This is a genomic window from Vibrio sp. SCSIO 43086, assembly GCF_051132235.1.
Lineage (GTDB): Bacteria > Pseudomonadota > Gammaproteobacteria > Enterobacterales > Vibrionaceae > Vibrio > Vibrio diabolicus.
The window spans coordinates 403,701-519,043 of sequence record NZ_CP072678.1; the positions used below are offsets into that span (position 1 = coordinate 403,701).

Annotated in this window: 85 protein-coding genes and 1 tRNA gene (2 of these 86 cut by a window edge); 31 read left to right on the forward strand and 55 right to left on the reverse strand. The window is 45.1% G+C overall.

Annotated elements, in window-relative coordinates; genetic code table 11:
* From J8Z23_RS18075 to J8Z23_RS18120, 10 genes are all read right to left on the reverse strand, one after another.
* Positions 1-727, reverse strand: the 5' portion of a protein-coding gene (locus J8Z23_RS18075; RefSeq protein ID WP_301659035.1) for a LysR family transcriptional regulator. It extends 179 nt beyond the left edge of the window; the window shows 727 of its 906 coding nt (coding positions 1-727); the start codon lies at positions 725-727; its stop codon lies off the left edge, out of view.
* 173 nt (positions 728-900) lie between these two features.
* The gene (locus tag J8Z23_RS18080) at positions 901-1,326 is read right to left on the reverse strand and encodes a bifunctional diaminohydroxyphosphoribosylaminopyrimidine deaminase/5-amino-6-(5-phosphoribosylamino)uracil reductase RibD (RefSeq protein WP_053806013.1); all 426 of its coding nucleotides are present in this window, start codon (positions 1,324-1,326) and stop codon (positions 901-903) included.
* Positions 1,327-1,375: 49 nt separating this feature from the next.
* Entirely contained in the window at positions 1,376-2,692 is a 1,317-nt protein-coding gene (locus tag J8Z23_RS18085) for a BatD family protein (RefSeq protein WP_301659036.1), read from the reverse strand.
* On the reverse strand, positions 2,689-4,419 hold the full coding sequence (locus J8Z23_RS18090) for a vWA domain-containing protein (protein WP_434635664.1): 1,731 nt from the start codon (positions 4,417-4,419) through the stop codon (positions 2,689-2,691). The genes J8Z23_RS18085 and J8Z23_RS18090 overlap by 4 nt, the downstream gene beginning before the upstream one ends.
* The gene (locus J8Z23_RS18095) at positions 4,412-5,482 is read right to left on the reverse strand and encodes a vWA domain-containing protein (RefSeq protein ID WP_005398156.1); all 1,071 of its coding nucleotides are present in this window, start codon (positions 5,480-5,482) and stop codon (positions 4,412-4,414) included. The genes J8Z23_RS18090 and J8Z23_RS18095 overlap by 8 nt, the downstream gene beginning before the upstream one ends.
* Positions 5,475-6,053, reverse strand: coding sequence for a DUF4381 domain-containing protein (locus tag J8Z23_RS18100; RefSeq protein ID WP_434635665.1), 579 nt, complete (start codon positions 6,051-6,053; stop codon positions 5,475-5,477). Before J8Z23_RS18100 ends, J8Z23_RS18095 begins: the two co-directional genes overlap by 8 nt.
* Entirely contained in the window at positions 6,054-7,016 is a 963-nt protein-coding gene (locus J8Z23_RS18105; protein WP_015313118.1) for a DUF58 domain-containing protein, read from the reverse strand.
* Positions 7,017-7,028: 12 nt separating this feature from the next.
* Positions 7,029-8,012, reverse strand: a complete 984-nt coding sequence (locus tag J8Z23_RS18110) for an AAA family ATPase (protein ID WP_006742792.1) — start codon at positions 8,010-8,012, stop codon at positions 7,029-7,031.
* A gap of 85 nt (positions 8,013-8,097) precedes the next feature.
* Positions 8,098-9,399, reverse strand: coding sequence for an anaerobic sulfatase maturase (locus J8Z23_RS18115; protein ID WP_434635666.1), 1,302 nt, complete (start codon positions 9,397-9,399; stop codon positions 8,098-8,100).
* 114 nt (positions 9,400-9,513) lie between these two features.
* Positions 9,514-11,040, reverse strand: coding sequence for an arylsulfatase (locus J8Z23_RS18120; RefSeq protein WP_301659039.1), 1,527 nt, complete (start codon positions 11,038-11,040; stop codon positions 9,514-9,516).
* Between the two features lie 140 nt (positions 11,041-11,180).
* On the opposite strand from J8Z23_RS18120, the gene J8Z23_RS18125 reads away from it, so the two are divergent.
* Positions 11,181-12,038, forward strand: coding sequence for a LysR family transcriptional regulator (locus J8Z23_RS18125; RefSeq protein WP_005396661.1), 858 nt, complete (start codon positions 11,181-11,183; stop codon positions 12,036-12,038).
* A 123-nt stretch (positions 12,039-12,161) separates the two neighbouring features.
* Here J8Z23_RS18125 and J8Z23_RS18130 read toward each other — a convergent pair whose 3' ends face one another.
* On the reverse strand, positions 12,162-13,709 hold the full coding sequence (locus tag J8Z23_RS18130; RefSeq protein ID WP_046875994.1) for an arylsulfatase: 1,548 nt from the start codon (positions 13,707-13,709) through the stop codon (positions 12,162-12,164).
* Positions 13,710-14,039: 330 nt separating this feature from the next.
* On the opposite strand from J8Z23_RS18130, the gene J8Z23_RS18135 reads away from it, so the two are divergent.
* The 3 genes from J8Z23_RS18135 (at position 14,040) to J8Z23_RS18145 (ending at position 17,065) form a co-directional block, all read left to right on the forward strand.
* Positions 14,040-14,411 (forward strand): winged helix-turn-helix domain-containing protein, encoded by a 372-nt coding sequence (locus J8Z23_RS18135; protein WP_253658126.1) that lies wholly within the window; start codon positions 14,040-14,042, stop codon positions 14,409-14,411.
* 89 nt (positions 14,412-14,500) lie between these two features.
* The gene (locus tag J8Z23_RS18140; protein WP_258634213.1) at positions 14,501-16,855 is read left to right on the forward strand and encodes a fatty acid cis/trans isomerase; all 2,355 of its coding nucleotides are present in this window, start codon (positions 14,501-14,503) and stop codon (positions 16,853-16,855) included.
* Positions 16,856-16,873: 18 nt separating this feature from the next.
* Entirely contained in the window at positions 16,874-17,065 is a 192-nt protein-coding gene (locus tag J8Z23_RS18145; protein ID WP_005376565.1) for a hypothetical protein, read from the forward strand.
* Between the two features lie 49 nt (positions 17,066-17,114).
* Here the strand turns inward: J8Z23_RS18145 and torS are convergent, their stop codons facing one another.
* On the reverse strand, positions 17,115-20,078 hold the full coding sequence (torS, locus tag J8Z23_RS18150; protein ID WP_434635669.1) for a TMAO reductase system sensor histidine kinase/response regulator TorS: 2,964 nt from the start codon (positions 20,076-20,078) through the stop codon (positions 17,115-17,117).
* Positions 20,079-20,121: 43 nt separating this feature from the next.
* Here torS and torT point away from each other — a divergent pair, with 43 nt between their 5' ends.
* Positions 20,122-21,171 (forward strand): TMAO reductase system periplasmic protein TorT, encoded by a 1,050-nt coding sequence (gene torT, locus J8Z23_RS18155; protein WP_080619283.1) that lies wholly within the window; start codon positions 20,122-20,124, stop codon positions 21,169-21,171.
* Positions 21,172-21,235: 64 nt separating this feature from the next.
* Entirely contained in the window at positions 21,236-21,691 is a 456-nt protein-coding gene (locus J8Z23_RS18160; protein ID WP_005376571.1) for a methylglyoxal synthase, read from the forward strand.
* Positions 21,692-21,768: 77 nt separating this feature from the next.
* Here J8Z23_RS18160 and helD read toward each other — a convergent pair whose 3' ends face one another.
* A complete protein-coding gene (helD, locus tag J8Z23_RS18165; RefSeq protein ID WP_150916766.1) occupies positions 21,769-23,838 on the reverse strand; it encodes a DNA helicase IV in 2,070 nt (689 codons plus the stop codon).
* A gap of 324 nt (positions 23,839-24,162) precedes the next feature.
* Between helD and yccS the strand changes: the two genes are divergently transcribed.
* From yccS to J8Z23_RS18180, 3 genes are all read left to right on the forward strand, one after another.
* On the forward strand, positions 24,163-26,316 hold the full coding sequence (yccS, locus tag J8Z23_RS18170; protein WP_434635670.1) for a YccS family putative transporter: 2,154 nt from the start codon (positions 24,163-24,165) through the stop codon (positions 26,314-26,316).
* Between the two features lie 184 nt (positions 26,317-26,500).
* The gene (locus tag J8Z23_RS18175; RefSeq protein ID WP_041853076.1) at positions 26,501-26,731 is read left to right on the forward strand and encodes a hypothetical protein; all 231 of its coding nucleotides are present in this window, start codon (positions 26,501-26,503) and stop codon (positions 26,729-26,731) included.
* A gap of 80 nt (positions 26,732-26,811) precedes the next feature.
* Positions 26,812-27,114 (forward strand): hypothetical protein, encoded by a 303-nt coding sequence (locus J8Z23_RS18180; RefSeq protein ID WP_005396673.1) that lies wholly within the window; start codon positions 26,812-26,814, stop codon positions 27,112-27,114.
* Positions 27,115-27,273: 159 nt separating this feature from the next.
* On the opposite strand, the gene J8Z23_RS18185 is transcribed toward J8Z23_RS18180, so the two are convergent.
* Positions 27,274-42,645, reverse strand: a complete 15,372-nt coding sequence (locus tag J8Z23_RS18185; RefSeq protein WP_434635671.1) for a retention module-containing protein — start codon at positions 42,643-42,645, stop codon at positions 27,274-27,276.
* Between the two features lie 860 nt (positions 42,646-43,505).
* Here J8Z23_RS18185 and J8Z23_RS18190 point away from each other — a divergent pair.
* Positions 43,506-43,751, forward strand: coding sequence for a YgjV family protein (locus tag J8Z23_RS18190; protein ID WP_005397186.1), 246 nt, complete (start codon positions 43,506-43,508; stop codon positions 43,749-43,751).
* 99 nt (positions 43,752-43,850) lie between these two features.
* Here J8Z23_RS18190 and J8Z23_RS18195 read toward each other — a convergent pair whose 3' ends face one another.
* Complete coding sequence (locus J8Z23_RS18195) at positions 43,851-44,132, reverse strand: DUF2218 domain-containing protein (RefSeq protein ID WP_046875989.1); 282 nt, start codon at positions 44,130-44,132, stop codon at positions 43,851-43,853.
* 42 nt (positions 44,133-44,174) lie between these two features.
* Positions 44,175-46,181 carry a TonB-dependent siderophore receptor gene (locus J8Z23_RS18200; protein WP_301659043.1) on the reverse strand — a complete coding sequence of 669 codons (2,007 nt, stop codon included), beginning with the start codon at positions 46,179-46,181 and terminating at the stop codon, positions 44,175-44,177.
* A 116-nt stretch (positions 46,182-46,297) separates the two neighbouring features.
* On the opposite strand from J8Z23_RS18200, the gene J8Z23_RS18205 reads away from it, so the two are divergent.
* Both J8Z23_RS18205 and cueR read left to right on the forward strand, forming a co-directional pair.
* Positions 46,298-47,266, forward strand: a complete 969-nt coding sequence (locus J8Z23_RS18205) for a helix-turn-helix domain-containing protein (RefSeq protein ID WP_301659044.1) — start codon at positions 46,298-46,300, stop codon at positions 47,264-47,266.
* Positions 47,267-47,353: 87 nt separating this feature from the next.
* Positions 47,354-47,740, forward strand: a complete 387-nt coding sequence (cueR, locus tag J8Z23_RS18210) for a Cu(I)-responsive transcriptional regulator (RefSeq protein WP_012842332.1) — start codon at positions 47,354-47,356, stop codon at positions 47,738-47,740.
* Between the two features lie 54 nt (positions 47,741-47,794).
* Here cueR and vctC read toward each other — a convergent pair whose 3' ends face one another.
* The 13 genes from vctC to rbsD form a co-directional block, all read right to left on the reverse strand.
* The gene (vctC, locus tag J8Z23_RS18215; RefSeq protein WP_005397181.1) at positions 47,795-48,550 is read right to left on the reverse strand and encodes an iron chelate ABC transporter ATP-binding protein VctC; all 756 of its coding nucleotides are present in this window, start codon (positions 48,548-48,550) and stop codon (positions 47,795-47,797) included.
* A 2-nt stretch (positions 48,551-48,552) separates the two neighbouring features.
* A complete protein-coding gene (gene vctG, locus J8Z23_RS18220; RefSeq protein WP_012842333.1) occupies positions 48,553-49,503 on the reverse strand; it encodes an iron chelate uptake ABC transporter permease subunit VctG in 951 nt (316 codons plus the stop codon).
* Positions 49,496-50,431, reverse strand: a complete 936-nt coding sequence (vctD, locus tag J8Z23_RS18225; RefSeq protein WP_301659045.1) for an iron chelate uptake ABC transporter permease subunit VctD — start codon at positions 50,429-50,431, stop codon at positions 49,496-49,498. Before vctD ends, vctG begins: the two co-directional genes overlap by 8 nt.
* Positions 50,432-50,453: 22 nt before the next feature.
* Positions 50,454-51,362, reverse strand: a complete 909-nt coding sequence (locus J8Z23_RS18230; protein WP_134645591.1) for a siderophore ABC transporter substrate-binding protein — start codon at positions 51,360-51,362, stop codon at positions 50,454-50,456.
* A gap of 163 nt (positions 51,363-51,525) precedes the next feature.
* Positions 51,526-52,206 carry a Crp/Fnr family transcriptional regulator gene (locus tag J8Z23_RS18235; protein ID WP_005397172.1) on the reverse strand — a complete coding sequence of 227 codons (681 nt, stop codon included), beginning with the start codon at positions 52,204-52,206 and terminating at the stop codon, positions 51,526-51,528.
* 132 nt (positions 52,207-52,338) lie between these two features.
* Positions 52,339-53,070 carry a nucleoside phosphorylase gene (locus tag J8Z23_RS18240; RefSeq protein ID WP_434635676.1) on the reverse strand — a complete coding sequence of 244 codons (732 nt, stop codon included), beginning with the start codon at positions 53,068-53,070 and terminating at the stop codon, positions 52,339-52,341.
* A gap of 10 nt (positions 53,071-53,080) precedes the next feature.
* The gene (gene pnuC, locus J8Z23_RS18245; RefSeq protein WP_005397168.1) at positions 53,081-53,812 is read right to left on the reverse strand and encodes a nicotinamide riboside transporter PnuC; all 732 of its coding nucleotides are present in this window, start codon (positions 53,810-53,812) and stop codon (positions 53,081-53,083) included.
* Between the two features lie 500 nt (positions 53,813-54,312).
* Positions 54,313-55,335: a substrate-binding domain-containing protein gene (locus tag J8Z23_RS18250; RefSeq protein ID WP_301659047.1), complete on the reverse strand. Its 1,023-nt coding sequence runs from the start codon at positions 55,333-55,335 to the stop codon at positions 54,313-54,315.
* Between the two features lie 33 nt (positions 55,336-55,368).
* Positions 55,369-56,286 (reverse strand): ribokinase, encoded by a 918-nt coding sequence (rbsK, locus tag J8Z23_RS18255; RefSeq protein ID WP_005397162.1) that lies wholly within the window; start codon positions 56,284-56,286, stop codon positions 55,369-55,371.
* Positions 56,287-56,511: 225 nt separating this feature from the next.
* A complete protein-coding gene (gene rbsB / locus J8Z23_RS18260; RefSeq protein ID WP_005397160.1) occupies positions 56,512-57,390 on the reverse strand; it encodes a ribose ABC transporter substrate-binding protein RbsB in 879 nt (292 codons plus the stop codon).
* A 77-nt stretch (positions 57,391-57,467) separates the two neighbouring features.
* A complete protein-coding gene (gene rbsC / locus J8Z23_RS18265) occupies positions 57,468-58,451 on the reverse strand; it encodes a ribose ABC transporter permease (protein WP_434635679.1) in 984 nt (327 codons plus the stop codon).
* On the reverse strand, positions 58,448-59,953 hold the full coding sequence (gene rbsA, locus J8Z23_RS18270) for a ribose ABC transporter ATP-binding protein RbsA (RefSeq protein ID WP_434635681.1): 1,506 nt from the start codon (positions 59,951-59,953) through the stop codon (positions 58,448-58,450). Before rbsA ends, rbsC begins: the two co-directional genes overlap by 4 nt.
* A gap of 23 nt (positions 59,954-59,976) precedes the next feature.
* Entirely contained in the window at positions 59,977-60,396 is a 420-nt protein-coding gene (gene rbsD / locus J8Z23_RS18275; RefSeq protein ID WP_434635682.1) for a D-ribose pyranase, read from the reverse strand.
* Positions 60,397-60,868: 472 nt separating this feature from the next.
* On the opposite strand from rbsD, the gene J8Z23_RS18280 reads away from it, so the two are divergent.
* On the forward strand, positions 60,869-63,235 hold the full coding sequence (locus tag J8Z23_RS18280; RefSeq protein WP_434635684.1) for an EAL domain-containing protein: 2,367 nt from the start codon (positions 60,869-60,871) through the stop codon (positions 63,233-63,235).
* A gap of 137 nt (positions 63,236-63,372) precedes the next feature.
* Here the strand turns inward: J8Z23_RS18280 and J8Z23_RS18285 are convergent, their stop codons facing one another.
* On the reverse strand, positions 63,373-63,948 hold the full coding sequence (locus tag J8Z23_RS18285; protein WP_074190569.1) for an imm11 family protein: 576 nt from the start codon (positions 63,946-63,948) through the stop codon (positions 63,373-63,375).
* 1,004 nt (positions 63,949-64,952) lie between these two features.
* On the opposite strand from J8Z23_RS18285, the gene J8Z23_RS18290 reads away from it, so the two are divergent.
* The 3 genes from J8Z23_RS18290 to J8Z23_RS18300 all read left to right on the forward strand — a co-directional run bounded on the left by J8Z23_RS18290 (position 64,953) and on the right by J8Z23_RS18300 (position 66,793).
* A complete protein-coding gene (locus J8Z23_RS18290) occupies positions 64,953-65,594 on the forward strand; it encodes a murein L,D-transpeptidase catalytic domain family protein (RefSeq protein ID WP_006741014.1) in 642 nt (213 codons plus the stop codon).
* Positions 65,595-65,924: 330 nt separating this feature from the next.
* Positions 65,925-66,383 (forward strand): hypothetical protein, encoded by a 459-nt coding sequence (locus J8Z23_RS18295; RefSeq protein ID WP_301606122.1) that lies wholly within the window; start codon positions 65,925-65,927, stop codon positions 66,381-66,383.
* Positions 66,384-66,469: 86 nt separating this feature from the next.
* Positions 66,470-66,793 (forward strand): hypothetical protein, encoded by a 324-nt coding sequence (locus tag J8Z23_RS18300; RefSeq protein ID WP_046875977.1) that lies wholly within the window; start codon positions 66,470-66,472, stop codon positions 66,791-66,793.
* Positions 66,794-66,918: 125 nt separating this feature from the next.
* Here the strand turns inward: J8Z23_RS18300 and J8Z23_RS18305 are convergent, their stop codons facing one another.
* Both J8Z23_RS18305 and J8Z23_RS18310 read right to left on the reverse strand, forming a co-directional pair.
* On the reverse strand, positions 66,919-67,599 hold the full coding sequence (locus J8Z23_RS18305) for a DedA family protein (RefSeq protein ID WP_053807828.1): 681 nt from the start codon (positions 67,597-67,599) through the stop codon (positions 66,919-66,921).
* A 500-nt stretch (positions 67,600-68,099) separates the two neighbouring features.
* Positions 68,100-68,618 (reverse strand): DUF4136 domain-containing protein, encoded by a 519-nt coding sequence (locus J8Z23_RS18310; RefSeq protein ID WP_434635686.1) that lies wholly within the window; start codon positions 68,616-68,618, stop codon positions 68,100-68,102.
* 371 nt (positions 68,619-68,989) lie between these two features.
* Between J8Z23_RS18310 and J8Z23_RS18315 the strand changes: the two genes are divergently transcribed.
* Positions 68,990-69,064, forward strand: a tRNA-Gly gene (locus J8Z23_RS18315).
* Positions 69,065-69,081: 17 nt separating this feature from the next.
* Here the strand turns inward: J8Z23_RS18315 and J8Z23_RS18320 are convergent.
* Complete coding sequence (locus J8Z23_RS18320) at positions 69,082-69,939, reverse strand: sterol desaturase family protein (protein ID WP_258634199.1); 858 nt, start codon at positions 69,937-69,939, stop codon at positions 69,082-69,084.
* A gap of 7 nt (positions 69,940-69,946) precedes the next feature.
* Complete coding sequence (locus J8Z23_RS18325) at positions 69,947-70,957, reverse strand: DUF2804 domain-containing protein (protein ID WP_258646317.1); 1,011 nt, start codon at positions 70,955-70,957, stop codon at positions 69,947-69,949.
* 302 nt (positions 70,958-71,259) lie between these two features.
* On the opposite strand from J8Z23_RS18325, the gene gdhA reads away from it, so the two are divergent.
* Positions 71,260-72,612, forward strand: coding sequence for an NADP-specific glutamate dehydrogenase (gene gdhA / locus J8Z23_RS18330; protein WP_434635688.1), 1,353 nt, complete (start codon positions 71,260-71,262; stop codon positions 72,610-72,612).
* A 75-nt stretch (positions 72,613-72,687) separates the two neighbouring features.
* On the opposite strand, the gene J8Z23_RS18335 is transcribed toward gdhA, so the two are convergent.
* The 3 genes from J8Z23_RS18335 to J8Z23_RS18345 are packed head-to-tail and all read right to left on the reverse strand — an operon-like array spanning position 72,688 to position 76,573.
* On the reverse strand, positions 72,688-73,155 hold the full coding sequence (locus J8Z23_RS18335) for an OsmC family protein (protein WP_434635690.1): 468 nt from the start codon (positions 73,153-73,155) through the stop codon (positions 72,688-72,690).
* Positions 73,156-73,197: 42 nt separating this feature from the next.
* Complete coding sequence (locus J8Z23_RS18340) at positions 73,198-75,612, reverse strand: ATP-binding protein (protein ID WP_434635692.1); 2,415 nt, start codon at positions 75,610-75,612, stop codon at positions 73,198-73,200.
* Complete coding sequence (locus tag J8Z23_RS18345) at positions 75,605-76,573, reverse strand: cytochrome-c peroxidase (RefSeq protein ID WP_006741023.1); 969 nt, start codon at positions 76,571-76,573, stop codon at positions 75,605-75,607. The genes J8Z23_RS18340 and J8Z23_RS18345 overlap by 8 nt, the downstream gene beginning before the upstream one ends.
* 719 nt (positions 76,574-77,292) lie before the next feature.
* Here J8Z23_RS18345 and J8Z23_RS18350 point away from each other — a divergent pair.
* From J8Z23_RS18350 to J8Z23_RS18360, 3 genes are all read left to right on the forward strand, one after another.
* Entirely contained in the window at positions 77,293-79,941 is a 2,649-nt protein-coding gene (locus J8Z23_RS18350; RefSeq protein ID WP_395221493.1) for an EAL domain-containing protein, read from the forward strand.
* Positions 79,942-80,196: 255 nt separating this feature from the next.
* On the forward strand, positions 80,197-81,573 hold the full coding sequence (locus tag J8Z23_RS18355) for an NfeD family protein (RefSeq protein WP_395211154.1): 1,377 nt from the start codon (positions 80,197-80,199) through the stop codon (positions 81,571-81,573).
* A gap of 10 nt (positions 81,574-81,583) precedes the next feature.
* Positions 81,584-82,366, forward strand: coding sequence for a slipin family protein (locus J8Z23_RS18360; RefSeq protein WP_395211153.1), 783 nt, complete (start codon positions 81,584-81,586; stop codon positions 82,364-82,366).
* An 84-nt stretch (positions 82,367-82,450) separates the two neighbouring features.
* Here the strand turns inward: J8Z23_RS18360 and J8Z23_RS18365 are convergent, their stop codons facing one another.
* Positions 82,451-82,855 carry a globin gene (locus J8Z23_RS18365; protein WP_434635695.1) on the reverse strand — a complete coding sequence of 135 codons (405 nt, stop codon included), beginning with the start codon at positions 82,853-82,855 and terminating at the stop codon, positions 82,451-82,453.
* Between the two features lie 238 nt (positions 82,856-83,093).
* Between J8Z23_RS18365 and J8Z23_RS18370 the strand changes: the two genes are divergently transcribed.
* The gene (locus tag J8Z23_RS18370) at positions 83,094-83,750 is read left to right on the forward strand and encodes an NAD(P)H-dependent oxidoreductase (RefSeq protein ID WP_395211152.1); all 657 of its coding nucleotides are present in this window, start codon (positions 83,094-83,096) and stop codon (positions 83,748-83,750) included.
* A gap of 103 nt (positions 83,751-83,853) precedes the next feature.
* Here the strand turns inward: J8Z23_RS18370 and choV are convergent, their stop codons facing one another.
* From choV to J8Z23_RS18440, 14 genes are all read right to left on the reverse strand, one after another.
* Positions 83,854-85,032: a choline ABC transporter ATP-binding protein gene (gene choV, locus J8Z23_RS18375; RefSeq protein ID WP_256965093.1), complete on the reverse strand. Its 1,179-nt coding sequence runs from the start codon at positions 85,030-85,032 to the stop codon at positions 83,854-83,856.
* A gap of 2 nt (positions 85,033-85,034) precedes the next feature.
* On the reverse strand, positions 85,035-85,877 hold the full coding sequence (gene choW, locus J8Z23_RS18380; RefSeq protein WP_005392552.1) for a choline ABC transporter permease subunit: 843 nt from the start codon (positions 85,875-85,877) through the stop codon (positions 85,035-85,037).
* 78 nt (positions 85,878-85,955) lie between these two features.
* Positions 85,956-86,894, reverse strand: coding sequence for a choline ABC transporter substrate-binding protein (locus tag J8Z23_RS18385; RefSeq protein ID WP_005392553.1), 939 nt, complete (start codon positions 86,892-86,894; stop codon positions 85,956-85,958).
* A gap of 38 nt (positions 86,895-86,932) precedes the next feature.
* On the reverse strand, positions 86,933-88,648 hold the full coding sequence (betA, locus tag J8Z23_RS18390; RefSeq protein WP_048624935.1) for a choline dehydrogenase: 1,716 nt from the start codon (positions 88,646-88,648) through the stop codon (positions 86,933-86,935).
* 180 nt (positions 88,649-88,828) lie between these two features.
* The gene (gene betB, locus J8Z23_RS18395) at positions 88,829-90,289 is read right to left on the reverse strand and encodes a betaine-aldehyde dehydrogenase (RefSeq protein WP_434635698.1); all 1,461 of its coding nucleotides are present in this window, start codon (positions 90,287-90,289) and stop codon (positions 88,829-88,831) included.
* An 18-nt stretch (positions 90,290-90,307) separates the two neighbouring features.
* Positions 90,308-90,907: a transcriptional regulator BetI gene (gene betI, locus J8Z23_RS18400; protein ID WP_005392557.1), complete on the reverse strand. Its 600-nt coding sequence runs from the start codon at positions 90,905-90,907 to the stop codon at positions 90,308-90,310.
* A 525-nt stretch (positions 90,908-91,432) separates the two neighbouring features.
* Complete coding sequence (locus tag J8Z23_RS18405) at positions 91,433-93,454, reverse strand: diguanylate cyclase (RefSeq protein ID WP_046875963.1); 2,022 nt, start codon at positions 93,452-93,454, stop codon at positions 91,433-91,435.
* Positions 93,455-93,910: 456 nt separating this feature from the next.
* Positions 93,911-94,669 (reverse strand): SDR family oxidoreductase, encoded by a 759-nt coding sequence (locus J8Z23_RS18410; protein ID WP_085344422.1) that lies wholly within the window; start codon positions 94,667-94,669, stop codon positions 93,911-93,913.
* Positions 94,670-94,678: 9 nt separating this feature from the next.
* Complete coding sequence (gene mmsB, locus J8Z23_RS18415) at positions 94,679-95,575, reverse strand: 3-hydroxyisobutyrate dehydrogenase (RefSeq protein ID WP_330942908.1); 897 nt, start codon at positions 95,573-95,575, stop codon at positions 94,679-94,681.
* 18 nt (positions 95,576-95,593) lie between these two features.
* Positions 95,594-96,724 carry an enoyl-CoA hydratase/isomerase family protein gene (locus J8Z23_RS18420; protein ID WP_434635701.1) on the reverse strand — a complete coding sequence of 377 codons (1,131 nt, stop codon included), beginning with the start codon at positions 96,722-96,724 and terminating at the stop codon, positions 95,594-95,596.
* Between the two features lie 10 nt (positions 96,725-96,734).
* Positions 96,735-97,511 (reverse strand): enoyl-CoA hydratase, encoded by a 777-nt coding sequence (locus J8Z23_RS18425; protein WP_434635703.1) that lies wholly within the window; start codon positions 97,509-97,511, stop codon positions 96,735-96,737.
* A 49-nt stretch (positions 97,512-97,560) separates the two neighbouring features.
* On the reverse strand, positions 97,561-98,715 hold the full coding sequence (locus J8Z23_RS18430) for an acyl-CoA dehydrogenase family protein (protein ID WP_226420528.1): 1,155 nt from the start codon (positions 98,713-98,715) through the stop codon (positions 97,561-97,563).
* Positions 98,716-98,805: 90 nt separating this feature from the next.
* A complete protein-coding gene (locus J8Z23_RS18435; protein ID WP_025442641.1) occupies positions 98,806-100,299 on the reverse strand; it encodes a CoA-acylating methylmalonate-semialdehyde dehydrogenase in 1,494 nt (497 codons plus the stop codon).
* Positions 100,300-100,369: 70 nt separating this feature from the next.
* Complete coding sequence (locus tag J8Z23_RS18440) at positions 100,370-101,548, reverse strand: thiolase family protein (protein ID WP_434635705.1); 1,179 nt, start codon at positions 101,546-101,548, stop codon at positions 100,370-100,372.
* 209 nt (positions 101,549-101,757) lie between these two features.
* Here J8Z23_RS18440 and J8Z23_RS18445 point away from each other — a divergent pair, with 209 nt between their 5' ends.
* The 6 genes from J8Z23_RS18445 to J8Z23_RS18470 all read left to right on the forward strand — a co-directional run bounded on the left by J8Z23_RS18445 (position 101,758) and on the right by J8Z23_RS18470 (position 108,893).
* Entirely contained in the window at positions 101,758-102,144 is a 387-nt protein-coding gene (locus tag J8Z23_RS18445) for a MerR family transcriptional regulator (RefSeq protein ID WP_005373242.1), read from the forward strand.
* 45 nt (positions 102,145-102,189) lie between these two features.
* A complete protein-coding gene (locus tag J8Z23_RS18450) occupies positions 102,190-103,359 on the forward strand; it encodes an isovaleryl-CoA dehydrogenase (RefSeq protein WP_006741040.1) in 1,170 nt (389 codons plus the stop codon).
* A gap of 114 nt (positions 103,360-103,473) precedes the next feature.
* Positions 103,474-105,081 carry a carboxyl transferase domain-containing protein gene (locus J8Z23_RS18455; RefSeq protein WP_434635710.1) on the forward strand — a complete coding sequence of 536 codons (1,608 nt, stop codon included), beginning with the start codon at positions 103,474-103,476 and terminating at the stop codon, positions 105,079-105,081.
* Positions 105,082-105,186: 105 nt separating this feature from the next.
* Positions 105,187-105,969: an enoyl-CoA hydratase/isomerase family protein gene (locus J8Z23_RS18460; protein WP_069531844.1), complete on the forward strand. Its 783-nt coding sequence runs from the start codon at positions 105,187-105,189 to the stop codon at positions 105,967-105,969.
* Positions 105,962-108,010 carry an acetyl/propionyl/methylcrotonyl-CoA carboxylase subunit alpha gene (locus J8Z23_RS18465; RefSeq protein WP_434635712.1) on the forward strand — a complete coding sequence of 683 codons (2,049 nt, stop codon included), beginning with the start codon at positions 105,962-105,964 and terminating at the stop codon, positions 108,008-108,010. The genes J8Z23_RS18460 and J8Z23_RS18465 overlap by 8 nt, the downstream gene beginning before the upstream one ends.
* Entirely contained in the window at positions 107,991-108,893 is a 903-nt protein-coding gene (locus tag J8Z23_RS18470) for a hydroxymethylglutaryl-CoA lyase (RefSeq protein WP_256952607.1), read from the forward strand. The genes J8Z23_RS18465 and J8Z23_RS18470 overlap by 20 nt, the downstream gene beginning before the upstream one ends.
* A gap of 87 nt (positions 108,894-108,980) precedes the next feature.
* Here J8Z23_RS18470 and J8Z23_RS18475 read toward each other — a convergent pair whose 3' ends face one another.
* Together J8Z23_RS18475 and J8Z23_RS18480 are read right to left on the reverse strand one after the other, a co-directional pair.
* On the reverse strand, positions 108,981-111,602 hold the full coding sequence (locus J8Z23_RS18475; protein WP_434635714.1) for an ATP-binding protein: 2,622 nt from the start codon (positions 111,600-111,602) through the stop codon (positions 108,981-108,983).
* Positions 111,603-111,613: 11 nt separating this feature from the next.
* Positions 111,614-112,450, reverse strand: coding sequence for a phosphate/phosphite/phosphonate ABC transporter substrate-binding protein (locus tag J8Z23_RS18480; protein WP_258639778.1), 837 nt, complete (start codon positions 112,448-112,450; stop codon positions 111,614-111,616).
* A gap of 132 nt (positions 112,451-112,582) precedes the next feature.
* Between J8Z23_RS18480 and J8Z23_RS18485 the strand changes: the two genes are divergently transcribed.
* The gene (locus tag J8Z23_RS18485; protein WP_258687036.1) at positions 112,583-112,903 is read left to right on the forward strand and encodes a DUF1840 domain-containing protein; all 321 of its coding nucleotides are present in this window, start codon (positions 112,583-112,585) and stop codon (positions 112,901-112,903) included.
* Positions 112,904-113,151: 248 nt separating this feature from the next.
* A complete protein-coding gene (locus tag J8Z23_RS18490) occupies positions 113,152-113,700 on the forward strand; it encodes a sugar O-acetyltransferase (protein WP_182018638.1) in 549 nt (182 codons plus the stop codon).
* Positions 113,701-113,709: 9 nt separating this feature from the next.
* Here the strand turns inward: J8Z23_RS18490 and J8Z23_RS18495 are convergent, their stop codons facing one another.
* Positions 113,710-115,143: a PLP-dependent aminotransferase family protein gene (locus J8Z23_RS18495; protein ID WP_434635717.1), complete on the reverse strand. Its 1,434-nt coding sequence runs from the start codon at positions 115,141-115,143 to the stop codon at positions 113,710-113,712.
* 136 nt (positions 115,144-115,279) lie between these two features.
* On the opposite strand from J8Z23_RS18495, the gene J8Z23_RS18500 reads away from it, so the two are divergent.
* On the forward strand, positions 115,280-115,343 hold the start of the coding sequence (locus J8Z23_RS18500) for a cytochrome ubiquinol oxidase subunit I (RefSeq protein WP_045545446.1). Its footprint extends 1,301 nt past the window's final position; the window shows 64 of its 1,365 coding nt (coding positions 1-64); the start codon lies at positions 115,280-115,282; its stop codon lies beyond the right edge, outside the window.

The following is a 115,343-nucleotide window of genomic DNA, read 5'->3' on the forward strand; positions in this document are numbered from 1 at the left end:
TTAAACCAATATATTCACTACCGCAGATAACAGGTAGCATTTCCAACACGCCAGAAGCTCGATACTTTATCTTTCTTTTGTCCAAGTCGACAATATCATCGGCGTTTAACAAGCTCTTACGACTCTGCCACTGCGAAACCACCACATGTTCTTCTTCAAAAAATTGTTCAGCCGTAATCTCATCCTTTAAGCGTGGGTGCTCCTCGCTAGACACCACCACCAAGCGCTCAGTAAGCACAGTTTCAACTTTTAAAACTGTTCGTGCTCTTGGCGCGATATCAATGATCAAGTCGTAACGTTGCAAACGCAGATCGCTTTCAAAATCTTCTGTAAAGAGTGGATGAACCTCTAAAGCAATATGTGGTGCCAACTCACGGATCTGTTTCATGACTTGAGGGAGCAACTCAAAACTTGCAACAGAGACACAAGCAATGGAAAACACTCGATTCGACACTTTAGGGTCAAATTCGCTAGAAGCCGTCAGAGTTGAAGTAAAGTTTTGCACCGAAGTAAGCAGCGCAGGGTAAATATCCATAGCAAAAGAGGTAGGTTCTACCCCCTTGGTACAGCGATGAAATAAAGGTTCGTCATAAATATCACGAAGGCGTGCCAACGCTTTGCTGACTGCGGGCTGCGTGATGCTGAGACGTGCTGCTGCTTTAGATAAGTTCCCCTCTTCATAAATGGCAATAAAGATGGGGATAAGATTCAGATCGGTCGGTTTCATGCTATTAAATTTTTCGAAAATCACTTTTTCTATTTTAATCTAACAGCATGATAGTTAACGTAGCTAAGTACAAGAAATGGGCGGTACGACCTGTTTTAATGAGTTTTAACTCAATTTTGACGTACTCAATTCACCGCATAAGTGAGTAGCTATAGTGCAAGCCAAAGCTTACATTAAGATTTGCCTAAATATGGGGTAAGAAACTCGCTGACTTCCTCGCCGCATAAACCAATTTCTACCTCAATACCGGCTTGTTTTAGAATCTCGATACCTCGACCACTGTTGCGCGGATCTGGATCCAACATGGCTACGACGACTTTGCCAATACCGGATTTTACTAATGTCACCGCGCAAGCTGGCGTACGACCTACAAACGAACACGGTTCGAGCGTAACGTATGCCGTCACCGCTTCTAACGAGCCTTGATATGCATTCAGCGCTTCTACTTCCGCGTGGTTGCCACCAATAGCTTGAGTATGACCTTCTGAAACGATTTGATTGTCTTTCACTAACACGCAGCCAACCGGCGGGTTGGGTTGACATTCAGGAAGCGCATTTTTGGACACTTCCAATGCGCGGCGCATAAACTCTTGGCTCATTTGAACTCTATTCTCTAATAAAAACGAGGCGCTATATTAGCGCCCCGTTTTATTCATTGCCATCTCTTCCAATGACTTTGTCCAGTTCTGGTAACGCTCGCGGTATACGGAATTTAAAGCGTTGTTGTTTGGTCTGGATCTTGCGCCACATCGACTTCATTAAATGAGCGCTATTTTCACCATTTTGCATTCGCGACGCACTTTTTTGCCACGATTCACTCGTATCGGCTTTGGTCATTTGCAGCTCTGCCGTATTTAAACGCAATTGTTTGTACAATACGGTCCTTGCTTCAGACCAACGTTTAGCCTTTAACAAACGGTGGAACGTCAACCATGCTGGTGTCGGTCTGTTGCGGTAGTAACGTTTAATGGCTACCAATGAAACAGTCACAAAACCCAACAATACAAGCGTGGAAACAATCCATGCAAAGTACGTTTTGATGAAGGATTTCAACGTGTGCTTCGCGGCAAATGTTTTGCCCTCTAACACCACCGTTTCCACTTGCTGAGTCTTACTGTTCCACCAACGGAACTCATAATCTGGCAGAGTTAATTCACCACCTTGTTGAATCACATACACGCTCTCTTCTGTGCGTGTTGACTGGTAATCACCACGTGTTTGCGTATCTGTAAGACGGTGCGGTTGAGGATACGCTTGGTAACGGGTTGTCGATTCTCCTTTCAACAAGTCTGGTAGCAACACAGATAGCGAATCTTGAGCCGAAATGGTGATTTTACGCGTGATTGCATCCCCAACTTTGAGTGTCTCAGTGGAGGTCTCCCACTCTTGTTTTACGTCTACGTGCGTTGCAGAAAACCAAGGCGTATCACCGCTCAACAATCCCGATGGCAAGACAGTTTTGAACTTAATCGGCTGCGTGTAAAGGGTACCTGACACCTTCTCGCCGTCCGGCGCCGACACCTGAACGCCCACTGCGACAGGTGGAATCACAAAATCACCAGATGCTTGCGGATACAAAGTCACTTCCCAGCGTTGACGCGACCAAGTTTGTCCGCCCTTGTGCTCCGTGAAGTTAGTGGCTAACTGATTACGCTGTTTGGCGATAACATTGGGCATTTCAATACTGCCAATTCGCGTCCCACCCGTAAACCAGCGCGGCGTTGCCACTTCGATGGTTAAAATGACTTGCTCGTTGACACTAAAACTTGGCGTTTTACGCTTTTCTCCAGCCGTTGGTTGTTGACCAACCCACGCTTGCAACTCAACACCATGATTGCGTTGAAGATCGTAAATATCCTGAGCGAAAACGTGACGACTTACGAACAGACTCAAACAAACCACTAACCATGCCACTATCCTTGCAGGAAGTGCAAAAGAGGTCACGCGATGGGCATTCATCATCATTGGGCGGCCTCCTCTGTATTGTGTTCCGTTGTCGTAGTCGAGCTACCCGTTGTTGGCGAACGTAATTGAATTTGGAATTTAGCGCGTAAGAAATACTTCGGATCCGCTTCGACTCGCTTTAGCCACTTGTCGGCTAACTCTTGGCTGCCTAAGATGTCGTCTGCGCTTAACGTCTCTTTAATCATCAACTCTGCTGACGTTTGTTCATCCGCTCCTTCTGCGGTTTGAGGGTTGTCGCCTAGCTCGGTTGACGCCTCTTGCTCTGTTCCGGCTTGACTTTCACTCATCTGATTTATCTCATCGACGATGCCAGCAATCACTTTCAAGTTGTGCTCAACATCAGGTCTTAACGACTCGTTCAACGTTGGCTTGCTGGCTAAGGATTTTAACAAGTCGCGAGCAGCCAAATATTCACGCTGGCGCGCCAATGCGCTCGCCGCATTGTAAAGACCGTAATCTCGAACCTCTTCGGACGGGTCGTTTTGCATTTCCAAAAACGAACTGTGTGCGAGCTCAAACTCGCTAGCGTAGTAGTACGCCGTGCCTTTGCGTAATGGATCGACAAAGTGTTTTGCAGCTTCTAAATACGCTTGTTGGTTGAACAAACGCTGTCCTTGTTGGTCTGGCGTCAGCCACAAATCCCACCACCATTGCGCCACCTTGTCGAAGGTCGTCACTTTTTGCACAACTTGTGGCTGCTCGGCTTTCACAGAAATGTTCTCCGCCATTGCACTGGTCGGCATCAAGAGTGTACCGCTCACCATTGCAATCACGCACCACTGCACTAACCACCCTTTTCTAAACCACAGCATCATGATCAACGCGATTGGGAACAGCAGTTGATAACCCATGTCTTTCCAAGGCATTGAAGATTCGCCATTAAGCTGCATATTGCGCTCAACGTATCGATTCAGTTGTTCGATATCACTGTTATCGACCGTCACTTCCACCAAGCGACCGTTGGTCTGGCTGGCCAGTTTTTGCAGAGAATCCAAATCCATCGGGTTGTTACTCACGATGTCTGTATTCCCCGCAGCAAGAATTAACAGTTGATAAGGTTTACCTGCAAAATACGCTTGGTATTGCTTAATCGTGGCCGGGTTCACGCCGTCGCTCACCAACAAAACGGTGGAGCCTGGTTGACCTTGCAATTGTTGATCAATTAACGGCAAGGCTTTTTCAGCAAGCTTACCTTGCACGGGCATGATTTCTGGCGTAATGGCCGCCAAAAATGGGTCAAATACTTTGCTGTCTTGAGTCACAGGCATCGCCACATGAGCACTGCCCGCAAACACGACTAAACCCGTTTTTCCGCCTTTTCGAGCGGCTAATAAATCGCGTACTTTCTGTTTGGAACGCTCAAGGCGGCTTGGTGGGAGATCTTTTTGCAGCATCGAGTCGCTGTTATCAAGCACCACAAGCAGAGAGGCTTTATCTTCGCCAAAGGGGGAAGATTCACGTTGCCACGTTGGGCCTGCACAAATCACAATGGCGAGTAGCACAATCAGCATCAAGAGCTTAAGCGGCAGTTGCTTGCGCCAACCTCGCTCGCCTATCGTCAAAGCATTGCGTAAATGTTCGGGCAGAACATCCTTCCAGCTTGGTTTGCTTTCTTCTCGCCAGCGCAACCACACCAAGAAAAACATGGGGATCAAAGCAAGTAACCACAACGGTCGAATAAAATGAAACTGCGTAAAGAATTGCGTCCAACTAAGAGAATCAAACATCGCTCTCTCCTAATGATGATCGTGTTGCAGCCCTTCTTTTGAGTGTCGCGACGCTGAACGCGAGTAAATGCATGATGACCACTAACGCCATCAAGTAATGGTGAAGACTTTGTTTCGGCCGGTATGTGGTGCTTTCGTAAAGTTGAGGTTCCAGTTTGCCAATCTCGTCGTAGGCAGCCGACAGTTCATCACGGTTGAGTGCTTCAAACGCTTCACCGCCGGATTCTTTCGCAATGCGATGAATCGTGTCCATATCCAACGCGGTTTCACCTATCGTTTCCGGATCGCCCATCGCAATGACGTGCACTCTCACGCCTTTGGCTTTCGCAACTTTCGCCGCATCAATCGGTTCGACAAAGCTGCCCGTGTCGTTACCATCGGTTAATACAATCGCGACTTTTTCACGGTTTTGGTCTTGTTCTAAAGCACCACGCGACTTATCGCTTTGCTCAAAAACTTTAATCGCTAAGCCAATCGCATCACCAAGATGGGTACTCTGCCCTGCCATCGCCACATCGGTTTGGTTAAGCAGTTCGAGCCACACTTTTTGGTCTGCGGTAAATGGCGTTTGCACAAAAGCGGCATCACCAAAAAGTACCAAGCCTAATCGGTCACCTTTACGAGACTGAACAAACTCCGTCAGCACTTCTTTTGCCGCATCAAGGCGAGAAATTTTTTCACCTGTACGAGAGGTGAAATCAGGCTCAGCCATGGAACCCGAAAGATCCACCACCACCATAACATCGCGCCCTAAACTCTCGCGAACTTGAGGCTCGCCTAACACGGTGGGTTTTGCCATCGCACACACCACCAAAAGCCATGAGAGAATTAACGTTGCTCGTTGCCACCAGCTTGGGGTTAACTGGCTTGCACCTTCTGACGGCGTCTCGCCAATCGCTTCCACCAACTGACTAAAAAACGGCACTTTGATCGCCATTTGCTTAGTGCGATATGCAGGCACCAAGTAGTACACCACCAATGGCAGCGGCAAAATCAGAAACCACATTGGGTGAGCAAATTCAAAACCAGACAAACCAGTTAGCGATACAAGAAGATCATTCATGTTGACCTCCCTGATTTGCTTTGCGTTTCAATAATGGAGATTTCTTTGCCGCGCTTTTTTGAGCATCACAGCGGTGTTCACTCACCCAGTTTTTCGCACGAGCAATAAGCGTCACTCGTTCTTCGTTGGTTAGCGTAACGCTGGGGTCAACAATACTTTGTAGCCAGCGCTTTGAAAGCTCATCGTTAAAGACCACTTGCGAGTTTGCTTGAGAATCTCCGGTTTGCGGATATAGCGCATCGAGCTTGCGCAAAAAGGCGGTATCAAACAATTTCGCGTTACAGCTATCAACATGAATCAACACAATTTTAAGCACAGAGAACAATACTTTAGGCATACATTTGTCGCTCAGTTTGATTTGCGAAATCGCCAGCAGAGCTTCTTGTCGGTAGCGGTTACACCACCATTGTTGAGCCAAGCGATATACGACATACAACAGTACAATGAGCGCAACCACCGCTAAAATTTTCCAGCCAATAGTTTGCGGATACCAACTCACACTTGGTGGCACGGCCACATTATGTAACTCTCTGAGTATGTAGGTACTCGGAGGCGTAGGAAGACCACTCATTTAACGCCCTCCTACCAGTTTTTGAAATTGTTTAATGTGCTCGCCAGTCGTATCGAGTTCAATGTGCGGAAGGTGTTTCATCGCCATAAGTTGAGAGAGTGATTGACGCTGTAAGCTGGTTCGAGCCTCAAGCTTTGCGCTCGCGGCTTCTACCTTTGCTTTGCTGTCTAAATTGAGTTGATACTGCCCATCACCAACCACCCATTTCGATTTTGCCAAATCGTCTGGTAGCGCTTGTTCTAATGGGTCACTGACCATCACTGCGAGAACATCGTTGTGCTGTTGTAGCTGTTTAAGGTGGTCAAGATGGTGCTCCTCGCAGTCGCTCCAGTCGCTGATAAAAATCAAAGTGGATTGTTTGAGCTTCATGCGTTTAATGAGCTCAATCCATTGACTGAACGTCACTTTTTCGGAATTGCGGGAGTCCACATTGAGCGATTGATTGGCTTTAGCGAGACGCTTAAGTTGCGCCAGAAGATCGTTTTGCGAACGCTGTGCCTTGCTGTGAAACAACGCCTGCTGGGATGCGATGACAAAACCGACTCGGTCGCCATCTTTTAATACTCGCCACCCACACATCGCTGCGATCTCTGCCGCGACAACCGATTTCATTACTTGCGTCGAAGCAAAAAACATTGCGCTGCGCTGGTCGACACACACGATTACGTTGCGATCTTTTTCTTCTGTATAGCTGCGTACGTGCGGCTTACCTGTACGCATCGTAACTTTCCAATCAAGGTTACGAATATCGTCACCTAATTGGTAATGGCGCAACTCTTCGAAGTTCAATCCACGACCACGAAACAGCGAATTATGGCGGCCTGAGAGTACGCTACCCGCTTTTAGGTGAGGAAGTAAACTGAATGATTCTGCTTGTGCTTGCAAGCGTACTAAGCGAGCGTAATCGCAGTACAAACGGGGATCCATCCCCTGTGATTTTGGCGCAAGAGTTGGCTTAGCCATAATGCCTCCCGCTTACCCAATTTCTACACAATCTAGCAGCTCTTGCACGACGCGTTGGTGATCGACCCCGTCTGCTAGTGCATCGTAGGTCAAAGAAAAACGGTGGCCCAGTACGGACGGAACCATAGCACGCACATCGTCAGGAGTGACATGGTCACGTCCTTGCATCCACGCATACGCACGAGCGCATTTGTCTAGTGCGATGGAAGCACGGGGACTAGAGCCAATCTCAATCCATTTTGCTAAGTTTGAATCGGCATAACGCTCTGGCTTACGAGTCGCCATCACTAACGCGACGATGTAGTTTTCCACTAGATCTGACACAACAATATCAGGTAGTTGACGACGTGCTTCTAGCACCACGTCAGGTTCGATGTGTTTTGGCGTAATAATTTCGCTGCTGGTTTCCGCACCTAATTCTTCACTGCGCACCAAACGAATGATGTCACGTTCGGCTTCATCTTCTGGATAGTCGACAGTAACCTTCATGATAAAACGGTCCATTTGCGCTTCTGGCAGCGGGTACGTGCCCTCTTGCTCTACTGGGTTTTGCGTTGCAAGCACCATAAACAAGTCTGGCAATACGTGAGTTTTATCGCCTACCGTGATCGTGCCTTCGGCCATGGCTTCAAGCAGTGCGGCTTGTACTTTGGCTGGCGCACGGTTGACCTCATCGGCAAGCACAATGCTGTTAAAAATTGGCCCTGGCTGAAAATGGAGTTGCGGCTTGCCATCCAACTCTTGATAAACCTCGGTTCCCGTCACGTCCGATGGCAAAAGGTCTGGCGTAAACTGGATTCGACCAAAACTGGTGTTTAACAAGTTGGCCAACGATTTTACAGAACGTGTTTTTGCCGTTCCCGGCAAACCCTCTAGAAGAATGTGCCCGTTCGTTAATAACCCGATGACTAAAGCTCGAACCACGTGGCTTTGTCCAATGACGCTTTTTTCTGTTTGTTCGATGAGTTCTTTTATCGCTTGTTGTGCGTGGTTCATAGGGTACCTTTTCAGTGGTTTAAGCCGTCTTTTCAATAGTTAAGTATAAGAACAAATGAAATAACTTAAGGTTATATTCACTATGTTATCTTTTCGGTTCTTCAGATTGGAGAAGCTGTGCAAGACCAACCAACATCGGTAACGCGTAATCAAAGAACATTTTGCTTCCCGAACACAGATAGTTTAGTCCAGCCTCGCCATTCGGCGTTTTGATCAGACGGTTTTTCGGACACTCGCCCCAGCAATAAGGCAAGTAGGGACACTGCTTACAATACGCCGGCAAAGATTCGCGTTTTGCCATGCCAAAGGTGTATTGTCGTGTAGAGAAGGCCATATCATTCAATGAGTGTTCATGAATGTTGGCGAGTTTGTATTCTGGGTACACATAGTGGTCGCAACTGAACACGTCGCCATTGTGCTCAATCGCCAAGCCTTTACCACAAAACTCAGCTGTCACGCAAAGCTGAGACGGTTTCCCCATTACTTGCGCTACCGCGGTTTCAAACAGGTTAACCAGTACACGGCCAAGATCGTTATTCACCCACTCTTCAAAGGTCGCCATTAAAAAGCATCCCCAGTCTTCAGGATCGACCGACCAATCCGTCACAACAGACATTGGATGACCCGGTTTCGCCAGATCACTGCCTTTGGTTGGGATCATCTGTTCGTTCCAAAACTGCGGTGCGGTTGTTCGGAAGTCGTTCGCTTCAACCACCGGTGCAAACTGAATGTATGTCACACCCAATTCTTGGGTTAAAAATCGATACACTTCGAGCGGGTATTTCGCATTGTGACGATTCACCGTCACCAACGCGTTGAATTTCACGCCATGCGCTTTGAGCCTATCTACCGCTTTCATCACCAGATCAAACGTCGGCTTACCGCTGCGGGTTTTGCGATATTTGTCGTGCAGCTCTCGTGGCCCATCAATCGACAAGCCAACTAGGAAGTTGTGCTCTTTTAAAAACGCACACCACTCATCGTTTAGCAAAATGCCGTTGGTCTGAAGGTCGTTTTCAATGCGAACGCCTTGCGGCTGATGTTTCTTTTGCAGAGCTACGACATTGCGGAAATAGTCCAACCCAAGCAGCGTTGGCTCCCCACCCTGCCATGAGAACACAATTTCTTCGCCATCCTGACTTTCGATGTAGTTTTTCACGAACGCTTCCAATGTAGCGTCGTCCATTTTTGGCTGCTTTTCTTGGTGCAGTAGATTTTCTTTATGCAGATAAAAGCAGTACTGACAATCGATGTTGCATTTTGCTCCGCCCGGCTTTGCCATCACATGGAATCGACGGTCATACGCGCCCGAAACCGGTGCTTTAGAAGCCGTTTTAAGAGGAACAATAGGCATGGTAGTAGAATGGCGAGGGGAAATCTTACTCATACGTTTCTCACTATTAAATATACCCAAATAACCTCGTAAGCGTAGTGCAGTAAGCGGGAAGCTATTTGGGTATATAGCGCTCCGAAGAGCGCTATGGATTATCGATGTTCTTTATTACTTAGAAGACTTAGGTACGAATGAACCTGCTTCCATGCGAGGTGGGAACTCTTTAAACGTACCCATTACCTCTTTCACTTTCTCTACCGCTGGCATCATTAGGAATGAACGCTCGTACATCCAACGAGAGTAACCCATACCTTGGTCACCACGTTCGAATGGGTCGATGCTCAAGTCGAAGATCAATGGAACACGAAGTTTAGTGAAAGGCTTACGCCATACATCCATGCCTGTTTCATTCTCTTGAATCATAAAGTGGAACTTGTACTTTCCTTGGCGTAATGCCACAAGATCGCCGTCATCGCTCCAGTAAACGAATTCGTTACGAGCAGATTTGTCTGACTTACCCGTTAGATATGGCAGTTGGTTGTAACCATCTAGGTGAACTTTATAGTCAATATCACCAACTTTCTTACCTTTTAGTAATTCATCTTTAACTTTGGTGTCACCCGCTGCAGCAACCAATGTCGGGAAGAAATCCTCTAATGACATCATGCCGTTGAACGTTTTACCTGCTTCGATGTTTCCAGGCCATTTAATCAACATCGGCACACGGAAACTGCCTTCCCAACCAGTGTTTTTCTCAGAGCGGAATGGTGTCATCCCTGCATCAGGCCACAAATCAACCATAGGGCCGTTGTCAGTGGTGTAAACAATGATTGTATTGTCATCCACACCCAACTCTTTGATCTTGTTAAGTAGTTGACCAATTTGATCATCGTGCTGCTTAACACCATCCGCGTAGAAACCAGCGCCTGTTTTACCTTGGTATTCTTCAGGAACATGCGTGAAGTTGTGCATGCGAGTGGTGTTAAACCAAGTAAAGAACGGCTTATCCGCTTTTACTTGTTTTTCTATGAAGGTTTCCGCGGCATCAAGGAATTCACCGTCAACATTTTCCATACGCTTACGCGTAAGTGGACCGGTATCTTCAATTTTGCCGTCAGCGTAAGAGTGGATTACGCCACGAGGGCCAAATTTCTTCTTGAACTCTGGATCTTTAGGATAATCCACGTTCTCTGGCTCTTCTTCCGCGTTCAAGTGATATAGGTTGCCGAAAAACTCATCAAAACCGTGGTTGGTAGGAAGGTGCTCGTCTCGGTCGCCTAAATGGTTCTTACCAAATTGTCCGGTTGCATAACCCATTTGCTTAAGCAAGGTTGCAATCGTTGGATCTTTTTCCGAGATACCTTGCGGAGCGCCTGGTAAGCCCACTTTTGATAGACCAGTACGTTTTGGCATTTGACCAGTAATGAATGCAGAACGGCCTGCTGTCGAACTTTGCTGTGCGTAGAAGTTAGTGAACTTCGCACCTTCTTTAGCAATGCTATCGATGTTCGGCGTGTTGTACGCCATCATGCCTTGGTTGTAGGTACTAAGGTTCCAGTAACCAACATCATCACCAAAGATGACAAGAATGTTGGGTTTGTCCGCTGCGTGTGCAACTGCAGATGCAGCGCCTAATGCTAACGTACATGCGTTAAGTACGAGTTTTTTACTGCTCGTTTTGGTCGCATTTTTCATATTATCTCCAAGAGTTCGCTAGTGCGTAAAAATGGTATTCGCTTTTCAATACCATTGTTGATATAAGATAAAGCACTAATTTCAGGCGATAAATGCAGTCAAAATTAGTTAACCTATAAATTAAATTTATGAGTAACGTTATGGACTTGAATTTGATCCAAACTTTTCTTGTTGTCGCGGAGTTCCAATCTTATACGAAAGCCGCGGAACAATTGGGGCTGACACAACCCGCTGTGAGCGCTGCAATAAAGCGTTTAGAACAAGTGGTCGATAAGCAATTATTTGTCAAAAAAGGGCGAGGTATAGCACTAACATCCACCGCCTATCAACTGCTACCACAATTCCAGCAAGCGGTTAATATCATTGACAATGCGATATCCGATAAGAATCATTTTGAAGTGTGTTGTTCCGAAATTTTATTGCACATTATGGACCCGATAAAGAACACTATTTTTTATGAATCGCCTCCTGAAAAGTTCTTATTATTTGAGCTTCTAAGACAACAAAAAGTCGATCTTGTCATTGATACTGTTATCACAAAAGATGCCGCATTTATTATTGAAGATGCCTACGAAGAAGAGGCGGTGATTATCTGTCGTGAGAATCATCCCCGCGTGCAAGGCTCGCTCTCAAAAGAGCAGTTTTATGAGGAAACTCACTGTTTGTTTTCAGGGAAATGGAACAACATGAGCGGTTTTGAACAGCTATCCCAAGAAACTATTCAAGAGAGAAAAGTCGATTTGATCACATCTTCGCTTGCTGGTATGGCGTTGTACGTCGCGCAACGCGATTGTTTAGGCTTAGTGTCTCAATCTTTTGCAAACAAATGGAGTAAAGCCCTTAAGCTTCAAGTTCTGCAATGCCCTATTTCTATATGCGCTATCCCTTACAAGTTTGTTTACCATAAGCGAGAGATGAACAACCCTGCTCATATTGCGCTACGTGAAAAAATTAAAGCGAACTTAACGGCAGCCCACTACGAGCCAGTTTCCTTGTAGGCCTTGTTGATTCGCATTTTCTTTGCCATTCGTTGCTCTGAAAGCTTTTATTAGACGGAAAAAAGAGGCTCATATGAGCCTCTTTTCTATATGGTTGCATCGTATTGCTTACGTAGCACTAGCCTACTTATTTGGGTTCTCTTTTAATTTCTCCATCACCTGATCGAGCGAGAAGCTTGCCGCTTTTTGCCTTGGTGGGAACTCTTTAAATGTTTCGAGGAATCTGCCTACGTAAGCTTGTGCAGGAACAAGCATGTAAGCACGGTCTAGCATCCAATCATAGTAGGTGTTGGAAGTGATATCTGCCACTTCGTAAGGATCCATACGTAAATTGAAGATCTTAGGAACTCGAAGTGTAGTGAATGGTTCCGCCCAAATGCGCAGCGTACCTTTTGCTCGTTGCTCCATGAAAACCAGTTTCCACTTGTTATAACGAAGTGCGGTTAAGTCTCCATCATCCGAGAAGTAAAAAATCTCTTCACGCGGTGCTTTCTCTTCTTTGCCAGTTAAATATGGCAGGAAGTTGTAACCATCGAGATGCACTTTGAATTTCTTACCATTCGCACTATAGCCTTTGAGTAATTTCTCTTTGATACTGTCATCACCCGCGGCAGCAACGAAAGTTGGCATCCAGTCCATATGGTGCATGATATCATTCGAGACAGAGCCAGCTTTAATTTTACCCGGCCAACGTACCATCGCAGGGACTCGATACGCACCTTCCCAGTTGGTATTTTTCTCTCCACGGAATGGCGTTGTACCTGCATCTGGCCATGAGTTCATGTGTGGACCATTATCGGTTGAATAAAAGACTATCGTGTTGTCTTTTATGCCCAAATCGTCCACTTTTTTCAGTAGTTGGCCGACATGATTATCATGCTCGACCATGCCATCTGCATACTCACTGATGCCTGTTTTTCCCGAATTCTCTTCTTTCACGTGGGTGCGGAAATGCATACGCGTTGCGTTCCACCAGACGAAGAAAGGTTTTTCAGCTTTGACGGCACGATCCATAAAATCGAGAGCCGCATCCAACGTCTCTTCATCCACGGTTTCCATACGCTTGCGAGTCAGAGGCCCGGTGTCCTCGATTTTGCCGTCAGCGTACGAGCGAATAACGCCTCGTGGACCAAACTTTTTACGAAACTCTGGATCTTTAGGGTAATCGACGTTTTCTGGTTCTTCCTCGGCGTTCAAGTGATAAAGGTTGCCAAAAAATTCATCGAAGCCGTGGTTAGTAGGCAGGTGTTCGTCTTTGTCGCCTAAATGATTTTTACCAAATTGACCCGTCATATAGCCCATCGGCTTCAACATTTCGGCAATGGTGGCATCTTCTTCCTTCAAGCCAAGATCCGCGCCAGGAAGCCCTACTTTACTTAAACCCGTTCTAAGGACGGTCTGGCCTGTGATAAAAGTAGAACGGCCCGCAGTACAAGATTGTTCACCGTAATAATCCGTGAACATCATGCCCTCTTTCGCGATGCTGTCTATGTTTGGTGTTTTGTATCCCATCAAGCCGAAGGTGTAAGCACTGAGATTGGACTGGCCAATATCATCACCCCAAATGACGAGAATGTTAGGTTTCTCTGCCGCGATACTGCTACTTGTCGCGCCAATTAAGGCGGCGGCAAGAATCGCTAATCGACGTTTTACGCCATATTTCGCTGTCATATAAACCTCTGTGTGTATTAGAAAAGAGCTTCCTGCAACAGAATGTATAGTCTAGAAATAGTGGATAAGCGAATCTTAGAAATAAGAACTTTAGAGACATTAACAGCTGCTCTAGTCCCCAAAATAGCTGATTATTTGCTTTAGAAATTGTGGTAATACCTATTGATTTGGCGATTTAAATTGGTGCTCTTTCCGTTGTAGAGTTATTTCTTCCATATCAGAATTTTGATATGACTCAGACATATTGCATTACAAATAAAATACAGCATTGATTTCACGCCAACATTAATGATAATGGTTTTTACTATCATTAATAATTAAAATGCCAATATGTTTGAGTCTAACCTTTCGTCTGCTCCTAAGACGGCAGCTTCCGATAACGGTCTCAATAATGAATATGAGCTCGTACTGGACAAGCACAGCCATACTGTGATGATAAATCGTCCGCCAGACAAAAAGTTAGTTCAGCTTACAAGCGTTCAATTCGAGCTGCTCCGTACTCTGACTCATTATCAAGATCAAGTGCTTAGCAAACCTTTCCTTTATGAAACGGTATTGAAGCGCACGTTCTCAGAGCATGACCGCGCACTCGATATGCACATTAGTAGAATAAGAAAACGACTGGTTAGCGAAGGGATTAACGCGGATCGAATTCAGACCGTTCATCGACAAGGTTATGTATTTAAGCATGCGAAAAAGTAAAGAAATCGCGGCGAATTGCTCCAACTTTTGGTAATTGACCGCTTATTTTGCTTTAATTAATGCAAATTCTAATCACGTAAAATAACTCAATGAATTTGCGCTTAATTTTTATACTTTGCATTGCTACATTGTTTGCTGGCTGTGCAACCTATGCGGGCCTTAACTATGACCAACTGTTTGGTCCACAGCTCGTTCGTGAACGTACGGCGGACGTGGCTACACCTCAAGCAAACTTCTTCCAAAGCGAAGTCAAACCCATTATGGATAACCGCTGTGTCGTCTGTCATGCGTGCTACGATGCACCATGTCAGCTTAAGCTTTCTTCCGTTGAGGGTATTGACCGTGGCGCGAGCAAAGCACTGGTATATGAAGGAACAAGACTTACTGCCGCCGCGCCAACACGCTTATTCGAAGATGCAGAAACAACCCAAGAGTGGCGCGATGCGGGTTTTCATCCGGTACTTAACGAACGTGATCAGAGCATGGCGGCCAACATTGATGCAGGCCTCATTGCACGTTTGCTACAACAAAAAGAACGCCACCCGCTGCCTGATCAAGTCCAGTTAGAAGGTTTTGATTTTTCGATAGACCGAGAACAAACCTGTCCAACAATTGAAGAGTACGAACAGTACGAAAAAGATAACCCAACCTGGGGAATGCCTTTTGGTATGCCAAACCTATCAAACAGTGAATACCACACACTGATGACTTGGCTGGAAAACGGCGCGATAATGAACGTTCACCAACCAATTAGTGAACAAGAGCAAGCTCAAATTGACAAGTATGAAACTTTGCTCAATCGCGCTGATCTAAAAAATCAACTGATGGCTCGCTATATTTACGAGCATTTGTTTTTGTCTCACCTCTACTTTTCAGAACTCACTGAAGATCCTCGATTTTTTACGTTAGTTCGTTCTTCTACTCCACCGGGGCAACCAGTAAAACGTATTTCAACACGTCGCCCGTACGATGATCCCGGGGTTGAGCGCGTGTTTTATCGAATTATTCCAGAACAAGGGACGATTGTAGATAAAACGCACATGCCGTTCGCGTTAAACAAGCAACGTATTGAAAACTGGAACACATGGTTTATCGATGCTGATTACACGGTTAATCAACTACCGAGTTATGAACCTGAAGTTGCTGCAAACCCGATGACATCATTTATCGATCTTCCGGTTAAATCACGCTTCAAGTTTATGTTGGACAATGCGCAAAACACGATCATGGCTTACATTAAAGGGCCTGTTTGTCGTGGCCAACTTGCACTGAATGTTATCAATGATCGCTTTTGGATATTCTTTCTAGATCCAGATAAAGCAGATATCCCTGAAGTAAATGAGTTTTACCGATCTCAGGCTGATAACCTAAGACTGCCAGCAGAGCAGGAAAGCAACACGCTGCCTGTTACCAACTGGGTTAAATACGCGCGTCAGCAAGCTCGCTACCTAGAAGCCAAGTCTGAATTTACCAATAACTGGTTTAAGGAAGGCGAAAACCTATCCACCGACGTAATTTGGGACGGTAATGGCACCAACCACAATGCGGCATTAACGATTTTCCGCCACTTTGACAGCGCGTCTGTCGTACAAGGGTTAGTTGGCGAGCAGCCGAAAACGGTATGGATTCTTGACTACGCGTTACTAGAACGCATCCACTATTTGCTCGTTGCTGGGTTTGATGTGTATGGCAACTTCGGCCACCAACTCATGACACGAATGTTCATGGACTTCTTGCGTCTGGAAGGCGAAAGTAACTTTATATCTTTGCTGCCAACCGACATGCGTCATGAACTGCAATCAAGCTGGTATAAAGATCAAAGTCCACAGTTAAGTGACTTTTTACAACGCAACGTGAAACCATTTAACCAACCAACCAGCGTCGAGTACAAAACTGACGAACCAAAAACAGAGTTAGTCGAGTTGCTTAGAGAACGAGTTTCAGATGTTCTTCTTCCGCGCTACGAGGTTAAAGATACTGAGCTTTCTGCTCAAAGTGAACAACAGCTCCAACGTATTGGCCAAGTTCGCGGAGAAGGTCTGAAAACCGTTCCGCAAATCACCATGCTTATGGTGAGAAGCCAATCTGGAAAAGATGAGTTGTTCACCCTACTTCACAATAATGCACACACGAATATTTCTAGCTTGTTTGATGAAGAAAGCAACCGCGACTTTGCTAACGATGATATGACCATCGTACGTGGCGTTGTGGGAAGCTACCCAGCGGCATTTTTCTCGATCAACGAAAATCAAGTAAAAGAATTTGTCGATCAATTTAGTGCCATCCAAAATGAATCCGATTACGTTAAGTTGTTGGATAATTTTGCGATTCGCAGAAGCTCAGAAAAATTCTGGCCGTTTAGCGATCGTCTGCACAATTGGTACCGTACAAAACAACCGATCGAATTTGGATTACTTGACTATAATCGTTTTGAGAATCGATGATGATTTAAGGGGGTTCTCATGGGTATCCGAGATAACATTGCCGCTCTTGAACAACAGATTTACGTTGCTTGTTCTGAGGGAGACTACGAAACGGTCAACATGCTTGAGCATCAACTCGAATACTTGCGTGGCAAAGTGGAGCATCCTTTTGATGACGACCCTTATGCCCTAGACACTCGATTCGAGTGGGAAGATGACATGACCGAATAGAAAAAACCTCCGGCTTGCCGGAGGTTTTTGTTTTTGGGATGCAATTGATTTACTTCGCCATCAACTCATCAAGAGCTTGAATTGATTCAGACACTTGAGACACCAATTGATCTTTAGTCGCCATGTAGGTATCTAAAGGTTGAGGCGCAGCTTCAATTTCTTGGCAAGAGTTCATTAATGCCGTAAGCCCTAAACTCCCTGCGCTGCCTTTTAGTTTGTGAGCAAGGTTCTTCACTTCTTTACTGTCATTACCACCAGCAGACACTTGCAGCTTGCTTAGTACATCGGCACTGGTCGTTCTAAACAGATTAATGATGTGCAACATCTTCTCTCTGCCCAAGATTTTCATATCGGACTCAATCACGCTCGGGTTAATGATGACCACATCTGATTCCTCTGTTTTAGGGACTTGAACAACCTTTGATTGTATCGCTTGTTCTTGAGACGAAGTTTGATCAAACGGGGTACAGTCGGCATTTTGTGGCAACAACAACGGTTTTCCATCCAGCGCATCCTGAATCAATGCCGCTAGAGCTTCTTTTGCCAATGGTTTAGGTAAATACCCGTCAAAACCTGCAGCTAAATAGCGCTCAACTTCTTCGGCAAAAACGTGCGCAGACACTGCGATCATAGGCGTAGCAGCAAGGGCTTTATTGGCTGGTTTGTTACATTCAATTTGTTTTAAACGTTGGATTAACTCGGTTCCATCACAGTCTGGCAAGTTGATGTCGACTAAAGCGATATCAAAATCCTGCGTGCTGCTCAGTTGCTCTGCCTGTGAGCCGTTTTCTGCCATCACGACCTGGTGGCCCATGCTTTCTAAAAAGCCTTCCGCAACCACTCGGTTTACTTCATTGTCTTCTACCAACAAGACTTTCGCTTTCACTTTGCAGCGCGCGGTTGCCACTGCACCGGTTTCAACAGGCTCACTTTCCTCTAATGGAATGGAAAACCAGAATCGACTGCCATCTCCTTCTTCAGAATCGACTTCTAAAATACCGCCCATCGCTTCAATGATTCGTTTACTGATGGCCAAGCCAAGCCCCGTTCCTCCAGTTTGACTCATCCCACCTTCGGCTTGCGTGAAGGCATCAAACAACGTTCTCTGATCTTTTTTGGCAATACCTATCCCGGTGTCTGATACTTCAAATAGGACTTGCGACTCATCCTCTGGGTTGAGGCTAACGTAGATATCAATTTCACCTTCGTCAGTAAATTTAATCGCGTTTCCGACAAGGTTGTTAAGCACTTGACTGATTCTGGTGACATCCCCTTTCCAATAGCGACCTACATCACTTTCAATATGATAGGAAAACAACAGCTTCTTCTCTTGAGCTCGGCTGTTCATTAACTGGAAAGTGTCTTCAACCATTTGGTGTAAATCGAAGCCCATGTGGCGAATCTCTAAATGCCCTGCTTCAATCTTGGAGTAGTCCAGCACATCATTCAGAATCGCGAGCAACGTTTTACCACTGCGGTTGATGATTTCCGCATAACGCTTTTGAATAGGGTTGAGGCCTGAATCAATCAACAAACGTGCCGTTCCGAGCACTCCATTCATCGGCGTTCTGATCTCATGGCTCATGGTCGCCAAGAATGCTGATTTAGCTCGACTCGCTTGCTCTGCTTGCTTACGAGCTTTCGCGTGATTCAAAACCTCTTCATTCAAACGGCGGTTCGCTTGTTTTAACTGTGAAGTGCGTTGCTCAACGAGCTCTTCCAAATGCTCTTTGTGCTCTTCGAGCTCTCGCTTGGCTTGAGCTTCTCCCTCTGCGACCACTTTTAGCGCTTGCGCTGTATTTCGAGCCGTGATGATAGCTTGCCCCATATGCGCTAGCTCATCTTTGCCTTTTACCTCCAGCTCGACGGCTAAGTTACCCTGCGCCACAGAAAGCAGCGCGGCAGAGTACTCTGCCAATCGCTTAACCACAGAAAGGTATACAACACGCCATAAAATCAGCACCAACACAATCAAACCAACAATTGAAATCACCGTTAGAGACCACTGAGCGAATTTCAGCGTGCTCGTCAATTCATCCACAGCGACGGTTGTCGTTTTGTTTGAATCATCAACCAATTTGTTTACGGTGCCATTCAGCTCCGAAAACAATTCCAGTGTCTTTTGCATCAGTTGTTGAGATTGTTCGTTATTCTCATACTGCTGCATCAAAATAGTGAACACGACCTGACGCTTACCGAGCTCTGTTAGTAGTTGGCTCATTTGTTTAGAGCGAGTGGGATCTTCCACGGCAAGCACACGGCGCTTCATGATTTTGAGATTACTTTCAAAATCACCTTGCACCTGCTGGATGCGCTCAATATTGGTTAATGTGCGAGCTTCTTCAATTTGATTCAGCATTTTAAAAGCCAGTAAGTGCAGCTCATGCAATCGCTCCGTCAGATCTAGATCCACTTCCACCAGCGCATCTAGTGCCTGATAAACTTGCGATTTTTTATTCGATTCTAATAAATCATAGATATGTGTGACGTTAGCAACGGCAATGGTGCTCGTGTTCTGAACTTGCGTGCGAGTTAGCTGTTCCAACTCTTCACTCAGTAAGCGCATCTCTTCGACACGAGTATCAATCTCTTTTGCCAGCCACAGCTTTCTTTCAACCGAAACACCAAGTTCTGCCAAGTTGTCGATAACGTTCTGGACGTTACTCTCGAGATCTTCTAGCAATTGAGAATCAAACGACTCACTCCCCAGCTCTTTGATATGAGTAAGCAATGATTCGAGCTGTTCGAAAAGCACACGCCCAGACTCTTTTCTTTCCTGCTCGTTTCTTGCGTTCGATAACAGTTGTACAGACGAAATGATGCGAGTACTCAACTCAGAGACTTGCCTCGCTTCAATCATGGCGGGAATTGCAGAATCCACGACATTTCTTTCCGTCTTGGCAACTAAAGAAAATCCAGACACACCAATAAGTGCCGATAACATAACCAGCATTGCCATCGCAATGAAAGACAACAAGAGTTTACGACCGATGCTTGCGGTTGCTAGCAACATATTTTCATGACCTTAATGTTCGTGTTCAGCGACATATTACGTTATATTTTGCAGTGTTTACTTAATCTATGCCAACGAACTTCATTTCATGGTTAAAAATCAACACGCATTTCGCACAATTTTCAAACATTCTGCAGTCACATTAGCCCTTGTCGCTTCTTTACCAGTGGTTGCAGCAGAAAAAGTATGTGCCATTTACCCTCACCTAAAGGATTCATACTGGTTATCAGTAAACTATGGAATGGTGTCCGAAGCGAAAAAAGAAGGCGTCGAGCTGAGAGTCCTTGAAGCGGGTGGCTACCCAAACAAAACGCGTCAAGAGCAACAACTCGCACTGTGCAGCCAATGGGGAGCAGATGCGATTGTCCTTGGGACAGTGGACCCACAAGCCTATGAACATTCGCTTAAGAATTGGGTCGGAAACATTCCTGTCTTTGCTACTGTGAACCAACTCGATCTGGATGAAGAGCAAAGTGAGCTGTTAAAAGGTACGGTCGGTGTTGACTGGCACTGGATGGGATACGAAGCGGGAAAATATCTGGCTGCTCGCCATCCAAAGGGATCAGGAAAAACAAACATTGCCTTACTTTTGGGGCCGCGTACTCGTGGAGGTACGAAGCCCGTGACTGCCGGATTTTATGAAGCGATCCAAGGAAGTGATATCAACATCGTTGACTCGTTTTGGGCAGACAACGACAAGGAGTTACAACGTAACCTGGTTCAACGTGTGATTGATATGGGAAATATAGATTATATTGTTGGCAGCGCGGTTGCGATTGAAGCCGCTATCAGTGAACTGCGTAGCGCAGGCAAAGCTGAGGAGATCGGTTTGGTTTCTGTGTACTTAAGTCACGGTGTTTACCGAGGACTATTGCGTAACAAAGTGCTCTTCGCACCAACAGATAAAATGGTGCAGCAAGGCAGGCTTTCCGTCATGCAAGCAGCGCATTACTTGAGGGGTGAAGCGTATGACAAACATGCCTCACCAACGATCAAACCACTGACTCCGAAGACACTTCATGACGATACGATCGAAGAATCGTTATCTCCGTCAGAATATAGGCCGACATTCCGTGTTAAGGCTGTTGATTGAAAGACAAAAAACGTGTTCTATTGAATAACAACAATTTTAAAATCATATAAACGGAAACATCTTGATGCAAAAAACCATTCGTACCATGCCAACCCACAAACATGTGGCTTTGGTTGCCCATGACAACTGCAAACCTGAGCTACTTCGCTGGGTAAAAGAAAACAAAGAAAAACTGCAGAGTCACTTTCTTTACGCGACTGGCACAACCGGGCACATGTTGAGCAAAGAAACTGGACTGGCGATTAAGAGCATGATCAGTGGCCCAATGGGCGGTGACCAACAACTTGGCGCGCTCATTTCAGAAGGCAAAATCGACGTTCTCGTTTTCTTCTGGGATCCGCTAAACGCCGTACCTCACGACCCAGACGTTAAAGCGCTTCTTCGTATTGCTAGCGTTTGGAATATTCCTGTGGCAACGAACCGAGCCACCGCTAAGTTCTTGTTTAACTCCCCTCTTCTTGAGCAAGAAGTGGATATTGAAGTACCGGATTACGAAGCGTATCTTGCTGAACGCATGTAAGCTTTGATTCCAACCGAATAACGTAAAGGCGATACTGAGTATCGCCTTTATTGTTTCTAAAATTCAGAAATCTGCCTTCAACGCGAAGTGATGATCGGATAATCGCCATTGACGAGCTCTTGAACAAATGCGGACCCAGCGCCAGTGTGCGTAATCCAAACTTTCTCTTTCGCACGCGTAATTGCCACGTAAAACAGCCTGCGCTCTTCTGCGTGAGGGAATTTGTCTTTGGACTCGGTCAATGCGCCATCAATGTGAATTTGCTTCTTCTTCGCAGGGAATTGCCCCTCATCCACAGAAAGAATAATGACAAAATCAGCCTCTCGCCCTTTGCTCGCATGGCAAGTCATAAAACGAATATCGAGATTAGGAAAACGTCGCAACCAATCGTCATACAAGTCGGGCTTATGATAATGATTACGTCCTAACAATAAGACTGACTTGGTTTGCTTGGCTTGTTGATTCAATTGATCCAAGATCTTTTCAACTTGGTTACTCGGTGCGGTATGCACACTCTTCTGCTTACGTTGCTTGTGGCTATTTAGTGTTTTCGGCAATTGCGATGGGTTTTGCTGAACAAAAGTGTTTGCCACATCACCAATCTGATTGTTGAAACGATAAGTCGTATCTAGATGATGAACGGTAGAGTGAGCAAAGCGCTCTTTAAACCCAGTGATAAGATCGACGTCCGCACCAGCAAACTGATAGATGGCCTGCCAGTCATCACCAACCGCAAACAACGTCGCACCCGCTTGTTTCGGTGTGGATTCGCACAGTGCTTCAATCAGTGCTAAACGGTCTGGAGAGATATCTTGGTACTCATCGACCATAATGAAGCGCCATGGGGAGACAAATTTCCCTTTATTTACATAATCTGTCGCACGACTGATCATGGTAGGGAAATCCACTTGATTGCTTTCTTTAAGCATTTTCTGCCACGCAGTAAAACATGGCCAACACAAGGCGAGTTCGCTGTTTAAACGAGTATAGTCTTGGTGATTTACCAACTTTTCTTGCACTTGCTTTTTGGTTAGCCCTACCGCAGCTAAGTGAGACAACTGAGAGTCTAGCCACGCGATCAGTTTTGGGTTTTCTGAGTGACTTCCTAACTCATCGTCCCCTTTTAAATAGGCAATCGGCCATTTGTCTAAATGTTTTTGCCAACGTTTAAAGTTAGTAGGCGTCATCCAATGCTTTTTCAGCCAATCTACACACCATGCTGTTCGCTGGTTGTCATCTAACGCCAACGGACTGATCTCAACAGGCTGTTGCTCAACTTGATTAAGTATATATAAGCCTAGTTGATGGAACGTATTCACACGCACACCGTCTGCGGCCATGCCTACTTTATCCACTAAACGCTCTTTCATTTCAGTCGCGGCATCACGACCGAAAGCCAGCATAAGCAACTCTTCTGCTTGAGCCTGGTGGCTTTGCAGCAAGTATGCAACTCGAGCCGTTAAAACACTGGTTTTGCCAGAGCCTGCGCCAGCAAGGACTAAGTTGTGATCATCGTTGAGCAACACCGCATATTGCTGGGATAAGTTTAAAGGCGAAGATTCTATGCGATTAAACAGCACTTCCCAATTCGGACGTTCTTCCTCAAGCCAATCACGATTACGCTCACCAAGCGTCGCAGACGTATCAATAAGCCAAGGTTCGATTTCCGCCATGCGATTCGGCATCCGCATTTTGGCTTCTTCTAGAGTGGTTTTCATTTCGCTTAACTCTTGGTTAAGACTTTCCACCCAGGAGACCACTTGAGAGTGCGATAGATAGGCAGGAAGATGCTTAAGTTTGTAGAGCTCTTCTTCCCACTTAGGTAGATACTCAGCCAGTTTTCGGCACTGAGTATTGTGCCATTCTTGATACTGACGAACAGCTTCAAGAGCAAACTTACGACATTGTGGCCACGGTAGCCCTTGTACTAGCCAGCTTTGTTGTTTGCCTTCGTGCTCATGAGCAAAAAACTGCAAAGAGCTCCATAACAACCCACGCTTTACGCTAACTTTGCCATTCCAGATCGTAAAAGGAATATGTTCTTCACTGCCTATTGAGCTTAATAAAACACTGTTCTCTTTTATTTCGACGTGATGGTACTCATTTTGAATAAAAAACTGTGCTTTGCTAGTGGCAGTAAGCTGCATGAAACGTGCGCCTTTTAAGTTAAAAGTTGTCGATTTATATCATTTTAAGGCGCCAAATTGTAGCAATGGCGAGCACCTAAGTAAGCATCTTCTTTTATTCTTTAATAAAATTCACATTACTGTCGATTTAGTAACCTAAAGCTCATTCTATTTGAAGCTGACTTTACAATTATAGACACATTGCGTGGCTACTTTAGTATAAGTCAATGACATCCCTGTTGATTTTATCAGCAACAACGAATTTTTCTTAAAGTAAATCATAAACGCGCTATAGTGGGTTTGGTAGTATTCCCCCCGTTCTTCATCGGAAACATAAGGCGCATTGTGCAAGCAACTTCTAAATTTCGGCTCTATTGGGCAAACAAGACCATAAATTACAGCGTTCTTATCCTAATCACCTTACTGGGTGTGGTTAGCCCGACTTGGTACTTCGAGAAAAACACGCTGATCACGCCTCTAATATTGGGCGTTATTGCTGCTGCTTTGGCAGAGAGTGATGACAGCTTCACTGGGCGCATCAAGGCGCTGATTCTGACTTTTCTCTGTTTTGCGCTCGCCGCTTTCTCAATTGAAATCTTGTTCGACACCCCTTGGGCATTTGCTTTAGGGTTATTTATCTCAACCTTTGGTTTTATCATTCTTGGAGCGATAGGTCCTAAATACGCGAGCATTGCTTTTGGCTCTTTGCTGATCGCCATTTACACCATGCTTGGTGCGCATGAAAGTACTAACATTTGGTTTCAGCCACTACTGCTTTTAACTGGTGCTGCTTGGTATTACTTCATGTCGATGATTTGGCAGATATTTTGGCCTCTTCAGCCTGTGCAACAAAGCTTAGCCAATGTGTTCTTCCAAATGGCAAATTATCTCGATGCGAAAGCCAAGCTTTTTCACCCTGTCACCAACCTAACGCCACAGCCACTTCGGATTGAAGCCGCCAAGTGCAACGCAGCGACGGTGATGGCGCTAAACGCTTGCAAAGCCACATTACTAAACCGCTCGAAACGCGGCCACATTGATGGCCCTAGTGATCGATTCTTAAATATCTACTTCATCGCTCAAGACATCCACGAACGAGTCAGCTCTAGCCATTACCGCTATCAAGATTTAGCAACTGAATTTGAACGTTCTGATGTGCTGTTTCGCTTTAAATATCTTTTGGAATCTCAAGCCCAAGCGTGTCGTGATATTGCATTAGCGATTCAGCTAGGGAATGAATACTCACATACCGATCAGTCCATCTTGGCCTTAGCTGAAGTGCAAAATTCACTTGCTTACTTAGAAGAACAAAAGCAGGGACACTGGAAACGTCTGCTAATGCAGTTAACATATTTATTCAATAACTTAGCGACGGTAGAAAAGCAACTGAATAACATTAACAACCCAGATGTCGAGGGCCTAGAGGAAGATACGCTCGCCGATACTAACCCGCACACATTAAAAGCCATGTGGCAGCGTATATCCGCGAATTTACACAAAGATTCGATGCTGTTTCGACACGCATTGCGTATGTCGATTGCCTTGACGATTGGTTATGGAATCATTCAAGTATTCAACATCGACCGAGGTTACTGGATACTCTTAACCACTCTCTTCGTGTGTCAGCCGAACTACAGCGCAACACGTCAAAAACTGACAGCGCGAGTCATAGGCACTTTAGCTGGTTTGTTAATTGGCGTACCATTACTGACTTTCTTCCCTTCTCAAGAAAGCCAGCTAGTGTTCATCGTTATTTCTGGCGTGATGTTTTTCGCCTTTCGGATGAACAATTACGGATACGCAACTGGTTTTATCACACTACTGGTCCTCTTCTTATTCAACCAGTTAGGTGAAGGTTACGCGGTTGTGCTTCCTCGACTGGCTGATACCCTCATCGGGTGTGTGCTTGCTGTAGGAGCCGTGCTGGTTATTTTGCCAGATTGGCAATCGAGAAGGCTGCACAAAGTCATGTCGGATGCGATAGATGCTAACAAACAGTATCTCGATCAGATCATTGGTCAGTATCGAATTGGTAAAAAGGACAACTTGAGCTATCGCATTGCTCGTCGTCAAGCCCATAACAGTGATGCCTCACTTTCTTCTGCCATCAGTACAATGCTTGCGGAACCTGGTAAATATCGTGCTGCCGTTGATGAGAGCTTCCGCTTCTTAACGTTAAATCACGCAATGCTGAACTATATTTCTGCTCTTGGTGCGCACCGAACTCGCATTGAAGATGAGTCAATTCATAAGCTCGTTTTAGATGCGCACCGCTGTATTCATCAGCATTTAGACGTTCTCCATAAACAGCTTCACCAGCATTGCGAAGAGTGCGATTTATCTAATATTGACGACGCAGGGCTTGAGCAACGCTTGAATGAGTGGCGAGATGAAGATGATAGTTCCGCTCGCATGGTATTGCAGCAACTTCACCTTATCTATCGCATGCTCCCAGAGCTACATTCACTTGCCAGTAAGTTTGCAGTGAGGGTTAACTAGTAACACACGCATATAAAAGGGAAGCGAATTGTCGCTTCCTTTTTTCTTTCTACTTTTCTATCTACCCCAAAGTGGGTAATCATGTACCTTCATAGGAAAAATCTGACGTATCACTTAACGCACCTTGACAATATTCGGACAAAAAGCAATCGATCAAATTCTAATCTATCTAGGTTGAATAAATATGTTGTATCCAAAGGACGAAGAATTTCGGGAAATGAAGGATAAACCGAATTACAACGAGGGTATTGAGATGAACGCACAACAATTTAATGAACTTAAACAAAAGCTCAGTGATTTAACAGCGAGTCAGTTGAAATCATTACAGGGTGAGATAAGCGTAAAGTTAAACAAAACGCAAAACCCAGTACTTTCTGTTGAAGAGCGAGAAATGCTTTCCAAACTGTTTGCTTAATCAAATCATTGATATAAAACACTTGAACGTTTTATAAACCCCACCTATGCTCTCATTAGCATAGTATTGGGAGTGGTGATATGCCTGTATCAGGAATTCAATCTGGGCACCAAATTGTTCAGATGTCACAGCAGATGGCTGAAAAAGCCGCGCATGGCATTAATGATAATTTAGGTAAAGTGAAAGAAGAGATCGCTTCTCACAACATCGATTTGGCTAAAGTGGCAGATGTCGCAATAACCGCTTCAACTCCTAGCCTCCCCTCTCAAAAAGTTGAATCACTCATCAACCTGACGCAAGCTGCAGGTTACAACCGAGTGGGTGCATCCGTCATTGAGAAAAACAATGAAGTCATTGGCAGCTTACTCGATATTCACGTCTAAAACTTCTTAGTTCCAACCTGTCACTACAAATCCGTAACAAGCCCTCTTTTGCTATCTAATGTTGTGCTATTTCGATTCAATAAGTCTCGATAAAAATCAATAACTCCCAATAAAAACGGACGCCTTGTTAAAGCCGCCCGTTTTATGTTGAATCCAGATTTATCCGTTATCAATAACACCGTGATTCAGCAATGACTCTACAATCTCATTGGAGCTAAGACCGTTGAAGTCTATCGATGTACCTAAGTTTTCCACAACAATGGTTTGCTGGACATTTGCATCCGTCGTAATGTTCAGAGAAACATTTTCTGTTGATGCGTCGTAATCGGCTTGAATGTGCGCAAGTAAATCATCAATACCTGCCGTTGGATCATTCAAATCAGCGATCACGTCTTTGAGGTCAATGGTGTCCTCATTAACGCTAAAGTCAGTGATGGTGTCAATCGCACCATTATCCACCGTGTCTTCTGTCCATTTAAAGATATCGCTACCCGCACCACCAGTCAGAATATCAGAGCCTAGTCCACCGATAAGCACGTCGTCTCCATCTCCTCCTAGGATATAATCATCTCCCGTACCTGCTGCTAAAGTAATGCCTGCATCACTACCAATAAGATAGCTGTCTTCACTTTCAGCGGACTGATCAATATCTTGATTATTTAGCGTAACGTTTAGATTAATATCTAATGGCGTTGAATACGCTTGATCACCATTTGATGCAGTAGAAACCGCAGTCAATGTAATATCGTAATCTCCCGGGATCGCATTATTGATGTGTAGCGTATCAATTTCATCTTCTGGAACAGTCCATGTTGTACCATCAAAGCTGATATTCGATGTTGTAGCTTCACTCGTGATCGTGGCTCCTCTTGGCACGCCAGTGAGCTCTAAGGCTAGTACTTCATCGACATCGGTCAACGCCGCCATAATACCCACCAGCGCGATGCCTTGACGGCTTGCACTTTGACTCGCACTAATTCTTTGAATGTAACTAAAGTTCTGATCAATGGCCAAGTTTGGTACGTCAGCGACAGGCGTTACGTTAATATCAAACGTTTCTGATGTTTGTAATGAGGTACCCGTTAAGTTGTCATAGAAGATACCGTTGTCATCAGCGGTAACGGTAAGCGCAATAGAATTGCTGTTCACGTCACTGGCATCAATAAATACACCGACATCCGGATCCGTCGAAGCGAAAAGACTATTAAGCTGAGACAAAGTCCCCATCAGTACAGTTTCACCTGCTAAACCAACGCCTTGAGTAATGCCACTCCCCGCCGGGACAACGACACTTATATCACCCTCATCGATGCTGAGTGACACCGTCATGATTTCATTCTCATGAACACCTGCAAAATCAACATCGGTAATTTCGATACCTGAGATTTTTTGATCCGATGACTCCACAATCGTATTTGTGACCATTGAGCCATCAATCTCCGGAGCATCGTTAATCGCCTGCACTGTCATCACGGCTGAGCCACTGACGGTCTTCGGATCCGAGACGCCATTGGTCATGCCATCATCCGTAATATCGTAATTAAAGCTTACATCCCCGTAAAAATCAGGAGCAGGTTCAAAGCTCCACTCCGTTGAGCTCAGTTGAGTAAGCGTCCCTGCTGCAGGGTCGACAAGCGTAACATTGCTAACGGTTAAATTGTCCGACTCAATATCAACCGCATTAACCAGCAAGTCTGCTGCGGTAACAATAACAGCGCCGCTGTCTTCATCAATACTTGTCAACGTCACTTCCGATGTTGTTGGCGCATCATTCACCTCTGTGACTTCAATTACAAATTGGCTACTATTTGAATTGAGTGTTTCATCGACACCGCTAATCACGATACCTTCGTTGCCTTGGTCATCGACAGTGATATCGACATTGACGTTACCAAAGAAGTTAAGCGCTGGATTAAACTCTACTAAACCATCAGCGATAGCGGCGTTAAGGTCAGATACGGTTCCTTTCAGTTCAATTGAACCCGTGCCGTCTCCAGAAATCGTCAATCCGTAATTGGCAATAATCGATGGTTCGAGCGCCAAGTAACCGCTATCGACAGCAATATTCAAGACATACTCTGCGGTAGGATCATCAAGTACCGCATCCACATCCGAAATACCAAATGTATCCAGCAGGATAGCGTTGTCTTCTGGTGTTTCAACGTCAATGACATTCACGAAGTCCGGTCGATCATTCACCGCTTCAACATCAACAGCTACGTCAAACTCCTCGGCTGAACCTAAATTTTGGCGACCATTGAGCCCGGTATCAACGGCTTGCACTTTGAAATGCAGTGACCCTCCCCATGAGTTATCGTTTCGATCACCAGAATTAAAGACCACTTGATCCAAATCTTGAGCATCGATTTCTAATACGAAGACGCCATTTCCTTGGTCAGTAAACACCGTTCCATCAGGTAATGAAACACTCGCCCCATCAGGAACATTTGAAATCTCAACTCTCAGCGTCTCTGGATCATTTTCCTGATAGGTTGCGCCATCTCCGATGGACTCTTTGTTATCAACCACCAACGCATTGACGTTGATAACAATATCTTCTCCCTCATTCCCCGCAGCTGAAGTATCGGGATTCACATCAACATCATCGCCAATAGGATTCACAACCAGCGTAAAGTTATTAGTTCGCTCAGTTGGTACTTGTAACAATTCTTCTTGGATGAACACGGTAATGCCAATCTCTGCCTCACCACTGAAGTTTTTCGGCGGTTTGATTTGGATGTCACTCAAATCAACGGATGTCTGAGTAAGGTCTTTTAGCTGAATACTCCATTCTCCTCCGCCGTTGTTCTTAACAACATAATCAGAGGAATTGGATTGCACGACAAAGTCATCAGGGATCCCTGTTAACTTGAGTGAAACGAAACTTTCAGAGCCATCATTATCGTTTAAGCTGATCGAAACCCCTGAGCCCGATTGATTCAACGAAATTAAAGTATCTTCGTCACCAACCACGGTAATTGGCTGCGTAGGATCGGCACCTGTAATCGTGATATCGTCCACCACTGGCGTAACTTCGAATGTCACGTCATCAGTAAAAGTTCTTATGTCGATATTATCGCCAGGGTTATTTAGGATAGACTGATCAAATACAGCCTCGTCCGTGATCTCTCCTTCAATATTAATCTTGACGGTGTTTTGTCCCCCACCTACGGGATAATTCTCTTTCGGCTTAAACAGAACATTATCAAGCGCACCCGCTAAAATCTCAGCTTCATTAAACTCAATACTTGTCCCTAAGCTATTGCCATTTGCGTCAACAAACTCCCCCAGTGTTGTGTCATCGAGTGCTAACTTAATATTCGTTAGCGTTTCCTGACCACCTTGGATATTGTTATAACGGTCGGCAAAATCGACATTCAGATTAAGCTGGATTAAACCATCTTCATAACCCACACCATCCGCCGTTGGTACATCGTTATTTAGGTCATCAACAGGTTGTTTGTTCGCGTCTAAACCGAGAGTACCTGTGATATCCACTGTCACATTTGGTGTAACATCACCATCTAGTGGCTGATCTCCCGCCGAACTCGGAACATCTGCGATCGGTAAAACCTGGACTGGAATTCGCACGTTGTTTTCTTTTTCGTCGCCAGACTCTGTGTCTTTAGTGACAAACCTCACAGGCAACTCGAAATCACCAGCGTAATCTTCTGCCAAGTGCATCGTTAAACCGTCCAAACCTGTGATATTGCCACTAGCATCAATATCTGCTTGGAAAACGTATTTACCATTGACAAAATCGATATCAGTGCCTGTTATCACCAAGCCTGGAGGAATACCGGGTGCGGATGGATCAATAACAACAGTCAAAACATCTTCCACACCATCCGCATTAATCGCATCGACTTTCGACGTCAATTGAGTGCCAAGGTCGATCGCATTGTCTTCCGATGCTTCAATTTGGACGTCATCAGCCACCTGAATTTCAGCGGCAACACTCGTTTGCGGCGTGAGAACCGTCGGAAACTCAAGTGTCACGTCAGTTTCTCTTACCACTGTTGCGTCTTTTTCAACGGCATCTTCACCTAAATCGTTGACCTCGGCATAGATGGTTAACCCAATTTGAGATAGACCGCCGTTGTCACCATCATCGCTGTCGTCGTTTGGCGTTAAATCAAGACCCGAAGGCGCTTTAATCGAGAAGTTTTCTTCGTCAATGACTGTCCATCGACCGCCGCCTTCGTTCAATGCACCAACAATGACCAATTGATTGAGAATCTCAGGGTCGACATTGTGGAACTGAACAACAAGCTGAGTCACCACTTCATCTGAAGAGGCGTCAAACTCTTGGTATTTGATGATATTCGCACCAGACTCCCCACCCGTTGAAGTATTGATCGTAAAATCAATGTTCCCTTGACCGTCTGACTTCACGATGTCAGTGACAACGCCAGTGCTTTCAGTAACAAGCAAACGTGTCTGGGCGTCTAGCGATCCTGTTGTATTTTCTGGTTCAACGATTGGATTGACTTGGACATGCACCATGCCATTGATGGTTTTTTCTGCAATTCCCTGCCCTGGATTAGAAGCATCGACATATTCGTGGTCAATCTCTTTCACCGTCACCGCAGTATTCAAATCAAAGTCAGTACTAGAGTCTTGCTCTAATTGCACCTGGACATACCCGCTTTGAGAGATTCGAGCAGAGAAGTCTTGCTCCGACTCGTTCGCTAGTGGCGAAAGTGTTAATGTTCCAGAAACCAATGTTTGTGCTACGCCATCGACATAAACCGTGCTGCCTGGAGGAAATCCAGAAATCGTCACCTCACTAAAGAACTCGTCTGTATCAGGGCTTTGAGCCAACGTTGGCTTCCAATCAATATTAAAGCGTGTATCTTCATCACCTTCTGATTGAACCGTGTAGTTATCTTGCGCATCAATGACAGGAGCGACAATAATTCGGATCTCACCCGATGAGGTTCGACTGTGACCATCATTCTCTGTGACGATCGTCGTCGCTGTAATATGAATGTTCTCCGTCGATGACGCTTCCGGTTTAATAACAATTCCAGAATTAATATTCGCCGTGGTGATATTGGCTTCATAGATTGGCTGATTTTGCGCGTCATAGCCTACAAAGGTCAGATCGACGGATGCACCATCGCTATCAAATACCTCGACACCTGCCGGAATATTGGACAGCAGAACCGTAACCGACTCTGAGTGATCATTCGGGTTATCTGGTAACTCGCCAGAGATGACACTAAAGCCCAACTCTACTTGACCATTCTCATCGATATTAGTCTCAATACCTCTCACATTGCCGTCATTAAACTCATGCCAGATCCCTGATTTATCATTAAGCTCAATAAATGGTATGTCAGCTACGCCTTTCACACCGACGATCACTGTTTTGCTGCCTAGTGACAACATATCTTCGGCAACCCCACTAGATAACGATGCCGTATCTTTTACGATACCTTCAACGTTGAAAGTAAAGTCATCATTGCTGTGCAACGGAGGAAGCACTTCGACGTTGGCTAACTCAGATTCTGGCACTTCGTAATAGAGTACATTGCCGCTTGAATCGGTCACTTCCACTATTTGGCTTGGGTTTGCTGAATCAAGCCACACTAACGTAACGCCATCAATTGAGAAGTCAGAAATACGCACAAACAGTGCTTCAGAACCATCTAAATCCGCAGACGGCTTCATGGTAATCACTTCACTTAACTGAAGTGGATCATGATCCGTGACAGGATTGACGGTGTCTTGAGTTCGAGCGTTATCCTCAAAGACATTGATTCGGTTGACCGTAAAACTACCTGGGTCCGCGATTGGGTTAACATCAATGATGATAGTTTCTGTCTCTGAACGTGCCGTTTCCTTCCCTGATAACGGATTATTGTTTTCTGTCGTAATCGCGGTTACATCAATCTTGATTTCGCCCGAGAAATTATCGATTGGATCAATTTGAACGTCACCAATTCGGCTGGCATCTACGAGATAAACACCACCAGTTTTTGGAATCGCGCTACCATCCAAATAGACTAACTCTGCGTTACCTTCCCCTTGTGTAAAGACGAGCTCGTACACTATATCTTCAGGATTACTAGTATCCTGAGTTTCCGCCGTGATATTAAGTGCGACGTTGTTTCCGTCTTCATCGACAGAATAGTTAAACTCGCTGCTCGTCGTCCAAGTCGCAATATCTGCAACGGCAGCAACTTCAATGTCTAAACGACCATTAATCGTATGATCTGGCGTACCATTGTTAAGAATTTCCACACGGATACGAGGATCGATACCAGAAGCATCGGTTGAGGTATGACGATCTGGTACGAAGTACAAGTTATCTAACGAGACAAGCTCACCATTGAATGACTGCTCGACATTTGATGCGTCGAGAACAACCGTATTGCCCACAGATGTTAATTCAATGTAGTTGCCACTACCGTCTCGGTAGTAGAACGTACCGTTGTGAGTATCAGCATCTCGAATAGTGATGTCACCTAAGCTCTCGTTACGGTCGATATCATGTAAATTGATAACCAAGTCGACTTTCGCCGGGTTGACATCCAGCGTCGACAAGTTGTCCTGAGTATTTGCAGAGTCAACGCCCACAACGACACCATCACGCCCTTGGTCCTCGAACGCAGTAACGGTAGACGTGTCAATTTGCGCATTGCGGTCTCTTATCGAGATATCCACATCGGCATCTGCGATATCGCCATCACCATCGGTTGCAACAACGTTGATGGTGAAATCAATCGAGTCGGTTTCGGTATGGTCAAGATCGTCATTAGGACGGAATGACACACTGCCATCAGTTCGAACAACCAAACGACCGATTTCAGTATCCACTCCGTCAAGAACCTTGTGAACAAATACGACTTGGTCGCTGCCGTTCAAATCGACAGAATCGGAATCAACACCGTTTTGCTTAAAGTAAATGCCTGAACCATCAGCCGAAAATGAAGTTATTTGTGCGCCGTCAGCACCAAGATCGTCATCACCTTCTACAGCATCTTGGAATAAATGAACCGTGCGGCTGCCTTGCCCCTCAACACGCGAAATAGATGCATCGTACAAGGTTGGAACATCATCGGTAATCGTCACTGGTAAGTTAATACCGGCCGTATCGCCATCGACATCGGTCGCGAAGACTGGGAGATCAAGTATGAGTGTATCTTCGCCTTGGGTTGAGTGGTCTAGCGCCCCCTCAAGCGTAAACTTGTAAGAGCCGTCAGCGTTCAAAACTAGCGTGAACACTGAGTTACCATCAGGTGTTTGACCTTGATAAGTAAAGTTGTTGTTGCTTACCGCGGTTTGAACTAACGTCACCGCGAGGCCACCTGAAGTTACTCCTGGTATCGGGTTAGAAGTAAGATCCAACTGGTAAGAGACAACGGTATCTGCCCCTTCCACCGTATCGAAATTACCCGTTGCTTCAAGGCTGTCTTTGTTGGTTGCCTGAGAACCATTAGCGAGGTCATCCTCGTCAACAGCCAAAGCATCTGCTGATTTAATTTCAGGAATGTCATCAACGATGGTGATTGGAAGGTTCAGTGATGATGACGTGTCACCATCAAAATCTGTGACTGTAATTGGGATATCAATGACAAGGTTGTTTTCACCTTGAACAGCGTCATGGTCGATTGGTCCCAACAGTTCAAATTGGTAACTGTCGTTATTCGCATCAAGAGACAACGTGAAGATCTTAGTTGATGTGCCAGTGATCACCGCTTCGTAACTGGTTACACCACCAACCGAGCTCACCACATTCAACTCGATGCTGTTGCCGTTTGAAGTTAAGCCAGACACAACCGCATTGAGGTCAGAAACTTGGTAACTGACAATCTCATCCGCACCATCAACGACTTCAAATCCACCAGTTAATAACGTTGAATCGCCACTTGTCGTGTCTGAGCCACCGGCAAGATCATCTTCATCAACGGTTTGTTGGCTAGAGTCTGTCACTTTCACAATCGCTGGAACATCGTCCACAACCGTGATTGGCAAAGTGATGTTGTTTGATACATCACCGTCAAAATCGGTCGCGTTGACTGGGAAGTTGATGACTAACGAATTTTCATCGTTACCCGCAGGATGATCAAGTGCACCCAACAGTTCAAACTCATAGCTGTCTGCTGAACCATTTAGCGTCAGTTTAAAGACGGTATCCGTCGTACCTTGTACGTAAGCTCGATACTCAATCACACCATTTGAATTTGAGAACTCAACCATCTCAAGCGGTTGACCACCTGAAGTAAGTCCAGAAACAGGTGACGTTAAGCTATCCAGCTGGAAGCTAACGATAGTATCGGCACCATCGGTAACGTCAAAATTGCCACCAATGATATTGGATTCTGGCGTGTCGTCCGAACCTTGGCTTGGAATATCATCCTCATCCACAGACAAGGTACTACCAGAGCTAATAGCATCAATGGTTGGCTTGTCATCTACGATGGTCACTGACAAGGTCGCAGTGATGGTATCGTTGTCGCCATCCGTGATCTTCACAGGTAGATTCAACAAAATCTCATCAGAGTTAACCGCGTGATCTAACTGACCAGATAACTCAAAGTCGTATTTACCATCTTGATGAAGTGTCAACGTGAAGACCGTCACTCCGCCCGGAGTTTGTCCCACGTAAACAAGCGCGTCAGCAGTTGAAGCACCAACGTCTTGAGAAAGTGTTACCTCTTCTCCACCCGATTTCAGATTCGGGATAGGATTTGAGCTTAGATCCAATTCGAAAGCATCAATACCATCTGCGCTAGTGACTTCGAACTCACCTGATATCGTTAATGGCTCTTTCGTGCCATCAGAACCAAGAGGTAAGTCATCTTCATCGACACGTAGGCTTTCAATATTGGTAACAACTGGAACATCGTCCACAACGGTAATTGGCAATGTGAAGGCTGGTGAAGTATCACCATCATTATCTGTCGCCGTCACAGGGAGGTTGATAACAATCTCGTTTTGCTGATTACCATCTGGATGATCAAGCGGCTTCTGTAAATCGAACTCGTAGGTGTTGTTCGTTGCATCCAACGTCAGTTCGAACACCACTTCAGCAGGATTACCAGCGACACCTTGGTATACGTTCACGCCGTTTGCGCTAGAAGACAGAACTAAGCTGATAGCTTCACCATCTGAAGTCAGTGACGCAACAGGCGTGGTCAGGTCACTAAGCTGAATAGAAGCAACTTGGTCAGCACCTTCGGTGATATCAAAAGTACCTGAAATAACAGTATCTTCTGCACTTGCAGCATCAGTACCTGCTGGTAGGTCATCTTCATCAACGGTTTGTTCGCTGCCTGCTAGTAAACCATCAATGGTCGGAACATCATCCACAACCGTAATTGGTAAGGTGATGTCGTTCGACACGTCTCCATCAAAGTCAGTCGCGTTTATCGGCAAATTGATGACCAGTTCATTTTGGCCATCAGCATTTGGATGATCGAGAGGAGCCAGCAAATCGAACGTGTAGCTGTCATCAGAGGCATCGAGGGTCACACGGAATACTGGTGTCGTCGTGCCATCAATACGTGCTTCGTAAACTGAAACACCACCTGCGTTTGATACTTCAACCATAACCAATGATTGACCACCAGAGGCCAGGCCTTGTACTGGCGTCGTTAGGTCAGAAACGCCGTACTCCACAATGCCATCAGAGCCATCAGTCGCGATGAAGTTACCGGCAATGCTGTTCGACTGCGTACCATCAGATCCAACTATTGGGATATCGTCCTCGTCAACCGTTTGCACACTTGTTGCTTCGATGCCACCAAGCGTCGGCTTGTCATCAACAATCTTGACAGGAATTGTCTCAACTGACGTGTCGCCATCAAAGTCTGTCGCAATAATTGGGAAATTGAGTGTCAGCTCATCGCTATCAACAGCATGGTCGATTGGCCCTTCAAGCGTAAACTGATAGCTACCATCGGTATTCACCGTCAGCGTAAAGACCGCTTCAGAACCCGCTGTTGCTTTATAGGTAAAGCTTCCATCGCCGTTTGCGGTTTCAGCCAATGTAACTGCCACGCCTTGTGATGTGAGTCCAGCCACTGGTGTTGCAGAAGCGTCGAGCTGATAGCTTACCACTCGGTCAGAGCCTTGCGTTGTGGTGAAGTTGCCATCGATTGATATTAGATCGTTTTGATCCGAGCCAATCGTGGCTAAATCATCTTCATCAACGGTAATCGCATCGACATCAGTAATAGTCGGCTTGTCATCGACGATGGTGACTGGGATCGTTTCTGTGGTGGTATCACCATCAAAATCTGTCGCGATGATTGGGAAGTTCAGCGTCAGATCATCACTACCTGTTGCATGGTCAATTGCACCTTCAAGCGTGAAGTTGTAACTGCCGTCGCTGTTCACCGTCAAGGTAAATACGGCTTCTGATCCTGCGGTAGCGGTATAGGTGAAACTGCCATCCGCATTCGCGCTTTCCGTCATTGTCACCACAACCCCGTGTGAGGTTAAGCCATCAACAGGGTTAGAGGACGCGTCTAACTGATAACGCACAACATGATCAGAGCCAATAGTGACAAAGTGACCATCAATCGACACGGACTCGTTTTGATCAGAGCCAATCGTCGCCAAGTCATCTTCATCCACGCTGATCGCATCAACATTAGTGATGCTTGGCTGATCATCAACAATAGTGACAGGCAGTATTTTAGTTGAAGTGTCGCCATCAAAGTCTGTTGCGATAATCGGGAAATCGATTTGTAGGCTGTCGCTATTCATCGCATGGTCTAGTGGACCTTGCAGAGTAAAGGTGTAGCTGCCATCTGGCTTCAGCACTAATTCAAATACGGCATTGCCATCTGCTGTGGCAGTGTAAGTAAAGCTACCATCACCGTTTGCCGTCTCAGCAAGCACGACAGATTCACCATGAGAGGTCAACCCTGCTACTGGATCCGCGGTTGCATCAAGCTGGTATTTAACAACACTGTCCGAACCTTCAGTTGTGCTGAAAGAACCCGACATAAACGCATCATCGTTTTGGTCTGAGCCAATTGAGGCGAGATCATCTTCGTCTACTGTCAGTGGGACAACGTTATCAATGGTTGGAACGTCATCAGTAATCGTGACTGGAATGGTCGCAGTCGTCGTATCGCCATCAAAGTCTGTTGCAATGATTGGGAAGTTCAGAACTAATTCATCGCTGTTTAACGCGTGATCGACTGGCCCTTCCAGACGGAAGTTGTATGTGCCATCAGCATTCACATTCATGGTGAAGACCGGATTGCCATCCGCGGTAGCAACGTAAGTAAAGCTGCCATCGGCATTCGCAGTCTCTACCAAGGTAACAGGCTCACCTTGCGAAGTTAACCCCGAAACAGGATCAGCCGTTGAGTCAAGTTGGTAGCTCACCACACGGTCTGACCCTTGAGTGGTCGTGAACGCACCTTCTACATAAACAGCGTCGCTTTGGTCTGAGCCAATACCTGAGAGATCATCTTCATCCACAGCCAGCGGCACGACGTTATCGATAACTGGTGCATCATCCGTGATCGTGACTGGAATAGTTGCCGTGGCCGTATCACCATCAAAATCGGTGGCAATAATCGGGAAATCAATGGTTAGGCTGTCGCTGTTGGCCGCATGGTCGATTGGTCCTTGAAGCGTAAAGTCGTACGTACCATCCGTTGCGACGTTTAGGGTAAAAATAGGATTACCATCTGCGGTCGCGACATAGGTAAAGCTGCCGTCACCATTAGCCGTTTCGACCAAGGTAATCGCCTCACCTTGAGACATCAGGCCCGCGACAGGATCAGAGGTTGAATCCAGTTGGTAGCTCACCACTCGGTCAGAGCCTTGTGTGGTGGTAAACGCGCCTTTAACGAATAGATCGCCGCCTGGGTCGGAACCTACAACGTTAAGGTCATCCTCATCAACATTCAGCGCATCAACCGCTGTAATAATCGGTACATCATCAACAATCGTGACTGGAATGGTTTCAGTAACGGTGTCGCCATCAAAGTCGGTTGCGGTAATTGGGAAGTTCAGTGTCAGCTCGTCACTATCAACCGCGTGATCAATTGGCCCTTCTAGCGTGAAGTTGTAAGAGCCATCAGTATCTACTGTCAGAGTAAATACTGGGTTGCCACCCGCTGTCGCTTCATAAGTGAAACTGCCGTCAGCGTTTGCGGTTTCTGTCAGTGTGACAGCCACACCTTGCGATGTTAAACCGTCCACTGGTGTTGCTGAAGTATCAAGTTGGTAGCTCACCACACGGTCTGAGCCTTGCGTGGTGGTGAAGCTGCCATCAATAGAAATTGGATTTCTTTGGTCTGAACCAATTGACGCTAGATCATCTTCATCAACCGTAATGGCATCTACGTCAGTAATAACTGGCTTATCGTCCACGATCGTCACAGGGATCGTGGCGTTTGTGGTATCACCATCAAAGTCGGTCGCGATGATTGGGAAGTTGAGCGTCAACTCGTCGCTATCGACAGCATGATCAATTGGCCCTTCTAGCGTGAAGTTGTAAGAACCATCAGTATTCACCGTCAGCGTAAAGACTGCTTCTGTGCCTGCCGTTGCTTTGTAGGTAAAGCTGCCGTCGCCATTTGCGGTTTCAGTCAGCGTGACCGCCACGCCTCGTGATGTAAGGCCATTAACTGGTGTTGCGGAAGCATCGAGCTGATAGCTCACCACTCGGTCCGAGCCTTGCGTGGTAGTAAAGTTGCCATCAATTGAAATCGGGTCTGTCTGATCTGAGCCAATCGTGCCTAAATCATCTTCATCAACAGTAATCGCATCAACATCGGTAATGGTCGGTTTATCATCCACGATGGTAACAGGCAGTACGATTTGGCTTGTGTCACCATCGAAGTCTGTCGCAATAACACTAAAATCAAGGGTTAAGCTGTCGCTATTTGCCGCATGGTCGATTGGACCTTGCAGCTCAAAACTGTACGAGCCGTCGGTATTCAAAATCAATGTGAAGACTGCACTGCCATTTGCCGTTGCGCTGTAAGTGTAACTGCCGTCTGCATTTTGCGTTTCGGCAATGGAGACGGTTTGCCCTTGAGATTGCATGCCATTTAAAGGATCAGCGTTTACATCCAACTGATACTGTACGACGCCATCAGAACCCTGAGTCGTCGTGAACTGACCTTCAACCAGCGTTGGCTGTGATTGGTCAGAGCCTACCGAACTTAAGTCATCTTCATCGACGGTAAGAGCAACAACGTCGTTAATGGTTGGCACATCATCAGCAATGGTTACCGGTAGAATAAGTGAACTGGTGTCACCGTCAAAGTCCGTTGCGACAATAGTGAAGTCTAAAGTTAAGCTATCGCTACCCACAGCATGATCGATTGGACCTTCAAGGATAAATGAATAAGAACCGTCAGGGTTCACTTGTAAGGTGAAGATAGCGTCCCCTTCTGCCGTTGCAGAATAGGTAAAGCTGCCATCTGAGTTGGCTGTTTCCGACAGAGAGATAGATCGACCCTGTGATTCCAACCCATTGAGTGGATCAGTGCCGCTCTCTAATTGATAACTTACAACACGGTCTGAGCCCTGAGTCGTCGTGAAACTGCCTTGCGCGAGCACAGAATCGCTTTGATCAGAGCCGATGCTTGATAAATCGTCTTCATCGACGGCTAGCGCATCAACGCCATCAATCGAAGGAACGTCATCTTGAACTTGAATGACAATTTGCGCCGCTTCTGGTGTGTTCGAACCGTCGGTAATCGAGGAGCGATCGCCATCCGCATCTACCGCGTAAACTGGCAGTGAGAAAGTGAGCGCATCATCATTAGCACCCGTATGGTCGAGTTGTTCATACAAGTTGAATTGATATTCGCCCAATGCAGGGGCATCGATCGCCACATCAAATACGGTAATACGCACGCCATCCAACTCGATGAAGCCTTCGTAAGTGCGCACGCCGTTACTCTCGGACGCTAGTTCCAGTTGAACAACCTGCCCTTGAGATTGGAGTTCTCCACCAACATTAAACTCTGTAGGTTCCAACTCATAGTGATCAATGATGTCACTACCGACCGATGTCGTGATCGACCCAGAGCCACTTGTTACTACCGCGCCTTCCTGTGAACCTTGGTCAACCCCCGCCTCGTCTAAAGACAATCCCGTCACGTTTTCAATCACCGGGTTATCGCCATCAAGGATGGTCATCGTAAAGGTGTTACTTGCCGTATCTTGGTCGAAATCGACGATTGTGGTTGGCAAAGAGAGCTCAATCGTATCTTCACCGTTTGTTTGTTCTAACGGCTTAAATTGCTCAAATTGGTAGGTACCATCAGTATTCAGACTGATGGTTAAAACGGTTTCATTAGAGCCTGCAATGGACAGGGTGATAGTGCTGCCGTCTTCAGAGAGTACCGCCTCTGTTGCCTGATTATCACTCAATAGGCCATCAAATTGACTAAGTCCTTCTTGATTAAATGTGACCGTTGCCAATTGATCACTACCAATATCAACAAAGGTGCCAGTAATCGGAGTAGAAGAAGATTCAACGTTTTCGAAAGTAACGTTTTGCGGCGCCGGATCATCGCCATCAATAACGGTTGTCGTGAAATCGATAGGTGCTTGAATACTGTTACCACCAATATCTGCGCCTGTAATGTCAAAAGCGATATTGATTTGATCACCGGAGATGGAAACTTGACCATCAGCAACAGAAGCGACATGGTCAATGCCCTGGCTAATCGTGGTAACGACCTCTAACTCTAAATCACGGCCTAAAGATGTCGCTTCGATCTCTATACGAAGCACTTCGTTACCTTCTTGAGTGCCGATAATGACATTTTGCGCTTCGTCATAAACGAACGCCACTGGCTGACCAGCAGAGGTAATATCACTATTTAGCTCGGTTAACAGAGACTCTAATGAGGACGTTTCAGGTACAAATGAAGCGGTATCAAGTGCGAGATCCCCTGCTTCAATCAGCACACTAGAAGAAATGGTTTGCGGGTAGCTTGATAGAGAAATTGAGCCTTCTGTTATGCTAGATTGCAGTGATTGTCCGCCATCGGCAAAAATAGTGACATCTAAATCATCAGCTTCATCGCGTTCTTCTACACCGCTACGAGTCGCTGACGTCTCAAAAAAGGTGGAGGCAAGTACTTCCGGATTATTATATTCAACGGTCACATAGCCAGCATTGGCTGAGCCTTCAGCGCCAGCACCAGCAGCCGTTGCTTCCAAAATAGCAGTCGGGTCAGCACCATCTAAAATGGCCTGTTGGATAGCCGCGACATCATTAGCTTCAAAGTTAGCACCTTCGATAGCTGTTGGATCGAAAGTAACCTGGCCATTAACTGGAGATTGCAGCAAGGTTTCTGGTTGTTCAAAAGAAGGTTCTGGAAGGCACGCGACACAATTAGCATCAACCAGATACAGCTCATTATGTATCTGTACATCAAGAGAAGCGTTATTTTCAGTAATGATCACTTCGCCAGATATTAACTCATCCCCCGCTTTTATAGACCTGACTTTTCCATCCAGACCTAAAACCAAGACTTCACCTTTGACAGCATTTACAATCGCGTTCTGCGGCACGGTTTGCGTACTCATCTGACCTCCGCTAATGGCCTACGTTTCCCATTAACCTTTTTAGATAGTTTTTAAATGATTTAGTGCGGCATACTGCACACCTTTAGACGATTAGACTAAGTATCAACTCATTAAACAATCGATAAATGGCGCACTAATGAGCAAAGTAAGTAAAACTTACTAGTAGTCACAGAAATGTGACACATGTCCTAACACCGCAATATCGATTAATTATATGAAATTGATATCTTATTCCGTATAAGTGTAGTCGTTTTAAAAAAGAAGATAGATGAAAACGCTCAGCTAAACGCCAAACTACCGGTTGCAATCAATAATGGAAGAAAAGCAATAAGAATGTTGTATACACCTGAACGTGATGACAACTTAATCAATATTGGTGACGAGAAAAACGTGACGATTAAATATTGAATGACATAAATCGTTGGACAAAATATAACCATGAAAATGTGGCTCACAATATGAATTCCCGAGCACCACGAATTCGGCTTTGTCCTGATATACAGTAAAAAAAATACGAGCAAGCTAATAAGAAAATACATAAACATCACACTTGAAAATAATTATCATTTTCAATCATATGTAAATATTCCCCCACTTTCAATGATGTGAGAGCTATTAATACCATCGTTATTATCAATCAACACAATAAGTAAAATTATCAGTAATTCCCGTCCTAAACGTTTGCGTAATCGCTAACCTTCTCTTAACCTTGATTTGAGGCTTTTATCACGGTTTTTCCATTGATATAGTGCGTCCATACAACAAAAAAAGACCATTCGAGGCATGGAGCTTCCTCATTAATCTCAAGATGAGAAGAATTGGTACCGACAAAATTCGGCAGATTTTAAGAGGGTCAAAAAATGGACATGAATATGGTTGAGATTTTAGGTTATGCAGCTTCAATCATGGTCGCAATTTCGCTAACTATGAAAGATATTGTTAAGCTTCGTATCCTTAACTTTATTGGTTGTGCGCTATTTACTGCTTACGGACTAATGATTGATTCTTGGCCTGTAGTATTAACTAACGGCTTTATTGCTTGCGTTAATATCTACTTCCTAGCAAAAATGCAACAGGAAAAAAAAAGCCTAGAATCTAGAGCCTAAAAAGCAATAGCATTCGAACAATAAAAGCCCGCGAATGATAAGATCGCGGGCTTTTTGCTTTTTAATGCGCTCTCATTTTCTGCCCATTCATCAATAGCTCTAGCGAACCCAGTTAAGTGCTAATGTTTCTCGACGAGAGAACATGTCTACATGCGATGAGATTATCGCCTTCACTGTGCTCAGTTTCTCTTCTGAATCCGCCTCACAAATAATGGTCAAGCTAGACTCGCAAAGAGCAAACTCCGCTTTTCCCGTCGGGAATGTCACCAAACCGCTGTTTTCATTCCAAGTAGCAGGAACCTTTCGTCCAAAATGCCGACAAAGCGTCACTAAATATTTGTCAGCATGTTCGCTATCTATTCGGGTGCTTTCTTTAATCATGAATTTACTCGTGTTTTGAAGCGCCCCCTCTCGGGAGCCCTATTAGAATTGATAAGCAGCAGAAAGTTTGAAGTTGCGACCAGGCTCGTAGTCATCAAGCGTGAAGCCACGTGCAGTACCCGAACGAGACGCATGAGAGCTGTACAACTCGTCAAATACATTATCAATACCAAAGTTCACCGACAGTCCATCAATATCAGACGGCACCCATTGAGCATATAGATTATGTACATCATAGCTTGCTTTCTTTGGCTGACCATCAAAGACGTTGTCTTCCTCTAGAACAAACATTGAGTTCCACCCGAAGATCGTTTCTAAAGCGTCTGACTGGTAATCCAAAGTTAGAGCAATACTATCACCCATATCAATGCTACGCCCATTACCCCCAGCAACAGGGCCACCAGTATTCTTGTTTTTGGTGTCCGACTTAGAGTAAGAAAGTTTGCTGTTAAACTTGTCGTAGCCATAAGAAGCACTTGCCTCAAAGCCTTTAATCTCGACATCACCTAAGTTGTAAATCAGGTAAGTTTGAGTCGCGTTTTGGTACTGGTCGGCAATGTAATCATCAATTTCCGTTTGGAATGCCGTAATATTCGCTCCAAAGAAATGCTTATCAAAGGTTTTATCAAAACGGACACCACCCTGTGTGTTCAACCCCGTTTCTGGCTTTAGTCCATCCTCTAAAAATGCAACGTCTTGGTAAGCAATAAAGGTTTCCATCAGCTCAGGGCCTTTGAATAGAGAGCGTGCGCTCGCAAACAACGTCCAATCCTGGGTGACTGCCCATTCTGCTGCTAGGGCCCAGGTCACATCATCATAATTACTCGTCCCCGTTTCAGCTTCACGTTTGTAATCATCAAAACGCATACCTGCGGTAACAAAGAAAGCATCAGAGAAGAAGAACTGGTCTTCTACAAACAATGCGGTTGAAATGGCCGATTCATCCATGAACTTACGACTACCGTAGTAACTTGAAGATGTCTTATCCATGTAGTCGAAACCATAGGTGATTCGATTATCAAACTCACCTAACATAACATCCGACTGGAACTTACCATTCAAACCAAAGTTTTGGTTTTTAGCGGTGTTCTTCGATAAACGGTTCGAAGGCCAGCGAGGAGCCATAACGCTCTCATCCCGTTTAATTTCTGTCTCGGTATTATACAGTGTGACGTTACCTTTATGCTGTTCGCCTCGCAGCTCGTAACTCAAGGTAACGGTATCTCGGTCATAATCCGTAGGAATAAGTAACGTGCTCGATAAGCCATTGTTCGCACTACCCGACATATCAGGACGCGGACTGTAATCACCACTGTCTCGGTACATGTCATAAGAGAGCTCAAAACGATGGATGTCGTTTAGTTCATACCCCAACTTAGCCAGAATGTTGTAAACATCACCCGCAGCGCCATAGGTTTTGTTGCCGTCACCATCTTCAAAGTCATCGCGCGTAACGTAATGGCCATAAACCATCGCATCAATGTTTTCGGACAAAAGCCCGTACAGTGTCAACGAGCCTTGTTGGTTGTCGTTGGATGCATAACCGCCATAAACACGAGCGCCAAACGTTTCATCGTAACGAAGTAAATCGCGAGCGTCTTTCGTTTCAAAATAAACCGAGCCGCCTAAGCCATTTTGAGTCACAGAGTTATTACCTACCTGGATATCGGCAGATTTGAGAATGTCAGGGTTTAGCGTCAAGTTACCAATGTGATGGAACATGCTCGCATGCTGAGAAGCACCATCAAGACGAATGTCCAAATCGGTTTCGCTCAAACCACGAATGGTAATACGTTGATTCACAGAGTGTGTTCCACCAACATCCACACCGGGAATATCGCGCAGTAAATCAGACATATGATCCGCTTGCTTCAGTGACATATCGTCTGCAAACATCGACTCGGTATTGCTAGAAACTTTTGTTCCCCATACAACGACTTCTTCAAAATGTGACTCGGTATCTTGAGCTAAAACAGGGTTTGATAGCGCCATTCCCACTGCAAGGCAAAGGCTTGAAAGCTTGATAGATGAACAAGCAGGGCTTTCCATAACTTCATTCCTAAATATTAATGATAATAATTATCATGTATAATAAGCGTGAGTTTTATAAATACAAAGGCGATTTGATTATGCGAAATCACACAAGTGTTATGAGGAAGTGTCAAATGCAGGAAGTCACACCAAAACGAACTAGAATTGCCAAGATCGCTTTAACCCAAAAACTGGAAGCCACAGAAAAGCAGTGGATCGTCACTCAAGGTCAACCTTGTCAAACTCAACTGGCAGAAGGCAAATTCCTATCATATCAGTACAATGATCAAATCTTTGTTCATGGTGGGCGTTGCCTAGAGCTTGTTGATTCACATATTGTTTCTACTGCCCACGCCTCACTGTTGGTCACTATTCTTTTAGAAGGTAAGCTCTCGTTTGGCTATGACGATTTGCAATTTGATTTAGACGCAGGCGACGGCCCTAAAGGTGTCGTGGTGAACCTACTCAAACCTGCAAACTTTCGTCGCTCACTGCTCAAAGATAACCTCATTAATAAGATCAACATATTGGTTAAGCCCCAGTGGCTAGAGGCTCGCCTTGACCAAACCTGTCGTCATCGGTCCTTTTTTAACTCTCATCAGGCGTTTCATCCTCTAGAGCTTAACCAGGCGTTATGCGAACTGGCTGAAACGCTGACAAGCCGAGAAACACCACAAGAATTCCAAGATAAGTTGGAAGTTGAAAGCTTGATCTATCAAATTTTGCATCAAGCGACTGAGCAAATCCCCAAAAACTTCAGTGCTAATAAAAATAACCATGAACGGCACACAGATGGTCGAATAGAGGATATTGTTAGCTATATAGAAACTCACCTTGAGCAAGAACTAGGCTTAGAAAAGTTGGCAAGCGTGTTTTCAATGAGCGTTTCAAACCTGCAGCGCCGATTTAAACAATCACTGAATATGACCGTAAATGGTTATATTCGCTTTCGTCGCCTTGAGATTGCGAGGCAACACTTGGAACGTGGCCTAGTGACGATCACGGAAGCGGCTTATGAAGCCGGATACCACCACCCTTCCAACTTCACCTGCGCTTTCAAAAAGGTATTTGGTGTACCACCGCATGAAGTGATAAAAGAGTAAAGAGGCCCCAGGTAACTGACTGTTATTTAGGAGTGTCTTATCCACAACATCGGTATATACTCGCCTTAAACGTTATGGAGGTTGAACATGAATATTGGTGCTGTCGCAAAGCTTACTGGGCTTTCATCTAAGTCGATTCGATTGTATGAAGACAAAGGGATCATATCTCCACCAGCGCGCAGCGACTCTGGCTATCGCGAATATTCAGATAATCATATTCAAGAGCTTAACTTAGTATCACGCGCAAAAAACGCTGGCTTTTCACTGCAAGAATGCAAAGAGTTTGTGCAGCTTGCCCATAATCCCAACCGAAAAAGCAGCGAAGTAAAAGCAAGAACCATGGATAAGCTGAGAGAGGTTGAAGAAAAAATCGCGCACCTTATGGAGATCAAAACGCAACTTGAAGGTTGGGTTTCTTCTTGTCCGGGAGACGCTGAAAGCCGATGCCCAATCATAGACGAGCTCACCAAGTAAACTCGCCTATCTATCCTCATTGAAGAATCGCTTTCATTAAGCACTGAGGTTGGATTAGTGGTAAGTACACATGCGCTTGCCGTTTAATTCGATAATATTAAACGGCGTTTCGTAGATATCCTCTAGCGTAGACGCCTGAATCACCTCTTCCACCGCACCACTTGCCACAACTTTGCCTTGCTTAAGCGCCAATATGACATCCGAGTAGCACGCTGCGAAATTAATATCATGAATTACCACCACCATGGCTTTGTTCATGTCATGAGCTAACCGCTGCACGACTTTCATGATCTGAAGAGAGTGTTTGATATCTAGATTGTTAAGTGGTTCATCAAGAAAAACGTAGTCTGTATCTTGTGCAATCACCATGGCAATAAACGCAAGCTGTCGCTGACCACCACTTAACTCATCCAAATATTTGTCTTGGATACCTTGTAAATCTAGGTAGTCGATCGCTTGTTCAATCACCGCATGATCTTCTTTGGTCAGATTTCCTTTGGAGTATGGGAAACGGCCAAAAGAGACCAACTCCTTCACGGTAAATCGCATGGTAATAGAGTTGGCTTGACGAAGTACCGCCAGCTTTTTCGCTAACTCTTTAGTGTCCCATTCCGCAATTTCCTTACAATCAATGATAACACTACCACCATCCCGCTCCGTTAAGCGCGAAGCCATAGATAACAGCGTGCTCTTTCCCGCGCCATTCGGGCCAATAATGGACGTCACTTTGCCCTTTTCAAACTGAGTATTGGCCTCATCAACCACTTTATTTGAACCGAAGGCCTTCGTTAATTTGTCTATCACTATCATATTTATACAACTTTGTTTTTCAGTAGTAGGTATAAGAAATACGCACCACCAATAAAGTTAATAACGACACTCAACGTCGTCTCAAAACTGAACACGTTCTCGATAATCCATTGCCCAGCCAGTAACGAGCTGATGGAGAGAAACGAACAACCAACCAATAGCGTTTTGTGTTGGTAACTTCGGAACATTTCTCGGCTTAAGTTGGTCACCAGCAAACCAAAGAACATGATTGGTCCCACTAGAGCCGTAGAAATAGCAATCAGAACCGCCGAGATAATGAATACATTTCGCGTCACCTTAGGTACGTCGACGCCCAAACTTTTCGCATTGTCTTGGTCGAGCCAAAACACATCTAAAGTGCGATGCATACTAAATAGCAACCAACATGCAAACATCAAAGCTGGTGCACTAAAGTAAACCAAATTCACTTTGACATTATTAAAGCTGGCGTAAAGTTTCGATTGAACGATTGCAAACGTATTTGGGTCCATCAGCAAAGAGAAAAATGACGCCGCATTGGAAAATAGCTGACCAAAGATCAAGCCGACCAATAGCAACGTAATCAAGTTCTTGCTTCCTTTAGAAAAGTAAAAACCAAACAACAATAATGAAAACGACACCATTACAATTACGGCAATTGTGAAATTGACGTACAAGTTAAGAACTAAAGTACTCAAACCACCAAAAATCAGCACGATCAAAATTTGCGTCAACACATACAACGCATCAAACCCCATGATACTTGGCGTTAAAATTCGGTTGTGCGTAATGGTTTGAAATACAAGTGAAGACTGAGCAATAGCCACACCCGCTAGCACTATCGCCAATACTTTAGGAACTCTACGAGATAAAAAATACTGGTAGTTGTCAGCTGTTAGCCCAATACCAATAAACAAACATGCGAAAAGTACCGCAATGCCACCTAGCAGTAGGATTTTCGTTGAATCACGCATGTTGCTTACCTCGCAACAACATCGCGATGAATACCACACCACCCAATATGCTGATCACGATAGAGATTGGCATTTCATGAGGGAAGATAATCAAACGACTCACCAAGTCGCAACACAGCACTAAAGTCGCCCCATACATGGCCGTAAGCGGAATGTTCTTTTTGAGGTTATCACCATAAAAGTGACTAACGAGGTTCGGCACAATCAGACCAAGGAATGGCAGCAGCCCCACAATCATCACGACACTTGCTGACATGATTGACACCAATAGAACGCCAATCGTGACAACCTGCTGATAATTTAACCCCAAGTTAACCGCGAAATCTTTTCCGATACCCACGGCTGAAATCCGTGCGGCAAAAAGATAGCTGAGAATAGCCATTGGTACCGCGATGTACAGCAGTTCAAAATCACCACGCAAGATGTTGGCGAAGTTTGCGACTGTCCAAGCATTCAGACTTTGAAGTGCATCGTATTTGTAAGCGATAAACGTGGTCATGGATTGGATGACATTGCCGAAAATAATTCCGACAAGTGGCACAAAGACCACACTCTTAAATTGAATGCGTTGAATAAAGAAAATAAATGCTAGCGTCCCGAACACCGAAATACCGAAGACAAGCCATAGGTGATTGTCGTTGCCAAAGAAAACCACGCTCAGTACATAGCCCAGCATGGCGCATTCGATCGTACCGGTTGTAGAAGGTGCAGCAAATCGGTTCTGGCTGATTTGCTGCATAATAAGGCCTGCAATACTTAAGCCTGCACCAGCAAGCAGTATGGCGAATAAACGTGGTATACGGCTGGTAAAGAAAAGCTCTAACGCTTTCTCATCACCCGAAAATAACTGTTGGGGCGTCATGTTTGCCACCCCAACAAATAACGAAACCGTGCTTAAAACCACAAGGGTTAGCAATAACTTTTTCAAAGTTAACCTCTGCTATCTTGGATTACAGTTCAACGGTTTGCTTGATCTCACTGACCATTTTTTCTGTTGCAGTCACACCAGACATCGACAAGTACCACGCGTCCACATCTAAATAAGTGATTTTGTGATTCTTATATGCGGCGGTTGCTTTGACTAAGTCGTTATCCATGGACTTACGAATATCGTTATCTGGCGTGCCTTTCAGCGAATTGCGGTCAACTACGAGTATATTTTTCGGGTTAGCTTCACGAATAAATTCATAAGAAATAACATCTCCGTGAGTGCCCGTTTTCACGTGTTCAACCGTTTCCAAGAAACCGAAATCGTTATAAATAACACCAAATCGTGATTGAGCTCCAAACGCACTGATGTTGTCACCCATGCTTAAAATCGTTAACGCATCATTGTTATTTGATTGGTTGTAGTCACGGATTGCTTTGAATTGAGCATCTAGCGCTTCAATTTTCTGCTCTACTTTTTCTTCGATATCGAAGATTTTACCAATATTGCGCCACTGTGCTTGCGTACCTTCCCAGTAACCTTGATTCTCTTTCGCAGCAAAAACGACCGTAGGAGCAATTTCACTCAGCTCTTCATATTTCGCAGACGCTCGCGGACCAACCAATATCAAATCCGGTTTTTGCATGTAAATGGTTTCAAAGTCAGGTTCAAACAAACTACCCGCAGAGGTGTAGTTATCTTTGCTGTACTTTGAAAGGTAGCTAGGCAGATTAGAAGAGTTAGAAACTGCAACAGGATCGATGCCAAAGTTGTCCAGCGCATCTAGCGGTCCAAAGCCAATCACAACCACGCGTTCTGGTGATTGTTCTAGCTCGGTTTGACCCATGTAATGGTCAATCACAACCTTAGCAGCGAAAGAAGGAGAAACAGTAAATAGCGACAGCATAGCCGCACCGACGAATTTTTTCATTTTGTTAAGCCTTAATGAGATCTATTATCATGCGCGTTCGCAATATAGCGTTACTCTTTACTGCATTCAACAAAATTTAAGGTACTTTACATTAGTTACGCTTATTCGAGCTTCAACTATATCAAAGACTTATAAAAACCATTCATTGCAATATCTAGGTGTATCATTCATGCGCTTCGATAAATGCTTTGAGTGCTGGCTCATCAATAATCTCCAACCCGTTTTCCGTTTTTGCAATCAATCCCTTTTCAATCAAATCTTTAACTGCACGTCGATAAACACGGCCAGAAGTACCAAATCGCTCAGCTTCTTGATTTACTTTGTCAAAGCCACCGAGCAATGTATTGGTTTGATTACGGACGAAAAGATCATACGCAATATTATAAGTAATGGGATGCAATAACCGATTGGTATAGATATCCATAGAGTCTTGATAATCTTCGGCCAACGCTGAAGCAAAGAACACCATCATTTCTGGATGCTTTTGTAGCGCTTCAGTTAGTTTTTGGATGCAGATGACATCAACCTGCATGTGCTCATCTGCAATCACATTCCATTGGCAAGGAGTCTGAGTGAAGTACTCCATTTCACCATAGATATGGTAGTCGCAGTTTGCCTCTCCTAATTGAAAGCGTCGCCCATTCGCGGCCAATATGCTCATTGACACTCGACCTACCGGCACAACATATAAGTACTGAAGTTGCTCACCTTGGCGGAGAATTTCTTCCCCAGCATCAAAGTAACGCGTACTAATTTGACACTGATAGATCATCTCACGAAAGGCTACGCTCTTTTTTTCAAGGTATGTTTTGAAGCGGCCAGTTGGATACGGGCTGATTTTCATTCTCTGCTCTCTCAGAAAAGTTACTGATAACTATCTCAGGTGGATTGTACCCCGTAACACCAAATAAAAAAGCGACAGTGGCCTGTCGCTTTACATTCATTGATTTATAAGAGTTACTGAGGTTAGTACGGACTACCTCTGAGCAATCAGCGCTTCTAACGCCGTCATTACAGCAAGCTTCTCACCTTGCATCATTACTTTCGCTTCATCAACGTACTGGCCAACCCCTTCTTTCACATCTTGTTGGTACAGAACGACGTTATTTAAGATCGAAGCCACATGAAGACCACGTAATCGGCCAACGGCAAGCAAAGCTGAGGTTTCCATATCAGCACCTAAGACGCCCTTCTTGTTCCAGTATTGGCATATCGCATCTTCGTCATCGGTATAGAAACTGTCGTGAGAACGTACCACACCAAAATGATAACGTGCCTCTTGTACTGACAGGTAACGCTCAACTTCCTTTAATAAGGAAAAACTTGCGTACGCCGGATAAGCCGAATCCACATACGCTTTGGAGCCACCTTCATCTCTTACCGCACCTTCGGCAATGATTAGCTCGCCAAGCTGAATGCCTGATTGCATCGCACCTGCCGATCCGACACGTACCACATGAGTTACGCCGCACTGTTTTAGCTCTTCTACCGCAATGATCATCGATGGAGCGCCGATGCCTGTGCTGCATACTGAAACAGGCTGGTCCTTGTATTTGCCAGTAAAAACACGGTACTCGCGATTTTCCGAGATCATTTCTGCATCATCCAATAATGCGGCAATACGATTAGCTCGGTCTGGCTCACCACATACAATGACGAGAGGAGCGACTTGTGTTTCATCAACACCAATATGAGGTTGTTTCGCCATTTTTCGTTCCTTAAGCTGCAGCTTGAGCTAAGGTTTTATCGCCATTGCGCTTGGCGCTACGGGCCCATTCACGCGTACCATTGGCAGCAATGAACATCAAAATCGCATACTGAACGGACATCGCATAAACACCCTGTGTCGCGTAGATGCCAACACTGATGATGTTAATCACAACCCAAAGAATCCAGTTTTCCACATATTTACGTGTCATCAGAATTTGTGCAACAACAGAAAGTACTGTCATGGTTGCATCCCAAAACGGGAACGCATCAGGTTCAAGTACCGGATCAGCCAAACCTGCACCAAAGAGATTCAAGCTATCAACAGCAATGTTTGCTAATGCAAAGAAAAAAGGGTCGATGTAGATGGTTAACAACGCGATAGACACAACGCTAATAGAAGCAGTGGCGATGAGTTTCTGTTTGTTTAACCAGCGTACTTCCAGCGTTTCACCTTCCGCGTTTGGACGAGTCCACGCATACCAACCGTAAATGTTCGCGCAGAAGAAAAACAGTTGAAGAAGTAATAATCCGTATAACTGAATTTGGAAAAAGATAACGGCAAAAAGAGTGACATTCAGCAAACCGAATAAGTAGTTGATGGTTTTTTCTTGGCTAGCAAACCAAATGCAAAGCAATCCAAAAACCGTACCGAAGGCTTCAATCCAACTCATTGCGTAACCGCCGCCTATTGGAATGTTAACCAGGGTGTTGTTTATATCGAGTAAGGCAAGTAGGTCCATGTCGATGTCCTTTATTATTTTGTTTGGGAATATGCCTATATTAGGGCGTAACACCTAACAAAAAGGAGGACATTTGTCCCCCTCTTGATGCACTCGATCATAATTCAGTTCAATATTTGCTTGAAAGCAATAAATGACTCAATTGAACCGCTTGGAAATTAACGCGCCTAAGAATCCAAACCTAAATAGCGCTTTTTGAATGCGGAAGCTGATGCAAATAAAGCTGACGCCAAAAGTGTAATAACAAACCCAATTGCGTACTCGAATGCTTCATTCACCAAGAGCTGATAACAGCTCACAAAAAAAATCAGTATGACCGCAATAACATTAACTCGGTGAAACCAAGGATGCTTTACGGAGAACTTAGCGTAACCTTTTGATAACATTTAACTAATCCGCCAGACAACAATTAATATTTTTATTTATAATCAATGGTGATAGTAAGGCTTTATAGTATAAAGAGAAACGACTTTTTTGATTTTTTAGCTCAACATCACAGGTCATCTAGCGCTGCTTGACTTTAATATCTTGACACTTTTTCGTTCAACTAAGGTAGGTTCTAATTGCACGACTTGCGCTTCTGTTGATTTATCATCCAATTTTCGGACAAGCGTTTCCACGGCAGCTTGCCCAAGACGGTATTTAGGCTGGTGAATTGTGGTGAGTGATGGCGACATAAACTTCGCGATATGTATGTCATCGTAACCGATGATTGAAATCTGTTCCGGGACTTTAATATTGAGCTCATTTGTGGCGTTAATCACCCCCATCGCCATCATATCATTGGAAACGAAAATCGAGCTGGGTAAGGTGCCTCGCTGCGCCATTTTCATAAATGCTTGGTATCCGCCTTCACATTCGAAGTCCGATTCAATGATCCAGTTGGCATTAAATTCCAAGCCAGCTTCGTTCATCGCACGTTTGTAACCTTCGTATCGCATTTGCGCTTGGTGTTTAATCAAAGGGCCGGTGATACATCCTATTTCTGTGTGGCCGCAATCAATCAGGTATTTCGCCGCTAGGTAACCGCCACGAAGCGAGTTATCTTGAATTTTGTCGCTCGTAAACAGCATCGGCCCCCAATCCATCACCACGACAGGGATATCAGGATAACGCTCAAATACATCGATACGCTCCCCTTCTAGCGAGGAGCACATCAAGATCAAACCATCGACACGCTTTTGCAAAAGCGTATTAATGGATTGGCGCATACGTTCGTTATCACCTTCGGTATTGCATAAAATGAGGCTGTAGCCTTTTTGGTAGCAGCTGCGTTCGACGCCTTTTACGACTTCGCCAAAGAATGGGTTGGTTGAGGTTGTCACTAGCATACCAATGGTTTTGGTACGATTGACTTTGAGGCTACGCGCCAAAGCTGATGGCGCATAGTAGTTGAGTTCTTTTGCGGCATTATTGACGCGTTCGGAGATCTCTTCACTCACAAAACGCGTCTTGTTAATAACATGGCTCACTGTTGAAGTGGAAACCCCTGCCAGTTTTGCGATGTCTTTCATCGTCGCCATGTTATTACTCCTAATTGATGAGGCGTTTAAGCCCTATTGTGCAGCGAGAAACGCGTCCACCTCTTCGCGAGTTGGGATCGACGTCTGCGCGCCAAAGCGGGTCACAGAAATTGCAGCCGCCGCATGTGCAAACTTAATTGCTGATTCTAAAGGTAAATCCTCTAACAGGCCAGTGACGAATGCCCCATTAAACGTATCCCCTGCTGCGGTGGTATCAGTCGCGTCAACACGAAACCCCGGGATGAGCTCACCTCTACCATTTTGACTTAACCAAACACCCTTCGCACCGAGAGTGATCATGACAATTTCGATACCTTTGCTATGAAGCACATTCGCCGCTTCTTGCGCGCTGTCATTATCCGTTACCGTTACCCCCGTCAACACTTCAGCTTCGGTTTCATTTGGTGTAATAACATCAATACAAGCAAGCAGTTCGTCTGACAGTTCACGAGCAGGGGCAGGGTTTAAAATGACGTTAGTTTTTGCATCTTTCGCCACTCGCGCGGCTTTCTCAATGCCGCACATCGGCGTTTCCAATTGCATCAGCAGGTAATCCGCTTGGCGAATGCGATCTAAATCTGGCTCAATCGCTTCTGCTGTCAATTTGGCATTCGCTTCTGCTGAAATACAAATGCTGTTTTCACCACTATCCGACACTTGAATCATCGCAATACCAGTTGGGCAGTTTGGTTGCATCTTCACACCTGTGATGTCGATGCCGTCCATATTGAAGTTTTCACGAATATTGATGCCGAACGAGTCATCGCCTACACAAGCAATAAAGCCAATATCAGCCTTGAGTCGAGCTGCAGCAACAGCTTGGTTGGCACCTTTGCCACCTGGGATAACTTGATAGTTGCGACCATGTAGCGTTTCGCCAGGGCGAGGGAAAGAAGGCACTTGAAGAACATGGTCAGCGTTTACACTACCTAACACCACTAACTTATTCATACGGTTATCCTCGGTTCTGAATGAACCCTTTTTTTGAAAAACTATTTTGGAAAATACATTAGATGACTTTAACTTCTCTTCCTAACGAAGGAGTCACGATAAAAAGTCAAAGGCATCTATACCCTGCATTTTTAAGTCACTTGGGTATGTTTGCCCTCTCCTCCTAAACGACAGATATAAACGGAGGAGAGAGCAAAAATTAGGACGCTTTATTGAACGTCAAACTTATTTAGTCACTACTTTTAGTGGCACCGGAATGTATTCTTCTACTTTTTCACCTTTCAAGACTTTGTCAGCCGTTTCAACACCTAAAGCACCGATAAGATCTGGTTGCTGTGCGATGGTTGCTGCTAGCTTGCCACGGTTAACTGCGGCAATGCCGTCTTCCGTGCCATCAAAACCAACGATAACGACGTCTTTGCCAGAAGCTTGAACGGCGCGAAGTGCCCCTAGCGCCATTTCATCATTCTGTGCGAACACCGCTTGTACATCAGGGTTAGCCGCGAGTAGGTTTTCCATCACGTTTAGGCCTTTAGTACGGTCAAAGTCTGCTGGCTGGCTGGCAAGAAGATCCATATCGCTGCCCTTCACGGCATTCATGAAACCTTCACCACGCTCGCGCGCCGCCGATGTGCCCGCAATACCTTCAAGCTGAATTACTTTTGCTTTTTCGCCAACTTTTTCCATGATGTAGTGGCCTGCCATTTCACCACCGATCACGTTGTCGGACGCGATGTGACTCACGACTTCACCACGGCTTGCGCCACGGTCTAGTGTCAATACAGGGATCTTAGAACGGTTCGCCATACGAATCGCATTAGACACAGCATCAGAATCCGTTGGGTTGATAAGAATTGCTTTTACACCGCGAATACTTAAATCCTCGATGTTCGACAGTTCTTTGCTCGGGTCATTTTGCGAGTCCAGTACAATTAAGTCGTACCCCAATTCTTTCGCTTTAGCTTCCGCACCGTCTTTCATCGTTACGAAGAACGGGTTGTTTAGCGTCGAAACCACAATCGCCATCGTATCTTGGGCTTGTGCCGCTACTGATACAGTGGAAGAAAGAAGTGCAGCAGAGATAAGAGTTGCAAGTTTTTTCATCGTTCTAGTCCTTTGTGTAGGGTGAGCCAGCACACGCCCACTGGCTCGGTTTGTATTCAGGATTTAATGGTTATGGATTATTTGTTTTTGTTGTCTACCAGTACTGCGAGCAAGATAACCACTGCTTTGGCAATCATTTGGTAGTATGAGGAAACGTCTAGTAGGTTAAGAGCGTTGTTTAAGAAACCGATGATCAGCGCACCAATTAGCGTACCCATGATGCGTCCTTTACCGCCCATCAAGCTGGTACCGCCAAGTACAACCGCAGCAATCGCATCTAACTCGTAACCCATACCCGCTGTTGGCTGCGCCGAAGACAGACGAGAAGTCACGATGATGCCTGCAAGCGCTGCCAGCATACCGCAGATTGCGTATACACCAATCTTCACTCGGTCTACATTGATACCAGATAGACGAGTCGCTGATTCGTTGCCACCTAGTGCGTAAACGTAGCGACCAAAGCGAGTGTGGTTAAGTAAGTACCAAGCCGCTGCGAACACAACCACCATTAACCAAACAGGTACTGGAATACCTAGCGCGTAGCCGGTACCAAACCATGCAAACGCATCAGCTGTGTCAGTAAAACCTGTCGAGATTGGACGACCTTCGGTGTACACCATAGTCACACCGCGTAGTAACGTCATGGTAACCAGCGTAGCGATAAAGGCCTGTACTTTGCCCTTAGCAATGATGATGCCGCTAATTGCACCTAACGCTGCACCTGCGACTAAAGCAGTCGGAACCGCCACCAGCACCGGGACTTCAAGCGCAATCATGCTTGCCGCAAAGGCACCACATAGCGCCAGTACGGAACCAACACTCAAGTCGATGCCTGCGGTTAAAATAACCAGTGTCATACCTACCGCGATAATGGCATTCACTGAGGTTTGACGAAGAATGTTGAGAATGTTGTCGACCGTAAAGAAGTTCGGGTTCAAAAATGACACAACAACAATCAAAAAAATCAGTGCTATCAGTGATTTTTGCTCAATCAACCACTCTTTTGTGAACAACTTCTTGTTGCTAGCTTCGGTTGGTTTGCTCATGGTTTTAGTACTCATGCTGCTTCCTCATTGATCTTTTTGCCTACGGCACAGGCGAGTAATTTTTCTTGATCGGCGTCTTTCGCATCGAATTCGCCAGTAATACGACCTTCATGCATAACCAGAATGCGGTCACTCATACCGAGCACTTCTGGCATCTCGGAAGACACCAAGATGATGCTCATGCCTTCGGCTTTGAACTTGTTGATGAGTTGATAAATTTCTTTTTTCGCACCGACATCGACGCCACGTGTTGGCTCATCGAGAATCAGAACTTTAGGTTTGGTCATTAACCCTTTCGCGATCGCCACTTTTTGCTGGTTACCGCCGGATAAGTTACCAATGATTTGGTCGCGCGTAGGGGTTTTGATATTAAATAGCTTGATAAAATCTTCCACGGCAATCACTTCATCGCTATGTTGGATTTGGAAGCCTTTAGTCAACTGATTGAGTGAACAAAGTGACATATTCTCCTTAACCGAGAGACCTAACACCAAGCCATCGCCTTTGCGATCTTCAGAGATATAAGCGATGCCATTTGCTAAGCCATCTTGTGGGCTAACCGGGTTAATGGTTTTGTTATCGAGGTTGATAACACCATGCTCACTTGGCAACGCGCCGTAAATCACTTTCATCAGTTCGGTGCGGCCTGCCCCCATCAAACCAGAAATACCCAATATCTCACCGCGTTTCAGCGTGAAGCTCACATCGTGAACGCCAGAGCCAGTCAGGCCAATCACTTCAAGGCAAGTTTCGCCATGTCGCACATCAATACGTGGGTATTGCTCTTCTAACTTACGACCAACCATCATTTCGATCAGGCCGTCTTCATCAGTGTCTGCTACTTTGCATTCACCGATAAATTTACCGTCACGAAGCACGGTAATGTCGTCACAGATTTCAAAGATTTCTTTAAGACGGTGTGAGATGTAAACGATGCCGCAGCCCTGCTCTCGAAGTTCGTTGATCACTTTAAATAGTGACTCCGTCTCGGTATCGGTCAGCGCGTCGGTTGGCTCATCCATAATGATGACTTTCGATTTAAACGAAAGCGCTTTCGCAATCTCCACCATTTGTTGCTCACCAAGGCTCAAATCACCAAGCAACTTTTTCGATGAGTGCTTTACGTTAAGGCGTTGAAGCAACTTGTCTGCTTCTTCATACATCTTGCCCCACTGAATACGCCCCATCGTGCCGGTAAATTCACGACCTAGATAGATGTTTTCAGCAATCGTCAGTTCAGGGATCAAGTTCAATTCCTGGTGAATAATACTGATGCCCGCTTCCTGTGAGTCACGCGGACCTTTAAACGCGGCAGGTTGGCCTTGATATTGGATGCTACCCGCATCCATGTGATAGATGCCCGTCAGCACCTTCATCAATGTTGACTTGCCTGCTCCATTTTCTCCCATGAGCGCCATGACACGGCCTGGGTAAACATTCAGGCTCGCTTTGTCCAGTGCTTTCACGCCCGGGAACGCTTTCTCAATGTCGCTCAGTTGTAGAATGGCTTGAGTCATAATCTGTCCTCAATATCTCTGGCTTAAAAAACCACGCCCGCTTGAAAGATAACGTTCGCGTATGGCGAGCATTCGCCAGTTCGAACGACAGCGCGGCTTTGTGCCGTGCGTGCTTTAAATGCTTCATGTGACACGTAGCTGATCTCGATAGATTTACCCGTTTCTTCGCTCTCTTTGCTCAGTTCGTTAAGCAATGCTTGATGCAAAACTGGGCTTACATCAGAAAACTCTTCCGCAATAATGACCCCTTCGATTTGCAACTCAGATAGAATCACGCGAACAGTATCAAGAAAACTTGGTACGCCATGCGTTAGCGCCAAATCAATTCGCTGTACATGCTCAGGGATTGGCAGGCCAGCGTCACATATCGTGATCTCATCGGTGTGGCCTAGCGTCGCCACCAAGTAAGAAATATCTGAGTTAATTAGGGTACTTTTTTTCATCTCATCGACCTTTCGGTTACACGTTCATACAACCATGAGCGCCTGTTTTAAAGCGTTTTCGTTATTAACAGAAAACTCATCGAAACGTTTCGATGAAATAATAATTCGTTGTGGTAATTTGACCAGAGTGAGATCGATAAGGTGTGAGAATGATCCGTAATTAACGGGTCATCGAATAGTAAAAAGGTACATGAGTCACACTTTGCCATCGAAACGTTTCGATGGCTGGCTTAATCTACACTTGAAGTGAGGTTTTTAAAGACAGTTGAAAAAGAGATACGTCCCATTACTGAGAAACACTCTAGTTAATGAGATGGAAACCTTACACATCATCACAGTTCTTGGATGGTTGTCTGATTTTGGAGAACGCTCACCTTACAATCTAGTTACAATTTGCAAAACACATCATCCGTTCAGTACCTTATATGGTATGCGACGTTTGTAGGGACACAAACGGAAACTAAAAGCCATAATGAAGTTAAGCAATCGAGTCATCTTGCTTGTCGCGCCAGTGATCTTATTAAGCGCGCTGGTATCAAGTTATATTATTTACAGCATTCAAAAAGTAACGCTCATCAAGCGAGAAGACAGCTATATCCAATTGCAAATGGAAAAGCTCGCAGGGCAGTTCCGACAAGCCAACATATTCCTCAATAGTTATGCATACACATTAAGCAAAAGTGATGTATTGCAAGACTACTTGGTGAATCATAACAATCCGTATCGTGAGCGCGTGTTATTTAACCGACTCGATGAAACCGCAGATGTGTTAAGCCATGGCTATACAGGCGATGCAAGCATGGCGATTCTCGACGGGAAACAAAACCTTCTTTATTACACAGAAAATAAATACTACGAATCATCAGGTGTAGTCGACCCTAAGGTATTGGATTACATCTCGCGAAGCTTTAGTACGAGAGAAGCGTTTAACCATACTGGCTTTATTTACAATTCCAGCGGACAAAGTATTCTTCTGCAATACGAACTCATCGACAAACGAACAGGGACACAACCTCTAAGTTTTGATCCGCAAAATGTCTTTTTCGTGGTGGTGTCGGTATCGCTCGAAGCCTTCAATGAGATCAAGCACGAAATCGAGTTCGACACGCATAGCGTGATAACTTTTGCCGACAAGCCTATTTATCTCGATATTCCTCTCGCTCAGACGATTGAACTATTGCCACACTTTTATGCGGTACTATCCCCTGCTGAATATTTGATGTGGAATAAAGTCGATAAAGTGTGGCTAGAACTGGCCCTTTCCTTTGGTGTGGCGGCGTTTTGCACCATCACCTTAATTGTTTTGGTTTTGTATCGTTATGTATTACACCCCGTTTCTCGCCTCGATAAACAGCTACAAGAGCTGGAAACAAATCAACGCGGCAACATTGAAAAGCTAGAAACAAACGATGAAATAGGACGCTTATCCTCACGCTTTTTTGATATGTATGAAGAGCTCAACGTCATATATAAGAAGACAAAACGCCTGGCTGAAACGGATCACCTAACGCAACTCGCTAATCGCCATCGTTTCCATGAACTTGCAACTCGTGAACTCGTCTCCCCTTCGCAGCATTTGTGGGTCATTTATGTCGATCTCGATAACTTTAAGTACGTTAATGACAAATACGGGCATGAACTGGGAGACAACTTATTAAAGGTGTTTTCATCACACATCAAAAATGTCTGTCAAAAATTCTCGCACGACTACGATAGTCCCTGTTTTGCAGCAAGATTGTCTGGTGACGAATTTGCTATTTTATTGAGCTCAAATCAGGATGCACAACACCTACCCGACTTGCTGGCCTCAGAGTTGCTAAAACCGATTAGCAATCTCAGTCCATCTTGGAGTAATTCATTCCCCGTGACTGCAAGCGTAGGTATCGCTCAGTACCCTCAAGACGGTACAGACGTCGCGAAATTACTCTCCAGTGCCGATGCGGCAATGTATCAAGCCAAACGAGCCGGGAAAAACCAGTACGCTTATTACTCAGCAGCTCTCAATGTTGAGTCTCAAAGACGCAGTCAGCTTGAGCGAGCGCTCAGAAAAAGCAACGTAGAAGAAGAGTTCCATCTCGTTTTTCAACCCTATATGAATAATCGGGACAACGAGATTGAAGGACTAGAGGTATTATTGCGCTGGGAAGCGGAAGGCATTGGTCCCGTGCCTCCGAAAGAGTTTATCCCAATCGCGGAACAGGCGGGCTTATTTGATAAAATTGATCGCTGGGTTTTCGCCAACGCGACAGCGGAATATCACCAATTAAGAAATATTTTTGGCAAAGACATTGTCCTTTCGATCAACCTCTCTTCAGCAGAACTTAACTCCATCGAAATGGCGAATTATATTCATGACCAAGCAAGCAAAAACGGTGTGAAACCAGAATGTATTGAATTAGAAATAACAGAAACCTTTGCCGCAGAACAACAAGGTACAGCATTACTTGATGAGCTGTCGAAGCGTGGCTATCGTCTCGCCATTGATGACTTTGGCTCTGGCTATACATCGCTGACTCAACTTGTTCAATATCCAGTTCAAAAGATCAAGTTTGACCGAGAGTTCCTCGTTACATTGATGAAAACCAACAACGGTCATGTGATCAAACCCATCATCGATCTATGCCACGCTCAAAATAAAACGGTCACCGCAGAAGGTATTGAGCACAATGTTATGCATGAATGGTTATCGGCCTACCGCTGTGACTATATGCAAGGCTATTTATTTGGTAAGCCAATGAGTAAGGAACAACTGAATTTGTGGTGGCAATCCGCAAATGACGATAGCCGCTTCGATGGTTCCATAGTAGGTTCGATTACTGTTCAAGGGACATCTTGTTAAAGATTAAGTACAGAAGCCATGTATGTGGCTGCTGTACTTGGTCACGTGTGATTCATAGAGAGAACAAAAAATCTAGCTCTTACTATCACACACCTATAGATATAATACAGTTGCATAAAATTACCGTTTATCTACTCTTAAACAAGCACCTCTTTGAAATCCAATCCAGTCAAATTTAGTTCTTTGACTCTATCGTACAATCCACCTTTTTTGTCCGTGCAAAACGTTCTGAGTCCCGCACCTTTTACTCTGAATAAGCCAGCTTCATTAATGGCTTCTCTATTCAAAACGAGTTTCTTAAACGGCCTAGTACGACTCGGTTTCCCATTACGAAGGTTATACTTGGTAGCAGAGCTATCAATAGCATCGATTTGAGTAATAATATTTAATGCTCGCCAAGGCTGTCCTTTTAGACTCAATGGCAAGAATTCGACATTCTCGCTTAACGCACCAAGCTTATCAGCAATGGCAGCTGGCACAGCGAAAGTAACCGCTCCCCAAGCAGCAACATCAGGCCTAGGTAATGTGTTTTCACCTTCAACATCTAACCATTCAATATCAATACTTCTCCAACTGTCTTTAACAGATTCTCCATACAGCTGGATAGGTTCGTTTGTGGTTACTTGAAGGGACATTTCCAATGCAGATTCTTGCAAGATTGCAAAATCATGCGCATTGGGTGTGACAATAAACACTTTGTTAAATGCTGTCATAACCATCCTTAAACAGGTTGAATAGCTTCTCTTAATGGGAACTCTCCACCCTCAAGATTTTCGCCTACTTAGCTAAATATATCAATTATGCTTGGTATGTTAATGTCACTGCATTATCAGGTATGACAAAATAGGTTTAAAGATCAAAATTAAAAACTCGATACTCAGTTAAGAAAGGGGATTTTTCTCTATGAATCAAACATAAGGTCCAACATAAAAAATCACTCTTAGATTCAACAAGATAAAAATTGATACAAGTTCGTACGTTAATTTTTGATATTATTATTTTTCGATGAAATCTCTCAGTTATTTAAATATTTAATCAAAACGATAGAATTACTTTTTGGTAAGTTTAGTTCAGATTTTATGTATTTAATTGAAAAAATGAGGAAATAAGTAAAAGCTGACAAAACTTACTTTTGTACTGCTAATCATCGGCTTAGATGATTCGTGTAGAAGCTCATTTGTCGGCTCCACTTAGACTTAGCTTTATCACTCGTGAACAGGAAGTGCCCTTCTTCTCGGTATTTATCTACCTTTCTTATCCATCTTGTTGTTTACCCACTCACTTAAAATGCACTAACACACATAACGAGTTGACGTTATGATTTGTTACGAGTCAAATCACAAATCTAAACGCAGGCTGAATAGACGTACAAAAGACAAACACATTGAAATAAAAAGAGTTTCTAATCTAGAAAAAATAAAACGTCGTTTTTATAAATTCGCCATCTCACAAATATCCTTAAACACAGTTTTATTAATTACGCATATAAGATATTATTCATTCCGAAGTTTATCGAAACAATCGATTAACTTAATAATTTATTTGAGTTTCAAACAGTTAGTTTTTAACTTGAAAACTTATCGTTAACCCAATATTAAGTACCTAAGCGTACAATAAGAAACATTGGGAATAGAATTATATTGATGTGCATGTTGTTTTAACGAATGCATGAAGCAATCGGTAAATTTGTAACACCATAGAGTTTTATTTAGCCAAGATGAAAAAGTTAATTTTATTATTTATATGGACATTTCTGTCTGCCTCTCCTTTTGCCTTTGCAAAACAAGCAGATAACGAAGTCAAAAGTCACATACCACAGAATCAAATTGAACAAGTGTTCAAACAAGCAAAGTTAGATGGCGTAGTAGACTTTAAATTGTTTCGTGACGCTTACATCGCGTACCAAAAAACACCTGATAGAAAGAAATCAGTACTAACCATCATCGACTATAGTAAACCATCGACTGAAAAACGCTTTTATGTGGTTGATTTAGATAAAAAGAAGCTTATCTACAATACTTATGTTTCTCACGGTGTGAACAGTGGAAAGAAAACAGCGACGCAGTTTTCAAACGTGGTGAACTCGCGTAAAACATCGCTGGGTACGTTTTTGACTGACACCACCTACTACGGATCAAATGGTTATTCACTTCGATTAGATGGTCTAAGCTCAGGGTTGAACGATAAAGCTCGCGAGCGTTATATCGTTGTGCACGGTGCCGACTATGCTAACCCTTCTTTTATCAAGAAGAATGGTTACCTTGGGCGCAGTTGGGGTTGCCCTGCACTGCCAAAGAAGTTGTCTCGTGAGATCATTGACACCATAAAAGGCGGCAGTGTTATTTATGCAAGCGCATAACACGGTGCAAATTATGTGGGGAAGAATGCTCTATTTCTTCCCTAACAAATAATCGGATTGGCTCAAGCTTCCTTGTCTCATGACTCTCTTTACCTGTTTCTCCAGTTTTCGCTTGCCTCAACGCTAAAATTATTTAGGTATTAGCTTATACCCAAATAACATCAGAAAACTCTGTTCATCCCTCTTCCATCTCGTTAGTATACGCTGAGTTGGTCAGACACCGATTTTCATTGTTATCATAGTGTCACTAAGATTCCGTAGTCATAGTGATAGTCTATGACGTTATATGTTTAGGGTTACTTCTTGCGTTATCTACACCGTATATTATTGATGCTTTCATTGTCCCTATTTTCAGGGTTCATCGTTGCCTCATATGCGCATACGTATCACCACACTAAACATTACACCTCTGAACGCTTGCTTAAACTTGCGCAACAAGACGATTTTGAACTAGCACATAGCGAATTCCATACATTTGCCTCTCCAAGTTCTTGGGGCTCAGAAGGTTATTATCTGCACATAAAGCGCGAGTTGTTAGCGCTGGTTTCCTGCCGCCGAACATCCGCCACTGATGGTGTTTTATCATCAGATTTTACTCCTGATTATTTTTTACTTGTTGCTTTCTCTTCCCCACCACTATTGGAATTGGCAAAACAAGCATCTCGCTTACCTCTTGATGGTTATGGCGGGCTGATGAATAAACGCTCTCTCTATCGACTCTCAGGAAGAAAAGAAGCCAATTTGATGTACGTCTTTACTCATGGTCGCAACGCCTTCCCTGTTGTTTAACTTTTTATGACATACAGAGAACACGGAAATGTAACGATGAGAACCAATACGCTCATTGTTACTAGAACCAATTTGAGGTCCATATAATGACAAAATTCGCTACGACTATCGCACTAGCATTACTATTTGCAACGGGCTCAGCCTTCGCTAACACAGAAGCAAAGCCAGAAGAAATGAGCAATGAGACTCTGCTAGAGTGTGCCAATGTTTCTAATGCACGTATTGCGGTTCCTGAACACAGAGCGATGTTCAGACACTACCTAATGTCTGAAAGAAACTATAGTTTCAGCCAGTTATCTTCTGCTGAGCTTGAATTTAAAGCAGCAGATAAGAATGAATCCGAAGTAGAAACTATCTACAAGTCTCAGTGTAAAGAGGTTGGCGAGTACCTATATAGCATTGGCTATTAAACTCGAAACCCTAACGACACTCAAAAAGAAAGGCGCATACATTGCGCCTTTCTTTTTACTGATAAAAACCAGCCGATTAGATGTCTAATCTGTATACAAGCTTAAAAGTGCAAATCAAAGTAAACTTACTGAGAAAACTCTGACACATCCTTGGATTTACAGAACGCTCGACGTGCTTTAACAAACAAGAAACTAAGCACCCCAATCACAAGAGTAATTATTGGGGCCGCCATTAATAGCATTGTGATCGTTTTGCTTATATTCTCTGGTAACAAGGGAAGCAATAAACCAAAACCGCATAATATCAGCGTCCATAAAATCGCACTCAGCCACGCAAAGTAATGGAATTTACTAATACCTTTCACTCGCAACCCCATCATTAATGGCAATAGGGAACGAACAACCGGAATAAACCGCGCACAAAAAAGCGCGATCAATCCATGTTTACTGAGCAATACGTCGACCTGTTCCAAACGCTTTTGAGGAACCGCGCTCACCCAGCCTTGGACCTTAGGTAAGCGATTTAGCCACTTGCCTTGTAAGTAAGCCGCCCAACTTCCCAATCCCGCACTAACAGCTATCACCAACATGATCATTATTGGATCAAGGACACCAACCGCCGCCAGCGTACCGGATAATACGACGACACTGTCGCATGGGAATGGCGCAGCAGGAATAAAACCACTTTCCAAAAAGATAAGCGCAGCAACAACAAAATAAACCAATCCTGCACCGCCTGGCGCCATTAACGCCGTAAAATCTTGATGCCAAAAGGCACTCAAGACCTGAATTATCGAATCAAACATAAACCGCTCCTAAGCATAACTAACCAAAAATTGTAAAAACATGGAATGTGTTAGCGAGCATGTATAAAGCGGTATATGAGATTCGATTCTTTCCTCGCTCCGATTCTGTATTTAGAATGAGTAAAAATACTTTCAACACAACGACCTAAAACCTCATTGCCGATGCGTTTTAGCAGCCCCATCGAGCTCGTTTCCTTAGAATGGCTAACCCTCAATATATTCCGGCTGTTTAAACTCGGATAGTCTTGTTGTATTGGAGAGGCAGGGTGTTCTGAAAAGTGCTTCGACTTAGCGGCAGCAGCAATATTCTGGTTATGAAAGGAAAGAAAATTTGGGTATGAGTGCGCCAGGCTCATGCTCGGAGCCAACAAGCAGAAAAGTAGTCCGAGTAAAGCAATCAGAGTCGTACGCACAAAGGTAACCAAAACCAAAATAATAAGTTCTTTTAACCCTGTGCGTAACGATTGGCAATTAGTATTCTTAATCGTTAAGAATACTAATTATTTTTCACCGTAAGGGTAGTTTTCAAACATTTTCGCAATTTCTTCTTCAATCAGGGACTCTCTTTTCTCAGAGCTCATAGACTCAGATAGTTTCCTGCTTGAAACACCTTTCCACACAACCTGATTAGCCTTTGCATCAACAAGCTCTACCACCAGTTTGCCATACTTACGTTCTTTGTATCGTTCCGGGCTTGAAGTGATCACGCCAAAGCTATTCCAACCATAACCGAAACTCACCGAAGACCCAGAATAGACAAGCTCGGACTCTTCGACGATATCATGATGAACGTAAAGGTCCCCACCACTATTCACTTTAATTAGGCCCTTGTCTTCAAGCTGTTCAGCCAATCCTTGTTCAATACGTCGACCATCAATACTCGTAGGGGCTTCTGCTTGGGCACCGAAATCAAACGTTCTGTAAGCTGAAAAGTCGGCTTGCTTATCAACATCCGTCGTTACGGTTGTACAAGCAGACACGAGCATCATCACCGCCCCTAATATCAAACCTTTCCACATGTTAAATCTCCTTTGGTTAAGCTGACTGTTTCAGCGGAATTACGCTAGTGCTATACATACGCTTCAGCAGTAAAAAGTAATCATTTCAATATCTAGTCTTGACCATGAAACGTGACTGTTCAATAAACGTGATTAACCTTTACACTGACAATCTTGAATATCATCAATGCCTAAACGCTAGTAGACAGTGTGTTTGCCCCTAATTAGCAGCCATCGATTTTAGAAGCGGAATCGCTGACCCTCCTGAAAAACAGAGACAATGGACACTTTAACACCAAGACGCTACTTTTTTAGGCACCTGGCAAACAATTGATGAGAAAAGACTTTTCTTTTTCGTTCAGTGTGGCATATTAACTGAGTCCTATCGATGCGCGGGCATCGTATAATGGCTATTACCTCAGCCTTCCAAGCTGATGATGCGGGTTCGATTCCCGCTGCCCGCTCCAATCTCTTTTATCTCAATCTACTCAAAAGAATCCGATGGCGGAGCAAATAGACAGCGCCAACGTTGTTTCCACGTTAAATTTGGTCGTGTTACGTCATAAAACATGTCTTTCCATTCTGCAAACGTCACACGAATGGGATTAAAGCTGTTTACAGGTTTAGAAATTCCATACCTAACGGTTTCCACTTCTGGTTCAAACGTTCCAAACATCCGATCCCAGATAATCAACACCCCCGCGTAATTTTTGTCGATGTACTGACGGTTTATACCATGATGAACACGATGATGAGATGGCGTGTTAAATACCCACTCTAGCCATCCAAGCGAGCGAATTGATTGAGTATGAACAAAAAACTGTAAGCCCAGATTAAACAGCACAACGAAGACGACCCACTTAGGATCAAAGCCAATAATCACCAAAGGCAACCAGAAAATCCACATCCCCGCTAACGGATACATCAAGCTTTGACGAAACGCGGTGCTGAAATTCATTCTCTCCGAGCTGTGATGGACCACGTGCGCAGCCCACATCCAACGAATACGGTGGCTAGCCCGATGAAACCAGTAATAGAAAAAGTCTTGCAGAACGACAAGTAACAAAAACGCTGAAACGCTCATTTCGATATCAAACAATCGCCAATCAAACCACCACAAATATAGCTGAGCAATCAGTAAACCTGTGAGTATGTCTGTCGCTTGGTGTAAGCCCGCAAGCACAAAATTACATACAACTTCCGGAATATAATACGTCGCGCTTTCAGGCAAACGTCCCCTTCGTTGTCCAAACCAGTACTCTGCAACCATACATAAAAAGAAAACAGGCGCCAAAATCATCAGAAGTAATTCAGGGCGTTCCATCAACTGTGTCCAATCCATTGTGTTTCTACCATTTTGCATAGTGATCTTCAGTAAGACCTATGACTTCTTCTAACTGATGTTTGATACCATTCCCATCAACGATGTAGCCAGAGAAATAGCCGATATATTGACGAAAATTGCTTTTGAGAAACCAAAAGTTCTTCTTTTCTGAACGTCGATTTAAAGGCGTGAATACTAGGTCAATCCGTTTATCTTCCGACGTGATATGCCACCTTTGTCCTTCATCATTTCGTGAAAATTGAAACTCAACAGGCTGTAAAAAATGCCGTTCACCATTAATCCAGAATACATTTTCACAGTAGCCCGTTTCATTGACACCCGCAGCTAAGTTCAGCCCCAACTGTCTGCCGCTTTCAAAGCAATTAATACTCGCCCAGCGCCAGCTTGTCTCCCGTCGCATGTACCCAGCGGAAAAGTCGTAACCAGCAGCCACTTCTGAGAGATCTTGTTCCTTTCCTAATATGAATAAATTGCCATCTACCGTTAACGCATTATGCTTCTGCGTATAAGTCCAACCCGCATAACCGGTTGGCGTACATAACATTAATGGCAAACTCATACTTTCTGGACGTAAGTAGAGATCAGCATTGACAGACTTTGTCACAAAGTGGAGGTGCCAAATACCATTCTGAATAGAAAACTGAATACTTTTGTCAGCAAGATGGGCATGACTAGACCAACTGGAAGGCTGAGTTTGATAATCAATATTAAAAGGCTTTAACCACTGCTGCTCCACTAACTCATTATTTTGAATGTCAAACAGATAGCAAAAACCAGATGCTAAATACCTAATATCCGCAATCGCAACCCCAATCACGTAGTTAGGTGTGACCAAATTAACGAACTGAAACTGCTTATAATCACAGTAACGGCGCCACTTAGACGCTGGCTTATCCATCTCATCAAGGTAGGTAAACTTATCTAACTGTAAAGATGTGGGAATCCCATCAAGATGGCCAAACACTGGTAGACCGTCTTGCTGCATAAACGAGTCCAGAGTCTTAAGCTCATGCATATTTTTATCTTTTTCGAGTCAACACGCTCAGATGTTAACACTACGTTAACAAAAACAGTTTGCGTGACAGCACAACAATATCGACTAATTTGGCTTCTGCTCGCTATATGTGAAACCGATCACTCAACCATCCAATCATGTCACTCACTTAATCTTCCTCATCAATACGACCAGAAGTTGGAAATTGAGCGTTCTCATCCGCAGGAAAGACCATTATAGCCATTGAGAATTGGTCAAAATCACTATTTAATGGGAATAAATTCATATAAACTGATTGCTTATTCATATCAAGGAAGAGATCTATGTCACACATACACGATACTATTGTTGCGTTGCAACACAGTAGCCCGGCTCAAAAAGAGTTTTACCAAGCCGTAGAAGAAGTATTAACTTCTCTCGCTCCAGTCATAGAAAGCAATAATAAATATAAAGAACAAGCGATTATCCAAAGAATCGTAGAACCAGAACGTCAAATCATGTTTCGAGTTCCTTGGGTCGATGACGCAGGGAATGTGCAAGTAAACAAAGGCTACCGCGTCGAGTTTAACTCCGCGTTAGGTCCATACAAAGGCGGACTGAGGTTCCATCATTCAGTGAACGCGAGCATCATAAAGTTCCTCGGCTTTGAACAGATTTTTAAAAACGCGCTTACTGGCCTTCCAATTGGTGGCGGAAAAGGCGGTTCAAATTTCGATCCTAAAGGAAAATCTGACGGTGAAATCATGCGATTTTGCCAATCATTTATGAACGAATTATACCGCCACATTGGTCCTGTTACCGATGTTCCTGCTGGCGATATCGGCGTCGGTGCGCGTGAAATTGGTTATATGTTTGGTCAATATAAGCGATTGACGGGCCGCTACGAAGGGGTACTTACAGGCAAGAGCCTTCTTTGGGGGGGCTCACTTGTTAGAAAAGAAGCAACGGGATACGGAACCGTATATTTTGCGGAATGCATGCTCAATGACCGTAATGATTCACTCAAAGGCAAAACTTGCCTCGTTTCTGGCGCAGGTAACGTCGCTATCTATGCAATTGAAAAGCTATACCACATGGGAGCAACCCCAGTAACATGCAGCGATTCTAGAGGCACGATCTATCATGAGCACGGTATTGACCTGCAGCTCCTCAAGCAACTTAAAGAAGTGAAAAGAGCAAGTTTAGAAGAGTATTTAGACACTTACCCTGAAGCAGAGTATACGCCGTTGGGTGACTATCCTAATGAAGAGCATGCTGTATGGCGATATCAAGCTGACGCCGCATTCCCTTGCGCGACCCAAAATGAACTAACGTCAAACGATGCTCTTGCTCTTATCGATAATGGGTGTGTTTTGATTAGTGAAGGCGCAAACATGCCAACCACTCGTGATGCGGCCAATATCATCGTGGATTCCGAAATGGCTTATGGGCCAGCGAAAGCAGCCAATGCAGGCGGCGTTGCAACCAGTCAGCTTGAAATGGCACAAAATGCCAGCATGCAAAACTGGACCTTTGAGCAAGTCGATAGCCAGTTACAGACCATCATGAAAAACATCTTTATTAATGCAAACGAAACCAGTCGAGAGTTTGGTCAACCTGGTAATTTAGTTTTAGGCGCAAACATTGCCGGCTTTAGAAGAGTCGCTGATGCGATGATCGAGCAAGGCATCGTTTAGTTCACAATAGCCAGCAGCCTGACTGCTGGCTTAACACTATTCGGCGATACACTGCGCTTTGACAAAGAGCTTCATTTAATCTGCAATAAGCGTCGTCACTTCAGTTTTAACCGAATTGGCGATAAAACAATTCTCATGAGCCATGTGGTGCATTTTTTCTAATTGAGATCGTGTCGGTTGATTATCACCAGCAAATGTTATCTTAGGGTTTAGTGTTACCTTAGACACCCATTCTTTTCCATTTTCACCTTTTTTCAGCTCCCCTACTGCTTCATCTAGGTAGCGATCCACAACGTAACGTCGTTTCGCCGCAATAGAAAGAAAAACAAGCATGTGACAACTGGAAAGTGCCGCAACAAATGCTTCTTCCGGATCAACGTTTTCTTCTAAAGATAATGGCAACGGCACTACGTGTGGAGATGGTGACGCAGGGACTTGCAACCCGCCATCAAACTTCCAAATGTGCGCCCGACTATACTGGTTATCACTGAATACTTCGTCAGCTTCGCGATGCCATTCGATTAAAGCGGAATGCTTACTCATTCTAACTCCCTGATTTTCTCATTGACGAATCAACACATCCATTCACGTCATAGTAAACCATAACGAAACAAGGTAAGGAACGCATGAACTCAGAGAGGTTACAAAATTTGTTGAGGATCGACGTTTTTTTTTCTGTATGTCATCCAGAAGTCGATTAGCCTGATGGATGTTAACTTGTAATCGGTTGATTAGCATCTGTAACCGCTCAATTTCAGGAGTTTGCTTCGCTTTGAGCGTGTTTTCTAGCGCCTCCGTTTGTCCAGCTAAAATCGGCAAACCAAGGTTCAATGCCATACCTTTTGTTTTATGCAACGTGTCTTCTAGAGACGCGAAATCTTCAGCCATAAAATAATCAATAAGTTCATCAACCGATGATTCAAAATCGACAATAATACTTTTTAGTAGCTCATCTATCGCTTCCGGCGCTTCTTGCAAAGAAATGAGCATCTCTGAACTGGATAACTCTTCTTCTGTCAGCCGTAACTTCTCTATTGGCTTGCGCTGCAACTGGAGAACGTTGTTGTCATTCGTTAATGGTAAATTCTCTTTTGGTTCGAGCCTCGCAGCAAACTGTTTAAGAGCGTCCGAAAAGCTCTCTTGCTGTAGCGGTTTTGTAAGCACATGATCCGCTCCGGCTTCAATAAAGCTATCATGCGCCTCACGAAAGACATCTGCCGTATACGCAAAGAGTAATGTTTTGATACCTAACTCTTGTCGAATCACACGAGTCGCTTCAACACCATTCATCTCAGGCATGTGATTGTCCATTAGAATCAGGTCATATTCGTTATCTCTCGCCTTTTTAACCGCCACCAATCCGTTTTCAGCAACATCCACTTCATGTCCCAACTTTTCGCAAAACCCTTTCGCCACAATGGCGTTCACTCGGTTATCTTCAGCAAGCAATATCTGCAAATTGTGTGTTTTCTTGCGCGTTTTTGGTGGCTCTTGTGCCTTTGGAAGTTCGCATTCAACCCAAGGAATGGGCAGTTCGACGATGAATTGACTTCCGACGCCCTCCACACTTTTCAATGTAATCTTGCCATCCATCAAGCCAGTTAATTTTTTAACTATTGCCAAACCAAGCCCTGTGCCTCCAAATTTTCGGGTAGTTGAAGAATCGGCTTGCTCAAACGAGTTGAAAACATGTTCTTGCTTGTCTAGCGCGATACCAATACCAGTATCACTCACAATCATCACCAAGCAATGATTTACCTTATCAAGTTCTGTTCTGATTAACACATGCCCTTCACTGGTAAACTTCACCGCGTTGCCAGCAAGATTAAACAAGATCTGTCGTAAACGTGCGCAGTCTCCGGTAAATTCAACGTATTCAGGCACTTCATTTTCCACGATCAATTCGATATTTTTTTCATCGATGAGCGGTTTTATTGCGCTACACACAGGAGAAATGACTTGATCTAAATTGAACTTAGCCTGCTCAAATTCCAGTTTGTTTTCTTCAACTTTAGAGAAATCCAAAATATCGTTGAGAATCGTCATCAAGTGTTGGCCAGAATCAAGAATGACTTTCACGTACTCTTTAGTCGTCGGCTCTTTAGTTTCCTCTGCAATCATTTGAGAAAGGCCTAATACACCATTCATCGGCGTTCTTAATTCGTGACTCATTGCGGCGAGAAAACTTGATTTGGCTTTTGCTGCTCGCTCGGCTTTATTTCGAGCCTCCTCGATTTCGAGGTTCAATTGTTTCAAGTTGTACATTCGATATTGCGACTGATACAAAAATGCACTGACTAACAACATCACGGCAATAAAAACAAACAACCAAGTGAAACGCGCTTCACTTTGGGCAATATTGAGTAGCCGATGCTCCGCATCCTCGATAAAAACAAAGTATCCATGATCAAGCAGTTCATTCGTGAGTAGTTCTATCCTTTTATCGCTCGCTTGAAGCCGATCTAAGAAATTGGCTTCACTTTCACTCTCAACTACGTTTTGTGTCAAAAGCAGTTGGTTGAGAAACTCAAAATAGTGATGCCCACTCAACGTCTTTCCGGTATCGGTAGAAATATCTTGCTGATATAAGTTGAATAGCATTAATAACGCGTATTGATTCTCTACCTGAACGCCAATCAACATATCGAGCTTCAGCGTTGTATCAAGCACACGGTTTTTGAATAGGTTGAGCGTATCCTCAACTTTTTTATGATTGGGCGTCACAGGGAACCAAACTGACTCCCTTGATGAATTTAGCAAGTTCTCAGCTGCGACTTCTATATCCACTAAAGATGTCGTCAGTTCATAATTCTTCCTATCTTCAACCGCATATCGATTCACTATAACATCGCGCTCTTCAATCAACTTGTGCCCAATATCCGTCAACTCCGCGTGGAATTCTTGTGCACTTTTTGAATTCACATGTGACATGTACGCCAATACACAACACGTCAGCATGGCAATAAAAAAGCAGATATTAACCAGTTTGAATTTACTCATTTTCCAACACCTCTAAAATCACGGGTCTGGGTGCGGTCAAGGACTGTAAGAACGCTTCAATATCAGCGACACTTTCATCGCTCATCGTAATACCGAGCTGCGTTTTCGCCATAATCTGTATCGCCTCGGATAACTGGTCAACTCGTCCGTTATGAAAATAAGGGCTTGTTAGGGCGACATTACGTAAACTGGCGACTCTAAAATAGAATTGTTCTTCACTTTCCGTCGTAATCAGGTGCCGTCCCGAATCCTCTACTACTGGCTTATCTTTGAAATAGGCGAACCTTTGTATCATCGCTCCGCCAATATTTTTGCCCTGATGACACTGTACGCAACCTGAAGACTGAAATGTTTTCCACCCCCTAATTTGCTGCTCACTGAGGACATGGGTGTAACCCAGTAAGTAGGCATCGAATGGTGCACCTGGAGTTTGGAGCCCTTCGACAAACTCCACAATGGCGGACTTAATATTGTTAATATTAATCGGTAGCTCACCATCACGACTAAATAGCGCTTGATAACGTTCGCTTCCTTTCACGTACTGCTCGATTGTTTGCCAGTTTGAGTCCATTTCTATTGGATTGTGGATTGGCCCATCAATCTGAGCCATCAAGGTGTTTTCGGTACCATCCCATAAAAAACGATAATTTAAAGCTGCATTAAACACTGTGATGGAATTTCGAGTTCCATCACCTTTCACTCCTGTAGAGACGGGTGTATTTTCAGCGCCATTGGTTTGCAAGTTGTGGCACGTCGCACAACTGACGCTACCGTTTGAAGATAGCTGAGGATCACGAAAGAGATGCCAGCCAATTCTCGCCAGCTTAATATCTACGACAGGGTCACCTTCTATCGGCTGAACTAACGAAATATCACCTAGCACCTTAGCATTTCTTGCGATTGTTGCTTGGCTCAAAATGAGTGCCACAACAACTAATGTGATTATGCTGAATTGCCTCATCAACTGCATACCTTACACTTGCCATTAGTATGAAGTTAGTTGCATTTTTAGATTTTTTCCATTAATGGAAAACGGTTACCAGAGCTGCACGTGGAGGGACTTTTATTTAAAGCTCAGATAAGGAGCAAATGACGAAGGCGAGTAGCGAAGAATTGACTCGCTTCGTGGAGTTATGTGTGCATATTGAATTCTAGATTTAGCTTATAGAAGCCAACAACCTTTGAACCCAAGTAATCTCACCATAGGAGATGAGATCGAAGATAGTAAAGAAAATGGCACAGATAATGGCCAGTTTGACCAAGCGTTGAACAATAAACATCATAATTACCCATCATTTTTCGCAGTTTACTATTACAAAAGAAGTTTAGATACAGAAGAAAAGCACTAGTTACACTAATAGACTGTTTTATAAAAAGATTTACACCTTTACTAGCTGAACGATTAAACCGTAATTTGAATGCGCGGTACGTTATTGAGCATTTTAATTGCAAACACGAAAATCTAGTAATTAGAGCAAACGTTTCACTTACCATATCAGCTCAGCAAATCCTTCATTTTATCTCTATAATTTGAATCTATATCAACAATCTCTGTTAGAACATGTCGTACACTTTCAGTGAATTAACATCTATAACTATTTTTTAATGAAAACACTTCGCTTGTTTAACTTGAATCTTCGCTATAAAACCGCCTTATACTTTTCATTAGGACTGCTGGGCATGGTCATCAGCTTCCTTTTTATTAGCCGTTATTTTTTCCTGTATAGCTTAGATGAGCTCGAAGACATGGAAATTAACCATGCGAATCAGCAAGCACTCGCTGTCATCGACATGATGGTGAGCCAGCAAGAAAGCGCCTCATACGATTGGGCGTACTGGGACGAAACATACGATCTGTTTGTTGATCGTGATATTGCGAAATATACCGAGCGAAACCTTTACACAGAGAGCATTGATGCGTTAAACCTCGATATGATGGCGTTTATCACGACTAATGGACAAACACTGCTCTCCTTGACTCGTGAGGATAACCCCGACACTTCTTCAGAACTCACCGCTAAAATGGCGAATCAACCTACTCTTCAAGATTACATCAAGTCCATGAATCACAAGCTTGATATCCATAGAGAGAGCATCTCAGGGTTGTTTAAAATCAACGATACTATTTGGGGTCTTAGCCTCAGCCCAGTTAGAAACAGTGAAGGCGACCGCCCTTCTAACGGATGGATGCTTTGGGGAAGAAACCTATCTTTGCGCTTTCCTGGAGACTTTAAATCCATTTTAACTGCGGAAAACTCATTAGAGACACAGATGGTAAGTGAATCAGACAGTAATCAGATGCGGGATATAGAGAAGACCTCGCGGTCAATAACAAAATGGGCCTCACTCTCTGATTTATCTGGTGAACCGATCGCATGGCTAAAAACGAAAACACAGCGAGAGCATTATGCGAAAGGTAATACGCTATTCATGTATCTGTTTGCAACAGTTGGCGTTGTAGCATCAATCATCGCTGCCGGCACCTACATCACGTTTAAAAATAAGGTCGCCACTCGCTTTAATCATTTTGCTGAAGGAATAAGCGAAATCGCCTCTCAATACCAACTTGAAGGCTTGCATTCTGTAAAAGTAGACGAATTAGAGTTAGCGACAAAACTGGTACAAAAGCTCTCTGAAAATACATCGTTAACCCAACTGCAATTGAAAGACTCGATGGAAAAGTTTGGTGCTCTGTACCATAGCTCCTCACTAGGCATGCTAATTGTTATCGATCGTAAAATTGTCGATGTAAACCAACGAGCGTTAGATCTGTTGAGCTACAGCAAATCGCAATTGATAGATCGTCCTCTAGACACCTTGTGCCCATCGGAGGACGATGAATGTCGAGTTGACGCAATGTTCAGAGAGCTGAAAAACGGTAAAACACAATTCGAAGCGCAGGTGCTCGATAGCAATACAGAAGAAATCGACTGTTTGATAGAAGCCACGCTCATTCAACATCATGGTCAAAGTGCGCTGATGTTGTTGCTTCAGGATATGAGAGAGACAAAACAGCAAGCAGAAATGATCCAAAAGCTCACCGACTTTGATCCGGTATCCGGTTTCTGTAATCGTCCTGTCATTCTCAATGCACTGCACGAGCTCGTAGAGACACGGCCAAACCATTTTTCGTTTGTGTACATTAACAGTAAGACTCTCAAGCAAATTGCAGGGGTATACGGTCACCTCATTTTTGATGAAGTGATTCAATACATCGCATCCGCAATACGCGAGCAATTAGGTGCATTCCAAATAGGCCGAATTAGTGAGCATGAATTTATAATTTTGATTCCAGATATCGAGCACCACCAAAAAGCGATAGATGCTACCAATCGATTACTGAATCATTTGTCACATAAGGTCCAGCTCTCCGGGATCATGATGTCATTAGACAGTAAAGCGGTGATGATGGACCTAAACATTACTCACCAGTCTGTCGAGCATTTACTGCTTGCAGCACGTTTCTCATCGCAATCCGCTAAGGGTCGTCACTCTCACGAAGTATTAGTCATTGATGAAGAACTATCAGAGCAGGCGGAAACGTCTATGGTGATCAATCGCGATTTAGAAAATGCCATTAGACAAGATGCGATTAAACCTTTTTTCCAGCCTATCGTGGATGCTAAAACCACTGAAGTTATTAGCTTCGAAGCACTTGCTCGTTGGCAACATCCAACATTAGGGATGATTTCACCAGAAGTATTTATTCCGATGGCAGAACAAGGAAAACTTATCGTCGAATTGGGAGAGTCCATTCTCAAACAATCGTGCGAATTTATCAGTCGGCTCAACGGAGTTCGTCATGTGCAAGGTCTGTCGATGTTAAGCGTGCATGTGAACTTAAGCGCGCAGCACTTTTATCATTCAGGACTGATGCCCTACCTAAAAAAAGTGATGGCTCAATACAACCTCTCTGCGGGCCAGCTTGTGCTTGAAATTACCGAAAGTATGTTGATGGGCGGAGAAATAGAATCAATCCAAAGCATTCAAGACATCAAGCGACTTGGTGTTGGACTCGCTTTGGATGATTTTGGTACTGGATACGCATCATTCAGTAGCGTATGTAATTTCCCATTGGATATTGTGAAGCTGGATAAATCTTATATCGACGAGATTGAAACCAATGACAGAGCGAAAACACTGGTAAGAAACATTGCCAACATGTCTCAAGAGTTAGGCTTAACTATTGTCGCCGAAGGTGTTGAAACCGCGAGCCAAGTACGCAAGCTTAAAGTTTGGAATATTGATGAGTTGCAAGGGTTTTACTTCCACAAACCGATGCCTGCCGAGCAAGCACTCGTTCAATTTTCTCGCCACGTAAACAGTTAGTCTCTCTCCTCTAAGACACATTAGGAAGGCAAAGTGATTACCGTCACTTTGCCTTTTTGTTGAACCTTTTCACACCAGACGCCCCACGATTAGTGACTACCGATATTCATATTAAGGCCCGTAGCCTCAGATGTGCCATGATAAATGCTGATATGACTAATTCGAGTGATCAATTACTTATTTGCACTAGTATTACTGCGTATATACTTGAATTAGGTTTTCAAAAAGTCCCTGTGACCGCACAAGGAGGACTGCATGAAACGACTATGGATATGGGTCTTACCTTTACTATTGTTTGCTAGTCAAGCACTGGCCAATACTGTCTGGATTGTTCCCGTCAAAGGCGCTATAGGTCCTGCTACCAGCGACTATTTGTCTCGTGAGATAGAAGAAGCGCAACTCAACGGTGTCAGTTTAGTGATCTTAGAGATGGACACTCCTGGCGGCTTAGACAGCGCAATGAGAGATATTATTCACGCGATTACCACCTCCTCCACTCCAGTTGCGACTTGGGTTGGCCCATCAGGATCTAGAGCGGCTAGCGCAGGGACATACATTTTACTCGCCAGCCACGTTGCCGCAATGGCTGAAGCCACCAACCTTGGCGCGGCAACGCCCGTCGCGTTAGGTGGTGCCCCTCAGCCCCCTTCATCGGATGATGGCAAAGACCAAAACGCGGAAGAAACGTCAGAAGGAACCAACGAAGGTTCAGAGAAAGTTCCCGCGAAAACCGCAATGGAGAAAAAGGTGATTAATGATGCTAGAGCCTATATTAAAGGCTTAGCAAAGCTTCATGGCCGAAATGCAGAGTGGGCAGAGAAAGCAGTGAGCGAAGCAGCGAGTTTGGACGCCACTGAGGCATTGGAATTAAACGTTATTGATTATATAGCCAACTCACCAGAGGATTTAGTCAAAGCCATTGATGGACAAACTGTTAAAGTTAATAATCACGATGTGACATTGTCACTGGAAAATCCCGTATGGATTGAAAGAACACCCGATTGGCGAGCAGAAATGCTAGCCGTTATCACAAACCCAAACGTCGCCTACATCCTGATGCTCATTGGTATCTACGGTTTGCTTCTTGAGTTTTACAACCCAGGCATTGGCTTACCCGGCGTGTTGGGTGGTATTTGTTTGCTCCTCGCCATGTACGCATTACAAATGATGCCTGTGAACTACGCTGGGCTTGGTCTGCTGTTACTCGGAATTGCACTGATGATCGCAGAAGCATTCAGTCCGAGCTTTGGCATTTTGGGCTTAGGTGGCGTTGTCGCCTTTGTGCTCGGTTCCATCTTCCTCATGGACAGTGAGTTGCCAGGGTTTCAGATCGCCCTTCCTTTAATTTTCGGTATTTCTATCTTTTCTGTCGCGCTGATCGTGTTGACGGTCGGCCTGCTGCTCAAAATACGCCGACGACGTGTGACAACAGGTTTAGAAACTTATCCTGGGAAAATCGCTGTCGTGAGCGATGACTTTATCGATGGCGAAGGGCGCGTTCAACTTGACGGTGCGCTATGGAGAGCCAAAACCAAAGACCATCAACAACTCAAACAAGGTGATCATGTCACCATTGTGAATGTGAAAGGGCTGACCTTAACCGTGATGCCTGATGACCGCCAAAATAAATAGGAGGCGCTTTATGATGCTCTATACTGTTGCGGTGATCGTGGTGCTGTTGTTCGCACTTGCGACCCAAATGTTTAAGGTTTTGAGAGAGTATGAACGTGGGGTTGTATTCTTTCTTGGTCGCTTTCAAGAAGTAAAAGGCCCTGGCTTAATCATTCTTATCCCATTCATCCAACAAATGGTACGGGTGGATTTACGTACTGTCGTTTTGGATGTGCCGACACAAGACTTGATAACCAAAGATAACGTGTCTGTGCGCGTCAATGCGGTTGTTTATTTTCGCGTAGTCGATCCTCAAATGGCAATTAACAACATTGAAAGTTACAGCGATGCCACCAGCCAGTTAGCGCAAACCACGCTGCGATCAGTATTAGGCCAGCATGAACTGGATGAATTACTTTCAGAGCGCGAGCGTCTCAATAAGGATTTACAATCCATCCTCGATCAACAGACTGATGACTGGGGCATCAAGATTGCCACGGTTGAAGTCAAACATGTTGATTTAAATGACAGCATGGTCAGAGCGCTAGCGCGTCAGGCTGAGGCAGAACGTAACCGTCGTGCGAAAATCATTCACGCTACCGGTGAGTTAGAAGCTTCTAATAAATTAAAAGAGGCAGCTCAAATGCTCAACGAAGCGCCGAATGCGCTGCAATTGCGTTACATGCAGACACTCACGGAAATCACGACAGACAAAACATCGACTATTATCTTCCCTATGCCGATCAACCTTGTCGAAGCAGTCAGTGATATCGCCGAAGCGGTAAAAATGAATAAAGAGACACAAGACAAATAAAAGCCATACTCAAGGAAGTAAGCTGTTTACACGTTACTTCCTTGCTTTAACTTGCTTGTTTTCGAAGAGCATTTAGTTTCTCTTTTAGTGTTTGGAGCACTCCCGCTTCATTACCGACAAACCTGTGTTAAAACAAGCTCTCCACGCTGTTTCGACATCATCGTCGTATTCAAAATCACACTCTTGAACCGTTTCGATAAGGCTTTCAAACCAAACATCAATATCCTGTGGTTCAATGCCAATATCAGAACTCGCATGCTTCCTACCATATTTCTCCACCATCTTGTGCGCCTCGTTAGAGGTATCGGCCATCATAAAAAACACGATAGATCCTCTAAGCATTCGCACCTGTTGGTGCATGTCGACACCATCAAACTTTTGTCTGAAGCTTGTACTTTTTGACCATAAATTCTTGTAAAACAAGTCGAAAAAGCCTTGGTTCGCGATACAACGTTCATAACTATCGTTGAAAACTTGAATCACGTTCATGTTGCTCTCCATCACTCTCTTAATATGAGTGTAATTTAATAATCATCAAAAGCATCTAAATGATGATGCCCAACCCTATGAAGCACGCCAATTTTCAATAAAAAGTAAAAAGTGATTCAAATAAATGCCCTCTTATCAATGAAAAAATATCCCGTATTATGAATCCATATTCGAGGTACGCATGGTTGTCGATGCTAAGCGCATCCTCATTTGTCACAAAAATAAAAAGGATACAAACGTGTCTCATCAAATCATTACTGATCTAAACAGCCGCTACACTGCTAAAAAATACGACGAAACCAAACGCGTTTCTCAAGAAGACATGGCAATCATCAAAGAAGCACTCCGCCTTTCAGCGTCTTCGATTAACTCGCAACCGTGGAAATTCATCGTGATTGAAAGTGATAAGGCCAAGCAACGTTTCCACGATACATTTGCAAATATGCACCAATTTAACCAGCCACACGCGAAAGCCGCATCACATACGATTCTGTTTGCGTACGATCCAAACTTCACCAAAGAGAAGTTCGCGAAACGTGTGGATGCCGAAGTAACGTCTGGCCACCTACCGGCAGAAATGTACAACAACTTTATGGGCGCCTACGCTTTTGCCGATGCAAATACGGATGAAAATGGCTTTAACGGAAACTGGACAAAAGCACAAGTCTATTTAGCGCTAGGCAATCTACTACACACCTTGGCTCGTCTGGGTATTGACTCAACGCCGATGGAAGGGGTAGATCCAACACTGATTGGAGAAGTATTCAAAGAAGAATTAGAAGGCCATGTCTGTGAAGTTGCACTGGCGATTGGCTACCACAAAGACGGGGAAGATTATAATCATGGCCTACCAAAAGCTCGCCTTGCGATGGATGATGTAATTACGACTCTATAGTCGACCGTTTCCTTAGCTTAACTACTTAACTCATTGTTTAAAAACAAAAGAGCCGCACTAATGTGCGGCTCTTTTTTAGCTAGGCTTCAACTCTATTCTAACTTTATGCCACTTGCTCGGACTTAAAGTTACCAAGCAATGCATCGTAAAGCTCGTGGTCACTTAACACACCAACTAACTGGTTGTCCTCCACCATAAGCAGAGGCTGATTGCTGCGCTGCTTAAGCTCAATCGCTTCTCGCATACTGATTTCCGGGCTAACCTGAACCAGAGAGTTTTCGTTTACCTCATCAAGGTTCGAAGAATCGCTCTTCCATTGAACCAACGACTTATCTGTATCCGCTAAGCTTAAGCCTTTGCTCTCTTGGGTCACCCAAATACCTTTGTCAGGGCAAATCAGAACACGCTCATCTTCACGAACTAAGTCGTCACGCATCAAAGAGCGTCCCTTAAGTACGTTCAATGGATTAGTGTGGGCAACAAAGTCAGCCACATAATCGTTTTCTGGAGCAAGAATGATCTGTTCTGGCTTGCCGTGTTGAATCAACTTTCCTGATTCCATAATGGCGATGTTGTTACCGATTTTAAGCGCTTCATCCAAGTCGTGACTCACAAAAAGAATGGTTTTGTTTAGCTTTTCTTGAAGCAGAATCAATTCATCTTGAAGCTGAGCACGAATCAATGGGTCAAGCGCTGAAAACGGCTCATCCATTAACAAGATATCTGTGTCCATCGCGAACGCTCGCGCTAGGCCAACACGCTGCTGCATACCACCAGAGAGCTCGTGCGGGAATTTCGTTTCCCACTCAGACAAACCGACCATTTCGAGCTGTTCACGCGCTTTTTTACGGCGCTCTGCTTTGCCAATGCCTTGCATTTCTAGACCAAACGCAACGTTATCTAATACCGTTAACCATGGCATCAATGCAAACTTCTGAAACACCATGGATACGCGGTGAGTACGAAGGTGGCGCAACTTCTGTTCGTCACAGTTAGAGAGCTCAACCATGTCGTCGCCGTCTTTAATTTTCAGAGAGCCACGAGAAATTTCGTTCAGCCCGTTAACTGTTCGCAGCAAACTTGATTTACCCGAGCCTGAAAGCCCCATCAAAACACAGATCTCACCCTGTTTCACGTTCAGCGAAACATTATCAACCCCAACCACTTGGCCAGTTTCGTCGATGATTTCTTGTCGAGACTTGCCTTGGTCTAGTAGTGCTAACGCTTGTGACTGCTGCTGACCAAAAACCACATCAAGATTTTGAATAGTAATAGCGTCCATGATTAAGCCTCCTTCTGGTTTGGTGCTTTACACAAGCGGTCAAGAATGATGGCGACGAGTACAATCGCTAAACCCGCTTCAAAACCTTGCGAGATGTTTACGGTATTCAGTGCACGTACGACTGGCTTACCAAGTCCATCAGCACCAACAAGTGCCGCAATGACCACCATAGAGAGAGACAACATAATACATTGCGTAACACCGGCCATAATACTTGGTAATGCCGCAGGTAACTCTACCTTAAACAGCAGCTTCATGCGGCTTGCACCAAATGCTTTGCCCGCTTCAAGTAGCTCCTCCGGCACTTTAATAATACCGAGGTACGTCAATCGAATTGGCGCAGCGATAGCGAAAATGATGGTCGAGATTAGGCCAGGGACAATACCTAAGCCAAACAGAACCAAAGTTGGAATTAGGTAAACGAATGTCGGTACGGTCTGCATCAAATCGAGGATTGGTCGCAACAAGGTGTATAACCAAGGACGGTGTGCCGCCATAATGCCCAACGGCACGCCAATTAATACGGAAATCGTTGTCGCTGCAAACACAAGGACAAAGGTTTCCAGCATTTCTTGCCAGTAACCAAGGTTGAGAATTGCGAGCAAGGCCAACACTATGAATACAACAAGCGGAATGCTGCGGTGTAAGAACCAAGCAATTGCCGCCGTCATAATGATTGGCGCTGCAGGTGGCATCCATTTAAAAATGTCCACCACGAAAAGAATGATCGTTTCAAGTGTAATAGAGATTGCATCGAAGAAACCCGATGCATTGATGGTTAACCAATCGACGCCAGTTTCCATCCATTGGCCCAACGGTAGTTTGTTGTCCGTAATAAAATTCAAAATAAAACCTTTGTGTTAATGAAGCGGGCATGACTGCCCACTTTCTTTTTCAAAAAAACGCGCTTAAAAACTGCTTAATTAAGCGTTAGTTTTTAAATAGTTTGTAATTGCTGTTACTGCGTCTTGACCATCCACCGTCTTAACGCCTTCTAGCCACGCTTCAATTTGTTCTTGGTTTGCGTTCAACCATGCTTGCGCTGCTTTCGACGGTTTCTGCTTCTGGTTGAGAATCGCTTCCATCAATTCGTTTTCCATTTCTAGGTTGAATTCTAGGTTTTTCACTAGCTGACCTACATTTGGACACTCAGCAAGGTAGTTTTTACGTACGTTTGTGTACACATTCGCGCCGCCGTAGTTAGGGCCGAAGAAGTCGTCACCACCCGCTAGGTATTCCATTTCAACGTTGCTGTTCATTGGGTGCGGGGCCCAACCTAGGTACACAATCCATTGGTTGCGGCGCGCAGCACGTGATACTTGAGACACCATGCCAGCTTCACTGGATTCAACTAGGCTGAAGTCTTTTAGGCCGAATGCGTTGCTATCAATCATTGACTGAATTAAGCGGTTACCATCGTTACCTGGTTCAATGCCGTAAATGCGGTCTTTAAATTTGTCGGCATGTTTTACTAGATCAGCGAAGTTGGTCACGCCTGCGTCATAAACGTATTTTGGAACCGCGAGTGTGTATTTTGCGCCGACGAGGTTCGCTCGTACGGTTTCAACGGTACCTGCATCACGGTATTTCGCGATGTCACCTTCCATCGTTGGCATCCAGTTACCTAGGAAAATGTCGATATCGCCATTGGCCATAGAAGAGTAAGTAACAGGTACCGATAGTAAATCGGTCTTCGTTTTGTACCCCAACCCTTTTAGCAGCTCAGATGTCACGGCGGTGGTCGCCGTAATGTCGGTCCAACCTACATCTGCAAAACGTACCGTTTCACATTGGTTGGCATAAGCGCCTGTTGCTAAAGTACTTAGTGCGATTGTTGAGAAGATTTTTGTCATCTTAGACATATTGAATTCCTTGTAATGATTACTGACTTTTTTCGTTTTTATGAGATCGAATCGAGATCTCTTTTTGGCGGATGCATTCGTTGCATCTCTTGCCAGTTCGGTGCAATCCAAACTGGTGCGTTGTTCGACGTTTCCAGGGCGTTATCCAAAATCATGTCCGCGGCGCGTTCTGCCACCATAATCGTTGGCGCATTTAAATTACCGTTCGGAATGGTTGGGAAAATAGAAGAGTCCACCACACGCAAGCCTTGAATACCGCGTACTTGGCATCGCTCATTCAAAACCGCTAATGGGTCATTGTCTGCGCCCATTTTGCAGGTACAAGATGGATGGTAAGCACTCTCGACATTCTGCTTTACCCATTCATCAATTTGTTCATCCGTTGTGATATTCAGACCCGGCTGGATCTCATCACCACGAAACTCATCCATGGCTGGCTGATTGAGGATCTCGCGAGTAAGGCGAATACAATCACGCCAATCCTGCTTATCTTGTTCAGTGGAAATGTAGTTAAACTCAATCTTCGGCTTATCATTCGGATTCGCAGATACAACTTCGACCGAGCCGCGACTTTCGGGCTTGTTAGGTCCAACATGCACTTGGAAACCATGACCGTCAAAAGCAGCTTGTCCGTCATAACGCATTGCCGCTGGCAAAAAGTGATATTGAATATTTGGCCACTTTAGTCCCTCACGAGAACGGATAAACGCACATGATTCAAAGTGGTTAGTAGCCCCAAGGCCTTTGCGAGTTAATATCCACTCAGTGCCAATCAAGCCCTTGCTCACCAAACCTAATTTGCTGTTGAGCGTGATAGGTTGCTTACAGTGATATTGGAAGTACACTTCTAAGTGATCTTGCAGGTTTTTACCTACCCCTTCCAACGGATGTTTCACCTCAATGCCTGCTTTTTCTAATACTTCTTTAGGGCCAATGCCTGAAAGCTGCAACAGCTGAACTGAGCCAACCGAACCAGCACTCGAAATCACTTCATGATTCGCAAAACATTGCTGAACTGAACCTGACTTTTCGAATTCAACACCAACCGCTTTCTTGCCTTCTGCGCCTGTTTCTTCTAGTAAAACGCGATGAACCGTCACTCGCTTCATTAGGGTGAAGTTTTTGCGTTTTTTAGCACGGCTTAAGTATGCATTGGAGGTTGAAGCGCGTACGCCTTTGTCAACGGTCATATGCATTGGGCCAAAGCCTTCTTGCTGATAACCGTTGTAATCTTTTGTTTCTGGGTAGCCCGCTTCTTTGCCTGCATCAATAAAAGCTTGATACAGCGGGTTGAGCTTCATATCGTTGCCGTTACATGTGCCGACTGGACCGTTATCGCCTCGGTATTCATCAGCACCACCAATCCAAGACTCTGCCTTACGGAAATAAGGCAAACACGATTGATAATTCCAGCCTTTCGCGCCTTCCTCTTCCCACTGGTCAAAGTCACAAGCGTGTCCACGAACGTAAACCATGCCGTTGATAGACGAACTACCGCCCAGAACTTTTCCGCGAGGACAATGAAGTTGACGGCCATCCAATCCTTGCTCTTCAACTGTCTCAAACTGCCACGCGTATTTTTCAGTGTTCATAGGGTAAGAAAGCGCCGTCGGCATTTGGATAAAAATACTTTTATCCGACCCACCCGCTTCGAGTAATAGGACCGAATATTGACCACTTTCACTTAAGCGATCCGCTAACACACAGCCGGCCGAACCCGCACCGACGATGATATAATCGTAGTGTTGTTGCATTTGATTCTCCTAGGAGTTAATACCAATCACAGTAGATAAGTGAACGAAATTAGCGTAGGAAAAATGCTTGAGAACAAGGCAGAAATTTTCGATAAGTAGTTAGCCTACAATCAAAATTGACAACGCAGTTATCGAGCATTTTAACAAGCTAAAGTGGTCAGTTATCTACTACGATTGGTATCATTTGTAAGGGCTTTCGAAGTCGCTTAGCTGAACCAGAACACTCTTCGTTTGCGTGTAATGTTTAAGGGTTTCGACACCGTTTTCACGGCCAACACCTGATTGTTTGTAGCCACCAACTGGCATTTCCGCAGGTGAGTCACCCCATGTGTTCACCCAACAAATACCAGCTTGAATTTGATGAATCACGCGGTGAGCACGAGATAGGTTTTGAGTAAATACGCCTGCAGCCAAGCCATAATCGGTGCCATTTGCACGCGCAACCACTTCCGACTCATCACGGAATTTCAGCACTGACATTACCGGACCAAAGATTTCTTGCTGAACGTGGCTCATGTCATCATCGCAATCGACAAATACGGTTGGAGCAACAAAGTTACCATTGGCTAAGCCATTCTCTGTTACTTTGTAGCCACCAGTCAGTAACGTCGCGCCACTCGCTTTCGCGGCTTCAATCGCTCCTAGTACTTTCGATTCATGATCTTTAGAGATCAGCGCGCCAATTTGCGTGTTCTCATCAAGCGGATCGCCGACAACTAACAACTCAGTTCGAGCTTTAAGTTGTGTAATAAAGTCATCATAAATACCTTCATGAACAAACACGCGTGTACCGTGCGTACAAACTTCACCTTGCGTATAGAAGTTCGCCACCATGGCCGCAGAAACGGCATCGTTTAACTTCGCATCATCAAAGATAATCAGTGGAGACTTACCACCCAGCTCCATCGTTACTTGTTTTAGTGTCTTAGCGCTGTCACTCATGACGACTTTACCGGTGCCTGATTCGCCCGTGAACGATACTTTTGCGATGTCAGGATGCGCCGTTAGCATCTGCCCTACTCGGTAATCCCCTTGTACGACATTAAATACGCCATCTGGCATGCCCGCTTCTGAATAAATTTCTGCTAGCTTAAGCGCTGTTAATGGTGTTTCTTCTGATGGTTTGAAGATCATAGCGTTGCCCGCAGCCAGTGCTGGCGCCGATTTCCACATCGCAATTTGAATTGGATAATTCCAAGCGCCAATACCTGCGCAAATGCCCAATGGCTCGCGACGTGTGTAGAAAAACTGGTCTTCGCTGAGTGGCTGCTGCTCACCTTGCAAGCTTGGAGCAAGACCCGCATAGTACTCAAGAACATCGGCACCTGTTGTTATATCAACCGCGACAGCTTCTTGAATTGGCTTACCAGTATCTGCCACTTCCAATACCGCCAGCTCGTCATTACGCTCACGTAAAATGGCAACGGCTTTGTGTAAAATACGGCTACGCTCGATCGCAGCCATTGCTGACCATGCAGCAAAACCTTTCTTTGCCGACTCAATCGCCGCTTCGAGATCGTCTTGGTTCGCTTGTTTAATGTTGGCCAATGGCTCACCATTCGCCGGATTGTAAGTGGTGAAGTGCTCATCTGAACACCCGTTGTACATCGCACCATTGATATAGTGTGCTTTCATTTCCATTTTGAAGACCTGTGACTTTTATATTTTTTCAGAATAAAACGTAAGTTGTTTGTCGAGATAGTCGTTGATGATGATTCTCGCTCTTTCTGCATCAATGCCTTGCGGGTTGAGCGTTCCGCGCAGCCAAATACCATCGATAAGTGACGCAATACCATGAGCAACCAGTTCGGCCTGCTCTGCATTTAATAATGCTTTGAGTTCTTTTCTTAGGTGGGACAATAAACGTCGTTCATTGACACGCTGCAAACGCTTAAGCTGCTCGTCATGCATTGAGTACGACCAGAACGCCAGCCAAGTCTTCGCAACTTGGTTTTCTGCCTGATAGCCGACAAAGTTACCGTCAATGATGGCATTAATTCTTTGGTGATGAGCATCGCTTGGCAGCTCACGTAACTTCTGTGTGATAGTGGACGAAAGCTGACGCAAGATCTCTCGCATCGTTTCCTCCAACAACCCATGCTTACCACCAAAATAGTGATTGATAATTCCCGTTGATACACCTGCTTCTTTACTGATCAACGAAATACTCGCAGCGTGTAAACCGACTCTATCAATCACTGACATTGTCGCTTTCACCAGCTGTGGTTTTCTGATTTCAGGCATCCCCACCTTTGGCATTTTGCGTCCTTGTTATTTTTAATTGAACGGTTAGTTAAATATAAAATGCCTGAAAATTAGTTCGAACTCAAATCATTTTTTAAGAAAAAGGTTATTAACAAAGGAAGGAAAGTTGATGGTGTACGCAAAATTTCTATGCGATAACTTGTCGTAAAAGTCAAAGATGTGTTTAAAAATCCAAATAAAAACACAAACAAACCAATAACTTATTGAGGCATCAATTTTTAACACACCTTTCAGAGAATTGTTTTTCGTGCCACAAAAATCCACACCAGAAAAATTTTACATCGACCACTAATCATTTCACCTGTATCGGCTTTGTTTGTATAAAAAACAGACATACTCGTGTGTTATAGCTTCGTATACACAAGTGACATTAGTACTTTGAAAATGGGGGAGATAAAACGAGTAGAAAATGCTGAACGCTATGAGTATGTAATTCGATACTCTTAAGCGATTTTGAAGTAATCAGTAAGAAGGATGAGTTCAGGCTCACCGTTTGATGAGCCTGCATTCTTGATTTTATTAGGTCAGCTTGCGCCCTTTCACGCAGTTACGTCCATCCGCTTTAGCTTGATAAAGTAATTTATCCGCCTGATCACAGAGTGATTTAAAATTCATCTCGCTATCTTCAGTCGTCACAACACCAAAACTACAGGTCACTCTCACTTCTTCATTTTGTTCCGTGACGAACCCATGTAAGGATAAAGCGCTACGTAATCGTTCAGCGGTAATGAGAGAGTCTTCATGATCGGTATTGGGCATCACAACAACAAACTCCTCACCACCAAAGCGTGCAACAATGTCATTTTCACGCACCGTCTCTTCTAGCACTTTGGCAACGCCTGTTAGTACGGCATCACCGAACACATGTCCATAGGTATCATTTACCTGTTTAAAATAATCTACATCGATTAGCGCTAAACTTACCGGCCCCGACTGCGGCTTCTTTGGCACCATTTTCTGTTTATCGAGCTTGCTATCCACCCATTTGTTTAAAGCTAGGTAGCCGTACTTAACTTGCTCGACTTGCTCAGACACAAAATGCTGCACCTTTTCTTGCTTAGATTGAGGCGTCGGCTTTTCTTTGCGTTCACGTTTCGTCTCTACGGGTTTAGTAAACCAATCTTCTAAAAAACGGCGATTGAATAACCCTGTCAACGTATCTGTCTTTGCTAGGCGGCGCATTCTTAAACGTGATCGATTCACAACAAGGAATACCACTGCCATCAAAAAGAGAACACCAATGAGTGCTAGTAACGCTTCACCCAATAGATAAAAGGTACGACGGTTATTTTCCAGCTCCATACGCTGCAACACGTTGTTCCAGTTGAGATCTTCGTTCTCATATTCAAGTCTTTCTAGCTCAAATAGCGTCTGTTGACGCTCAAGATTTTCAACTTCTCTTTGGTTGCTAAATTGGATGAATTTATCGTGATAGTTGCCGTAAGTTTTATACGCTAATTTAAAGTCATTGCTTCCCGCGTAGGCCATGGCTGCCACTTTTAATAGTTCCATTTGCTGTTGCTTAACATATCGGCTCTCGATAATTTCCGGCAACATAGGCGCGATCATCGCTAGAAGTGTCTCAAACTGCTTCTGTTCTAGCATATATTCAGCTTGCAACAGCTTAAATGTAGCTAAGTAGGCGCTAGAGGTTTCTCTATATTGTAAGTTCTCCGCCAACTTTAAGTGGCGAACCATCTTACTTTCTTGGTTCGTCTCACGGTATAACGCAGCAAGCTCGAGGTTAACTCGAAACCTAAAGCGCCCGTCACCGATGATTTGCGCGAGCTTTAGCGCTCTCTGATACGATACAATCGCCTCTTCGTATTGGAACTGTGCCTTATGAAGCTTTGCTATCGTTAAGACGCTCAGCAGCTCATTGAACGACATGCGTCTATCCCTAAAATAACGGTACGCTTGTTCCAACAATGCTTCTGAACGGTCATAGCCCTGAATTTTGACCAGTACGTCACCAAGCTCTAGCGCCGCCCGTTCGACCAATCCTTGAACGCCAGAGGACTCAGCCGCATCCATTGACGACATAATTGCGGCATAGGATTTTTTAAACTCGCCCTGCTCATCGTAGTAACGTCCTTTTAGCAACAGGATCTCAGACTCGAGCTGCTTATCGCCATTTTCACGCGATGTTTCCAACAAACTATCCAACGAAGAAAGCGCGGTATCGATATCGCTCTTTCCGACCATAGTTCGCATCTGAATCAACTTAAATAAGAGATACTCATGGCTTTGTGGACGCACAAGTTCCAACCCTTTTTGTGCGACGTTTTGGCTCTCTTCCGCGCGCCCAAGTAGCTCTAGAACCGTGGACTTTGCAAGCCAATAACGTACCAGTAGCTCTGTTGGTTGATTTTGTAGTAGAGAGTCTTCTTCTAACGCCTCAATCAAAGCTAAAGAGCTCTGAGGTAATGCGTAAATTTGATTTTCAATGCCTTCTAGCGACTGTAAAAACTTACCTTCTTGTTCAACCTTTTCTGCGGATGCCTGAATAGAAAGACACAGACACCCCAATAGTAGTGGCATCGTCCTAAGCGAATGAAATAGTGACATTATTGCTCTTCCCTAATGGGTAGTTACTTCAGTGTAATAGAGAATTCTGGTTATTTTATTATTAAGGTAGCTGAAGGTTATTCAGCCAGCCTCATATTCCCATGTATTTTGCGCTGAATAATAAATCACCATCTTTAGATGTCGAAATGGTTTTCGGTCACAATACAATCAATAAGAGTGTTTTTCATACCCCAAGAAGCAAAATCTCATCAATGAGACAAATAATTGTCTTGATTGTGAATTAATGTATTTACATAAAAATTAACACGAGAGCACTTATTCACACCAAAAATACAAAAGAGTTGTAAATGTAATCGGTACAGCAGCCGTTGCTAAAACATCCATTAAAAATTATCGATAGAAACAATATAAGAAAGGAGGAAGGAAGCGGACAATCAAGCTCGCTCCCCTTTTTAATATGAGGAGGGGCTACATTCGCATTCCGCCATCGACTTCGAATACTCTTCCAGTCACGAACTCATTGGTTAACACGTATTTGATGGTCGAAGAAATTTCATCAGCAAGACCTAAGCGTCCGACAGGAATCATTTTAACTAAACGCTCCATCGCTTCAGGTTTTATTTGGTCCGTCATGGCAGTCTTGATGACACCCGGAGCAATCGCTACTGAGCGAATTCCGAAACGCCCTAACTCTTTCGCCCACACCGTCGCCATGGTGGCTACCGCCGCTTTGGATGCAGAATAGTTAGTTTGACCAATATTCCCCGCACGCGCGACGCTCGATATGTTGATCAACACGCCTTTACTGTCGGTGTTCAGCATTACCTTGCTTGCTTCGCGGCCACAAAGAAAAGTGCCTGTCACATTCACATCCATAACAGACCGAAATTGTTCCAGCGACATCGCGTTAACCTGACCATCTTTAACTTTGATGAACATGCCATCGCGCATAATGCCTGCGTTATTGATCACGCCATTGAGCTGTTTGAAATCCGCTTCAATTTGCTCAAAAGCAGCGCACACTTCTTGTTCTTCCGTCACGTTCGCTACATAAAAACGAGTGGTGACGCCGAAAGATTCACACTCCGCTTTCGTTTCAGCCAGTTGATCTGAATTGAGGTCGATAAGCGCAAGGTGAACACCGCTTTCCGCTAGCGACAGCGCCATTTGTTTACCAAGCCCCTGCCCGGCCCCCGTGATCGCAATAACCTTATTTGCTAGATCCATAAGCACTCCTTAGGCCTGATTTTGCTTTTGGTAGAACTCAAACAAGCTTGAAAAATCTTTTTGTCCGTTGCCCTGACCGTTGTGAAAATTAAACAGGTTGCGAGCTAAGCTGCCCATTGGTGTTGATGTTTGACTGGCAACCGCCGCTTCCATCGCAAGACCGAGATCTTTCGCCATTAACTGACTCATAAAGCCGCCCTGATAACCATTGCTTGCAGGCGTGTTTTCCATCACACCTGGGCACGGGTTGTAAAGCTCTAGCGCCCAGTTACGGCCTGAACTTTGCAGCATGATGTCAGACAGCACTTTGGGATCGAGTCCGTTTTCCATGCCTAAATTGAGTGCTTCACAAGTGCCGCTCATCAAAATGCCCAACATCATGTTATTGCAGATCTTCGCCACCTGACCGGCTCCGGCGTCTCCCGCATGGAAGATGTTTTTGCCCATGTGGTTAAGCACCACCTTGGCTTGAACAAAGTTCTCTTGTGAGCCGCCAACAATGAAAGTCAACGTACCTGCCGCTGCGCCCGCAACGCCACCAGATACCGGTGCATCAACAAAGCTGATGCCAAGCTGCAGCGCCTTTTCGCCAACCAAACGAGCGGTCGCTGGATCGATGGTCGAAGAGTCGATTAGCAGCGTCCCAGAATCTACGCTATCTAATATCCCGTCTTTACCAAGATAAACACTTTGAACGTGTTGGCTAGCAGGTAGCATGGTGACCACCACGCTCGCACCTTGAACGGCTTGTTTTACCGAATCTGCACTCGACGCACCAAGTGCGGTAAGTTCTGCCACAGCGTTTGGATTCAAATCAAACACTTCGACGTTCAAGCCCGCTGTGAGTAGGTTCTTAGCCATAGGCGCGCCCATGTTGCCAAGGCCAATAAATGCAATTTTATCCATGTCGTATTTCTTCCTTGTCTAAAGTGCCACAGTGGCAACCGAGGATGCGGTCAGTGGGTATTCTGCTGAATCAATTGGCGCGAAGAAGCGTTCCAAAACTTGTGGCGTTACGTCAGAAACCGTGCGATGTTGCCAAGTCGGTTGATTGGTTTTATCGATAATCAGCGCACGAACCCCTTCTCTAAAATCACCTTCTAAGCCGCAACGTAACGTCAGATTAAATTCCATATCAAAACACGCTTTCAAAGAGAGGTTTTGATACTGCGTTTGCTGCTGATAGGTGATATTGAGCGACAACGGACTGCCATAATTCAATGCTTTTTGCGCATTGATGAACCACTTATCATCAACGTCGGCACTGCTGATTGTGCGAACAATCGAATCTAAATCACCCGAACAAAGCTGCTCAATCAATCCCGCATATGGCATCAACATCCCTTCGCTTGGCTCGTCCACTTGTACCGAACGTAGCGTAGTGGCGATTTTTTCGTTGATGTTCGCTTCACCTTTCCAACTTACCGATGCGAGCAGATCCAACAGTGCTTGTTTGCTTTCTGGCTTTGCAATCCATTGGCTTAACCCCAACGCTTTCATGTCTGTCGCGTTGATTTGGCAAGCCGTCAAACTCAGGAAAAGTGCCAAGTGTTTTGGCAGCTGATTTAGGAAGTACGTCGCGCCTACGTCTGGGTAGAGGCCAATTTTGATTTCTGGCATCGCAAAGCGTGTGGTCGTTTCTGCAACGCGATGGCTAGCACCCATAAATAAGCCCACACCGCCGCCCATCAGATAACCATGCCCCCACGCGATGATCGGTTTTGGATAAGTGTGAATAAGATGATCACAGCGATATTCGAGGTCAAAGAAGGTTTCCATCGCTGAAAACGCAGAATCAAAGTCTTGCTCTTTGTTTTCAAGTGCACGGTAAATCGCTTGAATGTCACCACCAGCACAAAACGCTTTTTCACCCTTGGCGTGCAAAAAGATCGCGACGATGCTGTCGTCCGTTTGCCATTCATTAAGCTGTTTGTACAACTGCTCAATCATCACGTAGCTCAGCGCGTTAAGGGCGGCTGGATTATCAAGCTCCAACACTCCAATGACAGAGCCATCAGCGCACTCAAGTTTTGAAACATTTACTGTACCTGTCATTTGGCCTCCGCTAGCTGTTTGTCCATTGTGGCTTACGCTTTTGCAAGAAGGCGTTTACACCCTCAGTCTGATCTTGTGTATTGAACAACTGCAAGAACAGTTCACGCTCCGAGACCAATCCGGCCGTGTGAGTTTGGCTGCGTCGGCCTTGAATGAGCGTTTTGCACGCAGACACAGATTTCGGTGATTGACCTGCGACACGCTGTGCAATTGCCAACGCCGCATCTAGCGCCTGACCTTTCTTGACTACTTCTTCGACTAAACCGATTTTTTCCGCTCGCTCGGCCGTCACTCGTTCGCCACATAGAATCATACGCTTCGCCCAACCTTCACCTACCAACGCGGTCAGGTTTTGCGTTCCGCCCGCGCAAGGCAACAAGCCGACCGATGCTTCCGGAAGTGCCATTTGTACTTGTTCTTCTGCGATACGAATGTCACACGCCATCGCCACTTCCAGACCGCCACCCATCGCATAGCCATTAATCGCTGCGATAGAAACCCCATCGAATGCAGACAGGGCTTCAAACGCTTCACCAAATGCGAACGCCATATCTGCTGCTTGTGATTTATCACCCGATGCAAAGTTGTTGAGATCCGCTCCAGCAGAAAAGAATTTCTCGCCTTCGCCCGTCAGTACCAACGCATAAATAGAGCGATCATTACTCAGTTCTATCGCCAGCTCTTTAAGTTGATTGAGAGATTCAAGCGTCCAAGTGTTTGCTGGCGGATTACTAATCGTCAGCTTAGCAATGTGTGCCTCGCGCTCTATTTTGATTTGTGCAGTCATATTCTTTCAGTCCTTTTTAATTTCTTTAGGTAAGGCTGCGTCTCTCTGACTAAAGCAGCTCAACGCCTTCCGTTAGTAATCGTCTTGCGACGATCAGACGCATGATTTCGTTGGTGCCTTCAAGAATTTGGTGAACACGAACGTCTCGGAAATGGCGCTCGACTGGATATTCTTTGATGTAGCCATAGCCACCGTGAATTTGAAGCGCCTGATCGCAGACTTTAAAGCCAACATCAGTAGCAAAGCGTTTTGCCATGGCACAGTACGCGCTTTTTTCTGTATGTTGCGCATCGAGTTTAGCGGCAGCAAGTCGCACCATTTGACGTGCAGCAACCAGCTCAGTCGCCATATCGGCCAACTTGAATTGCAGGGCTTGGAATTGCGCCAGTGAACGTCCGAACTGTTTGCGTTCAGTCATGTATTGTTTGGCTTCATTCAGCGCTTGTTGCGCAGTGCCAACTGAACAAGTAGCGATGTTGATTCGGCCGCCATCCAGACCAAGCATGGCGAACTTAAAGCCTTCGCCCTCTTCACCCAACAGATAGTCAGCCGGAATGCGGACATTTTCGAAGGTGATCATGCGCGTTGGTTGGCAGTTCCAACCCATTTTGGCTTCTTTCTTACCGTAGCTAATGCCTTCGCAATCAGCAGGAACGACGAACGCAGAAACGCCTCCCGCTCCTTCGCCGCACGAACGCGCCATCACGACGAGAACATCTGTATCACCCGCGCCAGAGATAAACACTTTTGCGCCATTCAGGACAAACTCATCGCCGTCACGCACTGCACTGGTCGTCAGTGAAGCGGCATCAGATCCGGCATTAGGTTCGGTTAAACAGTAGGAAGCGAGCTTTTCACCCGAAATTAAATCCGCGCTAAATTGCTGCGCCACTTCCGCTTTGGCAAAGCTGGTGATCATCCACGTCGCCATGTTGTGAATGGTCATAAACGCAGTAGTCGCGGTACAACCCATAGCCAACTGCTCGAAAATTATCGCCGCATCCAAACGAGACAATCCCAAACCACCATGCTCTGGCGGCGTATAGATGCTCAGAAAACCCAGCTCACCCGCCTGACGCAGTACATCTTTCGGGAAATGATGGTTTTCATCCCACTCGGCCGCGTGCGGCGCTAACATTTGGTCTGCAAACTGCTTTGCTACTTCGGCAAACGCGAGTTGATCTTCGTTTAATTCAAAATCCATCTTGAAGTCCTAAGGTCTAATTCGTTGCACTTGAAGCCAAGCCATCTAAAGGTTTGAAAGGCTTGGCTAGAGGTATCGCTACTTCTGTGACTAGCTCAATTGAATGGTCATGTTTGGACCGCTTGGAATGTCATCTTCAAACCAACGCGCAGTGACAGTTTTCGTCTCGGTGTAGAAGCGAACCGCTTGTTTACCGTAAGCATGCAGGTCGCCGTAGAAGCTGCCTTTCCACCCCGTAAATGAGAAGAACGGCAATGGCACCGGAATCGGCACGTTGATGCCTACGTTACCTACTTCGATATTGTGTTGATACTTTCTCGCGGCAGCGCCGTTCGCCGTGAAAATAGACGTACCATTACCAAAGCGGTTTGCATTGATCAGTTCAATCGCTTCATCTAGGTCATCCACTTCCATAGTTAACAGTACAGGCCCGAAAATTTCTTCCTGATAAATCGACATGTCTGTGGTCACGTTGGTAAACAGTGTTGGCCCCACCCAGTTACCGTTCGGGAAGCCAGGTACTTGGCAATCTGTCCCATCCAGAACACAGTTCGCGCCAGACGCTTTACCTTCATTAATCAGATTCACCACGCGCTGCTTCGCTTGCGGGCTAATCAGTGGGCCATAACCGGCGGTTTCATCGTCCCACGCCCCTGGCTGAACTTGAGCTAACGCCTCTTTAAGCTCTGGAATCCACTCTTTGGTTTCGCCGACAAATACTGCCACCGAAATCGCCATACAGCGTTGGCCTGCGGCACCGACTGACGCGCCAACTAGGTTATTGATGACTTGCTGCTTGTTTGCATCTGGCATGATGACCATGTGGTTCTTCGCACCCGCAAAAGACTGCACGCGCTTTAGGTTGTCCGTACCCGTTTTGTAGATGTACTCACCAACTGGCACTGAGCCAACAAAAGAGATCGCACGAACGACTGGATCAGTCAGAATGCGGTCGACTTGCTCTTTGGTGCCGTGAACAATTTGCAAAACACCTTTCGGGGCGCCTGCTTGTTCAAATAGCTCTGCCAATTTCATTGCAGTCAGCGGAACTTGTTCCGAAGGTTTTAGAATAAAGGTGTTGCCACAAGCGATCGCCATTGGGAACATCCACAATGGAATCATCGCAGGAAAGTTAAACGGTGTGATGCCAGCACAAACACCGAGCGGTTGAATGTAAGAGTAACCATCAATATTGGTTGCGACGTTTTCCACCGTTTCACCCATCATTGAGCTACAAATGTTCGCCGCTTGTTCTACGACTTCAATCCCACGCCAAACGTCACCCTTTGCATCCGCAAGAGTTTTGCCTGTCTCACTTGAAAGCAGTATCGCCAACTCATCGTGTTGCTCTTTTAGCAAGTGTTGGTAGCGCAGCATCAATCTTGCACGCTCCGGCGCAGCGACTTCTTTCCAACGCTTGAACGTTTCCGTTGCGCTAGCAATCGCCGCATTCATTTCTGATTCCGTGGCACAAGGCACTTGCGCAATCACTTCGTTGGTTGCCGGGTTAGTTACATCTAGCCATTGTTTTGAGTCGGAGATGGCAAATTCACCACCGATATACTGCTTTACTTGTTCTGTCATGATGACATCCTTGTATTTTTCAGCTTGTTACTGACTACTGTTATGTAAGTGAAACTTTGTTGAGAATGAATTAGCAGATTTCAATCGCGATGGCGGTAGCCTCGCCGCCACCAATACAAAGCGATGCAACGCCACGTTTACCGCCTGTTTGTTTAAGAGCGTGAATCAAAGTCACGAGGATTCGGTTACCACTCGCACCAATTGGATGCCCCAACGCACAAGCGCCGCCGCGAGGGTTCACTTTGCTCTCGTCCAATTCGAGTGCTTTCACCGCGTATTGAGTGACAACGGCAAAGGCTTCATTGATTTCCCAAAGGTCCACGTCTGATTTGTCCCAGCCCGTTTTTTCCAGCAGCGTTTCAATCGCAAATACGGGTGCGATGGTGAACTCATCAGGCTGTCTTGCATGCGTGCTGTACGCGACAATTTTGGCTAGAGGTTGAACGTTTTCCTGACGGCCAAATTCACTATCAACCAATACCATTGCCGATGCACCATCAGAAATAGAACTTGAGTTGGCTGCCGTTACGCCGCCATCTTTGGCAAACGCAGGTCGTAAGGTGGGAATTTTAGTGACGTCGAGTTTGCTCGGTTGCTCATCGTCTACCACCAAGGTTTCGTCGCGTCGACTTTTTACGTTAACAGGCACGATCTCTTCTTTGAACAAACCTTGCTCAATCGCTTGCTGCGCGCGAGTCAACGACTGCTGCGCCCAGATATCCATACTTTCACGGCTGAACTGATACTTTTGCGCGGTTTGTTCGGCAAAGACACCCATCAATTCGCCTTGGTAGGCATCCTGCAAACCGTCATAAAACATATGATCAAGCACTTGCTCATGGCCTAAGCGGAAACCATCACGCGCTTTCTTAAGTAGATAAGGAGAAGAGGACATGTTTTCCATACCGCCAGCGATAACCGCGTGCGCGTTACCAGATTGAATAAGATCATGTGCCAGCATGACGGTTTTCATACCCGAACCACAGACTTTATTCAGTGTCGTACAACCGATCGATTGTGGCATTTCTGCTTTAAGACTTGCTTGTCTTGCTGGCGCTTGCCCCACGCCGGCGGGTAAAACGCATCCCATCAACACTTCGTCTATTTTTTGCACATCGAGTTGGCTTTCGGCTAGTGCCCCTTGGATGGCTTTCGCACCGAGTTCTGTGACATCTGTTGAAGCTAATGCACCTTGAAAAGAGCCGATAGGCGTTCGCTTGGCGGCAACAATCCATGTTTCATTTTTCATTCCATTAACCTTTTGTTGACGTTTACGTCATAACTATACTAACATTTACGTTAACGTCAAGTTTGAGGTTATTGTTTGTTCGAGTGATTATTTTATTTCGAGTAAATGCGAGTGATATCAAGGCTCAAGAGTGGATGTTGTTTATTTACTTTAACGTTAACGAATTGTATATTCGTATGAATGTTATACGAAAGTCGTAAGGTTAAGGAATGAACACATTTAAGATCAGCGAGCTCGCGAAAGAGTTCGACATTACTACCCGAAGTATTCGCTTCTACGAAGATTTAGGTCTCCTAACTCCGGAACGTAAAGGCAACACACGAATCTACAATGGTCGCGATCGAATTCGACTAAAACTGATTTTGCGAGGTAAGCGATTGGGCTTTTCTCTTGCAGATATCAAAGAGTTATTTGAACTCTACGATACCGATCAAAGTACTGAGCAGTTGAACTATATGATTCGGTTGATCGAAGAGAAGAAGGCAGCATTGCAACAGCAAGCAAACGACATTCAAGCGGTAATGATGGAGTTAAATGCTGCGCAGTTGCGATGCCAAAACACACTGAGATCCATGAAAGGCGAAAAAGTCACCTAACACCTCAACTCTGGGATGTAGGTGACGTAAAGGCAAGGACACGCAATGAAATCTACCTACTCTTCCCTGAACTTTGTTTATGACGAAAATACCGATTTGCTTCGCGAGCAAATCAATAGTTTTGCTGCAAGAGAAATTGCGCCGCTAGCGCAATCTATCGACCAATCTAACGACTTTCCAAACCATCTTTGGTCCAAACTGGGTGACATGGGTCTTTTAGGTGTGACCACCAGCGAAGAGTTTGGTGGTGCAGGCATGGGCTATCTCGCCCACGTTATCGCTATGGAAGAAATCAGCCGAGCATCCGCTTCGGTTGCGTTAAGTTACGGCGCTCACTCCAACCTTTGCGTCAACCAAATCCACCGTAACGGCACACAAGCGCAAAAAGAGAAATACCTACCCAAGCTCATCTCCGGTGAACATATCGGCGCCCTTGCAATGAGTGAACCCGGCGCCGGCTCTGATGTGGTCTCAATGCAGCTTAAAGCCGAACGTAAAGGCGATATTTTCCTACTAAACGGCAACAAAATGTGGATCACCAACGGCCCTGATGCACACACCTATGTTGTCTACGCAAAAACCGACCCAAGCCAACATTCCAAAGGCATCACGGCATTTATTGTAGAACGCGGCTTTCCTGGATTCACTCAAGCACAAAAACTCGACAAGTTGGGTATGCGCGGCTCGAATACGTGTGAGCTGGTCTTCCAAAACTGCGAAGTCCCTGCGGAAAATATTCTCGGTGAAGAAAACCAAGGCGTGAAAGTATTGATGAGCGGCCTCGACTACGAACGCGTGGTACTTGCCGGAGGCCCACTTGGCATCATGCAGGCGTGTATGGATATCGTTGTGCCTTACATTCACGACCGTAAACAGTTCGGTAAATCCATCGGTGAATTCCAGCTAGTTCAAGCAAAAATTGCGGATATGTACACACAAATGAATGCCGCTAAAGCGTATGTTTACGCCGTCGCTGCCGCTTGTGATCGCGGTGAAACCACCCGTAAAGATTCTGCTGGCGCGATCCTCTACAGCGCAGAGCTGGCAACCAAGATGGCACTGGATGCGATTCAACTACTTGGCGGTAACGGCTACATCAACGAGTTTGATACTGGTCGTTTGTTGCGTGATGCCAAGCTGTATGAAATTGGTGCGGGCACTTCAGAAATTCGCCGCATGCTTATTGGTCGCGAATTGTTTAACGAAAGCGCCTAATCATCATACCTAGGCGCTCTGACTCTAAATAACTTCCTTATTCAACCTAAATCTTATTCAACATAGATAAAGACGGGTGGTGTCACCCGTCTACCGGATGGAGATCGGCTATTTATGGCTTGTTTGACGACCAATATTAATACCCATTCAGAGCAGTATCAGGAAAACTACCGCTCTATGGCGTCGCTTGTAGATCAACTCTATACCGTGACTGCGCAAATCGAAGATGGCGGCGGTGAGAAAGCACGCGAGCATCAGCAGAAGAAAGGCAAACTTCCGGTACGTGAGCGCATTCTTGCCCTACTCGACCCCGGTTCATCTTTTTTAGAAATCGGTCAGTTTGCTGGCTGGGATGTGTATCCAGATTACGTTCCATGCGCTGGCGTGGTTGCTGGCGTGGGTGTAATAGACGGCACCGAGTGTATGATCGTTGCCAACGACGTGACGGTAAAAGGCGGTAGTTACTACCCGCTCACGGTTAAAAAGCACTTACGCGCACAGGAAATCGCAGAGAAGTGTCAGTTGCCGTGTGTTTACTTAGTCGACTCTGGCGGTGCTAACCTACCCCGTCAAGATGAAGTCTTCCCTGATAAAGACCATTTTGGTCGTATTTTCTACAACCAAGCCCGTATGTCGGCCAAAGGCATTCCACAAATTGCGGTGGTCATGGGGCTATGTACCGCTGGCGGCGCTTATGTTCCTGCGATGTGCGACGTATCCATCATAGTCAAAGAACAAGGCACGATTTTTTTGGCAGGTCCACCTCTGGTAAAAGCAGCGACAGGTGAAGAAGTCAGCGCGGAAGATCTTGGTGGCGCAGACGTTCATTGTCGCACCTCTGGTGTGGCGGACTATTACGCAGAAAATGATCACCACGCGTTAGAGTTGGCAAGACAAGCCGTTTCTCAAATTAACCACTTGAAACCCGTTCAACTCAAGCAAAAAGCACCACAGGAACCACGTTTTCCTGCCCAAGAGCTGTACGGCATCGTCGGTACCGACCTTAAAAAGCCGTTTGATGTTAAAGAGGTCATTGCCCGAATTGTTGATGATTCCCAGTTCGATGAATTTAAAGCCTTGTTCGGCGAAACCTTGGTCTGTGGCTTTGCTCATATTCACGGAATGCCGATTGGCATTGTCGCTAACAACGGCATTCTATTCTCGGAATCGGCGCAGAAAGGTGCGCATTTTATTGAGCTGTGCGCACAGCGTAAAATTCCTCTGCTTTTCTTGCAGAACATCACTGGCTTTATGGTCGGTCAGAAGTACGAAGCCGAAGGCATCGCTAAACATGGTGCGAAAATGGTAACTGCTGTTGCGTGTGCAGACGTGCCAAAGTTTACCGTGGTTATTGGTGGTTCGTATGGTGCAGGTAACTACGGTATGTGTGGCCGCGCCTATGATCCAATCATGATGTGGATGTGGCCGAACGCGCGCATCTCCGTCATGGGCGGCGAACAAGCGGCTGGCGTAATGGCGCAAGTGACCCGCGATATCAAAACGCGCAAAGGTGAAAGCTGGAGCACTGAAGAAGAGGAAGCGTTCAAACGTCCAATTGCGGAGCAATATCAAGTCCAAAGCCATGCGTATTACGCAAGTGCCCGTTTGTGGGACGACGGCATTATTGATCCCGCTAAAACTCGCGATGTTGTCGGCATTGCTCTGTCTGCTGCGCTTAATGCGCCAATACCAGACAGTAAATTTGGCATCTTCCGCATGTAGCCGGATGCAAGGCAAACCTTAACTCCTCGCGAATACCGATGTTTATACAAGTAACGGTTAGCGAGCATTGGAATAGAGACTGAAATGTCAGACAAAGGAAGTCACATGACCGGACTACTGCTTGAAAAAGACAGCAATGGCGTTGCCTGGTTGAGCCTGAATCGGCCAGAAAAACACAACGCGTTTAATGATGAATTGATTGCTTCACTGATTGAAACGCTGGAACAACTTGAGAGAGACGACTCTCTACGTGCATTGGTACTAACGGCGCAAGGGAAACACTTTTCTGCGGGTGCGGATCTTGGCTGGATGCAGTCAATGGCCACCAAAACCGAGAGTGAAAACCTGCAAGATGCACAGCAACTAGCAAAACTTTTGCATACGCTGGATACCTTTAGCAAACCGACTATTGCTATGGTGCATGGCGCTGCATTTGGCGGCGCACTTGGGCTTATCTGCTGCTGCGATATCGCTATTGGTACACCTGAAAGCCGCTTCTGTTTGAGTGAAGTAAAGCTCGGTTTATTACCCGCTACCATCGGACCTTACGTAATCCGAGCGATTGGACAACGACAAAGCCGACGCTACTTTTTAACCGCCGAACTGATTGATGCCGAGACTGCGCTTTCGATGAACATTCTTCATCAGATCAACTCTCAGCCAAGAGAAGCCGTCAACCGTATCATTGGTCACCTGCTTAACAACGGTCCACAAGCCATGCAGGCAGCAAAAGCACTTTGTTTACGTTGTGATAACCAACCTATCGATCACTCATTAATTGAATACACTAGCCAAGCCATAGCAACCGCCCGCGTGTCCAGCGAAGGACAAGAAGGACTAGCTGCATTTTTTGAAAAGCGCGCCGCCAATTGGAGGAATCATGTTTAAAAGAATACTGATCGCAAACCGCGGTGAAATTGCTTGCCGAATCATTAAAACCGCAAAAAGCATGGCCATCGAGACAGTTGCCGTCTATTCCGAAGCGGATCGCAGCAGCTTACATGTTAAACAAGCAGATTTCGCTGAATTTATCGGCCCTGCTCCGGCGAGTGAGTCTTATCTTGATATCGATGCGATTATCGGTGCTGCGAAAAAATGGCAAGCTGATGCTATCCACCCTGGGTATGGTTTTCTCTCCGAGAACCCAAAACTAGCCAAAGCGTGCAGCGAAAATGGCATTGTATTTATTGGCCCACCTACCAGCGCAATTGAGGCAATGGGTTCGAAGTCGCAAGCCAAGGCCATTATGTCAGAGGCGAACGTGCCTTTGGTTCCGGGTTATCACGGTACAGACAACAGCGTTGAGCACTTATTAGCGGAAGCGGAAAAAATCGGTTACCCAGTGATGCTTAAAGCAACACAAGGTGGCGGCGGTAAAGGCATGCGAGTGGTCAATAGCGCAGCCGAAATGCCCTTGGCCATCGACGGTGCGCAGCGTGAAGCGCTTTCAAGCTTTGGCGATAAGCAGCTTCTAATCGAAAAATGCATATTGCAGCCTCGCCACGTTGAAGTTCAGGTATTTGCTGACCAACATGGCAACTGTGTTTACCTGTCTGACCGCGACTGTTCCATTCAGCGTCGTCACCAAAAAGTAGTCGAAGAAGCGCCTGCTCCCGGTCTTAGTGATGAACTGCGTAAACAAATGGGTAAAGCCGCGGTTCAGGCCGCTCAAGCGATCGACTATGTTGGCGCTGGCACGGTTGAGTTTTTGCTCGATAGCCGCGGTGAGTTCTACTTCATGGAGATGAATACCCGTCTGCAAGTTGAACACCCTGTCACCGAGTTGATCACTGGCGTTGATTTGGTTGAATGGCAATTCAAAATCGCAGCTGGTGAGTGTTTACCGATCTCGCAATCCGAAATCACTCATAACGGCCATTCAATCGAGCTGCGAATTTACGCCGAAGACGCAGACAACGACTTTATGCCGTCAACTGGCCGCATTGATTACTTGCATGAGCCCACTTCAGACAGCAATGTCCGCTTAGCGTGCGTGCGCGTTGATAGTGGTGTTACCCAAGGCGATACCATCAGCGAATACTACGATCCGATGATCAGCAAACTGATCGTCTGGGGGCAAACTCGTGATATCGCCCTAAAGCAGCTTAAACAGGCGTTAACTCAATATCACGTGCGTGGAGTCACGACAAACATTGGTTACCTGCACAGCATTATTTCACAGCCAGCCTTTGCCAATATCGAACTTGATACCGACTTCTTGGTTAAACACCAGCAAGGCATCAGCGCGCAACAAAATGTGTCGGATTCTATCTGGCTAACGTTGGCAGCGGTTGCTCGCTGGAATGCTCTCACTGCTAAATCAGGCAGCTCAACGTTACCCGCGCCAACCAAACAGGGTTTTAGACTGTCGGTTGCCAACGTTTATCGATTTAACTTCACGGATGCCAATGCCAACCATCAGGTACGTTTGCAACAATCATCGCAAGATACAGGAGCTCACTTCACTGTCCGATGCGGTGAGGAGTTGCATCAGGTCACTCTGCTTGAAAGTGGCAACCTGTTTATCGTCGATATTGATAATGTGCGTTACACCTTTAATGCACTTAGCGACGAACAAAAGACAACGCTGTTTTATCTTGGTCAGCAGCGCACTTTCGCTCATCAACCTAACTTTGACTCTGCAAAAGATGTAGACGATGAACTTAGTCCAACCGCACCACTGAACGGTGTGATCTCGGCGGTCATGGTAAATAAGGGAGACAAAGTAGCGGCGGGCGATCCGCTGTTAGTGCTCGAAGCGATGAAGATGGAATACACCATTACCGCTCCGGTAGCAGCAACCGTTGATGAAGTGTTTTATCAGCACGGAGACCAAGTACAACACGGTTCCATCCTGCTGCATTTGGCTTCTACGCCAGAAAGTGGTTGTGCCGATAAGGAGCGTGAGTATGCTACCAGCGAAGGTTAATATCGTCGAAGTCGGTGCTCGCGATGGCTTACAAAATGAAACGGCAGTGACGCTGGTCGATAAAATCCGTTTTATCAATCAGCTAAGCAACAGTGGTTTAAAACATATTGAAGCGGGTTCTTTCGTCTCACCTAAATGGGTGCCACAAATGGCCGACTCTGCTCAGGTGTTTGCGGGTATCACACAGCAACCAGATGTTGTTTACAGCGCGCTTACTCCCAACCTAGCAGGGTTAGAACGTGCGCTGGAAAGTGGTGTAAAGCAAATTGCAGTCTTTGGCTCCGCTTCTGAAGCGTTTAGCCAAAAGAACATTAACTGCAGTATCGCTGAAAGTCTCTCTCGATTTGAGCCAGTTATCGAGCTTGCAAAGCAGCACAACATTCCTGTGCGCGGGTACTTGTCTTGTACCATGGTGTGTCCATACGAGGGAGAAATAAAACCAGAGCAAACTACCAAGGTCGCAAATGCGCTTTTTGATATGGGATGCTATGAAATATCTCTGGGCGATACTGCCGGTAAAGCAACGCCTAATCGCGTTATCGCCATGCTGGATTCTCTGTTAACGCAACTGCCAAAAGACGCGCTCGCGGTACATTTTCATGACACCTATGGACAAGCTTTGGCCAATATTTACCAAGCCTTGTTAATGGGCATCAACACCATTGATAGTGCGGTTGCTGGTTTGGGCGGCTGCCCTTACGCCAAAGGTGCCAGTGGCAATGTTGCAACGGAAGATGTGCTTTATCTTTGTGAGCAACTTGGGATTGAAACGGGGATTGATCTCAACATCATCAATGAAGCGGGTTGGCAAATTTGCCATGCATTAGGTAAACGTCCGTCTTCCAAAGTAGCACTCGCTTTGGGTGACCCAAACAGCTTGTAAATTGCTCAACCCGCGATAAACAACTACAAACGAGCATGTTTAATAACATGCTCGTTTTCTTTGAGTCGATTTAATCTAACCGAAACACTAAACAGAAGCGTGCTTTTCCTCTGCAAGGGTATGGCATCCCCACTTCGCGATCATATTAAGCAAATCACTTTTCTGAACTGGTTTTGTCAGGTAATCATCCATACCTAATGCGATACTTTTTTGTTGCTGCTCTTGCATCGCATGTGCGGAAAACGCGACGATTGGACACCAAGGAAACGCACCACTTTCCTGTAACTCACGAATGTCTTTTGTCACGCCAAAACCATCTTTGTTTGGCATAGAAATATCGGTAATCACCAAGTCCGGAGAAAGCTGTTTATAAAGTTCAACGGCTTCAACACCATCTTCCGCCAACGTCAGTTTAACACCTGTGTCTTGCAACATTTTTTCAATCAATATTCGATTGATATGGCTGTCTTCTGCGACTAATAGGTGCAGGCTAGAAAAGTCAGGATTCTCATCTGAGGCAAGTTCTCGACGCTTTTGTGTCTTAGTAGAAAACAGAGCTTGCAGTTTATGCTGCGTGACCGGTTGCGGCAATAAACGATCCCGCTCGCACGACCATGCCTGCCCTTCCTCCATCACGCAAGGTGCAAGAAACATTACCCGTTTGGCGGCGGATTCTGTCGCATCAAGCTCATAGAGCGCATCTCTATCTTGAGCATTGTTTACACTCGCGAGGATACGATCAAAACCATCCAATTTTTTACCCAAAGACTGCGCAGTTGACCAATCGTTGGCATGAGTAACTTCAATGCCAATCTCTTGAGACAAATGTATCAAGTGTTGCACGCGCGGTTGATAATCATCAATCAACAATAGTCGATTTGCACTCAGCTCTATCGGTTCGGAAAGAAGCTGACTTTGCTTAGGCAACTGCAAACTAAAGCTAAAACACGACCCTTTGCCAAAATCCGAATGCACACAAAGCTCGCCGTTATACATGCTGATCAAACGTTTTGAGATTGCCAACCCCAAGCCTGTACCTTCATGGCGTCTTGTCGCGGAGGTATCGACCTGCTCAAACTTATCCATAATATGAGCCAATCGATCTTCGGGGATACCAATGCCCGTATCACTCACGGAAAAATCAAAACCTTGCTCACTTTCTCTGACTTTGAGTAGCACATGACCTTCATCCGTGAATTTCACCGCATTACCGATCAAGTTAAGCAAGATTTGATTAATCCGACCTTTATCGCCGACCACGACCGTATTCATAGACAATGGCATATCAACCAACAACTTAAGGTTCTTTTTATCCGCCTGATAGGCACACAAAGCGGTGCAACTCTCGACGAGTGAACGCAAGTCAAACTCCTCTTCAACTAACGTCAACTTGCCCGCCTCTACTTTGCTGTAGTCGAGGATGTCGTTAATGATCGTCACAAGGTTGTTGGCAGATTTGTGCAGCAAGAGTAATAACTCCCTTGGCTCTCGACGGTTTTCGTTCTCAAGCAATATCTCGCTGATCCCCATGATCGCGTTCATTGGGGTGCGAATCTCATGGCTCATGTTCGCCAAAAATTCCGATTTGGCTTGCATCGCCTTTTTCGATTTATCTAAAGCAGACGACAGACGCCTCTCCATCCTGCGCCTGTCGGTGATGTCACGCTCTACCGCAATAAAACGTAACAGCCCGCCATCTTCATCAAACACAGGAGAGAGCTCCAACTCGACCCAATACGGGTGCTTCGACTTGGTATAGTTGAGTATTTCAACCCTAATAGGAGAGTGCTTACGGACACTTTTTGAGAGCAATGCCACCGTATTTGGGTCTGTGTCTGGCCCTTGGAGTAACTCGCCCGGAGATTTGCCAATAACTTCTTCCAACGTATATTCGGTTAGCTGCTCAAACGCAGGGTTTACCCATGCAATAGTGCCGTCAGGGTGAGTAATGATGATGGTATCACGCGCATGTTCAGCAACCTCAGCAAGCTGCGATATTTTGGCCGATAACTGTTGCTGGGTTTGATGCTCTTGCTGAAGTTTAGTTTGCGCTTGCGCTAAAGAGCGTGACATTTGGTTAAACGCTTCGCCAACACGTGTAACTTCGTCATTGCCTGAAATCGAAATTTGCGAACCCGGACCTTGCTGTGAAACCTTGATTACCCCAGTACGAAGAAGATCGAGCCGCTTCATCAAATAGCTACCGAGAGCATACGAAAACATGGCCACCAGCGACATTTCAATAAAGGCGATAACCAAACTTGCATGAGTCGCAAATGAAAGTACTTGATGTACATGTTCAACATTCACACCCATTTCAACCTTACCGAAAGTCTGCTCTCCAAGAGTAATCTCTTGCGCAACATCGTAAACTCCATCGGTCACATCAAACGGTCTCACACCAGTATCAACACCGCTGTAATCCCCTTGTAGCGTCAACTCGACGCCATCTTGGTTAACAATACGAATATAAGCCAGCTCGCGCTCACTGACGACAGAGCGAGCAAAACTGTCTAGATAGGCTAAGTCCGTCGCAATCACCGCATCTCTCGACGCCTGAGCAAATACACTCACCAAGTGTTGGCTCCCAACCTCGAGGCTAGTCTCGTTGGAACTTTCCAACCAATTAAGCCCACTAATGATGAGTACACCGAGCGCAAGGGCCTCAATAAGAGCAATGCCAAGTATCGTTTTCGAACGCAGCGTCATAGGACAACCATTTATCTTGAGATTCCCAATTGAACAACATCTTGCCAATCTTGGTCTTGTGCAAGCTGTAACCCGTCAATGTTGAGTAAAGTAAAACTCTCCTGTGCTTTTGGATCATCATTAAGTTGCGAAATTGCCTTTCGTAAGGCAAGAGTAATCTCTTCATCGACATTATTTGAAACCGCAATAGCATGAGGCGTATAACCAGCAGTTGTATAAATGATGCTAAGTTGGTCTTTTATTTCACTCGGTAAGCTCTCAAAGGTACGCTTCACGCCACCACCAGCAATGTACAAACCTTTAAGTACCCCCAAATAGACTGAGTCGTGCGAACCAACATATTTAGGCGTAAACTTGATGCCTTTCTGCGCCAACTCTGATTGTGTGATGATAGAAGCAGCAAATGCTCGTGGGGCAGGAAAAGCGATGGTCTTGTCTTGCAGCTCATCAAGGGAAACCGACTTCCCTAGCCTTGCTACAATAATGCCTGTGATGCGCTTATTTTTCGCTCTTGCTAAAGCCGTATAACCTGGGTTTTGATTCACCAACGTAAAGTGATATGGGTTCATGTATGCAATGTCGTAGGCTCCAGCCATCAAGCGAGCTTCGAATGTGGGAATATCACGTGCCGTGGCAAACTTAATCTCAACGCCAGCAAGATCTCCCCAGCGTTGCAGTAATGGCTGCCATTGTTGCACTAGTTTGGTCGCCGACTGTTGCGGTACGACACCAAAAACAATGGAAGGTTGAGCAACGACAGAAGGTGACCATGTGCATAACACCATAAGCAACGTAAATATTCGCTTGTGAAGCCGCCAAATCAACGTCTTTAGTTGGGAGTTCAACAAAATCATCTCCTTATGTTTGTCTTTCGTTAAAGATAGATAGCTATCTGAAAGATTGCGAATTATCGGATTAAATTGCCTCGTGTCTCAGATACCATTTATACTCAAATGAACACCTAAAACAGGAGCAGGTAAATGCTTATTACATTTCGTTGCCATAGCCACTCGAACGTCACTATGTTTGGCGATATTGCGATAAAGATGATCAAAATGATGGGCCATAGTGGCTCAGTACCAGGGTCAATTTCCGCTCAAGACACCCCTGATGCTCTATCTAGATTGACCTCCGCTCTCGCAGCACAAGAAGCGATAGAGAAGAACAACAGTCAAGCAACGGAAGAAGATGAAGAGCAAGAGGAACAAACGGTCAGTTTAGGACGCAGAGCATTTCCACTTATTGAGCTTTTAAAATCTGCAATTAAAGAAGAGTGCGAAGTGATGTGGGACAGCCAATAAATGCTCCAAATCAAGCTGTGGAGAGGAAAGCAACATCCAATCTATACTTTCCTCCCCTGCTAAAAGGAACTTACCCAATTCACTTCACTTCTCTATTTGAATGACTCTTAACGAGTGCTTACTCAAAACTAACCTATTGAATATAAATCAGTGATAAACATCTGGTTTCATAATAAAAATCTCCTATTGACTGAAACACTCACTTATCATTGTGGCCCCAACTGCAAACCATTAATGGAATGATTGTTATGCCAGAACTGACTCGGATGCGCTCTGGAGAAACCTACAATTGTCTGGATGAAGAACTAAAGCTAATGCGCGCCAAAACTGCGCAGCTTGTCTTCCAATTTAACCACGAGCCAAACCCAGGTATCCGTAGACAACTACTGGCGGAGATGGGCGTCCAATTAGAAAACAGCGCCTGTATAGAGCCACCGCTTCAACTTACCTACGGTTGCCACTTGTCCATCGGGGAAAACACCTACATCAACTGGGATGCCATTATTCTGGACAATGGGCAGGTTGAGATTGGCGCGAACGTCATGATTGGGCCTAGAGTGCAAATTTACACAGCCGCTCATTCACTGGATACACAAAGACGCTTAGCCGGAGATGAGATCGCCAAACCGGTAAAAATCAGCAATAACGTTTGGATTGGTGGGGGCGCAATCATACTGCCAGGCGTGACCATTGGCGATGAGGCCGTCGTCGGCGCTGGCTCTGTCGTAACCAAAGATGTTGCGCCAGGCGATCGAGTTGCTGGAAATCCGGCGCGCTCCATTAAACCAAAAAACTGAAGAAAGTCGCTATTCCGCCAAATGACAGCGAATAATGTTGGCGAGCAAATTGAGAGCATGGACGTATTTGTCATTGAGCTCAAAAGAAGCGTTAAGACGAATACAGTGATCGTATTGTTCTGTCAGGCTGAACATCTTTCCGGGTGCGATACTGATATTGTCTTTTAGCGCTTCTCGATATATCTGCAAGGCGTCGATATGCTTGGGAAGCTCTAACCAAATAAAGTACCCGCCGCTTTGGCTTAACACTTTGACTTCTTCAGGTAGCAGCTCACTAAGCCGATCCGTCATCTTACTTTTACGTTCAAACAGCTTTTTCCGTAACTGCTTCAAATGCGATTCATAATTGCGGCTTGTTAAATAGTGCACCAATGTCATTTGCACTGGTGCACTCGTCGCTAATGTACTCATTAACTGTAACTTTTGTACCTCTAGCGCCCGCTTTCCCGCCGCAACCCAACCAATACGTAGCCCTGCGATTAATGATTTTGAAAACGAGGAGCACAACATGGTATTGCCCGTGTCATCAAACATTCTTAGTGGGTAAACCGAGTCATTCTCGGCATGCAGTTCGCTGTACACATCATCTTCAATCACTGGCACGTTATATCGCTGTGTCAGCTCAATCAGCTTTTGTTTTTTCTCGTTGGAGAGCGTAAAACCCAGAGGATTTTGGAAGTTCGACATCAGCCAACATGCTTTCACATCGTGTGTTTGCAGCGCTCGTTCCAATGAGTCTAGGTCAATGCCCGTGACTGGGTCTGTTCTTACTGAGAGCGCTTTCAAACCTAACCGCTCTAAGGATTGCAAAGCGCCATAGAATGCAGGCGACTCCACAACTACCCAATCTCCCGGTCTTGTACAAGCTTGCAAACTGAGCGTTAACGCCTCCAGCGCGCCTGCCGTAATGACAATTTCATCGGGTGAAATTTCAATGCCTTTCGCAGCATAACGCTTCGCGATGATGGTGCGTAATTGTTCGTTTCCCGGCGGTAAGTTATCAAAGGTGGTGGAAATCGGCATATTGCGAGCGGCTGCGCTCATCGCCCGATTCACGTGATAGCGTGGGTATAAACTTGGATCTGGATAGGCAAAGCCAAAATTGATCATGGATGGATTTTTACTCGCCTGCAGCACATCAAAGATAAACTCATTGATGTCTACCTGCTCTGTCCACGAAACCGCGGCTGGCGCTTGGGGTTCATTTGAACTCTTAATATTGGGCGCGACTCGATAACCAGATCGCGGCTGTGACGTTACCCAGCCTTGAGATTCCAGAATTTGATAGGCATGCAACACCGTCATCAAGCTTAAGCCCGAGTGTTCAGATTGGCGACGCAGAGAAGGCAGCTTATCACCCGGATGCCATATCCCCGATTTTATCTGCCTTTTAAGCTGTTCCACTAACTCTTGATACTTCGCCACACGCGAATCCCCTTCCATAAAGCCGAATTCAAAATAATAACACTTCAATATTTAATCTGTTATAGGTTTATAGTCACTGTCTGTACCTACTTCCCCTAATCCGCTCCTTTTAAAATAGCTCTCTCATAAAACTTAAAAGATCAAAGGAAGTTTAATGTTTGGCCTCGACGCATTTATGCTTGCACGGATACAGTTCGCCTTTACGGTATCCTTTCATA

What these genes read in the sequence shown, in the direction of transcription:
- J8Z23_RS18080 (WP_053806013.1), bottom strand. Translation starts at nt 1,326, where the DNA reads ATGAGCCAAGAGTTTATGCGCCGCGCATTGGAAGTGTCCAAAAATGCG.
- J8Z23_RS18085 (WP_301659036.1), bottom strand. Translation starts at nt 2,692, where the DNA reads ATGATGATGAATGCCCATCGCGTGACCTCTTTTGCACTTCCTGCAAGG.
- J8Z23_RS18090 (WP_434635664.1), bottom strand. Translation starts at nt 4,419, where the DNA reads ATGTTTGATTCTCTTAGTTGGACGCAATTCTTTACGCAGTTTCATTTT.
- J8Z23_RS18095 (WP_005398156.1), bottom strand. Translation starts at nt 5,482, where the DNA reads ATGAATGATCTTCTTGTATCGCTAACTGGTTTGTCTGGTTTTGAATTT.
- J8Z23_RS18100 (WP_434635665.1), bottom strand. Translation starts at nt 6,053, where the DNA reads ATGAGTGGTCTTCCTACGCCTCCGAGTACCTACATACTCAGAGAGTTA.
- J8Z23_RS18105 (WP_015313118.1), bottom strand. Translation starts at nt 7,016, where the DNA reads ATGGCTAAGCCAACTCTTGCGCCAAAATCACAGGGGATGGATCCCCGT.
- J8Z23_RS18110 (WP_006742792.1), bottom strand. Translation starts at nt 8,012, where the DNA reads ATGAACCACGCACAACAAGCGATAAAAGAACTCATCGAACAAACAGAA.
- J8Z23_RS18115 (WP_434635666.1), bottom strand. Translation starts at nt 9,399, where the DNA reads ATGAGTAAGATTTCCCCTCGCCATTCTACTACCATGCCTATTGTTCCT.
- J8Z23_RS18120 (WP_301659039.1), bottom strand. Translation starts at nt 11,040, where the DNA reads ATGAAAAATGCGACCAAAACGAGCAGTAAAAAACTCGTACTTAACGCA.
- J8Z23_RS18125 (WP_005396661.1), top strand. Translation starts at nt 11,181, where the DNA reads ATGGACTTGAATTTGATCCAAACTTTTCTTGTTGTCGCGGAGTTCCAA.
- J8Z23_RS18130 (WP_046875994.1), bottom strand. Translation starts at nt 13,709, where the DNA reads ATGACAGCGAAATATGGCGTAAAACGTCGATTAGCGATTCTTGCCGCC.
- J8Z23_RS18135 (WP_253658126.1), top strand. Translation starts at nt 14,040, where the DNA reads ATGTTTGAGTCTAACCTTTCGTCTGCTCCTAAGACGGCAGCTTCCGAT.
- J8Z23_RS18140 (WP_258634213.1), top strand. Translation starts at nt 14,501, where the DNA reads ATGAATTTGCGCTTAATTTTTATACTTTGCATTGCTACATTGTTTGCT.
- J8Z23_RS18145 (WP_005376565.1), top strand. Translation starts at nt 16,874, where the DNA reads ATGGGTATCCGAGATAACATTGCCGCTCTTGAACAACAGATTTACGTT.
- torS (WP_434635669.1), bottom strand. Translation starts at nt 20,078, where the DNA reads ATGTTGCTAGCAACCGCAAGCATCGGTCGTAAACTCTTGTTGTCTTTC.
- J8Z23_RS18160 (WP_005376571.1), top strand. Translation starts at nt 21,236, where the DNA reads ATGCAAAAAACCATTCGTACCATGCCAACCCACAAACATGTGGCTTTG.
- helD (WP_150916766.1), bottom strand. Translation starts at nt 23,838, where the DNA reads ATGCAGCTTACTGCCACTAGCAAAGCACAGTTTTTTATTCAAAATGAG.
- J8Z23_RS18175 (WP_041853076.1), top strand. Translation starts at nt 26,501, where the DNA reads ATGTTGTATCCAAAGGACGAAGAATTTCGGGAAATGAAGGATAAACCG.
- J8Z23_RS18180 (WP_005396673.1), top strand. Translation starts at nt 26,812, where the DNA reads ATGCCTGTATCAGGAATTCAATCTGGGCACCAAATTGTTCAGATGTCA.
- J8Z23_RS18185 (WP_434635671.1), bottom strand. Translation starts at nt 42,645, where the DNA reads ATGAGTACGCAAACCGTGCCGCAGAACGCGATTGTAAATGCTGTCAAA.
- J8Z23_RS18190 (WP_005397186.1), top strand. Translation starts at nt 43,506, where the DNA reads ATGGACATGAATATGGTTGAGATTTTAGGTTATGCAGCTTCAATCATG.
- J8Z23_RS18195 (WP_046875989.1), bottom strand. Translation starts at nt 44,132, where the DNA reads ATGATTAAAGAAAGCACCCGAATAGATAGCGAACATGCTGACAAATAT.
- J8Z23_RS18200 (WP_301659043.1), bottom strand. Translation starts at nt 46,181, where the DNA reads ATGGAAAGCCCTGCTTGTTCATCTATCAAGCTTTCAAGCCTTTGCCTT.
- J8Z23_RS18205 (WP_301659044.1), top strand. Translation starts at nt 46,298, where the DNA reads ATGCAGGAAGTCACACCAAAACGAACTAGAATTGCCAAGATCGCTTTA.
- cueR (WP_012842332.1), top strand. Translation starts at nt 47,354, where the DNA reads ATGAATATTGGTGCTGTCGCAAAGCTTACTGGGCTTTCATCTAAGTCG.
- vctC (WP_005397181.1), bottom strand. Translation starts at nt 48,550, where the DNA reads ATGATAGTGATAGACAAATTAACGAAGGCCTTCGGTTCAAATAAAGTG.
- vctG (WP_012842333.1), bottom strand. Translation starts at nt 49,503, where the DNA reads ATGCGTGATTCAACGAAAATCCTACTGCTAGGTGGCATTGCGGTACTT.
- J8Z23_RS18230 (WP_134645591.1), bottom strand. Translation starts at nt 51,362, where the DNA reads ATGAAAAAATTCGTCGGTGCGGCTATGCTGTCGCTATTTACTGTTTCT.
- J8Z23_RS18235 (WP_005397172.1), bottom strand. Translation starts at nt 52,206, where the DNA reads ATGAAAATCAGCCCGTATCCAACTGGCCGCTTCAAAACATACCTTGAA.
- J8Z23_RS18240 (WP_434635676.1), bottom strand. Translation starts at nt 53,070, where the DNA reads ATGGCGAAACAACCTCATATTGGTGTTGATGAAACACAAGTCGCTCCT.
- pnuC (WP_005397168.1), bottom strand. Translation starts at nt 53,812, where the DNA reads ATGGACCTACTTGCCTTACTCGATATAAACAACACCCTGGTTAACATT.
- J8Z23_RS18250 (WP_301659047.1), bottom strand. Translation starts at nt 55,335, where the DNA reads ATGGCGACGATGAAAGACATCGCAAAACTGGCAGGGGTTTCCACTTCA.
- rbsK (WP_005397162.1), bottom strand. Translation starts at nt 56,286, where the DNA reads ATGAATAAGTTAGTGGTGTTAGGTAGTGTAAACGCTGACCATGTTCTT.
- rbsB (WP_005397160.1), bottom strand. Translation starts at nt 57,390, where the DNA reads ATGAAAAAACTTGCAACTCTTATCTCTGCTGCACTTCTTTCTTCCACT.
- rbsC (WP_434635679.1), bottom strand. Translation starts at nt 58,451, where the DNA reads ATGAGTACTAAAACCATGAGCAAACCAACCGAAGCTAGCAACAAGAAG.
- rbsA (WP_434635681.1), bottom strand. Translation starts at nt 59,953, where the DNA reads ATGACTCAAGCCATTCTACAACTGAGCGACATTGAGAAAGCGTTCCCG.
- rbsD (WP_434635682.1), bottom strand. Translation starts at nt 60,396, where the DNA reads ATGAAAAAAAGTACCCTAATTAACTCAGATATTTCTTACTTGGTGGCG.
- J8Z23_RS18280 (WP_434635684.1), top strand. Translation starts at nt 60,869, where the DNA reads ATGAAGTTAAGCAATCGAGTCATCTTGCTTGTCGCGCCAGTGATCTTA.
- J8Z23_RS18285 (WP_074190569.1), bottom strand. Translation starts at nt 63,948, where the DNA reads ATGACAGCATTTAACAAAGTGTTTATTGTCACACCCAATGCGCATGAT.
- J8Z23_RS18290 (WP_006741014.1), top strand. Translation starts at nt 64,953, where the DNA reads ATGAAAAAGTTAATTTTATTATTTATATGGACATTTCTGTCTGCCTCT.
- J8Z23_RS18295 (WP_301606122.1), top strand. Translation starts at nt 65,925, where the DNA reads ATGCTTTCATTGTCCCTATTTTCAGGGTTCATCGTTGCCTCATATGCG.
- J8Z23_RS18300 (WP_046875977.1), top strand. Translation starts at nt 66,470, where the DNA reads ATGACAAAATTCGCTACGACTATCGCACTAGCATTACTATTTGCAACG.
- J8Z23_RS18305 (WP_053807828.1), bottom strand. Translation starts at nt 67,599, where the DNA reads ATGTTTGATTCGATAATTCAGGTCTTGAGTGCCTTTTGGCATCAAGAT.
- J8Z23_RS18310 (WP_434635686.1), bottom strand. Translation starts at nt 68,618, where the DNA reads ATGTGGAAAGGTTTGATATTAGGGGCGGTGATGATGCTCGTGTCTGCT.
- J8Z23_RS18320 (WP_258634199.1), bottom strand. Translation starts at nt 69,939, where the DNA reads ATGGATTGGACACAGTTGATGGAACGCCCTGAATTACTTCTGATGATT.
- J8Z23_RS18325 (WP_258646317.1), bottom strand. Translation starts at nt 70,957, where the DNA reads ATGCATGAGCTTAAGACTCTGGACTCGTTTATGCAGCAAGACGGTCTA.
- gdhA (WP_434635688.1), top strand. Translation starts at nt 71,260, where the DNA reads ATGTCACACATACACGATACTATTGTTGCGTTGCAACACAGTAGCCCG.
- J8Z23_RS18335 (WP_434635690.1), bottom strand. Translation starts at nt 73,155, where the DNA reads ATGAGTAAGCATTCCGCTTTAATCGAATGGCATCGCGAAGCTGACGAA.
- J8Z23_RS18340 (WP_434635692.1), bottom strand. Translation starts at nt 75,612, where the DNA reads ATGAGTAAATTCAAACTGGTTAATATCTGCTTTTTTATTGCCATGCTG.
- J8Z23_RS18345 (WP_006741023.1), bottom strand. Translation starts at nt 76,573, where the DNA reads ATGAGGCAATTCAGCATAATCACATTAGTTGTTGTGGCACTCATTTTG.
- J8Z23_RS18350 (WP_395221493.1), top strand. Translation starts at nt 77,293, where the DNA reads ATGGTCATCAGCTTCCTTTTTATTAGCCGTTATTTTTTCCTGTATAGC.
- J8Z23_RS18355 (WP_395211154.1), top strand. Translation starts at nt 80,197, where the DNA reads ATGAAACGACTATGGATATGGGTCTTACCTTTACTATTGTTTGCTAGT.
- J8Z23_RS18360 (WP_395211153.1), top strand. Translation starts at nt 81,584, where the DNA reads ATGATGCTCTATACTGTTGCGGTGATCGTGGTGCTGTTGTTCGCACTT.
- J8Z23_RS18365 (WP_434635695.1), bottom strand. Translation starts at nt 82,855, where the DNA reads ATGAACGTGATTCAAGTTTTCAACGATAGTTATGAACGTTGTATCGCG.
- choV (WP_256965093.1), bottom strand. Translation starts at nt 85,032, where the DNA reads ATGGACGCTATTACTATTCAAAATCTTGATGTGGTTTTTGGTCAGCAG.
- J8Z23_RS18385 (WP_005392553.1), bottom strand. Translation starts at nt 86,894, where the DNA reads ATGTCTAAGATGACAAAAATCTTCTCAACAATCGCACTAAGTACTTTA.
- betA (WP_048624935.1), bottom strand. Translation starts at nt 88,648, where the DNA reads ATGCAACAACACTACGATTATATCATCGTCGGTGCGGGTTCGGCCGGC.
- betB (WP_434635698.1), bottom strand. Translation starts at nt 90,289, where the DNA reads ATGGAAATGAAAGCACACTATATCAATGGTGCGATGTACAACGGGTGT.
- betI (WP_005392557.1), bottom strand. Translation starts at nt 90,907, where the DNA reads ATGCCAAAGGTGGGGATGCCTGAAATCAGAAAACCACAGCTGGTGAAA.
- J8Z23_RS18405 (WP_046875963.1), bottom strand. Translation starts at nt 93,454, where the DNA reads ATGCCACTACTATTGGGGTGTCTGTGTCTTTCTATTCAGGCATCCGCA.
- J8Z23_RS18410 (WP_085344422.1), bottom strand. Translation starts at nt 94,669, where the DNA reads ATGGATCTAGCAAATAAGGTTATTGCGATCACGGGGGCCGGGCAGGGG.
- mmsB (WP_330942908.1), bottom strand. Translation starts at nt 95,575, where the DNA reads ATGGATAAAATTGCATTTATTGGCCTTGGCAACATGGGCGCGCCTATG.
- J8Z23_RS18420 (WP_434635701.1), bottom strand. Translation starts at nt 96,724, where the DNA reads ATGACAGGTACAGTAAATGTTTCAAAACTTGAGTGCGCTGATGGCTCT.
- J8Z23_RS18425 (WP_434635703.1), bottom strand. Translation starts at nt 97,511, where the DNA reads ATGACTGCACAAATCAAAATAGAGCGCGAGGCACACATTGCTAAGCTG.
- J8Z23_RS18430 (WP_226420528.1), bottom strand. Translation starts at nt 98,715, where the DNA reads ATGGATTTTGAATTAAACGAAGATCAACTCGCGTTTGCCGAAGTAGCA.
- J8Z23_RS18435 (WP_025442641.1), bottom strand. Translation starts at nt 100,299, where the DNA reads ATGACAGAACAAGTAAAGCAGTATATCGGTGGTGAATTTGCCATCTCC.
- J8Z23_RS18440 (WP_434635705.1), bottom strand. Translation starts at nt 101,548, where the DNA reads ATGAAAAATGAAACATGGATTGTTGCCGCCAAGCGAACGCCTATCGGC.
- J8Z23_RS18445 (WP_005373242.1), top strand. Translation starts at nt 101,758, where the DNA reads ATGAACACATTTAAGATCAGCGAGCTCGCGAAAGAGTTCGACATTACT.
- J8Z23_RS18450 (WP_006741040.1), top strand. Translation starts at nt 102,190, where the DNA reads ATGAAATCTACCTACTCTTCCCTGAACTTTGTTTATGACGAAAATACC.
- J8Z23_RS18455 (WP_434635710.1), top strand. Translation starts at nt 103,474, where the DNA reads ATGGCTTGTTTGACGACCAATATTAATACCCATTCAGAGCAGTATCAG.
- J8Z23_RS18460 (WP_069531844.1), top strand. Translation starts at nt 105,187, where the DNA reads ATGACCGGACTACTGCTTGAAAAAGACAGCAATGGCGTTGCCTGGTTG.
- J8Z23_RS18465 (WP_434635712.1), top strand. Translation starts at nt 105,962, where the DNA reads ATGTTTAAAAGAATACTGATCGCAAACCGCGGTGAAATTGCTTGCCGA.
- J8Z23_RS18470 (WP_256952607.1), top strand. Translation starts at nt 107,991, where the DNA reads ATGCTACCAGCGAAGGTTAATATCGTCGAAGTCGGTGCTCGCGATGGC.
- J8Z23_RS18475 (WP_434635714.1), bottom strand. Translation starts at nt 111,602, where the DNA reads ATGACGCTGCGTTCGAAAACGATACTTGGCATTGCTCTTATTGAGGCC.
- J8Z23_RS18485 (WP_258687036.1), top strand. Translation starts at nt 112,583, where the DNA reads ATGCTTATTACATTTCGTTGCCATAGCCACTCGAACGTCACTATGTTT.
- J8Z23_RS18490 (WP_182018638.1), top strand. Translation starts at nt 113,152, where the DNA reads ATGCCAGAACTGACTCGGATGCGCTCTGGAGAAACCTACAATTGTCTG.
- J8Z23_RS18495 (WP_434635717.1), bottom strand. Translation starts at nt 115,143, where the DNA reads ATGGAAGGGGATTCGCGTGTGGCGAAGTATCAAGAGTTAGTGGAACAG.